This is a genomic window from Streptomyces lanatus, from assembly GCF_014655715.1.
GTDB lineage: Bacteria > Actinomycetota > Actinomycetes > Streptomycetales > Streptomycetaceae > Streptomyces > Streptomyces lanatus.
Map to the genome: position 1 here is coordinate 229900 of NZ_BNBM01000002.1, position 115343 is coordinate 345242.

General features: G+C 70.5%; 100 protein-coding genes, 3 tRNA genes and 1 pseudogene (2 of these 104 only partly in view). 46 read left to right on the forward strand and 58 right to left on the reverse strand.

Going from position 1 to position 115343, the window contains the following annotated elements:
• On the forward strand, positions 1–60 hold the 3' portion of the coding sequence (locus IE325_RS06255) for a hypothetical protein (protein WP_190068701.1). It extends 327 nt beyond the left edge of the window; only the last 60 of its 387 coding nucleotides appear in the window; the start codon falls outside the window, past its left edge; its stop codon occupies positions 58–60.
• A 74-nt stretch (positions 61–134) separates the two neighbouring features.
• Here the strand turns inward: IE325_RS06255 and IE325_RS06260 are convergent, their stop codons facing one another.
• Positions 135–605, reverse strand: a complete 471-nt coding sequence (locus tag IE325_RS06260) for an RICIN domain-containing protein (protein ID WP_190068702.1) — start codon at positions 603–605, stop codon at positions 135–137.
• Positions 606–800: 195 nt separating this feature from the next.
• Here IE325_RS06260 and fxsT point away from each other — a divergent pair, with 195 nt between their 5' ends.
• A complete protein-coding gene (gene fxsT / locus IE325_RS06265) occupies positions 801–2981 on the forward strand; it encodes an FxSxx-COOH system tetratricopeptide repeat protein (RefSeq protein ID WP_190068703.1) in 2181 nt (726 codons plus the stop codon).
• A gap of 596 nt (positions 2982–3577) precedes the next feature.
• Positions 3578–5722, forward strand: a complete 2145-nt coding sequence (locus IE325_RS06270; RefSeq protein ID WP_229911719.1) for an MMPL family transporter — start codon at positions 3578–3580, stop codon at positions 5720–5722.
• A gap of 17 nt (positions 5723–5739) precedes the next feature.
• Here the strand turns inward: IE325_RS06270 and IE325_RS06275 are convergent, their stop codons facing one another.
• Both IE325_RS06275 and IE325_RS06280 read right to left on the reverse strand, forming a co-directional pair.
• Positions 5740–6591: a phosphatase PAP2 family protein gene (locus IE325_RS06275; protein WP_229911686.1), complete on the reverse strand. Its 852-nt coding sequence runs from the start codon at positions 6589–6591 to the stop codon at positions 5740–5742.
• A gap of 80 nt (positions 6592–6671) precedes the next feature.
• Positions 6672–7322 (reverse strand): sterol desaturase family protein, encoded by a 651-nt coding sequence (locus IE325_RS06280; RefSeq protein ID WP_190068705.1) that lies wholly within the window; start codon positions 7320–7322, stop codon positions 6672–6674.
• Positions 7323–7459: 137 nt separating this feature from the next.
• Here IE325_RS06280 and IE325_RS06285 point away from each other — a divergent pair, with 137 nt between their 5' ends.
• From IE325_RS06285 to IE325_RS06300, 4 genes are read left to right on the forward strand one after another with little or no spacing between them, the layout of a single operon-like run.
• On the forward strand, positions 7460–8680 hold the full coding sequence (locus IE325_RS06285; protein ID WP_190068706.1) for an aminotransferase class I/II-fold pyridoxal phosphate-dependent enzyme: 1221 nt from the start codon (positions 7460–7462) through the stop codon (positions 8678–8680).
• Positions 8680–9897 carry a GNAT family N-acetyltransferase gene (locus IE325_RS06290; protein WP_229911687.1) on the forward strand — a complete coding sequence of 406 codons (1218 nt, stop codon included), beginning with the start codon at positions 8680–8682 and terminating at the stop codon, positions 9895–9897. Before IE325_RS06285 ends, IE325_RS06290 begins: the two co-directional genes overlap by 1 nt.
• The gene (locus IE325_RS06295) at positions 9881–10153 is read left to right on the forward strand and encodes an acyl carrier protein (protein WP_190068707.1); all 273 of its coding nucleotides are present in this window, start codon (positions 9881–9883) and stop codon (positions 10151–10153) included. Before IE325_RS06290 ends, IE325_RS06295 begins: the two co-directional genes overlap by 17 nt.
• Complete coding sequence (locus IE325_RS06300; protein ID WP_190068708.1) at positions 10150–11376, forward strand: beta-ketoacyl-[acyl-carrier-protein] synthase family protein; 1227 nt, start codon at positions 10150–10152, stop codon at positions 11374–11376. The genes IE325_RS06295 and IE325_RS06300 overlap by 4 nt, the downstream gene beginning before the upstream one ends.
• An 80-nt stretch (positions 11377–11456) precedes the next feature.
• On the opposite strand, the gene IE325_RS06305 is transcribed toward IE325_RS06300, so the two are convergent.
• Together IE325_RS06305 and IE325_RS06310 are read right to left on the reverse strand one after the other, a co-directional pair.
• Positions 11457–12248, reverse strand: coding sequence for a PEMT/PEM2 family methyltransferase (locus tag IE325_RS06305; protein ID WP_190068709.1), 792 nt, complete (start codon positions 12246–12248; stop codon positions 11457–11459).
• Positions 12241–13302, reverse strand: coding sequence for an NAD-dependent epimerase/dehydratase family protein (locus tag IE325_RS06310; protein WP_229911688.1), 1062 nt, complete (start codon positions 13300–13302; stop codon positions 12241–12243). The genes IE325_RS06305 and IE325_RS06310 overlap by 8 nt, the downstream gene beginning before the upstream one ends.
• Before the next feature lie 305 nt (positions 13303–13607).
• On the opposite strand from IE325_RS06310, the gene IE325_RS06315 reads away from it, so the two are divergent.
• Positions 13608–14606, forward strand: a complete 999-nt coding sequence (locus tag IE325_RS06315) for a PI-PLC domain-containing protein (RefSeq protein WP_190068710.1) — start codon at positions 13608–13610, stop codon at positions 14604–14606.
• A gap of 252 nt (positions 14607–14858) precedes the next feature.
• On the opposite strand, the gene IE325_RS06320 is transcribed toward IE325_RS06315, so the two are convergent.
• The 12 genes and pseudogenes from IE325_RS06320 to IE325_RS06375 form a co-directional block, all read right to left on the reverse strand.
• Positions 14859–17837 (reverse strand): aminotransferase, encoded by a 2979-nt coding sequence (locus tag IE325_RS06320; RefSeq protein WP_190068711.1) that lies wholly within the window; start codon positions 17835–17837, stop codon positions 14859–14861.
• Between the two features lie 51 nt (positions 17838–17888).
• Positions 17889–18329, reverse strand: coding sequence for an Lrp/AsnC family transcriptional regulator (locus IE325_RS06325; protein WP_190068712.1), 441 nt, complete (start codon positions 18327–18329; stop codon positions 17889–17891).
• A gap of 202 nt (positions 18330–18531) precedes the next feature.
• Positions 18532–18735, reverse strand: a pseudogene (locus IE325_RS06330) (urease subunit gamma); the annotation flags it as partial.
• Positions 18736–18974: 239 nt separating this feature from the next.
• Positions 18975–19775 (reverse strand): ATP-binding cassette domain-containing protein, encoded by an 801-nt coding sequence (locus IE325_RS06335; protein WP_190068713.1) that lies wholly within the window; start codon positions 19773–19775, stop codon positions 18975–18977.
• Entirely contained in the window at positions 19775–21604 is a 1830-nt protein-coding gene (locus tag IE325_RS06340; protein ID WP_190068714.1) for a dipeptide/oligopeptide/nickel ABC transporter permease/ATP-binding protein, read from the reverse strand. The genes IE325_RS06335 and IE325_RS06340 overlap by 1 nt, the downstream gene beginning before the upstream one ends.
• A complete protein-coding gene (locus IE325_RS06345) occupies positions 21594–22625 on the reverse strand; it encodes an ABC transporter permease (protein ID WP_190068715.1) in 1032 nt (343 codons plus the stop codon). Before IE325_RS06345 ends, IE325_RS06340 begins: the two co-directional genes overlap by 11 nt.
• Complete coding sequence (locus tag IE325_RS06350; RefSeq protein ID WP_190068716.1) at positions 22622–24052, reverse strand: amidase; 1431 nt, start codon at positions 24050–24052, stop codon at positions 22622–22624. Before IE325_RS06350 ends, IE325_RS06345 begins: the two co-directional genes overlap by 4 nt.
• 121 nt (positions 24053–24173) lie before the next feature.
• Positions 24174–25754 carry an ABC transporter substrate-binding protein gene (locus IE325_RS06355; RefSeq protein WP_190068717.1) on the reverse strand — a complete coding sequence of 527 codons (1581 nt, stop codon included), beginning with the start codon at positions 25752–25754 and terminating at the stop codon, positions 24174–24176.
• 264 nt (positions 25755–26018) lie between these two features.
• A complete protein-coding gene (locus IE325_RS06360; protein WP_229911689.1) occupies positions 26019–26702 on the reverse strand; it encodes a TetR/AcrR family transcriptional regulator in 684 nt (227 codons plus the stop codon).
• Between the two features lie 720 nt (positions 26703–27422).
• Positions 27423–27499, reverse strand: a tRNA-Ile gene (locus IE325_RS06365).
• A gap of 179 nt (positions 27500–27678) precedes the next feature.
• Positions 27679–27751: transfer RNA gene (locus tag IE325_RS06370), tRNA-Asn, on the reverse strand.
• Positions 27752–27756: 5 nt separating this feature from the next.
• A tRNA-Asn gene (locus IE325_RS06375) sits at positions 27757–27829 on the reverse strand.
• Between the two features lie 134 nt (positions 27830–27963).
• Between IE325_RS06375 and IE325_RS06380 the strand changes: the two genes are divergently transcribed.
• The 4 genes from IE325_RS06380 (at position 27964) to IE325_RS06395 (ending at position 33734) form a co-directional block, all read left to right on the forward strand.
• The gene (locus tag IE325_RS06380) at positions 27964–28272 is read left to right on the forward strand and encodes a YtxH domain-containing protein (protein ID WP_190068718.1); all 309 of its coding nucleotides are present in this window, start codon (positions 27964–27966) and stop codon (positions 28270–28272) included.
• 174 nt (positions 28273–28446) lie between these two features.
• Complete coding sequence (locus IE325_RS06385; protein WP_190068719.1) at positions 28447–29901, forward strand: xylulokinase; 1455 nt, start codon at positions 28447–28449, stop codon at positions 29899–29901.
• 171 nt (positions 29902–30072) lie between these two features.
• A complete protein-coding gene (locus IE325_RS06390) occupies positions 30073–31806 on the forward strand; it encodes an ABC transporter ATP-binding protein (RefSeq protein WP_190068720.1) in 1734 nt (577 codons plus the stop codon).
• Positions 31806–33734, forward strand: a complete 1929-nt coding sequence (locus IE325_RS06395) for an ABC transporter ATP-binding protein (protein WP_190068721.1) — start codon at positions 31806–31808, stop codon at positions 33732–33734. The genes IE325_RS06390 and IE325_RS06395 overlap by 1 nt, the downstream gene beginning before the upstream one ends.
• Positions 33735–33772: 38 nt before the next feature.
• Here the strand turns inward: IE325_RS06395 and IE325_RS06400 are convergent, their stop codons facing one another.
• The 3 genes from IE325_RS06400 to IE325_RS06410 form a co-directional block, all read right to left on the reverse strand.
• Positions 33773–35065, reverse strand: a complete 1293-nt coding sequence (locus IE325_RS06400) for an RNA polymerase sigma factor (protein ID WP_190068722.1) — start codon at positions 35063–35065, stop codon at positions 33773–33775.
• Positions 35066–35146: 81 nt separating this feature from the next.
• Entirely contained in the window at positions 35147–37051 is a 1905-nt protein-coding gene (gene dnaG / locus IE325_RS06405) for a DNA primase (protein ID WP_190068723.1), read from the reverse strand.
• Between the two features lie 29 nt (positions 37052–37080).
• Entirely contained in the window at positions 37081–38346 is a 1266-nt protein-coding gene (locus IE325_RS06410) for an NAD(P)/FAD-dependent oxidoreductase (RefSeq protein ID WP_190068724.1), read from the reverse strand.
• A gap of 377 nt (positions 38347–38723) precedes the next feature.
• On the opposite strand from IE325_RS06410, the gene IE325_RS06415 reads away from it, so the two are divergent.
• Positions 38724–39710, forward strand: a complete 987-nt coding sequence (locus tag IE325_RS06415; protein WP_190068725.1) for an ArsR/SmtB family transcription factor — start codon at positions 38724–38726, stop codon at positions 39708–39710.
• Here IE325_RS06415 and IE325_RS06420 read toward each other — a convergent pair.
• On the reverse strand, positions 39707–40954 hold the full coding sequence (locus IE325_RS06420; RefSeq protein WP_190068726.1) for a deoxyguanosinetriphosphate triphosphohydrolase: 1248 nt from the start codon (positions 40952–40954) through the stop codon (positions 39707–39709). The two genes, IE325_RS06415 and IE325_RS06420, sit on opposite strands and share 4 nt — an antisense overlap.
• A 166-nt stretch (positions 40955–41120) precedes the next feature.
• On the reverse strand, positions 41121–41993 hold the full coding sequence (locus IE325_RS06425; RefSeq protein WP_190068727.1) for a sirohydrochlorin chelatase: 873 nt from the start codon (positions 41991–41993) through the stop codon (positions 41121–41123).
• Between the two features lie 224 nt (positions 41994–42217).
• Between IE325_RS06425 and IE325_RS06430 the strand changes: the two genes are divergently transcribed.
• Both IE325_RS06430 and IE325_RS06435 read left to right on the forward strand, forming a co-directional pair.
• Positions 42218–42904, forward strand: a complete 687-nt coding sequence (locus IE325_RS06430) for a SanA/YdcF family protein (RefSeq protein WP_190068728.1) — start codon at positions 42218–42220, stop codon at positions 42902–42904.
• A 233-nt stretch (positions 42905–43137) separates the two neighbouring features.
• On the forward strand, positions 43138–45279 hold the full coding sequence (locus IE325_RS06435; protein ID WP_190068729.1) for a molybdopterin oxidoreductase family protein: 2142 nt from the start codon (positions 43138–43140) through the stop codon (positions 45277–45279).
• Between the two features lie 30 nt (positions 45280–45309).
• Here the strand turns inward: IE325_RS06435 and IE325_RS06440 are convergent, their stop codons facing one another.
• Positions 45310–45750, reverse strand: a complete 441-nt coding sequence (locus tag IE325_RS06440; protein ID WP_190068730.1) for a gamma-glutamylcyclotransferase family protein — start codon at positions 45748–45750, stop codon at positions 45310–45312.
• Positions 45751–45861: 111 nt separating this feature from the next.
• Here IE325_RS06440 and IE325_RS06445 point away from each other — a divergent pair, with 111 nt between their 5' ends.
• From IE325_RS06445 to IE325_RS06460, 4 genes are all read left to right on the forward strand, one after another.
• The gene (locus IE325_RS06445) at positions 45862–47508 is read left to right on the forward strand and encodes a M4 family metallopeptidase (protein ID WP_190068731.1); all 1647 of its coding nucleotides are present in this window, start codon (positions 45862–45864) and stop codon (positions 47506–47508) included.
• A gap of 55 nt (positions 47509–47563) precedes the next feature.
• Complete coding sequence (locus IE325_RS06450; RefSeq protein WP_190068732.1) at positions 47564–48166, forward strand: SMI1/KNR4 family protein; 603 nt, start codon at positions 47564–47566, stop codon at positions 48164–48166.
• 345 nt (positions 48167–48511) lie between these two features.
• Positions 48512–49030, forward strand: a complete 519-nt coding sequence (locus tag IE325_RS06455; protein WP_190068733.1) for a hypothetical protein — start codon at positions 48512–48514, stop codon at positions 49028–49030.
• 116 nt (positions 49031–49146) lie between these two features.
• Positions 49147–49782 (forward strand): class F sortase, encoded by a 636-nt coding sequence (locus IE325_RS06460; protein WP_190068734.1) that lies wholly within the window; start codon positions 49147–49149, stop codon positions 49780–49782.
• Here IE325_RS06460 and IE325_RS06465 read toward each other — a convergent pair.
• Positions 49717–50121: a winged helix-turn-helix transcriptional regulator gene (locus IE325_RS06465; protein ID WP_190068735.1), complete on the reverse strand. Its 405-nt coding sequence runs from the start codon at positions 50119–50121 to the stop codon at positions 49717–49719. The genes IE325_RS06460 and IE325_RS06465 overlap by 66 nt on opposite strands.
• Positions 50122–50218: 97 nt before the next feature.
• Here IE325_RS06465 and IE325_RS06470 point away from each other — a divergent pair, with 97 nt between their 5' ends.
• Positions 50219–51112 carry an NAD(P)-dependent oxidoreductase gene (locus IE325_RS06470; protein ID WP_190068736.1) on the forward strand — a complete coding sequence of 298 codons (894 nt, stop codon included), beginning with the start codon at positions 50219–50221 and terminating at the stop codon, positions 51110–51112.
• 39 nt (positions 51113–51151) lie between these two features.
• Here the strand turns inward: IE325_RS06470 and IE325_RS06475 are convergent, their stop codons facing one another.
• Positions 51152–51937 (reverse strand): sulfite exporter TauE/SafE family protein, encoded by a 786-nt coding sequence (locus IE325_RS06475; protein WP_190068737.1) that lies wholly within the window; start codon positions 51935–51937, stop codon positions 51152–51154.
• Between the two features lie 139 nt (positions 51938–52076).
• On the opposite strand from IE325_RS06475, the gene IE325_RS06480 reads away from it, so the two are divergent.
• On the forward strand, positions 52077–53246 hold the full coding sequence (locus tag IE325_RS06480; RefSeq protein WP_190068738.1) for a polyprenyl synthetase family protein: 1170 nt from the start codon (positions 52077–52079) through the stop codon (positions 53244–53246).
• On the opposite strand, the gene IE325_RS06485 is transcribed toward IE325_RS06480, so the two are convergent.
• The 3 genes from IE325_RS06485 to IE325_RS06495 all read right to left on the reverse strand — a co-directional run bounded on the left by IE325_RS06485 (position 53218) and on the right by IE325_RS06495 (position 55741).
• The gene (locus IE325_RS06485) at positions 53218–53868 is read right to left on the reverse strand and encodes a LuxR C-terminal-related transcriptional regulator (RefSeq protein ID WP_190068739.1); all 651 of its coding nucleotides are present in this window, start codon (positions 53866–53868) and stop codon (positions 53218–53220) included. The two genes, IE325_RS06480 and IE325_RS06485, sit on opposite strands and share 29 nt — an antisense overlap.
• An 88-nt stretch (positions 53869–53956) precedes the next feature.
• Complete coding sequence (locus IE325_RS06490) at positions 53957–55231, reverse strand: sensor histidine kinase (RefSeq protein WP_190068740.1); 1275 nt, start codon at positions 55229–55231, stop codon at positions 53957–53959.
• Positions 55232–55240: 9 nt separating this feature from the next.
• Positions 55241–55741, reverse strand: coding sequence for a hypothetical protein (locus IE325_RS06495; RefSeq protein ID WP_190068741.1), 501 nt, complete (start codon positions 55739–55741; stop codon positions 55241–55243).
• 260 nt (positions 55742–56001) lie between these two features.
• Between IE325_RS06495 and IE325_RS06500 the strand changes: the two genes are divergently transcribed.
• The 3 genes from IE325_RS06500 to nirD are packed head-to-tail and all read left to right on the forward strand — an operon-like array spanning position 56002 to position 60160.
• On the forward strand, positions 56002–57210 hold the full coding sequence (locus IE325_RS06500; protein ID WP_190068742.1) for an NAD(P)/FAD-dependent oxidoreductase: 1209 nt from the start codon (positions 56002–56004) through the stop codon (positions 57208–57210).
• Complete coding sequence (nirB, locus tag IE325_RS06505; RefSeq protein ID WP_190068743.1) at positions 57210–59813, forward strand: nitrite reductase large subunit NirB; 2604 nt, start codon at positions 57210–57212, stop codon at positions 59811–59813. The genes IE325_RS06500 and nirB overlap by 1 nt, the downstream gene beginning before the upstream one ends.
• Positions 59810–60160, forward strand: a complete 351-nt coding sequence (nirD, locus tag IE325_RS06510; protein WP_190068744.1) for a nitrite reductase small subunit NirD — start codon at positions 59810–59812, stop codon at positions 60158–60160. The genes nirB and nirD overlap by 4 nt, the downstream gene beginning before the upstream one ends.
• Positions 60161–60187: 27 nt before the next feature.
• Here nirD and IE325_RS06515 read toward each other — a convergent pair whose 3' ends face one another.
• Together IE325_RS06515 and IE325_RS06520 are read right to left on the reverse strand one after the other, a co-directional pair.
• A complete protein-coding gene (locus IE325_RS06515) occupies positions 60188–62317 on the reverse strand; it encodes a hypothetical protein (RefSeq protein ID WP_190068745.1) in 2130 nt (709 codons plus the stop codon).
• Positions 62318–62385: 68 nt separating this feature from the next.
• Complete coding sequence (locus tag IE325_RS06520) at positions 62386–62568, reverse strand: hypothetical protein (RefSeq protein WP_190068746.1); 183 nt, start codon at positions 62566–62568, stop codon at positions 62386–62388.
• Between the two features lie 507 nt (positions 62569–63075).
• On the opposite strand from IE325_RS06520, the gene IE325_RS06525 reads away from it, so the two are divergent.
• From IE325_RS06525 to IE325_RS06540, 4 genes are all read left to right on the forward strand, one after another.
• Positions 63076–63294 carry a hypothetical protein gene (locus IE325_RS06525; RefSeq protein ID WP_190068747.1) on the forward strand — a complete coding sequence of 73 codons (219 nt, stop codon included), beginning with the start codon at positions 63076–63078 and terminating at the stop codon, positions 63292–63294.
• Positions 63291–63830 carry an RNA polymerase sigma factor gene (locus IE325_RS06530; RefSeq protein ID WP_190068748.1) on the forward strand — a complete coding sequence of 180 codons (540 nt, stop codon included), beginning with the start codon at positions 63291–63293 and terminating at the stop codon, positions 63828–63830. The genes IE325_RS06525 and IE325_RS06530 overlap by 4 nt, the downstream gene beginning before the upstream one ends.
• On the forward strand, positions 63820–64425 hold the full coding sequence (locus tag IE325_RS06535; RefSeq protein WP_190068749.1) for a DUF6099 family protein: 606 nt from the start codon (positions 63820–63822) through the stop codon (positions 64423–64425). The genes IE325_RS06530 and IE325_RS06535 overlap by 11 nt, the downstream gene beginning before the upstream one ends.
• A gap of 95 nt (positions 64426–64520) precedes the next feature.
• Positions 64521–68735, forward strand: coding sequence for an nSTAND1 domain-containing NTPase (locus IE325_RS06540; protein WP_190068750.1), 4215 nt, complete (start codon positions 64521–64523; stop codon positions 68733–68735).
• A gap of 31 nt (positions 68736–68766) precedes the next feature.
• Here the strand turns inward: IE325_RS06540 and IE325_RS06545 are convergent, their stop codons facing one another.
• The 4 genes from IE325_RS06545 to IE325_RS06560 all read right to left on the reverse strand — a co-directional run bounded on the left by IE325_RS06545 (position 68767) and on the right by IE325_RS06560 (position 72994).
• On the reverse strand, positions 68767–69201 hold the full coding sequence (locus IE325_RS06545) for an excalibur calcium-binding domain-containing protein (protein WP_190068751.1): 435 nt from the start codon (positions 69199–69201) through the stop codon (positions 68767–68769).
• A gap of 85 nt (positions 69202–69286) precedes the next feature.
• Positions 69287–70444: an alkaline phosphatase PhoX gene (locus tag IE325_RS06550; RefSeq protein ID WP_190068752.1), complete on the reverse strand. Its 1158-nt coding sequence runs from the start codon at positions 70442–70444 to the stop codon at positions 69287–69289.
• A 241-nt stretch (positions 70445–70685) separates the two neighbouring features.
• Complete coding sequence (locus tag IE325_RS06555) at positions 70686–72179, reverse strand: sensor histidine kinase (RefSeq protein WP_190068753.1); 1494 nt, start codon at positions 72177–72179, stop codon at positions 70686–70688.
• On the reverse strand, positions 72176–72994 hold the full coding sequence (locus IE325_RS06560) for a response regulator transcription factor (protein ID WP_190068754.1): 819 nt from the start codon (positions 72992–72994) through the stop codon (positions 72176–72178). The genes IE325_RS06555 and IE325_RS06560 overlap by 4 nt, the downstream gene beginning before the upstream one ends.
• Positions 72995–73186: 192 nt before the next feature.
• On the opposite strand from IE325_RS06560, the gene IE325_RS06565 reads away from it, so the two are divergent.
• The 3 genes from IE325_RS06565 to IE325_RS06575 are packed head-to-tail and all read left to right on the forward strand — an operon-like array spanning position 73187 to position 75967.
• The gene (locus IE325_RS06565; protein ID WP_190068755.1) at positions 73187–73792 is read left to right on the forward strand and encodes a carbonic anhydrase; all 606 of its coding nucleotides are present in this window, start codon (positions 73187–73189) and stop codon (positions 73790–73792) included.
• Positions 73789–75486: a SulP family inorganic anion transporter gene (locus tag IE325_RS06570; RefSeq protein ID WP_190068756.1), complete on the forward strand. Its 1698-nt coding sequence runs from the start codon at positions 73789–73791 to the stop codon at positions 75484–75486. Before IE325_RS06565 ends, IE325_RS06570 begins: the two co-directional genes overlap by 4 nt.
• Before the next feature lie 40 nt (positions 75487–75526).
• Entirely contained in the window at positions 75527–75967 is a 441-nt protein-coding gene (locus IE325_RS06575) for a hypothetical protein (RefSeq protein WP_190068757.1), read from the forward strand.
• Between the two features lie 72 nt (positions 75968–76039).
• Here IE325_RS06575 and IE325_RS06580 read toward each other — a convergent pair whose 3' ends face one another.
• The 3 genes from IE325_RS06580 to IE325_RS06590 all read right to left on the reverse strand — a co-directional run bounded on the left by IE325_RS06580 (position 76040) and on the right by IE325_RS06590 (position 81453).
• Positions 76040–76831, reverse strand: a complete 792-nt coding sequence (locus IE325_RS06580) for a hypothetical protein (RefSeq protein ID WP_190068758.1) — start codon at positions 76829–76831, stop codon at positions 76040–76042.
• A gap of 286 nt (positions 76832–77117) precedes the next feature.
• Entirely contained in the window at positions 77118–79838 is a 2721-nt protein-coding gene (ppdK, locus tag IE325_RS06585; protein WP_190068759.1) for a pyruvate, phosphate dikinase, read from the reverse strand.
• 418 nt (positions 79839–80256) lie between these two features.
• Positions 80257–81453 (reverse strand): ROK family transcriptional regulator, encoded by a 1197-nt coding sequence (locus IE325_RS06590; protein WP_190068760.1) that lies wholly within the window; start codon positions 81451–81453, stop codon positions 80257–80259.
• Positions 81454–81574: 121 nt separating this feature from the next.
• Between IE325_RS06590 and IE325_RS06595 the strand changes: the two genes are divergently transcribed.
• The 3 genes from IE325_RS06595 (at position 81575) to IE325_RS06605 (ending at position 87032) form a co-directional block, all read left to right on the forward strand.
• Positions 81575–82975 (forward strand): MGH1-like glycoside hydrolase domain-containing protein, encoded by a 1401-nt coding sequence (locus IE325_RS06595; RefSeq protein WP_190068761.1) that lies wholly within the window; start codon positions 81575–81577, stop codon positions 82973–82975.
• Complete coding sequence (locus IE325_RS06600; RefSeq protein WP_190068762.1) at positions 82972–84909, forward strand: amylo-alpha-1,6-glucosidase; 1938 nt, start codon at positions 82972–82974, stop codon at positions 84907–84909. The genes IE325_RS06595 and IE325_RS06600 overlap by 4 nt, the downstream gene beginning before the upstream one ends.
• 284 nt (positions 84910–85193) lie before the next feature.
• Positions 85194–87032 (forward strand): alkaline phosphatase family protein, encoded by a 1839-nt coding sequence (locus tag IE325_RS06605; RefSeq protein WP_373315115.1) that lies wholly within the window; start codon positions 85194–85196, stop codon positions 87030–87032.
• A 1-nt stretch (position 87033) separates the two neighbouring features.
• Here the strand turns inward: IE325_RS06605 and dusB are convergent, their stop codons facing one another.
• The gene (dusB, locus tag IE325_RS06610; RefSeq protein ID WP_190068764.1) at positions 87034–88176 is read right to left on the reverse strand and encodes a tRNA dihydrouridine synthase DusB; all 1143 of its coding nucleotides are present in this window, start codon (positions 88174–88176) and stop codon (positions 87034–87036) included.
• Between the two features lie 64 nt (positions 88177–88240).
• On the opposite strand from dusB, the gene IE325_RS06615 reads away from it, so the two are divergent.
• Positions 88241–89686 (forward strand): MFS transporter, encoded by a 1446-nt coding sequence (locus tag IE325_RS06615; protein ID WP_190068765.1) that lies wholly within the window; start codon positions 88241–88243, stop codon positions 89684–89686.
• A 21-nt stretch (positions 89687–89707) separates the two neighbouring features.
• Here the strand turns inward: IE325_RS06615 and IE325_RS06620 are convergent, their stop codons facing one another.
• Positions 89708–90595: a helix-turn-helix transcriptional regulator gene (locus IE325_RS06620; protein ID WP_190068766.1), complete on the reverse strand. Its 888-nt coding sequence runs from the start codon at positions 90593–90595 to the stop codon at positions 89708–89710.
• A gap of 101 nt (positions 90596–90696) precedes the next feature.
• Between IE325_RS06620 and IE325_RS06625 the strand changes: the two genes are divergently transcribed.
• From IE325_RS06625 to IE325_RS06635, 3 genes are all read left to right on the forward strand, one after another.
• Positions 90697–92124 carry an MFS transporter gene (locus IE325_RS06625; RefSeq protein ID WP_190068767.1) on the forward strand — a complete coding sequence of 476 codons (1428 nt, stop codon included), beginning with the start codon at positions 90697–90699 and terminating at the stop codon, positions 92122–92124.
• A 144-nt stretch (positions 92125–92268) separates the two neighbouring features.
• Positions 92269–92490 (forward strand): hypothetical protein, encoded by a 222-nt coding sequence (locus IE325_RS06630; RefSeq protein ID WP_190068768.1) that lies wholly within the window; start codon positions 92269–92271, stop codon positions 92488–92490.
• Positions 92491–92510: 20 nt separating this feature from the next.
• Positions 92511–93134, forward strand: coding sequence for a GNAT family N-acetyltransferase (locus IE325_RS06635; protein ID WP_190068769.1), 624 nt, complete (start codon positions 92511–92513; stop codon positions 93132–93134).
• A gap of 4 nt (positions 93135–93138) precedes the next feature.
• Here IE325_RS06635 and IE325_RS06640 read toward each other — a convergent pair whose 3' ends face one another.
• Both IE325_RS06640 and IE325_RS06645 read right to left on the reverse strand, forming a co-directional pair.
• Positions 93139–93738: a TetR/AcrR family transcriptional regulator gene (locus IE325_RS06640; protein ID WP_190068770.1), complete on the reverse strand. Its 600-nt coding sequence runs from the start codon at positions 93736–93738 to the stop codon at positions 93139–93141.
• Between the two features lie 29 nt (positions 93739–93767).
• Positions 93768–94775 carry an aldo/keto reductase gene (locus IE325_RS06645; RefSeq protein ID WP_190068771.1) on the reverse strand — a complete coding sequence of 336 codons (1008 nt, stop codon included), beginning with the start codon at positions 94773–94775 and terminating at the stop codon, positions 93768–93770.
• A 173-nt stretch (positions 94776–94948) separates the two neighbouring features.
• On the opposite strand from IE325_RS06645, the gene IE325_RS06650 reads away from it, so the two are divergent.
• Positions 94949–95995: a chitinase gene (locus tag IE325_RS06650; RefSeq protein WP_190068772.1), complete on the forward strand. Its 1047-nt coding sequence runs from the start codon at positions 94949–94951 to the stop codon at positions 95993–95995.
• Here IE325_RS06650 and IE325_RS06655 read toward each other — a convergent pair.
• Positions 95978–96508 carry a GNAT family N-acetyltransferase gene (locus tag IE325_RS06655; RefSeq protein WP_190068773.1) on the reverse strand — a complete coding sequence of 177 codons (531 nt, stop codon included), beginning with the start codon at positions 96506–96508 and terminating at the stop codon, positions 95978–95980. The two genes, IE325_RS06650 and IE325_RS06655, sit on opposite strands and share 18 nt — an antisense overlap.
• Complete coding sequence (locus tag IE325_RS06660; protein ID WP_190068774.1) at positions 96505–97152, reverse strand: maltokinase N-terminal cap-like domain-containing protein; 648 nt, start codon at positions 97150–97152, stop codon at positions 96505–96507. The genes IE325_RS06655 and IE325_RS06660 overlap by 4 nt, the downstream gene beginning before the upstream one ends.
• A 200-nt stretch (positions 97153–97352) precedes the next feature.
• Here IE325_RS06660 and IE325_RS06665 point away from each other — a divergent pair, with 200 nt between their 5' ends.
• Entirely contained in the window at positions 97353–98402 is a 1050-nt protein-coding gene (locus IE325_RS06665; RefSeq protein ID WP_190068775.1) for a methyltransferase domain-containing protein, read from the forward strand.
• On the opposite strand, the gene IE325_RS06670 is transcribed toward IE325_RS06665, so the two are convergent.
• Positions 98399–99010: a LysE family translocator gene (locus IE325_RS06670; RefSeq protein ID WP_190068776.1), complete on the reverse strand. Its 612-nt coding sequence runs from the start codon at positions 99008–99010 to the stop codon at positions 98399–98401. The two genes, IE325_RS06665 and IE325_RS06670, sit on opposite strands and share 4 nt — an antisense overlap.
• Before the next feature lie 122 nt (positions 99011–99132).
• Positions 99133–100515, reverse strand: coding sequence for a glycine--tRNA ligase (locus IE325_RS06675; protein WP_190068777.1), 1383 nt, complete (start codon positions 100513–100515; stop codon positions 99133–99135).
• A gap of 142 nt (positions 100516–100657) precedes the next feature.
• Between IE325_RS06675 and IE325_RS06680 the strand changes: the two genes are divergently transcribed.
• Genes IE325_RS06680 through IE325_RS06695 form a run of 4 tightly spaced genes read left to right on the forward strand, consistent with a single transcriptional unit; the run spans position 100658 to position 103783 of the window.
• A complete protein-coding gene (locus tag IE325_RS06680) occupies positions 100658–101623 on the forward strand; it encodes a metal ABC transporter solute-binding protein, Zn/Mn family (RefSeq protein ID WP_190068778.1) in 966 nt (321 codons plus the stop codon).
• Between the two features lie 8 nt (positions 101624–101631).
• Entirely contained in the window at positions 101632–102411 is a 780-nt protein-coding gene (locus tag IE325_RS06685; RefSeq protein ID WP_190069214.1) for a metal ABC transporter ATP-binding protein, read from the forward strand.
• Positions 102411–103313, forward strand: coding sequence for a metal ABC transporter permease (locus IE325_RS06690; protein ID WP_190068779.1), 903 nt, complete (start codon positions 102411–102413; stop codon positions 103311–103313). The genes IE325_RS06685 and IE325_RS06690 overlap by 1 nt, the downstream gene beginning before the upstream one ends.
• 59 nt (positions 103314–103372) lie before the next feature.
• The gene (locus IE325_RS06695) at positions 103373–103783 is read left to right on the forward strand and encodes a Fur family transcriptional regulator (protein ID WP_190068780.1); all 411 of its coding nucleotides are present in this window, start codon (positions 103373–103375) and stop codon (positions 103781–103783) included.
• A gap of 4 nt (positions 103784–103787) precedes the next feature.
• Here the strand turns inward: IE325_RS06695 and IE325_RS06700 are convergent, their stop codons facing one another.
• The 8 genes from IE325_RS06700 to IE325_RS45985 all read right to left on the reverse strand — a co-directional run bounded on the left by IE325_RS06700 (position 103788) and on the right by IE325_RS45985 (position 109614).
• Positions 103788–105728 carry a polyprenyl synthetase family protein gene (locus tag IE325_RS06700; protein WP_190068781.1) on the reverse strand — a complete coding sequence of 647 codons (1941 nt, stop codon included), beginning with the start codon at positions 105726–105728 and terminating at the stop codon, positions 103788–103790.
• Positions 105697–106086, reverse strand: a complete 390-nt coding sequence (locus IE325_RS06705) for a DUF6114 domain-containing protein (RefSeq protein WP_190068782.1) — start codon at positions 106084–106086, stop codon at positions 105697–105699. The genes IE325_RS06700 and IE325_RS06705 overlap by 32 nt, the downstream gene beginning before the upstream one ends.
• Complete coding sequence (locus IE325_RS06710) at positions 106083–106640, reverse strand: DUF6230 family protein (RefSeq protein WP_190068783.1); 558 nt, start codon at positions 106638–106640, stop codon at positions 106083–106085. Before IE325_RS06710 ends, IE325_RS06705 begins: the two co-directional genes overlap by 4 nt.
• A gap of 252 nt (positions 106641–106892) precedes the next feature.
• A complete protein-coding gene (locus IE325_RS06715; RefSeq protein WP_190068784.1) occupies positions 106893–107732 on the reverse strand; it encodes an isoprenyl transferase in 840 nt (279 codons plus the stop codon).
• 39 nt (positions 107733–107771) lie between these two features.
• Positions 107772–108518, reverse strand: a complete 747-nt coding sequence (recO, locus tag IE325_RS06720; RefSeq protein WP_190068785.1) for a DNA repair protein RecO — start codon at positions 108516–108518, stop codon at positions 107772–107774.
• Between the two features lie 26 nt (positions 108519–108544).
• Positions 108545–109165: a DUF1266 domain-containing protein gene (locus IE325_RS06725; RefSeq protein WP_190068786.1), complete on the reverse strand. Its 621-nt coding sequence runs from the start codon at positions 109163–109165 to the stop codon at positions 108545–108547.
• Between the two features lie 30 nt (positions 109166–109195).
• A complete protein-coding gene (locus tag IE325_RS06730) occupies positions 109196–109411 on the reverse strand; it encodes a hypothetical protein (protein WP_190068787.1) in 216 nt (71 codons plus the stop codon).
• The gene (locus IE325_RS45985; RefSeq protein ID WP_229911691.1) at positions 109408–109614 is read right to left on the reverse strand and encodes a hypothetical protein; all 207 of its coding nucleotides are present in this window, start codon (positions 109612–109614) and stop codon (positions 109408–109410) included. Before IE325_RS45985 ends, IE325_RS06730 begins: the two co-directional genes overlap by 4 nt.
• Before the next feature lie 115 nt (positions 109615–109729).
• Between IE325_RS45985 and IE325_RS06735 the strand changes: the two genes are divergently transcribed.
• Positions 109730–110563, forward strand: a complete 834-nt coding sequence (locus IE325_RS06735; protein WP_190068788.1) for a helix-turn-helix domain-containing protein — start codon at positions 109730–109732, stop codon at positions 110561–110563.
• Positions 110545–110739, forward strand: a complete 195-nt coding sequence (locus IE325_RS06740) for a DUF397 domain-containing protein (RefSeq protein WP_190068789.1) — start codon at positions 110545–110547, stop codon at positions 110737–110739. The genes IE325_RS06735 and IE325_RS06740 overlap by 19 nt, the downstream gene beginning before the upstream one ends.
• Here the strand turns inward: IE325_RS06740 and IE325_RS06745 are convergent.
• The 5 genes from IE325_RS06745 to IE325_RS06765 all read right to left on the reverse strand — a co-directional run.
• The gene (locus tag IE325_RS06745) at positions 110723–111604 is read right to left on the reverse strand and encodes a DUF6879 family protein (RefSeq protein WP_229911692.1); all 882 of its coding nucleotides are present in this window, start codon (positions 111602–111604) and stop codon (positions 110723–110725) included. The two genes, IE325_RS06740 and IE325_RS06745, sit on opposite strands and share 17 nt — an antisense overlap.
• Before the next feature lie 107 nt (positions 111605–111711).
• A complete protein-coding gene (locus IE325_RS06750; RefSeq protein ID WP_190068791.1) occupies positions 111712–112677 on the reverse strand; it encodes an SCO2521 family protein in 966 nt (321 codons plus the stop codon).
• A gap of 1 nt (position 112678) precedes the next feature.
• Positions 112679–113659 carry an SCO2522 family protein gene (locus tag IE325_RS06755; protein ID WP_190068792.1) on the reverse strand — a complete coding sequence of 327 codons (981 nt, stop codon included), beginning with the start codon at positions 113657–113659 and terminating at the stop codon, positions 112679–112681.
• The gene (locus IE325_RS06760; RefSeq protein ID WP_190068793.1) at positions 113656–114573 is read right to left on the reverse strand and encodes an SCO2523 family variant P-loop protein; all 918 of its coding nucleotides are present in this window, start codon (positions 114571–114573) and stop codon (positions 113656–113658) included. Before IE325_RS06760 ends, IE325_RS06755 begins: the two co-directional genes overlap by 4 nt.
• A gap of 4 nt (positions 114574–114577) precedes the next feature.
• A protein-coding gene (locus tag IE325_RS06765) for an SCO2524 family protein (protein WP_190068794.1) crosses the window boundary here: on the reverse strand, positions 114578–115343 show its 3' end. 1085 nt of this gene lie beyond the right edge of the window; 766 of the gene's 1851 nt are visible here — the last part of the coding sequence; its start codon lies beyond the right edge, outside the window — the gene reads right to left on this strand; it ends in the stop codon at positions 114578–114580.

The window sequence follows — 115343 nt, forward strand, 5'->3', positions numbered from 1 at the left end:
TTCGCCTTCAACCTGTACTTCAAGAATTCCGCTGAGCACACCGGCAAGCTGGCCTTCTGAGGCTGCGGGCGGGGGACGGCGGACCGCCAGAGGGGACGGCCCGCCGTACCGCGTTCATGTCGTCGGCCGATGCGTCACACCGGGTCGATCACCCAGCGGGACGCCGTTCCGATGGTGGGCTGGAAGACGACCTGGGCGCCGACCGTTCCGTTCGCGTCCAGGTACTTGCCGCTCTGGCTGTGCCGGATGGACTTCTTGCTGCCGGACGTGGTCGTCCACTTCTGGTACGCGCCACCGTTGCACTTGAAGGTGTAGACATCGGCCCCGTTGCCGTCGAGGCAGTGGCCCGACGCCGGGTTCCTGAAGACGCCGCCGGTGATCCGCCACACCTGCTTGGCGCTGCGGTCGCACTTGCCGAGGACGAGGTTGCCCTTGTCTCCCGAGATGTTCACCTGGAGGCAGGAGTTGCTGCTGTTGCCGTTGATCACCTGGTAGTTCACCGGCGCCGCCTGCGCCGAGGTCGCGCCGCCGACCAGCAGCGTCGAACCGAACGCGATCGCCGCCCCCGCGCCGGCGAGTCGGCCGAGGCTTCCCTTGAGCTCCATGACTGATCCCCTCGTTTCTGAATATCGGGATGCGCTACGGCATCCGTGCCGCCGACTACGTTGAGGGGTGGCGCCGCTCGGGTAGGGCAGTCCCGGAGGATCCCGGATCCGCTGGGCTCCTCCGCTGGATGGGCTACATTTCCGGACTGCGAGGTCCGGACGATTCCGGAGAGCGGGACGGGGGAAGCGGCGCACATGAGGGGACCGGGCTCGCCACAGAGCTGGTTCGTCGGCCGGTTGCAGCGATTGCGCACGTCCTCGGGGTCACCCACCCAGGCACAGCTGCTGGCCCACGACGAGACCAAGGTCCTCACCCGGTCGTCCCTTTCGGACCTGCTGGCAGGCAAGTTCGCCAAGCCGCCCCCGTGGGAACGGGTCGCGGCCTATGCCACCGCGTGCGTCCGTGCCGCGCACGCCGGCCGGATCGACCTCTCCTGCGAGGAGGAACTCGCGCGGCTGCGGAGCGACCATGCCACGCTCACCGACCTGTTCGAGACCGCCGTCCGGGAGAACCGCGCCCCGGCCCCGCGTCCGCGCAGCAACTCGCGGCCCGGTCCGGCGACCTACCGGCTGCCACCGCGCAACACCAACTTCACCGGCCGCGACGCCACATTGCGGGAACTGCGCCAGCGCCTCACCTCGGCCGACGACGGCGCCATACAGGTCGTTCACGGGCTGGGTGGCGTCGGCAAGACGCAGCTCGCGGTCGAGTACGCCCATCTCCACCGGTCGGAATACCGGTTCATGGCGTTCGTGGACGCCGAGGATCCCGACCTGGTGGCGTCACAATTCGCGGCGCTCGCCAGGGAGTTGGGGCTGGCCGAGGTCAGCTCCGAACAGGTCGTCCCACTGGTCTACGGCGCCTTGCGGGACCACGGGCCCTGGCTGATCATCTTCGACAACGGGGAGAGACCCGGCCCGCTCGCGAACGCGCTGCCGTCGGGTGACCCGGGGAACGACGGTCACGTCATCGTCACCACCAGGTCGCGCGGCTGGTCGAGCAGAGCCGGCGTCATCGACCTGGAGGTGTTCACCAGACGGGAGGCGGTGGAGCTGCTGGCCCGGCGGGTGCGGGGCATGACCACCGACGCGGCGGACCGGATCGCCGAGCACCTGGGGGACCTGCCGCTGGCGCTGGAGCAGGCGGCCGGGTACATGGACTACAACCAGACCGCGCCCGAGGACTATCTGGCTCTGCTGACGTCGCGACTGGAGGACATGATCGCGCTGGGCGAGCTGGTGGACCGGCCGACGGTGGTGGTCGCGACCCTGTGGCAGCTCAGTGTGCGAAGGCTGCGGACCGAGCGGCCGCAGGCGATGCGGCTGTTGGAGCTGTGCGCCCTGCTCGCACCGGAGCCGATCCCGCTGGACCTGTTCCGCGGCAGCCCGGAGACACTGGTCACGGCCGCGGCCGACCCGGTGGTGTGGGACACGACGGTGGGTGCCCTGGCCGGCCTGGGGCTCGCGCGACGCGAAGCCTCCTCCCTGCTGCTGCACCGGCTGGTGCAGGCCGCCATCCGCGCCGCGATGCCGGACGACGTACGCACCGACGCCCGGGTACGACTGTGCCGGGCGCTGCTCGCGGCCGTACCCCACGACATCCACGGTGACCCGGACGCCCGCTCACGCTGGCAGGAACTGCTCCCGCACGCGCTCGCGGTGACCAAGGCCGAGCCGCCGCCCGCCGAATGCGCCGCGCAGACGGCGACACTGCTGAGGCTGGCCTCGGAGTTCCTTCTCTCGATCGGCGACCACACGGTGGCGTTGCCCCTGTGCGAGCGTGCCCTCGCGATCGACGAGTCGCTCGAACAGCGGGACGCGGAAGTCGCCTTCGACCTGATCATGCTGGCGCAGATCCACCGGGACCGAGGCGCACCGGAGCGAGCCCGTCCGTTGGCGGAACGCGCGCTGACCCTGCACGAGTCCTGCCTGCCCTCGGACAGCCCCGCCATCGCCACGGACCTGGCCACCCTGGCCCGCATCCGACACGTCCTCGGCGATCACGAGGCCGCGGTGCCCCTGGCCGAGCGGGCGCTGCGGATCGACGAGGCGGCGTACGGACCGGACGACCCCTACGTCAGCTTCGACCTGATAGCCCTGGCGAGCGTCCACCTCGACCTGGACGACCACGCGACGGCCGTACCGCTGATCTCCCGGGCCCTGCGCATCCGCGAGGCGAGCTACGCGCCGGACCACCTGTACATCGGATACGCCCTGCTGCTCAAGGCCCGAGCCGTACACGCGCTGAACGACCCGACCGCGGCGAGCCTCGCCCGCAGGGGCGCCCTGATCCTCAACACCCGACTGGGCGGAACCCACCCGAAAACCGAGGCCGCCTTCGCACTGGCCAACCTTCTGCTGAGACGCGACGGCTGATCCTGGCGGCCGGTCCGATCCCGCTTCGTTGGATCAGAGCGGATGTGACGGCTGGGCTGCGGTGCGCGCTGTCCTGTCACATTGAAGCTGTCGGATTCTCACTCGTTCTCCCTCGTAGGAGAGCCCGAGCCCAGCAGTTCCGTAGCCCGCTGCCTGCCAAATGCACTGCGACAGGATGCGCCCTGTCGCCGCTGTCGGGGAGGTACGGGCCCGGTCAAAGCCGGTCGAACCATCACTGTCGATGATGTGAATTACCGCCCGGGTGGGTGAGGCAGCGGCCAATCCTCGTACCGCAGGAGAGGGCGCTCGATACGAAGATCGCCGACCTGTCCGTGATCTTCGAGGGGAACCCCGCTCGTGTGTCTGCCCCGCGCCGTTGGCGCTACAGCCGCCCTTTTGATCGCTCCGGCTGCCGTGCATCCAGCCCCCAGCGACGCAAGGGGACTCTCATGACGATCAGTTCCGCGCGCGATGACCGTGATGCTTGCAAGCCACAGGACGATCGTGCACCGGGGCCGGGCCGATCGGAGGCGGGCATGGGTGCCGGCAGAAGCGGACCGCTGTGCTGGCTGGCCTGTCGCAGTGTCAGGGCTCCGATGCGCACCGTGTGGGCGGCGGTGCTGTGCGCTGTGGCTGTGGTGTGTGTGACGGCGCTTGGCACCACGGCTGCCCTGTCGACGGGGGGATACAACTCCGTGGGAACGGAGTCCGCGCATGCTGATGCGCTGTTGCGGAAGTTCGGTGGGGCTGATCCGGGACTGGTACTGCGGGTCCGGTCGGAGGGGTCGGTCGACTCGGCTCAGGCGCGTTCGGACGGGGCGGCGCTGGCACGGCGGGTTGCTGCTCAACCGGGAGTGGCCGCGGTGGAGTCGTACTGGCCGTCGCGTTCGCCCGCGCTGCGAGCGCGCGATGGACGGTCGGCGCTGATCGGTGTCGCGCTGAAGGGTGATGAGGCGGCGCAGGCGCGTGCCGCGTCACGGCTCGTGCCCCGGGTGACGGGTCGGCAGGGGGTGCTGCGGGTGTCGCCGGGCGGACGGGTCTGGGGTGGGATCCAGGCGGCCGAGCTGGGTGAACGGGACCTGGTGCGGGCGGAATTGGTGATCGCGCCGGTCGTCTTCGGGTGCCTGGTCCTCGCTTTCGGGTCGTTGCTTGCGGCGCTGTTTCCGCTGCTGGTGGGGGCATTGGCGGTGGCGGGGGCGTGGGCGTTCCTGCGCCTGCTGGGTGGTGTGATGGAGGTGTCGGCGATCTCGCTGAACATCGCGACCGCTCTGGGCTTCGGGCTGGCCGTGGACTATGCGTTGCTGGTGGTGACTCGCTTCCGTGAGGAAGGTGCGCGAGGGCTGGCGGTGCCGGATGCCGCGGTTGAGGCGGCCCGGACCGCGGGTCGCAGCGTGCTGGTGTCTGCCGGCGTGGTGGCACTGGCATTCTCCGCGCTGTGGGTGTTCCCGTTCCCGTGGCTGCGGTCGATGGCGGTGGCGGGGGTCGCGGTGGTGCTGTTGGCGGCGACGGCGAGCGTCGTCCTGCTGCCGGCGCTGCTGGCGATGCTGGGTTCCCGGATCGGGCACCGCCGGGCGGCGTCAAGTCCGGCGTGGCGGCGGCTCGCGCGGTGGGTGACCCGGGCGCCGTGGCCGTGGGCGGTCTGCTGCGCGGTGCTGATGGCCGCGCTGGTGTGGCCGTTCGGACAGGCCCAGTGGGGGTTCGCCGACGAGCGTGCGCTCCCCGCCGGTTCACAGGCCCGGGAGTTCACCGAACGCCTCCGCACCGATTTCCCTGCCCAACCCGACCGCGATCTCATCATCGTGCTGGCCCCGGTGCCCGATGGCCGCAGCGTGGACGACTACGCGAGGCGCATCAGTGCGGTGCCCGGCGTCGTCCAGGTCACCGCCCCGACGGGCCGCTACCACGACCGCCATCGCACCGCAGTCGTCCAGGCGGTAGCGGATGGGGCGACGGCAGTGTGGCTGAAGGCATCGACGGGGCTGGATCCGCAGTCGACGGCGGCCGCACGCCTGGTGGAGCGGGTGCGGGAGCTGCGCGTGCCCGGACCGCACTGGGTGGGGGGTTCGCCCGCCCGGCACGTCGACGCGAAGACGGCTCTGGCCGATGGGGTGCCCTGGGCCGTACTGCTCATGGCGGCCACGACGCTCGCCGCGCTGCTGCTGTACACCAGGTCGGTACTGATTCCGCTGAAGGCCGTCGCGATGGCCGCGCTGAGCCTGACGGCCAGCCTGGGCAGCGTGGTCTACATCTTCCAGGAGGGCCATCTACGGTGGCTGGTAGGCGAGTTCACGACCACGGGCTTCCTGGACATGACGATTCCGCCGTTGCTGTGTGCGATCGCGTTCGCGCTGTCGCTGGACTACGAGGTCTTTCTGCTGGCCCGGGTCAAGGAGCACTACGACGCCGGCGGGGATCACCGCGAGGCGATCATCGAGGGCATCGCCCGCACGGGCCGGCTCATCACCGTGGCCGCCGCGGTCTTCGCCATCAGCATGGCCGGACTGGCGAGTTCCGACATCACGACACTGAAGATGATGGGCGTCGGACTGGGGGTGGCGGTCCTGATCGATGCCACGCTGGTGCGCGGCATCCTGGTGCCGGCCTTCATGCAGCTGACCGGGCGGGCCAACTGGTGGGCCCCGGCGTGGGTCAAACGACCTGCCCCGCGGGGAGCGAACGCCCCGCAGCACGGACAGGACATGGTCGCTGAGAGTTCCGCGGAGGCGTCTGCCGCTCACTGAACTCCGCGGTGCTGCGGTCAGTTGCTGTCGCGGCGGGTGAGCCACTTGGCGAGGAAGACGGCCAGTGCGGCGGTGGCCATCCCCGCGGCAGCGTCGAGGACGTAGTGGTAGCGGCAGTACACCACCGACACGGTGAGCAGCACGGTGGCCGCGATCATCAGCCGCTTCGCCGGGCGCGGTACGGGGGCGGCCCACACCGAGAGCGCCGCCGCCCAGGCGCCGGCGACATGAGAGGAGGGGAAGCAGGTGCCGGGCGGGTCGGCGCTCGCCATCAGTTGTGCCTGGAGGGGCTGGGCCAGGTAGCCCTGCAGGTGCTCAGGCATGAAGGCACCGTGCAGGGCTGCGATCGGGCCGACGAGGGGCAGCAGCATGAAGCCGAGACAGCACAGGTAGATCGCTACACACATCGCGAGGATGTAGCGCTTTGACGCCTCATGCATGCGGGTGGCGATGAAGTAGGCGGGCGGCAGGACGAAGTACAGGTAGTAGGAGCTGTAGCTGAGGCTGAGGAGTTCATTGAGAGGACGGGAGGCCACAGCGCCCAGCAAGACGTTGGGATACGCACCAAGGAGTTGCTGTTCCCACGTCAGCATCACCTCGTCGAGCATGCGGCCGTGCAGAGCCAGGGACTGCGATCCGGCTACGGAAAACAGCAGCGGTCCACAGGCCAGCGGGTAGAGCGTGCGCAGCCACAGCAGGGCCGGTGAGGGAAAGCGAGATTGGGCGATGAAGCAGGCACCGACGAAAGCCGCCACAGCCGCGTACAGGCACACGAGCAGCAGTGCATCTGGCACGTTGTGGCGGCCGAGAACGACCGCCACCGCAGCGCAGGCCAGGTATCCCAGCGTGGCCTTCTCGGCCGGCTCCATCCGTGGGAGCGTGCGGCTGTCCGGCTGGGAGGGCGTGCCGGACGGTCCAGCGGGCCGGGCAAGTGCCGGGGCCGTCCTCCTCATGAGACCGGGGTGCCAGGAGAAGCGCAGCCGGGTTCGCTGCGCCCGGTGTGCGCGGTTCCGAAGATGTAGTCCCAGTAGGGGCAGCTGACACCGAATCCCCTGCTGTCATCCCGGAAATGGTGCTGCATGTGGCGGCGTCGGAGAGCGCGGCCGAGGCGGGTGGTGGGCCGACGGTGGTGCAGATGGTGGTGCAGCGTGTCGTAGACGACGTAGCCGATCGCGAAGCCGGCGGTCGCCGCGCCCCCGCCCTGAGTTCCCAGAACGGCCTGGAAGGCCCAAGCTGCCGCCGCAGCGACAGGCAGGCTGACCACAGGAGGGAACACCAGCCGCCGGGCGTCGTTCGGATGGTCGTGGTGCACGCCGTGAATCATCCAGTGCAGGCGCTGCCCCCAGCGGCCGGGAGGGACGTGGTGGAAAGCGATCCGGTGAAGCCAGTACTCGCTGAGCGTCCACACCATGTAGCCCATAAGGATGAAAGCGCCTGCCCTCCAGCCGACCGCGACGATGCTGCCGACGGCCAGGATCAGTGCAATTGGCCCATAGAGCAGGACGGGTACCGCCGGGTGCGTCCGTGTCAGGCGATCCAGGCGAGCAGACCGGAACATCGCGGGCGAGGCGGACAGCTTCTCTGCACGGTCGAGGGCCATGACATGTCCTTCCGAGTGACTGCGACGCAGGTGGCGAGATCGGCGGAAGCCCCCAACCACCCGTTGTAACTTAACGTATTGGATCAGATACGTTGTGCGCTCATCCTGAAGTAATTGGTGTGACAGGCGGGTTGGCGATGTCAGATGTGAGTGGAGCGGCCGCTACCTGGGCCGCCCTCAACCGGGCCCGGGAAACCGGCGGTTATCCGTTCTTCCGCCGGATCACCGGGCAGCCGGCGCCGGGAGAAGTCCTCGTCGAGGGCATGCGGGCGATCAACGCGGCCTCCGGTGACTATCTGAGCCTGGCGGCGGATCCACGGGTACGCGAGGCGGCGGCGGCTGCGGCGCGCGACCTGGGCGCCTCGTGCTCCGGCTCACCCGTGTTGATCGGCACCTGGTCGGTGCACGCGCAACTGGCGGAGGAACTGGCCGACTTCCTGCACCGGTCGGCGGTGCTGCTGGCCACCACGGGGTTCCAGGCCAATCTTGCCCTGGCCTGCCTCTTCAGCGAGGACCGTGCGGTCATCGCCGACCGGCACATCCATGCCTCTCTCGTCGATGCGTTGCGGCTCGGAGCCGCCAAGAACCGCCGGTTTAGGCACAACACGCCTCGCCACCTGGCGCGGCTGCTGGAGGAAGCGTCGGGACAGGGCCTGTCGCCGGTGGTCCTGACCGAGGGAGCGTTCTCGCTGGGCGGGGAGCTGGCCGTACTACCGGAGATCGCCGATCTCGCCGGACGTCATGGGGGGATGCTTATCGTCGACGGGGCTCACGACATCGGCATCCTGGGACCGTCGGGACGCGGAGCCGGTGAGCACCTCGGCTGCGAGCAGGACATCGACGTACTGTCCGGGACCTTCTCCAAGGCGTTCGGCGCCGGTGGCGGATTCATCGCCGGAAGCACCGAACTCATCGAGCACTGCCGCGCGTTCGGACAGGCCACCATCTACTCGGCGTCCATGCCGCCGCCGACCGCCGCAGCGGCGCTCACCGCGCTGCGAATCATCCGGGACGAGCCCGAACAGCGCGCCGTGCTGGCACGCCTGGCGGACCGTCTGCACGACGGACTGGCCGAGCTGGGATACGCCCGTCCCCACTGGGCCAGCCCTATCGTCACGCTCCCGGCCGGCGACGCCGACCAGTGCCTGCACACATGGCGGGCGATGCTGGAAGCCGGAGTGTTCACTGCGCCGTTCATGCCGCCGGCCGTCCCACCGGGCCAGTCTCTGCTGCGCCTGTCCGTCACCGCCGCCCACAGCGAAGCACACATCGACCACATCCTGGAGGTCGTGGGCCAACTCCTGTCGGCCACCGACACCACTTGCGTGGCAGCGGACCCGATCCCGTGTCCCGCCTGATGCGCGCTCCCCAGACCCCGCAAGGCGCTGCCGACATCGTGATGGTCCGCAGCCGCGCCGACATGGATGACTTCATCAGGCTGCCCTACCAGCTGTACCGGGCGCACCCGCACTGGGTCGCCCCGCTGGAAGTGGAACGGCGCCAGTTCCTCATCCCCCGCCGCAACCCCTACCTGCGCCAGAGCGACGTCGGCTACTTCCTGGCCCGCCGCGGCCGGGCGCCTGTGGGCCGAGTCGCGGCCATCATCGGCCCGGACGGACCAGCCAGCCAACGCCAAGGCTACGTGGGCTTCTTCGAGTGCACCGAAGACCCTGCCGTGGCGCGTGCCCTGTGGGAGCAGGCGGTGGCCTGGCTGCGGGAGCGGGACGTGCAGACCGTGACGGGCCCGATGAACCCGAACATGCACCACGAGTGCGGACTGCTCGTCGACGGCTTCGGCGACGCCCCCCGCATCGGCATGCCCTACAACCCTCCCTACTACGCCGACCTGTTCGTCGCGGGCGGCTTCACCCCGGTCAAGGACCTGCTGTCATGGCGGCTGTCCCCGACCAGCCGCAAGGTCAGGCAGTTGACCGGCTTCGCCGACATGCTGAAACTCAAACACGGCCTGACGGTGCGGCTGGCGGACTGGCGCTGTTTCCGTAGCGAGTCCGATCTCGTGCGGGAGCTGTATCACGCGTGCTGGCAGGACAACTGGGGCTTCGCGCCGGCGACCGACGCGGAGTTCACCTACCTGGCTCGCCAGGTCCGGCTGCTCGCCCCCACGGGCGTCCGCATCGTCGAGCACGAGGGAACACCGGTCGGCTTCAGCATCCTGCTGCCCGATTTCAACCAGGCCCTCGCGCCCGCTCGTGGACGCCTGACCCGCTACGGCTGGCCGGTCGGAGCCTGGCGCGTGTGGCGGGGCCGACGCGCCATCACCCGCGGCCGCCTGATGGCCCTCGGTGTCCCCGAGGACAACCGTGTCAAAGGAGCCGCGCTCGCCCTGCTCAGCGACGCCCTGGACATGGCCCGAAAGCACAGCTGGAACGAGGTCGACGTGTCCTGGGTCCTGGAGGACAACCAGGCCGCCAACAAGCCGCTGGCCGCCGCCGGCGCCACGATCCACAAACGCCACCGCCTGTACGCGCGCTGTGTGCGCCACAGCGAGCCGTGCTCATGCCTCGCCGCCCATGCCCACCCCGCCCTGGAGGCCACCCATGCCGCTTACGTATGACAACGTCGTCTCGATCCTCGCCGAAATCACTGGAATGGACGAGGACGAAATCACCCCGCAGACCACCCTGCTGGACGTAGAAATGGACTCCCTGCTCCTGGCCGAATTCGACGTCATTCTCGCCGAGCGCCACGGAGTCGACCTGGCGGCCGGCCTGGACCTCACGCCCGAGACCACGATCGCCGACTTCGTACATGCAGTGGCCGAGCAGTCCTCCGGCGCTGAGGCTGCTCCGTCCGTCATGGGTGCGCTGTGACCCTCGACATCGCCGTCACTGGAATCGGGCTGATCACACCCGTCGGTGTCGGCGCCGATTCGACGTGGCGGGGTCTGTGTTCAGGGCGGTCCGTCACTACGGCTCAGGATCCGCTCCTGACCGGGCTACCAGTGGACCTCTCCTGCCCCGTCCAGAACTTCGACGCATACGATCACCTCCCGCGACGGACCGTGCGGCGCACCGACGCCTTCATCCACTTCGCGCTCGCCGCCGCTCAAGAAGCCGCCCAGGACGCCGGCCTCACATCCGGCTCCGCCGAACCCACCCGCATCGGCGTCGTCCTCGGCGTCGGCTCCAACAGCCTCATGGGATACGGAGGAGTCTGGGATCGCCTTCAGGCCGGTGAACACCACCTGGTGTCCCCATTCGCTCTGCCACGGAGCGTGCCCAGCATGGCAGCCGGAGAAGTAGCAGCTCACCTCGACTACCGAGGCCCCAGCTTCACCGTGGCCAGCGCCTGTGCCTCAGGCGCTCACGCCATCGGCGTCGCCCGCGACCTCATCCGCTCCGGCACCTGCGACATCGTGCTGGCCGGTGGTGCGGAATCCGGCCGCTCCCCTCTCAGCGCCATCGGCTTCGCCCGTCTGGGTGCCCTGTCCACCCGCCGGCACGATCCGTCCGGGGCCTCCCGCCCCTTCGACCGCGACCGCGACGGCTTCGTCCTGAGTGAAGGCGCGGCAGTGCTGGTCCTCGAACGCGGTGACCACGCTCGCGCCCGCGGTGCAACCCACCACGGCGTCGTCGCCGGGTACGGCGCCTCTGCCGACGCCCACCACCCTGTCAACCCCCACCCCGACGGGCGCGGCCTGCAGCAGGCCATCAGGACAGCCCTGGCCGATGCGGACTTGACGCCCGCCGACATCGATCATGTCAGTGCTCACGCAACCTCCACGCCGGTCGGAGACCTTGCCGAAGCGCGCGCCCTGAGCCACCTCTTCTCATCCACGCCGCCACCGGTCACGGCCCTGAAAAGCCTGCTCGGGCACGCACTGGGTGCGGCGGCAGCCATCCAGGCCGCCTGCGCCCTGCTGACCCTGCGGCACCAGGCCATCCCACCCACAGCCAACCTCGACAACCAAGACGACGCCATCGACCTCGACATCGTCCGCAAAGCCCCCAGAGCCGCGCGCCTGCGCACCGTTCTGAGCCCCGCGTACGGCTTCGGCGGAGCCAACGCCGCACTCATCCTGCGCGGATCCTGACCCGCATCCAGTGTGCACCGAAGCGAAGCAGACACTTATATGGGACCGCCCCGGCCAACGGGGCGGCCCCACAACGTGTTTCAGGCGGCGGTGCCGCCGAGGTAGGTACGGACGATGAACGGCTTCTCCCGCACGAGGTAGAAGACGTAGATCAGTACCTGGAACACGGCCACGCACACCAGCCCGGCCACCGACCGGTAGCACAGCGCCACGCCGTAGCCGTGCAGATTGCCCACCCCGTACATCGGGTTGCGCAGCCAGCGGTAGGGGCCGCGGACCACGAAGCCGTCCGTCGCGTCGGCCCGGCCCAGGAACATGTCGCGGCAGTAGTAGGTGTTCAGGCCGGTCAGCCAGGTCGCCCACAGCTTGGTGCCGAAGCCCACGATGCCCAGCACCACGCCCAGCACCAGCCACAGACCTTCGACGCCCACTTCGGGCAACCGGCCGGGGAAGGCCGCCATCAGCAACCCCTGGCACAAGCCCTGCTGCAGAAACAGCAGCCCCAGCACGAAGTCGAACCTTTCCACAGCCCGCGCCTCACCGACGGCATGGGTGAAGCGGCGGGCAACTGCCGTGTCCAACACAGCGATCAGGCAGCCGTAGTACAGGACCGCGATCATCACGGCGTACCCGACCGCTGCCCAGAGCACCGCCCCGCTGCCCGCGGCAGCGCGGATCTGCTGCTCGGCCGCGAAACCCGCAGCCACCACACATGCCCAGACCAAGGCGCGCAGCACACGGCGTTCGGGCTGATCCAGGCGCAGCCCGGACATACCGATGACCGCGACCGCCAGGTGTCCCAGCCGTTTCCGTGCCGCGTGGAGCGACGGCGCGCTCGCCGGCGCCGGGGCCAGCTCGGTGGTCTCAGCCATGAAGCATCTCCTTGAAAGCCTCTCGCAGTCCGTCCTCGAGGCCCACCCGGGCCCGGAACTCGAAATCCCTGTACGCGCGGTCCGCGCTGGCAGTCCAGGACCCGGCCACCGCCTCGCGCGCCTTGTCCCTGTTGAACACCGGCACGCCGCCCCGCAGCCGTCCGGCCGCCTCACTCACCACACCGGCAGCCCGCACCACGGTCGAGGGCACGGGCAGCACCAGCGGCCTGCCGCGGCCCAGCAGACCACCAGCCGTCCGCACCAGGTCGGCAAGGGTGTACTCCACCCCGTCGGACAACTGATAGACACCGCTGTGGGACTCGCCCGGAGCAGCGGTACGCCCCTGCAGGCCGGCGGCGATCAGTCCGTCGCACAGATCGTCCACGTGCAGCACCGAGTAGACGCGGGCGGCCGGGCCGGGCCGCACTGCCACCCGGGTACGGGCCATCGCGGCGAGGCTCGGCACGAACGCCACGTCGGACGGCCCGTACACGATCGGGGGGCGCACGAAGACGGTCGGCACCTGCCCGGCGAACCGCCGTGCCGCCTGCTCCCCGGCCAGCTTGCTGGCTCCGTACCACGACACCGGCCCGGCCCGGTCCTCCTCACGCCGCGCCCGCCCCGGGGCGGGCGCGGGGCCGGCCGCGGCCAGCGACGAACACACCACGAGCCGCGGCGGCGCATCCGAGGAAGCCAGCACACCCGCCAGCACGCCCGTCGCCACGGTGTTGGCCAGTCGGAACTCGGCACGTGACGCGGCCCGCACCGCGGCCGCCAGATGAATCACCATGTCCGCGCCCGAGACGGCCTCCACGACCCCCGAACCGGTGAGCAGATCGACTACGGCGACGTCGACCGGACAGCCGTCCAGCGCCCGGCGATCGGACTGCGGCCGCACCAGCGCCGTCACCCGGCCACCGCCCTCAGCGATCCGGCGGCACAGCCGCCGACCCACGAACCCCGTGGCCCCCGTGACCACCACGCGTATCCCGCTCACGTCCGGGGACATGAACGGCTGCTCTGCCTCACGAGGGGCGTTGATCGAAGTCGTCACGCCTGCACGCTAGAGGGCATATCCCCCATTCAGCGCAACGAAAGCCGGTCAGGCTCCAATCACCACCCAGCCGAATGCCCCTTCCCTGGGGCCCTGACCTGCGGTAACTCCAGCGCCCCGACGATACGCATTCGGCAGCAGAACCCACCGGCGGACGGACAACATGATCGACGGTTTACCTCTTCAAGGTGATCCCACGCAGCTGCGCTTGTCGCACGGCACGTGATCATGCGCATCCTGGCCGCCCGACATCCGCGAAGCCCCTGAGTTGATTCGCGACCTATTTCTCAACAGGAGTTGGCAACGTGGTCAGCCTTCGGTACAGCAAGGCGACGGCCGTGATCGGCGCATGCGCAGCGATCACCGCAGTACTGTCGGGCATGTTCCCCGCGCCAGGTGCGAGCGCGCACGCACCGTCGTACGACGGTGGAAGCCGGCCCGTATACGCCGTCGCCCACCGCGTGCTCACCGCGGAAGGGGTGGTCAACGCACTGGCGCATGGTGCGAACGCTCTCGAGATGGACGCAACCGCGTGGACCGACGGCGGCTGGTACGCCGATCACGACGGGACCATCACCAGCCGCGGCGACACGATGGAAGTGGTGTTCGACCGGGTCGCAATAGAGCGCGCCCGTGGCGCACGCGTCAACTTCGTGTGGCTGGACATCAAGAACCCTGACTTCTGTGACGGCAGTTCCCCGCAGCGGACGCACTGTTCGGTGGCGGGTCTGCGTGACCTGGCACGCAGGAAACTCGAGAACCAAGGGGTTCGTGTCCTGTACGGCTTCGCCACGTCGAGTGTGGGAGGTGTCGGCTGGAAGGCCGTGGCCGACGGGTTGACGGCCAAGGAGGGCGTTGCCGTCAGCGACAACTACGAGAATGTGCGGACGGCGTTCGACACACTCGGCACCAGCATCCCGCGCAGTCAGCGCGTCATGGACCACGGCTTGTTCGACCCCGGTCTGAAGTTCGCCTCGATCGGTCAGGAGCTCCGTCTCGGGGCCCAGGCACGCGATCGCGGCGCATTCGCCAGCGTCTTCGGGTGGACCATCAGCAGCTCAGAGCATCGCGCAGGGGCCGCACGGCAGGTAGATGCCTATCTCGGCACCCGCGGCTCGGGCGCGGACGGTTTGATCTACGGGCATACGGCCAGTTGCTATCCCGACGGTGTGCGTGGCCCGGAGGGCTGCGGGAAGGACGACTCTGCCGCCGAGAAGGCCCTGCGCTACATCACCGCCTGGGTTCAGGCCCACAGCACTACCCACCATCTCGCCACCAACGGCGACATTCCCTTCGGAGAGTGACCGCTTTTCCCGTGGCGGTCGGCTGAGGTACGTCCCCGCATCAACAGAGCGATTCCGCCGCCGACCAGCAACCCGATGATGGCCACCGTTGCCGCCAACGACCAGTGCAAACAGGCCCGAGAAGCGACAACTCCCGGCCATGTCACGCACCATGGCCTTGCCGCCGCCGGGTCCTACGACCACCAGTCGAGAACTGAGCCGACCCTGCCAGCGCCTCAGCAACCTCTGATGGACGCCTTCGGGTGTGCGGCGTCAGCGGGAGTGGCCGAGTTGGGTGAGGGCCAGGTCGAGCATGTCGGCGAAGAAGTCGGCTGCGGCGGTGTCGATGCACAGCGGTGGCTTGATCTTGAGGATGTTGAGGTGATCCCCGGTCGGCTGGACGATCACGCCGAGGTCGAGCATGCGGTCGCAGAGTTCGGCGGTCTCTTCTGTGGCGGGTTCCAGGTCGGCGCGGTCCCGGACGAGTTCGAGACCGAGGTAGAGGCCCGAGCCGTGGACGGCGCCGATGATGCCGTAGCGGTCGGCCAGTGCCTCGAGCCGGCGTTTCAGATGGCCGCCGACGCGCGCCGCGTTGCCCTGGAGGTCTTCGTCGCGCAGGGTGTCCAGGACGGTGAGGCCCACGATGCTGGAGACGGGGCTGCCGCCGGTGGAGGAGAAGAAGTAGCCCTGGTCGCGGTACCGGTCCGCGACCGCCCTGGACGTGATGACGGCGCCGAGGGGGTGTCCGTTGCCCATGGCCTTGGCGACACAGACGATGTCGGGGACCACCTGCTGCTGCTCGAAGCCCCAGAACCAGTGTCCCAGGCGGCCGTATCCGACCTGGACCTCGTCGGCGACGGCCAGGCCGTCGTGACGCCGTACCGCCTCGTACACCTGGGCGAGATAGCCGTCGGGAAGGGCGACTCCTCCGGCGTTGCCGTAGAAGGTCTCGCCGATGAACGCTCCCGCCGGGCGGCCGGCAGCAGCCAGTTCGTCGATCACCGCGACGGCCTCGGGTGCGTAGCGCACGGCCTCCGGCCCGCGGTGGCGGCCGCGGTAGGAGTTGGGCGAGTCCACGGTGTGCACCCAGCTCGGGCGGGTGGCCAGGGCGTTCGGGTTGTCCTGGAGCGAGGTGGAGACCGCGTCGGAGGCGTACGTCCAGCCGTGGTACGCCTCGCGCAGCGCGACGACGTCGGGCCGGCCGGAGGCCCCGATGGCCAGGCGCAGGCCCAGGTCCACCGCTTCCGAACCGGAGTTGACGAGGAACACCGTGTCCAGAGGGTCGGGGAGGAGGGCGGCGAGGCGCTCGGTGAACTCCACCACGGAGGCGTAGTGGAAGCGCGAGTTGGTGTTGAGCCGCCGCAACTGCCGGGAGACCGCCTGCTCGACGCGGGGGTGGGCGTGACCCAATGGGGTGACGTTGTTGACGATGTCGAGGTACGACCGGCCGTCGGTGGACAGCAGATGGTGGCGCCAACCACGTTCGATGCGCGGGGGGTTGGCGTAGTAGTGCTCCTGCACGGTGGCGAACGCGGCGTCACGCCGGTCGAGCAGGTCCCTTTCGCGCGTACGGCCGGTGTCGGCGGGGAGGCCGAGGAGCGGGGCGGGGTCGGCGGTGAGCGCGAGCCAGCCGGCGGCGTACTCGGGACGGACCAGGTGGGGGACGGCGGGGCCGTCGGCGTCGCGCAGCGCGACGTGGACCGAGGCACCGGAGCCGAGGTGGGTGATGTCCTCGCCCGCCTGCACCGTCGCACCGGTGGTGATCATGGGCTGGACCTCTCGTGGGAATGACAGCGACAGCGTCTGCGCGCCGTAGGTGAGTTCCACGTGGCCCGGCGCCGCGGCGAGGATCTTGCCCGCGGCGGGCGCCTGCACCACGGCATCCCGGCCGAGCCATAGGTCGATTCCGGTGGGGACCGTGTCGGCGGACCCCGCCGACAGCGCCGGTGTCCGAGTGAGTCGCGCATGGGCGTACCGGGTGGCGACGGCGGCCGCTCCGTCCGCGAGCGCGGAGGTCACCAGCCGGGCCTCGGTGCCGGCGTCCGTCCAGGCTCCGTGGTCCATGGAATCGGCTTCGGTGGACAGGTCGAGGAGGGTGATGTCGTCGGCGACGAGGTCCCGCAGGAGAGGGCGCACCGGCGCGTCGGCCCGCGCGGTCCGCGCGGTCCGGGCAGGCAGGTCGGCCATGCCGGTCGCGTCCCTGATGAGGCGGATCATCACGGGCAGGGGCAGCGAGGTGGCCTGTTCGAATATGCGCCATTCGCGGTCGAGCGCGGCCTTGGCGTAGAGGTTGTCCTCGTCGACGGCGGCCTGGTGCCGTCCGCTGGCCACCAGGACGGCGGCGCGCAGGACCACGAGCGGCCACATCGCCTCGGCCTCCTCGGGGGAGAGCGGCCGTACGGCGTGGAAGGCGCGGACGGCCGGCAGCACATGGTGAGGCTCCATCCCGTCGTGGTGAAGCATCGAGGACAGTGACACGGCGAGTTCGCCGACCGCCCAGCTCGTGGTCACGTCACCGAAGTCGATGACCCCGTCCGGCATGGGCGGACGGCTGTCGGGACGGCGGATCAGGTTGTCGTCGGTGAGGTCCAGGTGCACGGCCTGCGACGGCAGCGCGGCGGCGAGCCTCTGGACATGTGCCCAGGCCTCGGCGGTCGCGGTCCGGACGGCGGTGCGCCGGCCGGATTCGTCGATGTGCCCGGCGAGTTTGGCGACGACGCGATCGGCGTGCTGCGGGTCCCACTGGAGCACGCGGTCGAGGCCCGGGTGCCGGAAGTCGCGCAGGGCGGTGCTGACCTTTCCGGCGATCGTGCCCATGCTCGCCACGGCGCCCGGGGACAGGTGCCGTCGTCCCGAGAGTGTTCCGCCGGGCAGGTGGCGCAGCAGGCGCGCGACGGCCGGACCGTTCTCGGTGTCCACCGTGGTGCGCCGCGGGGAGCCGTCAGGGCAGCGCAGGACCGTGGCGATGCGCAGTTCGGGGCAGGCCGAGGCGATCAGGTCGGCTGCCGCGTCCTGGGCTTCGATCTCCACCGTGCCGAAGGCGGGGTTGGCGATCTTCAGAATCGCCGCGGGCGCCCCGTCGTCGGCGTGCAGCAGGAAGTTGGCGTCCTGCTGGCTGCCCAGCGCCTGCGCGCGAGCAGTGATGCCGAGGTGTTCGGCAGCGATGAGCTCAGCCTCGGCCGGCGCCGTGCGGGGTGCGGGAAGGGCGTCCTTGGTGAAGAAGTCGATCGTGCGGTGCTCGTCGAGCAGCATGCAGGGTTCCTCGGCTGGTGCGGGCGAATAGGACTCCGACGCTCGGATGCCTCAGTCGACGTGCCACAAGAAGCGGTGCGTGTGAATCGCGAAGTAGGGGAAGTTCTCCACCGACGCGACACCCTCGACGGGCCGCACGACGTCGTTGATGAAGTCCAGAAGATCCCGGGGCTGAGGGCACACCACCTCCGCGAACAGGTCGAAGCCGCCGGCCGTCAGGACCGTGTACACGACCTGGTCGTGCCGGGACAGTTCATTGGCCACCGCCCGGGGATCGCCGTCGACGCGCAAGCCCAGGAGTGCCATCGCCTGCTGGCCCAGGGTCATCGGGTCGGTCACTCCGACGACCTGGACCGCCTTGGTGTCGATCAGCCGCTGCAGCCGGAGCCTCGCGGCCGAGGGTGACAACCCCACCTTCGGACCCAGATCGGCGTAAGGGATCCGGCCGTCGGCCTGCAGCTCCCGCAGGATGGCCCGGTCGATGTCGTCCATGCGGCACCTCTCCCCTGCGTGAACGGCAGGCATTGCGCTTGTTTCAAGCACAATGACGGATCTGCATGCTCGATTCAAGTACTGATGCGCTCGAATCGAGCGAATGGTGCGGGCGGCCGGGGGTGCCGTGGACGTGGACTCAGGAGTCCGCGAGGAGGCTGCCGTCCAGGAACTCCCGTACGTGGCGCATGACTTGAGCCCGGAAGTGGGAGGTGACGGAGACCGGCATGGTGGCGGTGTTGGTGACCGTCAGCCGGACGGCCGCCCTCGGGCTCGGCGTGCTCGGGACCCGGCAGCAGCGCGCCCGGAGCCCGCTCACCGAGACACCCGCCGATCGGGTCGCTCACGACCGCGAGCCGTCGTCGAAGACCGCCTCGACATGCAACTCGCTGACGATGTCCGCGAGAGCCGATCCGTCACATTGCGCACCGCTCTGATCTTCAGGACGCCTCAGGCGGCCGAGGGAGACCTGTATGCCCATGGAACAGCGCGGAGTGCTGCTGGGCTTCGACCCTCTGTCCGGGAGTGATCGTCTTCGGCCTGCTGCCCCCGTCGTTCGGCACTGGCGGGCCCCACAGCGCCGCACGGCCCGCCGACCGGCATGGGCCGGTCGGCGGGCCGGAAGCCGCACCGCGTCCGGTCGATTCACGCCGTGGCCGGCTCTTCGTCGAGGCGGAACCTCGGGTCGCCCGGGACGGACGCGAGGAGTTGAGCGGTGTACGGGTGGTTCGGCTCGGCGAAGGTGGCTCCGGTCGGGCCGAGCTCGACGAGGTCCCCGTGCAGCAGGACCGCGACCGTGTCGCTGACGTGCCGTACGACGGCCAGGTCGTGCGAGATGAACAGCATCGTCAGCGAGAGTCGGCGGCGTAGATCGGCGAGCAGGTTGAGGATCTCGGCCTGGGTCGTCAGGTCGAGGGCCGAGGTGATCTCGTCGGCGATGACGAACCGGGGACGCGGTGCGAGGGCCCGTGCGATCGCCAGCCGCTGCCGTTGGCCGCCGGAGAACTCGTGCGGGTAGCGGTCCATGGTGTCCGGGTCGAGGCTCACCTGGCTGAGCAGCTCGGCGATCCGGGTCCTGACCGGCTTTACCCTGGCCCGGATCGGATCGAGTGCCTCGGCGAGCGACTGGGCGACGGTGCGCCGCGGGTCGAACGAGGAGTACGGGTCCTGCGGGATCATCTGGACCGTCGCGGCTCCCGCCCGTCCGCGCGAGGTGCGCAGCGGGGCGCCGTCCACGAAGATCCGACCGCTCGACGGCCTGTGGACGCCGACGAGAGCCCGTGCCAGCGTCGTCTTGCCCGACCCGGACTCGCCGACGAGTGCGAGGGTGGTGCCCCGGGGGATGTCGAACGAGACTCCCTTGAGCACCCTGCGGGCCGCGGCGCCGTGGCCGAGCTCGACGGTGAGGTCCGTGACGCGCAGCAGCGTGGTGGCGGTGGCGGACATCAGCGGCTCCCTTCCGCGGCCGGGGGACGGTCCGCGGCTTTGTCGGAAAGGTCGTCCGGCGGCGTCCCGTTCGGCTGCGCCGCCTGCGCGTCGGCCGTCCACCGGACCGCGCTGAGGGTTCCACCGGCCTCGACCGCGGCGGGCGTCGCCGCGAGCAACGCGCGAGTGTAGGGGTGAGTGACCGTCCCCCGGCGCAGGTCACCGCCCGTCGTCCGGTCGACGACCCGGCCACCGTGGAGCACCAGGACGGTGTCACAGAGCACGCCGACCACGCCGATGTCGTGCGAGATGAACAGCATCGCCGTGCCGTGCTCGCGATTGATGCGCCGGAACTGCCGTAGCACCTCCGCCTGGACGGTGACGTCGAGTGCCGTCGTCGGTTCGTCGGCGATGAGGAGCCGTGGATTGGTCGTCATCGCGGAGGCGATCGAGGCGCGCTGGAGCATGCCGCCGCTCAGCTCGTGCGGGTGCTGGCGCAGCCGCCGGTCCGGCTCGGTGACGTGGATGTCGGCCAGGGCGCGGACCATGTCCTGTGCGGCCCGGCGCCGGGGCGTCCCCTGATGGACCCTGGCCACTTCGGTGAGCTGGGTGCCGAGCCTCAGTGCGGGGTTGAACGTGCCGATCGGGTCCTGGTAGACGATGCCGATCTCGGTCGCGAGGCGTCGCTCCGGCGGTGTTCCGAGCAGGTCGAGGTCGCCGAGGGCGAGGCGCGACGCGTTCGCCCGCACGCCCTCGGGGAGCAGGCCCGCGACCGCCATGGCGATGGTGGACTTGCCCGAGCCCGACTCCCCGACGAGGCCGACGATCTGGCCGGCCCCGATGGTGAACGACACGTCGTCGACGAGTGTCCGGTCGCCGGCCCGCACGGTCAGCCCGGCGACGGTCAGCAGGCTGTCCTGCTCCGTGCCGGCGTCCCCCGACGCATGAAGCGTCCGAGGCTTCTGTGCCGGGTCGGCCGGTCCCGCCGCGTCCGCCGTCCCGGCCGGTGCGGGCGCTGTGCCGCGGGTTCGCGGGTCGACGAGCGAGGCCACGCCGTCTCCGAGGAGCATGGCGCCCACACCGGTGACGATGAGCATGATCGACGGGGCGAGGACGACCGACGGCTGGGCGAAGATCGACGGCAGCGCCTCGTTGAGCAACCGGCCCCAGTCGTACTGCGGGTTCTGCACACCGAGGCCGACGAACGACAGACTGCTGATGTCGAGCAGGGACAGGGTGAAGCTCGAACTGAGGAGCACCAGCAGCGGCCCGCTGATGTTCGGCAGGACATGCCGGCCCAGGATGCGCAGGCCGGGGACGCCGAGCAGGCGCGCGGTGAGGACGTAGTCCTTGTCCGCGACGGTCGCGGCGAGATTCGCCGTCAGCCGTGCGAACCCGGGGACGCCGGCGACGGCGATCGCGACGATCGCGGACACCGTGCCCGGTCCGAGCACCGCCGCGATGACGAGGGCGAGCACGAGCGAGGGGAAGGCCACCGCCGAGTCGATGAGCCGCAGACATGTCTCGCGCAGCCACCCGGGGGCCAGGTGGACCAGCGCGCCGATCGCGACGCCGACGACGAACGACGCGGCGGTGGCGGCGGCGGCCATGAGCAGGGTGAGCCGGGTCGCGACGAGGGCCCGGGCGAGGACGTCACGGCCGAAGGCGTCGGTGCCGAGGAGATGCCCGGCGCCGGGCCCCAGGCGGGCGTTGTCGGTGAGGGTCTCGGCCGAACCGCTGAGTAGCGGCGGGGCGATGAGGGCAACGACGAGGAGCAGTCCGAGGATCACGGCGCCGGACAGCAGCGACGGGTTGCGGTGCCATCGGCGCACGGTCGCTTCAGTGGCCACGACGACCTCCCTCGAGCGTGCGGGGGTCGACGATCCCGAGGACTACGTCGACGAGGAGGTTGACGAGCAGGGCGAGCATGCCGACGACGAGAATGATGCCCTGGATCACCGGATAGTCCTTGTAGATGATCGCCTGGACGACCTCGGTGCCGAGCCCGGGGTAGGTGAAGACGTTCTCCAGGATGATCGTCCCGCCGAGCAGGGACGTGAGGACGAGGCCGCTCAGGGTGAGGACACTCGTCACGAGGTTGGGCAGCGCGTGGCGGAGGTGGAGGCGCACGGATCCCAGGCGGTGGCCGCGGGCGGTCCTCATGTAGTCCTGGGCGAGCACCGAGGCCGTCTCCTGCCGGACGACCCGGGCGATCGCGAAGGCCGGGCCGATGCAGAGCGCGGCGATCGGCAGGACCAGCGCGCTCGGTGTCGTTGCGCCGCCGGACGGCAGCAGCCCGAGGCTGATCGAGAACAGGACGATGAGGAGGGTCGCGACGACGTAGACCGGCGCCGACGCGAGGAGCCCGGCGACCGTGCCGAAGCCGACGCCGAGCCGGCGGCGGCGTCCGTCACGGGTGAGGACACCGACGGTCATGCCCAGCGGGACGGCGATGACCAGGGAGAGCAGGACGGCCGGGATGACGAGCTGGACGGTGTACGGCAACCGGGTCGCGACGATGTCCGCGACCGGGGTGTCGAACCGGAACGAGGTGCCGAGCCGTCCTGACGCGATGTCGCCGAGGTAGTGGACGAACCGCGTCGTGATCGGCTCGTCGAGGCCCAGTCGTTCGCGTATCGCCGCGAGCGTGGCCGGGGACGAGTTGGTGCCGGCGATCGCGCGGGCCGGGTCCCCGGGCAGCAGGGGCACGATGAGGAACGTCACGAGGACGAGCAGCAGCATGGACATCAGCAGCCCGCCCGCCCGGCGGACGGCGAACCCGGCCCAGCCTCCGCCCAGCCGCAGCCGGGGAGCGCGCCGGACGGCTGCGGCCTGCAGCGGCCCGGTCGGGACCGCGGACCCGGCGCTCACAGCGCCGCCGCCGTGAGCGCCGCGTCGTCCGGGTGCCGCTCGTACCAGCGGAACCGCGGTTCGAGCTGGGCCGAGAGCCGCAGCAGCGTCGCCTCGTCGTAGGGCGCGCCGACGAGTTGCGCACCGACCGGCAGGCCGTCCGGGGTCGTATGGACGGGCAGCGAGATGGCGGGCAGCCCGGCGATGTTGGCGAACGCGGTGAACGAGACCATCCGGGTCTCGGTGTGCCGCGGGCCGTCCGGGGCGGAGTTCGCCTCGTCGTACACGGGGCCGACCGGTGGCGCCACGACCGCCGTCGTCGGGGTGAGGAGAACGTCGAAGTCCCGGCCCCACTGGGCGACCACGTCACGTGACTCGGCCTGCAGACGCGCCGCCGTCCGGGCGTAGTCGCCCGCGGTGACCTCGAGGGCGGTCTCCCGGCGGCGCCGGATGTAGGGGTCCACCGCGTCGGGATCGTCGACCTCGATGGCGTAGGTGGAGGCACTGATGATCGTCCAGGTGAAGCCCATGATCGCCTCGTACGAGAACATCTTCGGACGGGCCTCGACGACCTCGTGCCCCAGGTCGCGCAGTGCCTGCGCGGCCGTCAGCGCCGCCGTGCGGCACTCCTCGTCGACCGGCAGCCCGGTCGGCGCGTCGAGGAGCAGGCCGATCCGCAGCCGTCCGGGATCGGCACTGGCCTCCTCGATGTACGGGCGGCTCGGTTCGGGCGCGCTATACCAGGCGAGCCGGTCGGCACGGCCCATGACGTCGAGCATGAGGGCCGCGTCGCGCACGGTGCGGGTGATCGCGCCTTCGGTAGTCGAGTGTTCCCAGCCCCGGACGAACGCGGGCACGCGTCCCCGGCTCGGCTTGAGGCCCACGAGGCCGGTGACGGACGCCGGGACCCGGATCGATCCGCCGCCGTCGGAGGCGTGCGCCACCGGGGCGAGCCCGGCCGCGACGGCCGCCGACGCGCCGCCGCTCGACCCGCCGGAGGTGTGCGCCGGGTTCCACGGGTTGCGTGTCTTGCCGTGCCGGGCGTTCTCGGAGACGGTCAGAGCGCCGAACTCCGGCGAGTTCGTCCGGCCGAGGGGGATCGCGCCGGCGTCGAGGAGGAGCTGGACGTCGGGATCCGTGACCGTCCGCGGGGTGTCCCGGATCGCCAGTGAGGACATCGTGTTGGGTTGTCCCGCGACGGAGTTGAGGTCCTTGATGGGGACGGGGACGCCGTGCAGCGGGCCGAGCGGATCGCCGCGCAGCACCGCCTGCTCGGCCCGGACGGCCGCCGCGCGCACGGCGTCGGCGTCGAGCCAGACGACGGCGTTGACGGCGGGGTTGATCCGCTCGATGCGGTCGAGGTAGGTCTCGGCCACCTCCACGGGGCTGACCTCTTTCGTGCGCACGAGGTCGGCGATCTGCTGGGCGGTGCTGAATGGGTCGATCACCAGGGGACTCCTGTCGGAGAGGTGCAAAAGGTCGTCTCAGGTGCGGGGCGCCGGAACCGCGCGGCGAATCTCCGTGCCGGACCGTCGGGCCCGGCCGCGCCGCGTGCGCGCGGCCTGCCGGTCAGCCGGTGATGCGCAGGATGGGGTCGTCGAGCGAACCGCCGAGCATCTGTGCGCTGAATCCCTTGCGCAGCGCGTAGATGAACGGGTCGTTGACCAACGGCACCGCGTCCACCTGCGAGATCAGGGCCTTGGCTGCCTTCTGGTAGGCGGCGCAGCGGGCCCCTTCGGTCGTCGCCTCGGCGCCCTGGGCGAAGGCCTTGTTCAGCACGGGGTTCTTCACCGCGCCGAGGTTGCCGCCGCCTTCGGGGACGGTCGGGCCCACGAAGTGGCTGAGCGGGTTGGCGATGCTGCCGAGGAAGTTGAGGTCGGCGAAGACCGTGAGGTCCCAGGCGTCGGGCTTGCCGAACACGGTCCCGACCCAGGCCCCGACGTCGACGTTGGCGAGGGTGACGTCCGCGCCCGCGGCCCGCAGCGCCTCCTGGATGTACTGGTTTCCGGCGCCGGCCGGCCCGACGACCTGGGGGCCGACGAGGCGGATCTTCTTGCCCTTGAGCACGTCCGCCGCCGCGGCCTTGTCCTTCGGTACGAGGAAGGAGGTGCCGGGATCGTTGCAGGGGATGCCCTTCTGCACGAACATCGTCGACGGCTCACCCGTGTCCTTCGAGACGACCTTGGTGAAGGCGGCGCGGTCGACGGCCTGGGCGACCGCCCGGCGGGTTGCGGCGTCCGCGAAGACCGTGCCGGGTCGTTCGTTGAAGAGCAGGTAGAAGTCGGAGAACCGGCTGATGCTCACGCTGTTGCCGCCCACGCCGTCGAAGCGCGGGATGCCGGAGGCGTCGATCTTGCCGATGTCGAGCTGACCGCTGGTCACTAGGTTGCCGGTCGCCGTCGGGTCGGGCGAGACCAGGTACTCCATCGTCGCGGCGACCTTGCCGGGGATCTTCGTACGCCAGGCCGGCCATGCCTTGTACTCCGGGCGAAGCCTGTAGGAGTACGAGACGCCGGACTGGGACTTCTCGAGAAGGTACGGGCCGGACTGGGAGCCCTTGGCCTTACCGGCGGCGAGGGCCTTGAGGTCCTTCAGTCCCGCCGGGCAGACGATGCCCGTGCTCGCGACCGACAGGCCGGTGACCATATCGCCCCACGGCCTGGCGAGCGTGATCTTCACCGTCTGCGCCGCGTCGTCGGCGGTCACCGTCACCTTGTTGCCGGGGCCGAAGACCGTGGGCAGATCGGGCGCCGCCGTCTTCGGGTCGATGTAACGGTCGAGGGAGCCCTTGACGACCGTCGGCGTGATCGGCGTCCCGTCGGCGCAGGTCGCGCCGGCGCGCAGGGTGAACGTGGCCGAGGTCGGCGTGTTCGTCCACTTGGTGGCGAGCCCGCCGACGAGCCCGCCGTCGTCCTTGCGCACGAGGGTGTCGTAACTGTTCCGGGCGAGCTGGTAGTCCGGCAGGGACAGAGCCTTGGCCGGGTCGAAGCCGGCCGGCACGTCGATCGTCGTCCGGATCTTCGTCGCCGTGGCGGCATCGCCGCCGCCCGGGTCCGCGGACGTCGATCCCGTGGTGGTGCAGCCGGCGAGCACGGCCGTCATGGCGACGGCAGCGGTCACAGGGACCGCGCGGGTACGGGTCTGGCGCATGAGTGCTCCTGGAGAGGGATGTCACGCTCTGCGCAGGTCGCAAGGGTTCGGGCGGGACGAGCGCGAGCAGTTCGGGTGGAGGCGGTGCGCGCGGCGCTCGGTGGACGCCGCTTGGCAGCGAGCCGTGGAGCACTGGGTGTGGAGAGGATGCCGCCAAGTGAACGACGTAGTCAATAGCGTTAACTATCTTTGCGCGCGCCAGCCCTGCCGCCGATTTCGGCCGCGAGAACGCCGCTGGGCGGTGGATGCGAGAGCTGACGCAGGTCAGTCGCGCGGGAGCGTCGCCGCCTCCGCCTCGAGGGCCGCGAGGAGGATGTCCGTCTGCCGGTGGAAGACGTCGGTCATGTCGATGCTGCGCAGGTGCTCCTTCGCCGCCTCGGCGTAGGGGTACGCGTCAGGATCCGCCGGCTGGTATTCCTGCACCCAGTTCACCTCGGCGCCGAACCGCTGGTTGACGAGCCGCCAGGCGTTGTTGCTCGCCATGGCGAGGATGAAGTTCGAGAACGCCTGGTAGTGCAGGACGGCCGCCCGGCCGCGCCAGCCGCCGCGGTGGAACGCTTCCAGGACGGCGTCGACGGCGCGCAACTCGTGCACGCCCCGGGTGACTCTGCCCATGCAGAGCGCGGCGGCACCAGGGTGGTCCAGCGCGGTGTTCCAGGCACGGATCGCCAGGTCCCGCAGCGACTCCGCCCACGACTCGTGCGGCTCGTACCCCTCGAGGGAGATCCTGTCGAGCTCGTCCGCGACGGCGATCATGATGTGGTCGCGGCTCGCGAAATGCCGGTAGACCGCGGTCGCGGAGGAGGACAGTTCCTTGCCGAGTCGCTGGAAGGTCAGCGCGTCCGGCCCGTCCTCGTCGAGGATCCGCAGCGCGGTCCCCACGATGAGCCCCTGGGAGAGAGTTCCCCGCTGGAGCCGCTTCGTCGACCGGCCTCCGGCAACTGCCACGCGAACGCCTCCCTCGGACGGACGGCGAGCACACGCTGCCGCAGCCTGCGCCTCCTTACCGGCGACAAGGGACCAGCCTAAGCGAATGGTGTCGAGCGGAGCGTCCTGGGCCCGGTCACCGGGGGCATGCCCGCGACCATCCCTCCGGTCACGGTCCCCACAGTAGAAGGAGGTGTGCCACCAGGCGCCGTGTGATCGAGCGGGTGAAGGGGCGGTAAGCAGTCGTGTCCGCAGTGGTCAGCAGCCGCAGGCGGACCTGCATCTTCGCCGCCACGATCAGCTGAACGCAGGCCCTGCCGCGCCCGCCAGGCACGGCAGGGGACTCGTACCGCCCCACGAGCGCGGCAGGCGACGACCGCGGCGCCGGAGCGGACGAGTGACGGTCGCCGACCACCTCACCGCGCTGGAAGTTCTGCACTCGGCCCGTTCGGCGGCGGACCGCGAATCGTCCAGGATCAACTGACGGCCAAGGGAGAGCACTGCAGCGCGGGTCCCCTCGATCTGCTGGTGGCCGCCGCCGCTGAAGGGGCGGGACTGCCTGGCACCACTTCCGGATCCTCGCGTCCAGCCGGCGCGCAGGTCAAAGCGATCCCAACACACACTGGCGGCCACGGAGTTGAACTCACGAGCAGCGGATTCAGCCCCGCAGCCCAAAACCCTGAATCCGCACGCCAGATGAGACGTTTCCGCAGGTAAGAACGTTTCTGCATGGGAGAGCGCTGGTGGGGCGGGTGGGACTCGAACCCACGGCCGACGGATTATGAGTCCGCTGCTCTAACCGGCTGAGCTACCGCCCCATAGCGGCGTGTCGCGTACAAGTGTGCGCGCCGTCTGCCGCAGCATAGCCGCTCATACGATCTCCTGCTTCGCATGGTCGACTTCGCATGCCCTGAAGGACTCCGCCACGACCTGCACGGTTCCCACCGCAGGTGAACGGACATGAAAAAGGACCCCTGAGGGGTCCTCGTTCAGCATGCTCCCCCGACTGGACTCGAACCAGTAACCTGCCGGTTAACAGCCGGCTGCTCTGCCAATTGAGCTACGGAGGACCGAGCTCCCCCGACTGGACTCGAACCAGTAACCTGCCGGTTAACAGCCGGCTGCTCTGCCAATTGAGCTACGGAGGAATGCCTCGTTGCATCGAACGTACCTACCTGGGTATTCGCCAGGGGGCGTGCGCTCGCTGCGACACATACATTAGCGCAAGCAGGGGGGTGCTCCGCCAATCGGTTCCCCCCACACCAAGGGAAGGGTGGCAGCCATGCGCTACCGGCTCACGTTCGTCCTCGGACTCGCCGTCGGTTACGTCCTCGGCACACGCGCCGGGCGCGAGCGCTACGAGCAGCTGAAGAAGTCCGCGCGCCAGGTCGCGCAGAACCCCGCGGTCCGCAACACCGCCGAGTCGGCGGCACAGCAGGGCCGCCACTTCGCGGGCAAGGCGTACCACACGGTGAGCGAGAAGGTCGGCGACCGGGTCCCGGAGACGGTGGCCCAGCGAGTCCGCAGCCTGCGCGAACGCAGCGCCCACAACGGAGGCGCAGAGGATGACTGGGGCACAAGCAACACATAGCGGTACGTCCTGGATGCCGGTGGCTGCAGTGCCCTCAGGGGCGCGGGGCTGTATCGATATGCGGCTCCGCCGCGGGGCGCGACCAGCCACACACAACCCGCACGCCGAACACGAACCGCACCCCCACGGCGCCCACGGCCACAGCCAGCGCAGCGCTACGGCACAATTTGGGCCATGGGGATAGTCGCCGGGTTGGACAGTTCGCCCGATTTCACTCGCATCGTCGTCTGCGACACGGACTCGGGCGCCGTGCTCAGGCAGGGGTATGCCCCGCACCCGGTGGAATCGCCGGAAGGCACCGCGCGCCCCTCCGACGTCGACCCGCAGGCCTGGCTGCTGTCCCTCGGTGAGGCGGCGGGCGGTGGGCTGCTCGAAGGTGTGCAGGCCATCGGCGTGTCGGCGCAGCAGAACGCCGTCGTCCCGCTCGACCCGCAGGGCAACACCGTGCGCCCGGCGATGGTCGGCGGGGACAAGCGCGCGCAGGTCGCGGCGGCCGATCTGATCGACGCGCTCGGCGGGCGCGAGGCGTGGGCGCAGGCGGTGGGCTGTGTGCCGCAGGCCCCGCAGCCGGTGACCAAGCTGCGCTGGCTGGCCAAGACCGAGCCGGACAACGCCGTGCGCGCCGCCGTTCTGATGCAGGCGCACGACTGGCTGGTGTGGCAGCTGCTCGGGCGGCCCGTGAGAAGGACCACAGATCGCGGTGGCGCCTCCGGGACGGGTTACTGGTCGGCGGCCACCGGCGCCTACCGCACCGATCTCGTCGAGCTGGCCCTCGGCCACCAGGCCATGCTGCCCGAGGTGATCGGGCCGTCCGACGCCGCCGGTACGACCCCGGAGGGGCTGCTGATCTCGGCGGGGACCGGCGAGACCATGGCCGCCGCGTTCGGGCTGGGCATCGGGCTGGGGGACGCGGTCGTCTCGCTCGGCGCGTCCGGTTCCGTCATGGCCGTGCATCCCGAGGCCCTCGTCGACAGCTCGGGGATGATCACCTCCCTGGCCGACGCGACCGGCATGCACCTTCCCGTCGTCACCACCCTCAACGCCGTGCGCACCCTGCGCGGCGCCGCGGAACTCCTCGGTGTGCCGGACCTGGAGGGCCTGTCCGACCTGGCGATGAAGTCGACGCCGGGCGCTCATGGGCTCGTACTGCTGCCTTATCTGGAGGGTGAGCGGACGCCGAGTCTGCCGCACACCGCGGGGACCCTCGCCGGGCTGCGGCGGGAGTCGATGAAGCCGGAGCATCTGGCGCGGGCCGCGTTCGAGGGCATGCTGTGCGGGCTCGCGGACGCGCTCGACGTGCTGCGCGGCCGGGGTGTCGAGGTGCGGCGGGTCTTCCTGCTCGGGGCGGTCGCCGAGCTGTCGGCCGTGCAGGCGGCGGCGCCCGCGCTGTTCGGGACGCAGGTCGTCGTACCGCAGCCCGCGGACTACGCGGCGATCGGCGCCGCCCGGCAGGCCGCCTGGGCGCTCGGTGTGTCGCAGGGGACGCTCGATCCCCGTACGCCGCCGGTGTGGCAGGGCGCCGCGGCGCAGGTCCTGGAGCCCGGCGAGGAGCTGGCGGTGGGGCAGGCGGTGCGCCAGCAGTTCGTGTCGGTGCGGGAGCAGACCCACCCCGGGGCGTTCCGGTCGTAGGGCCGAGGGCGTAGCGGAAGGTAAGACACCGGTAGGAACCGAACCCGGAAGGCCGTACGAGGCCGCGCTGACGGCTTAATCGGTTGAGGTAACACCACCGGAGTGTTCGACGATAGGGGCCAGGGGCAACCAAAAGCGGCCCCGATCGCCGACGACTCCGAGAGAAGCAGCGTGCTCATACGACTTCTGCGGACCCACCTCAGTCCGTACCGAAAACCGATCGCCTGGCTGGTGCTGCTGCAGTTCCTGCAGACCTGCGCCACCCTCTACCTGCCCACGCTGAACGCGGACATCATCGACAAGGGTGTCGTCAACGGCGACACCGGCTACATCCTCACCTACGGCGCCCTGATGATCGGCATCTCGCTGGCGCAGGTCGTGTGCAACATCGGTGCCGTGTACTACGGCGCCCGGACCGCCTCGGCGCTCGGCCGGGACGTACGGGCCGCCGTCTTCGACCGGGTGCAGTCGTTCTCGGCGCGTGAGGTCGGCCACTTCGGCGCGCCCTCGCTGATCACCCGGACGACCAATGACGTCCAGCAGGTGCAGATGCTGGTGCTGATGACGTTCACGCTGATGGTGTCGGCGCCCATCATGTGCGTCGGCGGCATCGTGCTGGCGCTCGGCCTGGATGTGCCGCTGTCCGCGGTGCTGGTGGCCGTGGTGCCGGTGCTCGGCATCAGCGTGTTCCTGATCGTGCGGCGGCTGCGGCCGCTGTTCCGGACCATGCAGGAGCGGCTCGACACGGTGAACCGGGTGCTGCGCGAGCAGATCACCGGCAACCGGGTGATCCGTGCCTTCGTGCGGGACGGCTATGAGCAGGAGCGGTTCGGGAAGGCCAATGGCGGGCTCACCGCGATGGCGATGGGCACCGGCAATCTGCTGGCGCTGATGTTCCCGATCGTCATGACGGTGGTGAACCTGTCGTCCATCGCGGTGGTGTGGTTCGGCGCCCATCGCATCGACAGCGGCGGCATGCAGATCGGTGATCTGACGGCCTTCCTCGCCTATCTCATGCAGATCGTGATGTCCGTGATGATGGCCACCTTCATGTTCATGATGGTGCCGCGCGCGGAGGTGTGCGCCGAGCGCATCCAGGAGGTCCTGGACACCGAGTCGAGTGTCGTGCCTCCGGTGGCGCCGGTGCGGGAGCTGCGGCGGCACGGGCATCTGGAGATCCGGGGCGCGGGCTTCCGCTATCCGGGTGCCGAGGAACCGGTGCTGAGGTCGATCGATCTGGTCGCCCGGCCCGGTGAGGTGACCGCGGTCATCGGCTCGACCGGCAGCGGGAAGTCGACGCTGCTGGGGCTCGTACCCCGGCTGTTCGACGCGACCGACGGGCAGGTGCTGGTGGACGGCGAGGACGTGGCCGCCCTCGAACCGCGGTTGCTGGCGAAGACGGTGAGCCTCGTACCGCAGAAGCCGTACCTCTTCGCCGGGACGGTGGCGACCAATCTGCGCTACGGCAATCCGGACGCGACGGACGACGAGCTGTGGCACGCGCTGGAGGTGGCGCAGGCCAAGGGGTTCGTGGAGCGGCTGGAGAACGGGCTCGACTCCCCGATCGCGCAGGGCGGCACCAATGTCTCCGGCGGTCAGCGGCAGCGGCTCGCGATCGCGCGCACGCTGGTGCAGCGCCCGGAGATCTATCTCTTCGACGACTCCTTCTCCGCCCTCGACTACGCCACCGACGCCGCCCTGCGTGCCGCGCTGGCGCACGAGACCTCGGAGGCGACCGTCGTCATCGTCGCCCAGCGGGTGGCGACCATCCGGGACGCGGACCGGATCGTCGTCCTCGACGAGGGCCGGGTCGTCGGCACGGGCCGGCACCACGAGCTGATGGCGGACAACGAGACATACCGGGAGATCGTGCTCTCCCAGCTGACGGAAGCGGAGGCCGCCTGATGGCCGGGCCCATGGGACGGATGATGGCCGGCGGGGGTCCCGATCAGCGCTCGCTGGACTTCAAGGTGTCGGGCAAACGGCTGATCGGCCAGTTCAAGCCCGAGCGGATCACCATCTATGTGCTGCTGTTCTGTGTGCTGGTGAGCGTCGGGCTTTCGGTCGCCGGGCCGAAGATCCTCGGTGAGGCCACCGACCTGGTCTTCGCGGGCATCGTCGGGCGGCAGTTCGAGCCCGGGATGACCAAGGAGCAGGTCCTCACGGCGATGCGGGAGCGCGGCGACGGCCAGATCGCCGACATGCTGCGCAGCACGGACTTCACACCGGGCGAGGGCATCGACTTCACGGCCGTGGGGAATGTCCTGCTGTTCGCGCTCGGCGTGTTCCTCGTCGCCGGGCTGCTGATGGCGGTGGCGACGCGGCTGGTGAACCGGGCCGTGAACCGCACGATGTACCGGATGCGCGAGGACGTGCAGGGGAAGCTGTCGCGGCTGCCGCTGTCGTACTTCGACAAGAGCCGGCGCGGTGAGGTGCTGTCGCGGGCGACCAACGACATCGACAACATCGGGCAGACGCTCCAGCAGTCGATGGGCCAGCTCATCAACTCGGTGCTGACCATCATCGGTGTGCTGGCGATGATGTTCTGGGTGTCATGGCTGCTCGCGCTGGTCGCGCTGGTGACGGTGCCGCTGTCGTTCGTGGTCGCCACGCGCGTGGGCAAGCGGTCGCAGCCGCACTTCGTGCAGCAGTGGCGTACGACGGGCAAGCTCAACGCCCACGTCGAGGAGATGTACACCGGGCACACCCTGGTGAAGGTGTTCGGACGCCAGGAGGAGTCGGCCGCGCAGTTCGCCGAGCAGAACGAGGCGCTGTACGAGGCCGGGTTCAAGGCGCAGTTCAACAGTGGTGTGATGCAGCCGCTGATGATGTTCGTGTCGAACCTGAACTATGTGCTGGTGGCGGTCGTCGGCGGTCTGCGGGTCGCGTCGGGGACCCTGTCCATCGGTGATGTGCAGGCCTTCATCCAGTACTCCCGCCAGTTCTCGATGCCGCTGACTCAGGTCGCGTCGATGGCGAACCTCGTGCAGTCGGGTGTCGCCTCGGCGGAGCGGGTCTTCGAGCTGCTGGACGCGGAGGAGCAGGAGGCGGACCCGGTGCCGGGGCTGCGGCCGGAGGAGCTGCGCGGGCGGGTGGCGCTGGAGGGCGTGTCCTTCCGGTACGACCCCGAGAAGCCGCTGATCGAGGACCTGTCGCTGACGGTGGAACCGGGGCACACGGTCGCGATCGTGGGGCCGACGGGGGCCGGCAAGACGACTCTCGTGAACCTGCTGATGCGGTTCTACGACGTGTCGGACGGCCGTATCACCCTCGACGGTGTCGACATCTCCCGTATGTCCCGGGACGAGCTGCGGGCCGGGATCGGGATGGTGCTGCAGGACACCTGGCTGTTCGGCGGCACGATCGCGGAGAACATCGCGTACGGGGCGTCCCGCGACGTCAATCGCGGCGAGATCGAGGAGGCGGCGCGCGCCGCCCACGCCGACCGGTTCGTGCGGACGCTGCCCGACGGGTACGACACGGTGATCGACGACGAGGGGTCGGGCGTCAGCGCGGGCGAGAAGCAGCTGATCACGATCGCGCGGGCGTTCCTGTCGGATCCGGTGATCCTGGTGCTGGACGAGGCGACGTCCTCGGTCGACACCCGGACCGAGGTGCTGATCCAGAAGGCGATGGCGAAGCTGGCGCACGGACGTACGTCGTTCGTCATCGCACACCGGTTGTCCACCATCCGGGACGCGGACACGATCCTCGTCATGGAGAACGGCTCGATCGTGGAACAGGGCGCGCACGGGGAGCTGTTGGCGGCGGACGGGGCGTATGCGCGGTTGTACAAGGCGCAGTTCGCCCAGGCGGTGGCGGAGGTCGACTAGGCGTACGGGGCCGCTCATGCGTGTGAGCGGCCCCGAGCTCAGTCCAGGTAACCCCTCAGCTGGTCCGCGAACGCATGGTCCCGCAGCTTGTTGAGGGTCTTGGACTCGATCTGCCTGATCCGCTCCCGTGTCACGCCGAAGATGCGGCCGATCTCCTCCAGCGTGCGCGGGCGGCCGTCGGCCAGGCCGTAGCGCAGTTGGACGACCTTGCGCTCCCGCTCGCCGAGGGTCGACAGGACCGCCTCCAGGTGTTCCCTGAGCAGCAGGAACGCCGCCGACTCCACCGGTGAGGCCGCGTCGCCGTCCTCGATCAGGTCGCCGAGGGCCACATCGTCCTCCTCGCCCACCGGCGCATGCAGCGACACCGGTTCCTGGGCCAGGCGGAGGACCTCGCTGACCCGTTCGGGCAGCAGGTCGAGGTGGGCGGCGACCTCTTCCGGTGTGGGTTCGTAGCCGCGTTCCTGGAGCATGCGGCGCTGGACGCGGACCACGCGGTTGATCAGCTCGACGACATGGACCGGGACCCGGATGGTGCGGGCCTGGTCGGCGAGGGCGCGGGACATGGCCTGGCGGATCCACCAGGTGGCGTAGGTCGAGAACTTGTAGCCGCGGGCGTAGTCGAACTTCTCCACGGCCCGGATCAGGCCCAGGTTTCCTTCCTGGACCAGGTCCAGCATGGTCAGGCCCCGGCCGACGTATCGCTTCGCGACCGACACCACCAACCGCAGGTTCGCCTCGATCAGGCGGCGCTTGGCCATCCGGCCCATGACGACCAGCCGGTCCAGGTCCAGCGCCAGCTGGCTGTCCAGGTCGGGTGTGCTGCTCAGTTTCTCCTCGGCGAACAGGCCGGCCTCGACCCGGCGGGCGAGTTCGACCTCCTCGGCCGCGGTGAGCAGGGGGATTCGGCCGATCTCCCGCAGGTATTGGCGGAAGAGATCGGAGGAGGGACCGCTGGTGTCGGCGCGGCTACGGGCCGGCGGCGGTGTCTCGACCGGCTCGGTGGCGTCCAGCGCCCCGGCCGGGGGTTCGGTCGGCTCGGCCTCGGTTTCGGGCTCCGCCTCCGGATGGTGCGCGACACGGTTCTGCGGCGGTACCGCGACCAGAACGTCGGTCTCCGCTTCCGGCTCCGTGTCGTCCGTACTGTTCTCGATGAGGGTCTGGGTCTGCACGGGGGCGACCTCCAGGATGATCGCTGCCGAGGCGTACGGCAGCGCTGCTTCGAGGGCGGAGTCGGCGGCCTCGCCGCTGTCCGTCCCGTACGCGATGAGCGGAACCGCGGGGGTGTGGGACCCGTGGGGAACGGATCGGCCGCGCTCCGAGGACTCAGGCACCGGAACCCAGTGTGGAGTACGACACATCGCCGCCACGAGGGGCGTGCGGTGACTTTTTGCGTCCGGTCCGTGACCGGCTGCTCAGAGGGCGGCCGCGCCCTGTCCCCGGAGCGCCTGGTCGTACTGCTGCAGCACCCACAGTTCGTTCTGTACGGCGGCCAGTTGGGCGGGGTCGCCGCCCGCGCCGAGTCGGGTCAGCTGGCTCTGGATGTCCACGACGCGGCGGGCCACGGCGCGGCGGCGGACGGTGACGAGCTGTTCGCCGGCGTAGTTCTCGTCGACCGTCCTGCGCATGATCGCCTCGACCGCGAGCTCCGTGACCATCGCGCGGACCTGGTCGTCGGGGGCCGCGTCACGGACCCGGACCAGATACTCCGGCGAGTCCTGGATGCCGTACTCCGCGCCGCCCGCGTCCATGATCGCTTGCCGTACGGCCGCGTAGGGGGCGGCGGTGAACTCGTCGACGCCGTACGCGTCGAACGCCGGGGAGACCAACTCGGGGCGCTGGAGGGCGAGTTTGAGGAGTTCGCGTTCGGTGGCGTACACCGGGTTGCGGAGGGTCAGGGCGGGGCCGGAGGCGCGGGGTGCGGGGGCCGCCTCGTACGGCTGCTGCGAGCCCCGGGACGTCGGCGCCCCTCCCCTGCCGCCACGCTCCCGGGACCAACGCGCCAGCTGGGCCACCCGCTTGACCACGAACTGGGTGTCCAGGATGCCGAGCATGCCGGCGAGCTGGACGGCCACCTCGTGCTGGGCGCCGCTGTTCTTGATGCGGGCGACGATCGGCGCCGCCTCGTCCAGGGCGGCGGCGCGGCCGGCGGGGGTGTCGAGGTCGTAGCGGACGACGATCTGGCGCAGTGCGAACTCGAACAGCGGGGTGCGTGGTTCGACCAGGTCGGAGACCGCGTCGTCGCCCTTCGCCAGGCGCAACTCGCAGGGGTCCATGCCGTCCGGCGCGATCGCGATGTACGTCTCCGCCGCGAACTTCTGGTCGTCCTCGAAGGCGCGCAGGGCCGCTTTCTGGCCGGCCGCGTCGCCGTCGAAGGTGAAGATGACGCGGGCCGAGCCGTTGTCCATCAGCAGTCGGCGCAGGATCTTGATGTGGTCGCCGCCGAAGGCGGTGCCGCAGGTCGCGATGGCGGTGGTGACGCCGGCAAGGTGGCAGGCCATGACGTCGGTGTACCCCTCGACCACGACGGCCCGGCTGACCTTGGCGATGTGCTGTTTGGCGAGGTCGATGCCGTACAGGACCTGGGACTTCTTGTAGATCGCCGTGTCGGGGGTGTTGAGGTACTTCGGCCCGTTGTCCGCCTCGTACAGCTTCCGGGCGCCGAAGCCGACGACATCTCCCGCGATGTCGCGGATCGGCCACATCAGCCGTCCCCGGAACCGGTCGATGGGACCCCTCCTCCCCTCCTGCGACAGCCCGGAGAGGAGGAGTTCCTTGTCGGTGAAGCCCTTGCCGCGGAGGTAGCGGGTGAGGTGGTCCCAGCCCTGGGGGCTGTAGCCGACGCCGAAGTGGACGGCGGCGGCCTGGTCGAAGCCGCGCTCGGCGAGGAAGATCCGGCCGGTGTCGGCCTCGGGGCTGGTGGCGAGCTGCTCGGCGTACCACTCGGCGGCGATCTTGTGGGCCTCGACCAGGCGGATGCGTTCGCCGCGCTGGTGGGAGGGGTTGTACCCGCCCTCCTCGTAGCGCAGTGTGATGCCGGCCTGGGCGGCGAGCCGCTCGACCGCCTCGGAGAACGAGAGGTGGTCGACCTTCATCACAAAGGTGATGGTGTCGCCGCCCTCCTGGCACCCGAAGCAGTGGAAGAGTCCCTTGCTCGGGCTGACCTGGAAGGACGGCGACTTCTCGTCATGGAAGGGGCACAGCCCCTTGAGGTTCCCGCCGCCCGCGCCGCGCAGCTGGAGGTACTCGGACACCACGGCGTCGATCGGGACCGCGTCCCGTACCGCCTTCACGTCGTCGTCGTTGATCCGTCCTGCCACGCGTGAATTCTACGGGGGTCCACTGACACCTACGGGACGAGGTTTTCGAGCGGAATGTGCGGATCCGCAAGGCTGTCGGTGTTCACCTGGGCCTTCGAACGGATCAGCTGCTGGATCGGCTCTGTGACGTCCCACACGTTCACGTTCATCCCGGCAAGCACCCGGCCGTCCTTCACCCAGAACGCGATGAATTCGCGCTTGCCCGCGTCCCCGCGGATCACCACCTCGTCGTACGACCCCGGCGGCGCCCATCCGCTGTACTCCATCCCCAGGTCGTACTGGTCGGAGAAGAAGTAGGGGACGCGGTCGTAGACGACGTCCCGTCCGAGCATCGCCCGTGCCGCCGCCGGGCCGCCGTTGAGGGCGTTGGCCCAGTGCTCCACGCGCAGGCGGGTGTCGAAGAGGGCGTGCGGGAAGGAGGCGACGTCGCCGGCCGCGTAGATGTCGGGGTCGGAGGTGCGCAGCTGTTCGTCCACCACGACGCCCCGGCCGCCCGCGCGGTCGGCGATCTCCAGGCCCGCCGCCTCCGCGAGGCCGATGCGCGGGGCCGCGCCGATCGCCGCGAGGACGTCGTGCGCGGGGTGCTCCTCGCCGTCGTCGGTGCGGGCGGCCAGCACCATGCCGTCCTGGCCGACGATCTCCGTCAGCCGCCGGCCGAAGTGGAACCGTACGCCGTGCTCCCGGTGCAGCTCGCCGAAGAGCCCGCCCAGCTCGGGTCCGAGCACGCCGTGCAGCGGGGTCGGCTCCGGCTCGACGACGGTGACCTCGGCGCCGTACTCCCGGGCCGCCGCCGCGACCTCCAGGCCGATCCAGCCGGCGCCGGCGATCACGATATGGCCGTTGTCCCGGCCGAGCGAGGCCAGGACGCCCTTGAGGCGCTCGGCGTGGGCGAGCCGGCGCAGATGGTGGACGCCGGCCAGGTCGGTGCCCGGGATGTCCAGGCGGCGCGGCTCGGCGCCGGTGGCCAGCAGCAGCTTGTCGTAGTGGACGACGGTGCCGTCCTCGCCGAACCGCACGGTCTTCGCCGTACGGTCGATCGCGTCGACGGTCTGGCCGAGGTGGAGCTCGATGTCGTTGCGGGCGTACCAGGCGGGCTCGTGCACGAAGACGCTGTCGCGCTCCTCCTTGCCGAGGAGGTAGCCCTTGGAGAGGGGCGGGCGCTCGTAGGGGTGGTCGCGTTCGTCGCAGATCAGTATCACCCGCCCGGTGAAGCCCTCCGCGCGGAGCGTCTCGGCCGCCTTCGCGCCGGCGAGTCCTCCTCCGACGATGACGAATGTCTGATCCGCGTCGACCACTTGATGCCTCCTACCGGGGGGTCTGGGGGGTGTCCCCCCAGAAAACACAGCGGGTGCCGCCACATGCGAGCGTCCCGCACGCAGCGTGATGCGGGAAGAGGGGGTGACCCGATCAGGCCACGCAGGGTCACTTTCGAGTGCCCGTACGTCCCACAGGTCTCACCCGTCGCATGGAGAGGAGGCGTCGGCGGCGCGCCTGCCTCCCCCCGGGACAGGCGCTCCCCCCCCACCACGCCAAGGCTCGCGCGGTGGCCGGGAGTTGCCGGGACATTCGCTCAGAACGCAAAGAGGAGAGCGCGTTCCATGAGGACCTCGCCGGTTCCGTGGCTACGGTGGAGGGGTTCGGCAATCGCTTTTGCAGACGCCTCGGGGGACGCATGCTGCGAATCGACTTCACCGCGGAGGACCTGAACCGATTACGGGTCGCCGGGGAACCCGACCCGCTTTGGGAGACCGTACTGTCGCTGATGCGGCTCCAGGACCGCAGCGCGGCGGTGGTCTTCGACCCCTGGCGGCGCGAGGTGCGCACCGCGCTCGCCCGGGCGGGGCTGACCTCGACGGCCGCCGTGCTGATGCTGCTCGCGCGCCGTGCCGCGTACTTCCCCGACTTCCTGACCCCCGGTCAGGGCGTCGCCGATCTGGAGGCCGGGATCGACCTGGTGCTCGGCACACCGAAGACCCGGCTGACGCGGGAGCTGTCGAAGCTGTACCCGAAGACCCCTCCGCGGGGCTTGCGGCGGCTCGGCGAGGGCGATCCGCGGACGCTGGAGCTGCTCGGCGAGGCACTGCGCCGCTATCACGAGGTGGCGGTGGCGCCGTATCTCCCGGCGATCCGCGCGGCGGTGACGGCGGACCGCTCGATCCGGGCGGAGGCGGCGCTGACCGCGGGGCCGCAGGGGCTGCTCGACAGCTATCGCACCATCGCCGACCGGGAGGAGGAGGCGCTGGTCACCGACTACCCCTTCGACCGGGGCCTACGGCTCGACGGGCGCCCCCTGACGATCGTCCCGGCCTTCTTCTGTGTCCGCACCCCGGTGACGCTGGCCGACCCGCACCTCGACCCCGTACTGGTCCATCCCCTCGACCCGGCGCCCGGCTGGCTGGCCCGCTCCCGGCGGGAGGCCGCCGAGCAGCTCCCGGTGGCCCAGCTGATCGGGCCGACCAGGGCGATGGTGCTGGAGGCCCTGGAGCATCCGCGCACCACGACCGAGCTCGCCGAACTGCTGCGGCTCACCCCGCCGACGACCAGCCGGCATGCGACGGTGCTGCGGGAGGCCGGGCTCGTGGAATCGCGGCGGCATGGGAACCGGGTGTTCCATCTGCGGACGCGGCTGGGCGATGCCCTGCTCAACGGGACCCTTTAGCGCTTCATACGGCTGTGCAGGGCGCGGGCCGAGGCATCCGTCAGGGAGGCGATCTGGTCGACGATCACGCGCTTGCGGGCACGGTCGTCGTCGGCCGCGTCGAACAGGGCCCGGAACTGCGGATCCAGCCCCTCGGGCGCCCGCGCGGTCAGCGCCTCGGCCAGTTCGGCGACCACGATCCGCTGGTCGGCGCGCAGCCGCTCCTGCTCGGCACGCTGCATGACGTACCGGTCGGCGACGGCCTTGAGGACCGCGCACTCAAGGCGGGTCTCGTGCGGTACGACGAGTTCGGCGCCGTAGCGGGTGAGCCGGCCGTCGCCGTACGCGGCGCGGGTCGCGCTCTCGGCGGCCAGGCAGAACCGGCCGATGAGCTGGCTGGTGGCGTCCTTGAGGCGGGCCTGCGCGACGGCGGAACCGTCATAGCCGTGCGGCCACCACGGTTCTTCCTGGAGGCGGTCGAGGGCGGCGGCGAGCTCGGCGGGGTCGGTGTCCTCGGGGACGTACCGTCCGATGGCCACCGCGAAGACCTCGCGGCGTTCGGGCTCGGCGTGCAGGAGGTTGGGGTCGATGTGGCCGGCGTGCAGGCCGTCCTCGACGTCGTGCACCGAGTACGCCACGTCGTCGGACCAGTCCATCACCTGGGCCTCGAAGGTGGTACGGCTGCCGGGGGCGTCCTTGCGGACCCAGTCGAAGACCGGCCGGTCGTCGTCGTAGACGCCGAACTTGGGGGACTTCGGGTCGGTGGGGTGGGCGCCTCGGGGCCAGGGGTACTTGGTGGCGGCGTCGAGGGTGGCGCGGGTGAGGTTGAGGCCGACGGAGCCCTCCGGGGTGAAGCGCTTGGGCTCGATGCGGGTGAGGAGTCTGAGGGACTGGGCGTTGCCCTCGAAGCCTCCGCAGTCCTCCGCGAATTCGTTGAGCGCGACTTCGCCGTTGTGGCCGAACGGGGGGTGGCCGAGGTCGTGGGCCAGGCAGGCGGCTTCTACGAGGTCGGGGTCGCAGCCGAGGGCTGCGCCCAGCTCTCGGCCGACCTGAGCGCACTCCAGGGAGTGGGTCAGGCGGGTGCGGGGGCTCGGGTCCCACGCGTTGCTGTGGGTTCCTGGGGTGACGACCTGGGTTTTGCCGGCGAGCCTTCTCAGGGCGGCGGAATGGAGGATTCGGGCTCGGTCTCGTTGGAAGGCGGTTCGGCCGGGGCGCTTGTCGGGTTCGGGGGCCCATCGTTCGAGGGATGGCAGGTCGTACGGCATGACTCGACAGTACGGGCAGGGGGTGACAAACGGAGTGCGGCTTTGCGTCTGCCGGGTGATGTTGTGTGCCGGGTGCGGGTTGTGTGTGGCTGGTCGCGCCCACGCGGCGGAGCCGCAAATCGATACAGCCCCGCGCCCTTGAAGTTGGTCACCTCCCCCGGCGCTTTTAAGCCGACGCCAGCTCCGGTGCTGCCGTGACCGGCGTCCTCAGCATCTGGTCGTAGCGATGGAGCAGCAGTCTCGCCATCGCCGGATGCGTGCCCAGCGGTGCCGATGCCAGCCACGGTGCCGCCTCCGCGCACTCCCTCGCGAAGCGGCCCGGCGCTGTGAAGTAGGAGGCGATCGCCACCCTCGTACGGCCCCTTGCCGCCAGGTCGGCCAGCGCGTCCTCGACCGTCGGGGTCGCCGTCGTCGCGTAGGCCGGGATCACCGGGACGCCGAGGCGGTTGGCGAGGAGGTGGGCCGTGTGGGAGGTGTCGACCTTCGACTCGGGGTCGCGGGAGCCTGCCGCCGCCAGGATCACCGCGCTCTCGCGGCGTGTCGGTTCGTCCATGCGGGTGCGCCAGCCCGCCTCCACGAGGCGGGAGTAGAGGGCCTCCACCAGCAGGGGGTGCGGGCCGAGGGCGCCGGCCACGCGTGCGCGTACCTGTGACTCGGCGGCCATCTCGGGGATGTCGCGCTTGATGTGGTAGCCGCGGCTGAGGAGGAGCGGGACGAGGATCGCCTCGCGGTCGCCCAGGGCGGTGAGGGTGTCGGGGAGCAGGGGCTCGTTGAGCTCGATGTGGCCCAGGTGGACGGGGAGACCGGGGCGCAGGGCGCGGACCTTGTCGAGGAGTGCGCTCACGGTGCTCAGGGCGCGCGGGTCGCGGCTGCCGTGGGCGACGACGACGAGCGCGGGGGGCTCGGGGCGTCGTCGGCCGTCGAGCCCTATGAGGCCGAGGCGGCCGGCGAGCTGGCTGCTGATCCGGTTCATGAGGTGCGCCGTACTGTCGAGGTGGGCGGTCGTGGACTCGTCGTGAAGCAGGTTCGACGCCGTCATGAACCGATGGTGGCGGCGGGACGTTGCCTTTCCGTTTCGCGGGAATGACGGGTTCTTACACCGGGTTCACGATGCGAGGGGCGGGCGGTGTGAGGTGGTGTGACCAGCGGGTTCGCGGGATGCGAGTGAAGCTGATCACGTCGGGCGGGTGAACCGTGGAGGGCTGTGGGACGTCCCTGAGTGTCGAGGGCGGGGCGTCAGCCGCCCCGGGGAGGGACCGTCCGATGCGACTGCCGAAGCCGCGCCGACCGAGACTGCCACGCACGCGTGCCGGGCAGCGACGGCTGGTGCAGGCCGTGATGGCCGGATGCGTGCTGGCGCTGCTTCCGGCCACCTGGATGTACGTCGTCACCGGTGACCGGCTGCGGACGACCGCGGACGTGCCGCGCACCGACGTCGCCGTCGTCTTCGGCGCCGGACTGTGGGCCGGTGAGCCGTCGCCGTATCTCGCCCACCGGCTCGACGCGGCGGCCGAGCTGTACCGCGCGGGGCGGATCAAGGTGGTCCTGGTGACCGGCGACAACAGCCGCGCGGACTACGACGAGCCGGACGCGATGCGCGCCTATCTGACCAGGCATGGGGTGCCCGACGCGCAGATCGTCAGCGACTACGCCGGCTTCGACACCTGGGACTCCTGTGTCCGGGCCAAGAAGATCTTCGGCGTCGACGAGGCGGTGCTGATCAGCCAGGGCTTCCACATCCGGCGGGCGGTCGCGCTCTGCGAGGAGGCGGGGGTCGCGTCGTACGGTGTCGGGGTCCAGGCCAAGCACGACGCGACCTGGTACTACGGCGGGACCCGCGAGATCCTCGCGGCCGGCAAGGCGGCCCTGGACGCGGTCTTCGAGCCGGATCCCCATTTCCTCGGGCCGAGGGAGCCGGGGGTGGCGAACGCGTTGGCGGCGGGGCGATGAGGGCGGCGCCCGGCAGGAGGGCGGACGCTCTCGCCCGCCGGTTTTGACGCGCGCACGCCAGCCGACCGCGTGAATACCCCCAGCGGAAGCTATCCGTAGTCGCGACGGTGCCTGCGCTCCCGCCCTTTCCCGTGCGGCCTCACCGTGGCCGGCCGGTGGCGGGGAGGTCACCGTCCCGGCCGTGTAACAGGGGGCCGTCGCGGGCGTAACACGCCGGAAGCACGCTGAACGGTATGCCGAACTCCGTGACGCCCACGCACTGCCCGTACTGCGCCCTGCAGTGCGGAATGAACCTCACGCCCCAGCGGGACGGGGGTGTCACGGTGGTCGAGCGCCCGGACTTCCCGGTGAACCGGGGAGCGCTGTGCGGCAAGGGCCGTACGGCTCCCGCGGTGCTGGCGTCGGGCGTCCGCCTCACCTCGCCGCTGGTGCGGTCGGGCGGCACGCTCGTCCCGGCGACCTGGGAGGAGGCGCTGGACCGGATCGCCGAGGGCCTCGCACGCACGCGTACGGAACATGGCCCGGACGCGTGCGGGGTCTTCGGCGGGGGCGGCCTGACGAACGAGAAGGCGTACAGCCTCGGCAAGTTCGCTCGGGTGGTGCTGGGCACCTCCCAGATCGACTACAACGGCCGTTTCTGCATGTCGTCGGCGGCCGCGGCCGGCATGAAGGCGTTCGGCCTGGACCGGGGGCTGCCGTTCCCGCTGGAGGACATCCCGAGGACGGGCTGCGTCATCCTCGTCGGCTCGAACCTGGCGGAGACCATGCCGCCGTCACTGCGCTTCTTCAACGAGTTGAAGGAGAACGGCGGCACCCTCGTCGTCATCGACCCGCGCCGAACCAAGACCGCCGAACAGGCCGACCTGCACCTCGCGCCCCGGCCGGGGACAGACCTCGCCCTCGCCCTGGGGCTGCTGCACCTGGTCGTCGCCGAGGGGCGGGTGGACGAGGAGTACGTCGCTGAGCGCACGGCCGGCTGGGAGGACGCGCGGGCCGCCGCGATGGCGCACTGGCCGGAGTACGTCGAGCGGATCACCGGCGTGCCCGTGCCGCAACTCCGGGAAGCCGTACGGCTGTTCTGCGAGCCCGAGCACGCGATGGTACTGACCGCGCGCGGGCCCGAGCAGCAGTCCAAGGGCACGGACACCGTGGGCGCCTGGATCAACCTGTGCCTGGCGACGGGGCGGGCGGGCCGGCCGCTGTCCGGATACGGCTGTCTCACCGGGCAGGGCAATGGACAGGGCGGGCGCGAACACGGCCAGAAGGCCGACCAGTTGCCGGGCTACCGCAAGCTCGACGACCCGGCGGCGCGCCGGCATGTCGCCGAGGTGTGGGGCGTGGACCCGGACAGCCTGCCGGGACCGGGGCGCAGCGCCTATGAGCTGTTGGACGCGCTGGGCACGGACATCAAGTCGCTTCTGCTGATGGGCTCCAACCCGGTCGTGTCGGCGCCGCGTGCCGCGCACATCGAGGAGCGGATCAAGTCCCTCGACTTCCTCGCCGTGTGCGACGTGGTGCTGTCGGAGACGGCCGAACTCGCGGACGTCGTACTCCCGGTGACCCAGTGGGCGGAGGAGACCGGCACGACGACCAACCTGGAGGGCCGGGTCCTGCTGCGCCGCCGCGCGATCAGCCCGCCGGAGGGCATCCGCAGCGACCTGGAGGTCATGCACGAACTGGCCGCGCGGCTCGGCGGGGAGAGGGGCCTGGAGAAGGGCTTCCCGACCGACGCCGAGGAGGTCTTCGAGGAGCTGCGGCGGGCGAGTGCGGGCGGGCCGGCGGACTATTCGGGGATCACGTATCGGAGGCTGGCGGAGGAGAACGGGGTGTTCTGGCCGTGTCCCACGGGCGCGGGAACCACGGAGGGCGCGGGGAACACACAGGGCGCGGGGAACACGGAGGTCACCGAGCACCCCGGCACGCCCCGCCTCTTCCTCGACCGCTTCGCCACCCCCGACGGACGGGCGAGGTTCGCCCCCGTCACGCACCGGCCGGCGGCCGAGGAACCCGACGACGAGTACCCGGTCCTGCTGACGACGGGGCGGGTCGTGGCGCAGTACCAGTCCGGCGCCCAGACCCGCCGCGTGGACGAGCTGAACGCCGCCGCGCCGGGCCCGTTCGTCGAGCTGCACCCCCGGCTGGCGGCCCGGCTCGGGGCGGCCGAGGGCGACCCGGTGGCCGTGGTCTCGCGCCGGGGCCGTGCGGTGGCACCGGCCCGCATCACGACCGGCATCCGCCCGGACACGGTCTTCATGCCGTTCCACTGGCCGGGCGAGGGCCGCGCCAACACCCTGACCAACCCGGCCCTGGACCCGACGTCGCGGATGCCGGAGTTCAAGGCGTGCGCGGTGCGGCTGGAGGCCGTGAAGGCGTAGGGGGCACAGGTGCCGTAGGAGCGGGGGCGCTCAGCCGCGCCGTATCGCCCAGTCGCCGCTCTCGATGAGGCTGCCCTTCGCGCGCAGGCGGGCGGCGACGGACGGGGCGGCGACATACACCCACGCCTGTACGGCCGTTCCGTCCGCGTCGCGGAGCACCTTGCGGGCGAGGCGCTCGTAGAGGTTGCGGGGGTCTGCCGGGGCGTACTCCTCCAGGCGGTCGAGGTCGGCCAGCAGCGCCGCGTACTCCTCGGTGCGGGCGGTGACCAAGTCGCCGTACACCATGCGGTCACCGGCCCCCGCCTCCTCGACGGCGTACGGATAGCCCGGCCCGTCGTACAGCAGCGCCCCTTCCCATCGTGCCGGTTCCTCCGCGAGCGTGCGGCCGCGCAGGAAGGCGTCGTGGTTGGGCTCGCCCGGGCGGAGCGTGCCGTAGACGAAGAACGGGAGTCGGGGAGGGAGGGCCGTCACGGAAACGATTCTCTCCCCTCACACACCTGCACGTATTCACCCTGGCCATGGCATGTGCACGGCCCCTTGAATCTTGGTCATCCTTCTGCGCCGTTCAGTTCAAGGAGACCGATGCGCCGAATACGTTCGCACCTCCGAGGGGCCCGGCTCGCCACGGCGGGCATCGCTGTCACCGCGACCGCTCTGCTGGCCACGACCCTCTCCCCCACCGCCGGCGCGGAGGAGCCGCCGAGCAGGGCCGACGCCGTGGCGAACGCCGCATCGGTCCTCGACGACGTCGCGGGGAGTCTGGGACTGACGGCCGCGCAGGGCACCCGTGTTCGGGACGTGATCGTCGATCCGGACGGCACGCAGCACGTCCGCTACGACCGGACGTATCACCAACTGCCGGTACTGGGCGGGGACTTCGTCCTCCACCTGGCGAAGGACGGCACCTACCGCGGCGCGTCCCGGGCCACCAAGGGCGCGATCGCCCCGAAGAGCGTGACGCCCAAGGTCTCGGCACCCAAGGCGGCCGACCTCGCCGCGGGCGTGCTGCGCGCGCTGAACCTCGGCGAGACGCTGAAGCGGCTCACCGCCAAGCCCCAGCTGGTCGTCGACACCCTGCACGGCGCCCCGAAGCTGGCCTGGCGGACCGATGCCGTCGCCCAGGACGCGCGCGGCAATCCGGTCGCCCGGACGGTGCTGACGGACGCGGGGAGCGGTGCGCAGATCGACGCGTGGGACAGCATCGAGACGGTGTCCGGGGACGGGAAGTCGCTGTACGCGGGGACGGTGCCGCTGCAGACGACGGCGTCGGGTTCGACGTACCAGTTGAAGGACCCGACGCGCGGCGGCACATACACGGGTGACGCGGCGAACAAGACGGACCTGTGCATCCTCACGATCTGCCTCAACCGCGCCCCGGCCACGGTCTTCACGGACTCCGACAACCACTGGGGCACCGGTACGACCGCCGACCGGGCGTCGGCCGCGGTGGACGCGCAGTACGGCACCGACGCGACGTGGGACTACTACAAGAGCGTCCATGGCCGTAACGGCATCGCGGGCGACGGCAAGGGGTCGTACAACCGCGTGCACTACGGCAACGCCTACAACAACGCCTTCTGGGACGACAACTGCTTCTGCATGACATACGGCGACGGCGACGGCACCCAGCTCGGTCCGCTGGTGTCGCTGGATGTCGCCGGGCACGAGATGTCGCACGGGGTGACAGCGAAGACGGCGGCGCTGACGTACTCCGGTGAGTCGGGTGGTCTGAACGAGGCCACGTCCGACATCTTCGGGACGCTGGTGGAGTTCCACGCGGACAACTCCTCGGACCCCGGGGACTATCTGATCGGCGAGAAGGTCGTCCGGGCCGGGCTCGGGCGGGATGCCCTGCGGCGCATGGACAAGCCGTCCAAGGACGGGGTCTCGGTCGACTGCTGGACCACGTCGACCTCACAGCTCGATGTGCACTACTCGTCGGGCATCGGAAACCACTTCGCCTACCTCCTGGCCGAGGGGAGCGGGGCGAAGACGATCAACGGGGTGCGGTACGACTCGCCCACCTGCGACGGTTCTTCGGTGACCGGGATCGGCCGAGACAAGCTGGGCAAGATCTGGTACCGGGCGCTGACGGTCTATATGACGTCCTCCACGAACTACGCGGGCGCGCGGACGGCCACGCTGAACGCGGCGAAGGATCTGTACGGGGCCGGCAGCGCGGAGTACGGCGCGGTGGGGGCTGCTTGGAGTGCGGTCGACGTCGGCTGAGCGGGGCCTGTCAGGAAGGGTCCGGACGCTTGCCATCCGGACCTGAGGACGAGCCGTGACCTTCCACGACGTACTGAACCGCCTCGACCTGTGGCTGGAGGCCAACGCGTCGACCGAACGGCACGTCCTCAATCCGCCCGCCACGGCGCGGCGGATCGGTGAGATCGCCGAGAACCGGTTCGCACTCGATCCGGAACTGCGGCTCTGGCTCTCCCGGCACGACGGGGTGTCCACCTGGGCACGTCCCGGCGGACCGGGAGGGCTGCTCCCCGGCGGGCACTATCCCCTCGACGCCGAGGGCATGCGGCTCGGCCAGCGGGACATGGAGCAGGCGGTGGCCTGGAGCCTGGAGGACGGCGACGCGGACTCCGTCGTCGGCACCACGGCCCATGTCCGGTGGGTCCCACTGGCCAGGACCCTGACCGGAACGGAACTCGTCGTGGACCACCGCGAGGGGCCCACCCGAGGGGCGGTCCTGGAGATCGACCAGGACCTGGAGATCTGGGGCGCCGTCCGCTGGAAGAGCGTGGCGGAGCTGTTCGAGCAGACGGTGACCTCCCTGGAGACCGGGCGCCCGATCGTGACGGCCACGGGACGGGAGATCCGGGCCGAGTACGTCCAGGAGGACGACGGGGTGCGGCAGTTGGTGTGGGGCTGACCGATGCCGGGGTCAGGCGGATCGCAGCAGGGTCGGTCGCCGAGTCGCGAGGAGCGTGGTGAGATCCTGGGGTGACCGCCCGGGTCACCCGTTCACACCCCCGGCGCCCTCCTCGTCGAAATCTCCTCCCGTGTGTGTCCCGGGCACCGCGATGACCTGCTGAAACGGCCCCGCGGCACAGGCTCCGGGCCGCCCTCCCGGCACCCGTTCACCCCGTTCCCGGCGCTCGCTCGACAAGCGCGTCCGGCCCGGTGCCCGTTTCCTCGGAAAGGCAGGGGCACGGCCGAGGCGGCGGCACTTGGGGGTGTCGCGGGTCGTGGGCCCGTTGTGTTCGGAGGAGCTTCGATGCGACGTACCGCCCGAATGCTGACCGGGACCGCGCTGGCCGTCGGCGCTGTGGGGATGGTCGTCGTGCCCGCGTACGGCGCCGAAGGGGGCGGTCTGGAGCTGGGGCCGGCCTCGGTGGTGCCGGGTGGGGAGGTCGGTGTGCACACCGACGTCTGCAAGAACGGCGCCGCCGCGGGCGATGCCAGTGCGGTGGGCGCAGGGGCCTTCACCATGGCGCCGGGCTCGGACGACCGGCGGGCGACGGGGAAGTTCCGGGTGCCGCCGAGTGCGCAGCCGGGGACGTACGAGATCGTCGCGGACTGTGCCGAGGGCGGTCGGCGGGTGACGGGCGACCTGGTGGTCTCGCTGACGTCGACGCCGGGGCAGGTGCATCCGAGAGGAAGTGTGAAGACGGGGGTCGGCGGTGCTTTCGGCCGCGATCCCGTACAGACCGCGGCCGGCGTGACGGCTCTCGCCGTCGCCGCCGCGGGCGGTACCTGGCTCCTGCATCGCCGGGCGAGAGGCGACGGGATCTGACGGACACCCTCCGCTGTCCGTCCGCCGGTACCGCACGTCCCCTCCCCCTCCGGGTCCGACGCCCCTCGCGGCCCGGAGGGGGAACGGGTGGCCGAGGAGAGACCCAGGAGGCTCACGTGCGCAGTCGAAGGAGCGTCGGTGACGCCGCCATAGCCTCCGTCACCCTCCTCGCGCTCTGCTCCGGCACCTGGCTGCTGACCAGCGGCGACGACGGGCATGCCCCGCCGCAGCCCGCCGCCTCGCAGGCCGACGTGTCCGGCGCGCCCCGCACCGGCCCCGGCGCCCCCGCCCTCCCGCCCTCCCCTCCCGACCGCATCCGCATCCCCTCGATACGCGTCGACGCGCCCCTCATGGGCCTGGGCCTGACGAAGGCGGGCAGCCTCGATGTGCCGCCCGCGGGGCGCCGGAACCTCGCCGGGTGGTACGAGGCCGGGACCACGCCGGGCGAGACGGGCACCGCGATCGTCGCCGGGCATGTCGACAACGCCGACGGGCCCGCCGTCTTCTACCGGCTCGGCGCCCTGCGCAGGGGCAGCACGATCGAGGTGGAGCGCCGCGACGGCGGCACCGCCCTGTTCGAGGTCGACGCCGTCGAGGTGTACGACGCGAAGGCCTTCCCCGACGAGAAGGTGTACGGCGCGGCGGCACGGCCCGAGCTGCGGGTGATCACCTGCGGCGGGGGTTACTCACGGACGACCGGGTACCGGGGCAATGTCGTGGTCTTCGCGCATCTGGTCGGCGGCAGCCGCTGACCCCTCTCCGCGCCCGCCCAGCACGTTCTCCCGGCCCCACGCGCCCAGCGGGGCCAGGGCCGTGTTGAGCGCGGCGCCGCGCGGCGTCAGTGAGTACTCCACCCTCGGCGGTATCTCGTCGTACGCCTCCCGGTGGACGATGCCGTCGGCCTCCAGCTCCCGCAGCTGGGCCGCGAGCACCTTCTCGGTCACCCCCGGGAGCTCCCGCCGCAGCTCCCCGAAGCGGTGCGGGCGTTCGTTCAGCGCCCACAGGACGAGCACCTTCCACTTGCCGCCCACCACGTCCATCGCCGCGTCGATCCCGCAGACGTACGCCCCCGGCCGCCGTCCGACCCTCATGCCGCCCCTCCCCTGCCTGGACTCTTTCCCCGTGGTAACCACCCACTCCCAAGTACGTACTTGAGCAGGCAGTCGATCTCCGACGAGCCTAAACGCCATGACTGACAACCCGATCGCCCCGCGCACCCCCGTCTCCCTCCTCGGCACCGGCGCCATGGGCACCGCCCTCGCCCGCGCCTGGCTCGCCGCCGGACACCCCGTCACCGTCTGGAACCGCACCCCCGCCCGTACCGAACGGCTGGCCGCCGAGGGCGCGGCCGTCGCCGCGAGCGCCGCCGACGCGGTGGCCGCGAGCCGGCTGGTCGTCGTGTGTCTGCTGGACGACGCCTCGGTCGGCGAAGCCCTCGAGGACGCCGACCTGTCGGGCCGCGACCTGGTGAACCTCACCACCGGAACGCCCGCCCAGGGCCGCGCCCGTGCCGCCTGGGCCGAGGCGCGCGGCGCCCGTTTCCTGGACGCCGGGATCATGGCCGTACCGCCGATGATCGGGGATGCGAAGTCGGGGGCGTACGTCTTCTACAGCGGCTCGCCCGGCCTCTTCGAGGAGCACGGCGACACCCTCGCCGTCCCGGCCGGCACCCGCTATGTCGGCGCGGACCCGGGGTTCGCCGCGCTGCACGACGTGGCGTTGCTGAGCGCGATGAGCGGCATGTTCGCGGGCGTCCTGCACGCCTTCGCGTTGATCCGCCGGGAGGACATCGCACCGCGGGACTTCGCGCCGCTGCTGGTGTCGTGGCTCGGCGCCATGGCACCCGCCGCGCACAAGGCCGCCGAGCATCTGGAGAGCGGCGACTTCGGCAAGGACGTCGTCTCCAACCTCGCCATGCAGGTCGCGGGCAGCGCGACCCTGCTCGCCACGGCCGAGGAACAGGCGGTGAGCGCGGAGCTGCTGACCCCGTACATGAGCCTCCTGGAGCGGTGGCTGGCGGACGGGCACGGGGACGAGGACACGACCGGCGCGGTCGAACTGCTCGACCTGCGGCGGGAGTAGGGGGCGACATCGAAGGGGGGCGTCGCTGACCTGGCCCGCCTACGCGGCCACCCACTGCTCATACGCCAGCTTCACCACCAGCGCGAACACCACCGTCAGCAGCACGCCCCGGACGAAGCCGCTGCCCTTCTTCAGTGCCGTCCGCGCCCCCAGCGTTCCGCCCGCCAGATTGAACACGGCCATCCCCGCGGCCAGTTGCCACAGGACCGCGCCCTGCCAGGCGAAGGTGGCGAGCGCCCCGGCGTTGGTGCAGCAGTTGACGATCTTCGCGGTCGCGGAGGCGGTGACGAGGTCGAGGTGGAGCACCGCGGTGAGGGCGAGGACCAGGAAGGTGCCGGTGCCGGGGCCGATCAGGCCGTCGTAGAAGCCGATGCCGAGGCCCGCGAGGCCGATCGCGGCGAGGATCCGGCGGCGGGAGGCCGGGCCGGTCGCCGGGGCCGTGCCGAAGGCGGGGCGCAGGATGACGAAGGCGGCGACGCCGAGCAGCACCACCATGATCACGGGTTTGAGCACCTCGGTACTCATTCCGGCCGCGAAGAAGGCGCCGGCGGAGGAACCCGCGAGGGCGGCGAGGCCGATGCGCACGGAGAGGCGTACGTCCACGGGGGCCTTGCGGGCGTAGGTGACCGCGGCGCCCGATGTGCCGACGATCGCGACCGCCTTGTTGGTGCCGAGCACATGGGCGGCCGGTGTGTGCGCGGGGAGGCCCAGCAGCAGGGCGGGAAGCAGCAGCAGGCCCCCGCCGCCGACCACGGCGTCGATCCAGCCGGCCGCGAGGGCCGCGAGGCAGAGGACGACGAGCGTGGTCAGGGATATGTCGGGCATGATCGCGACCCTAGACAGGGGACGCGTGCACCGTCCACGTATATGAGCGGCATCTGAGGTTGGGGAACGCGGGCGGGATCGTGCCGGGTGACGGAAAAGCGATCTTGACCGCCTTTGCTCCGGAACGGACCATCCGAGCATGGATGCGGATACGTATGCGTATACGGATGTGGATTCGGTGGTACGTCGGGACTCCGCGCTCCTGGAGGACGACCTGCGCGCGTTCCTGGACTCTCTCACCCCGGGCACGGGCACGGCGTCCGCGTACGCCACCGCCCTGCACCGCTCCCTCCACACCCCGGTGGCCGACGCCCTCGGCTCCAAGGTGGGCCAGCAGGCACTGCCGCCGACCGCGGGGGCGCCGGGCGGTACGGCACCGCTGCGGCCGTCGATGGTGTACTGGGCGTACCGCAACTACCGGGGATTTCCGGGCGGGCCGAGCGACGGGACCGCCCCTCCCGACCTGGCCGTGGTGCGGCGGGTGGCGGTGGCCGTGCGGGTTCTGCTGAAGGCCGGGGTCGCGCTCGACGACATCCAGGACGGCAGCGACGTCCGCTACGGCGAGCCCGCGCTGCATGCCACCCACGGGGTGCCGGTCGCCCTGAACACCGGCTGCTGGCTGATCATGGAGGCGCTGCGGTATGTCGCGGACCCGGCGGTGGCGGACAGCCTGGTCCGCAGCGTCGGGCACGGCTTCACCGGACAGGCGCTCGATCTGGCGACCCGGTCGGCGGACACCCGCGCCGAGCTGCTGGCCGACTCGGGTGAGGCGCGGGTGCGGTTCTGGGAGTCGATGGCCGAGCGCAAGACGGGCACGTTGTTCCGGATGCCGCTGGACGCGGCCCTCGCGGGGCTGCGGGTGGTCGAGGAGGAGCGGCATGTCCTCGACGACGCGATGCGCCGGCTCGGGCTGGCGAGCCAGCTCTTCAACGACCTCACCGACGTCCTGCCGGAGCTGGGCGGCGCCAACACCCACGAGGACTTCGACGGGCTGAGCAACCGGGTGTTCCTGGAACTCCTCACCTCCGGGCCACCCCCCGCGGACCCCAGCACCCTCACGGGCACCCGCCTGAGGTCATACGTCCTCGACCACCCCATGCTCCGGCCCACCCTGCTCGAACTCGCCGACCAGGCCGCCGAGTTGAAGCGCACCGCCAAGGAGGCCGTGCACGGCGTGTGCCGGTCGGCGCGCAGCGCGGCCTACTTCGATGTGACGATCGACCGCAAGGGGCATCTGATCGACCGGTTGCCGGAAACCGTGCGGCGATGGAGCGGCGGGGTCACGCCCGCGTCCCCTCCAGGTACTTGAGGACGGCCAGGACCCGGCGGTGGCCCGTGTCCGACGGGGGTAGGTCGAGCTTGGTGAAGATGTTGGCGACGTGTTTCTCCACGGCCCGTTCGGAGATGGTGAGGGCGGTCGCGATCGCGTGGTTGGTGCGGCCCTCGGCCATGCGTCCGAGCACCTCGCGCTCGCGGGGTGTCAGCGAGTCCAGGGCGGTGGCCCGGCGGCTCGCGCCGAAGAGCTGGGCGACGACCTCGGGGTCCAGCGCGGTGCCGCCGGCCGCGACCCGCTCCAGCGCGCCGACGAACTCCCCGATGTCGACGACCCGTTCCTTCAGGAGATACCCGAACCCGGCGGGGTCGGTGAGCAGTCGGGCGGCGTGCGCGGTCTCGACGTACTGGGAGAACACCAGAACCCCCAGCCCCGGGTGCTCCTGCCGCAGCCGCAGGGCCGCGCGCACGCCCTCGTCGCTCTGGTCGGGCGGCAGTCTGACGTCGACGACGGCGACGTCGGGGGCGTGTTCGGCGACGGCGGCGAGGAGGGCCTCGGCGTCGGCGACGGCCGCGACGACCTCGACGTCCCTCAGCCGCAGCAGTTGCGCGAGTCCGTCCCGCAGGATGGCGGAGTCCTCGGCGATGACGACGCGCATGCGGCTCCGATCGGCGGTCGGGGAGAGGTCGGGGGCGGTGAGCCGGGCACGGGCGGCTCGACCTCGACCACCGTAGACCCTCGTGCCGTCACGGCAGCTCCACCGTCACCACGGTCGGCCCGCCCTCCGGGCTGTCGCAGACCAAGGTGCCGTCCACCGTACGCACCCGCGCCAGCAACCCCGTGAGCCCGGAGCCCGCCCCGATCACCGCCCCGCCCCGCCCGGCGTCGGCGACCCGCAGGCGCAGCGGCCCGCCGTCGGCGGTGACGGTCACCGTCGCCGAGTCGGCGCCGCTGTGCTTGGTGGCGTTGGCGAGGAGTTCGGCGGCGCAGAAGTAGGCGATGGACTCGACGGCCGGGGTGGGGCGGACGCGGATGTCGGTGGTGACGTGGACGCTGAGAGGGCTGTCGGCGGCGAGGGTGGCGAGGGCCGCGGGCAGGCCCTCGTCGAGTACGGGCGGATGGATGCCCTTGACGAGATGGCGCAGGTCGGCGATGGCCTGGGTGGCGTTGGAGCGGGCGGTGTCGACGGCGGCGAGGACGCGGTCGCGGTCGGCGTCGGCGGTGACCAGTTCGCCGATCACGGTCAGATGCATCGCGAGGCCGACGAGCCGGGCCTGGGTGCCGTCGTGCAGGTCGCGCTCGATCCGGCGCAGGGTGGCGGCGGCGTCCTCGACGGCGTGCGCGCGGGTCTCCTCCAGGGCCCGGATCCGGCGGTCGGCGGCGCTCGGGCCGAGCAGCGCGGCCAGCAGGAGCCGGTGAGGGGTGAGGGCGTGCCGGACGAGGACGGGGGCGACGGCGAGCAGCAGCAGTCCGACCGCGACCGGGATCAGCCAGCGCGGCCAGCTGTCGACCTGGTACCCGAAGAACTCCAGCGAGACCTGCGACACCGAGCCGTCGGCATGGTGGACGGTCCGGTGGTTCAGGTGCTTGAGCAGCGGATGCAGGGTGAGCAGGACGCCGTACACATATCCGGCGACGACGGCGAGGAGCCCGAGCACGGCGGTGAACGGCGTCGCCAGGGCGCAGCCCACGGCCCGCCAGCCGGTCCGCTCCCCCAGCACCGCCCGCCGCCACCCCAGCACCCCGGCGCCCGTCGGCGGCGTCGGCGCCTCGATCTCCACGCCGAGCAGCCCGCGGGCCAGCGCCCGCTGGAGCGCACCCAGCGCGAGCGCACCCCGCACGGTCCCGGCGATCAGCCACAGCCCCAGCGTGGTCACGGACAGCACCCCGCCCACCGCCAGCCCGACCAGGACCAGCACGAAGCCGACGAGGGCGAGGGGGAAGGCGATCACCGCGAAGAGCAGGGCGGCCAGGGCGCGGCGGCCGAAGGTGGCGGCGGCGAGGGAGCGCAGGCGGTTCACGGGGTCAACCTAGGTCAGGGTGGTGCGGGCGAGGCGGAGCTGGAGGGTGGTGAGGCCGCGTACGGCCCATGGCATGAGCAGCAGGAAGCCGAGGCCGCCCACGATCGCGTGGAACGCCCAGGCCCCGCCGTACGTCGGTCCGCCCCAGGCGTCGGAGGCGTCGTCGCCCGCTCGCAGGGGCCAGCCGAGGTTCATGGGGACGATGGACCAGCCGTACAGGGTGACGGCGGCGGTGAGGAGGTTGAGCGGCAGTGCCGCCAGGGCGTGCAGCAGCCCCGCGCGCGGGCCGCCGGTCAGCTCGGCGCCGAGCAGTCCGCGCACCAGCCCCCGCTGCCAGCGCCCGGTCGGCAGGCCCGCCAGAGCCAGTGGGACGCACACCACACCCACCGGAAGCGCGGCCACCGCATACGCGGTGCGCCGCCAGGTCACCGCGGTGAACGGCTCGCGCACCAGCCGCCAGATCCAGATGGCGGCGGCGTCCTGCCGCGCGGGTTCCCGCATCAGGTCCATGCCGCGTCCCCCTGGGTCCGAGCTGCTGAAAGCCGATGCCTACAGCGTCCCGCCCCGCGCGGTCGTATTCGATGGGGCCTGCACGGAAGTCGAGGGTACGGTTCACCCCACCACGCCTCCGGCGCACCCGGCCTCACAGCCCGCTCCCACCGCGCCCGCCGAACCCTCACACCCACGCCCCGGGCTCGCTGAGGGCAGCGTTCCTCGTGGGAAACAGAGGTGATGCGGTCGGGAAACACCGGCACCGCACGCTCCTGGACATGACCTCGAATACGCGTGTGGTGGTGATCGGCGCCGGCCTCGCGGGCGTACGGCTCGCCCGGCGGCTCGGCGAGCTGGGCATGCCCGTGACGCTCGTCGGCGACGAGGAGCACCGCCCGTACAACAGGGTGCTGCTCGCCGAGGTGCTGGCCGGACGGTACAGCCCCGAGGTGATCGCCCTGCCGGCGCCCGCGGAGCTGACCCGCGGCCGGGTCACCGGCATCGACCGCGAGGCGCGAGCCGTACGTCTCGCGGACGGGTCGGAGATCGCATACGACACCCTCGTCCTGGCCACCGGGTCCAACCCGGTGCTGCCGCCGCTGCGCGGTCTGTTCACGCCCGACCACGAGCTGCCGGAGGGCGTCCACGCCTTCCGCACCATGGACGACTGCCTGGGGCTTTCCAAGGCCGTGCGGCCGGGCGTCAAGGCCGTCGTCATCGGCGGCGGGCTCCTCGGGGTCTCCGCGGCCCGTGCCCTGGCGCTGCGCGGTGCGCAGGTCGTGCTCGCCCAGCAGTCCGAGCGACTGATGGAGCGTCAGCTCGATCCGGCCGCCTCGAAACTGGTCCGGCGCCATCTCACCGACCTCGGCGTCGAGGTCCACACCGATCTGCGGGTACGGGACGTGCGCTGCGTCGGCGGCGCGGTCCGCTCGGTGGAGATGGCCGACGGCTACGCCCTCGACGCCGACCTGGTCGTCCTGGCCTGCGGCGTCCACCCGCGCGCCGGCCTCGCCAAGGACGCGGGGCTCGCCGTCCACAAGGGCATCCTCGTCGACGACGAACTCCGTACGTCCGACCCGCACATCCGGGCCGTCGGCGACTGCGCGCAGCACGACGGCACGGTGTACGGGCTGGCCGCGCCCGCGCTCGAACAGGCCGATGTCCTGGCCGAGTCGATCGCCGGCCGCGAAGCCCGCTACACCGGCACCCGCGCGCTGACCCGGCTGACGCTGGCCGGTGAGGGCTTCTTCGACCTCGCCGCGTTCGGCGAGACCGAGGCCCGGCCCGGCGACGACGTCGTCCAGCTCACGGACGCCACCCGCGGCACCTACCGCAAGGTCGTCGTCCGCGACGACCGCCTGGTCGGCGGGGTCCTCGTCGGCGAACTCGGCACCGTCGGCGCGCTCGCCCGCGCCTGGGAGGGAGCAGAGCCGCTCCCCGACGACGGCCCCCTGCTCCACCTGCTCACCAACGATGGAGGCTCCTGATGACCGCCACCCCGGAGGCCACGGAGGCCACCCCCACGATCGTGCTCGTCGGCCACGGCATGGTCGGCCAGCGCTTCCTGGAGGCACTCGCCGAGCGCGGCATGACCGCCACGCACCGTGTGGTCGTGCTGTGCGAGGAGCCGCGTCCGGCGTACGACCGCGTGGCGCTCACCTCGTACTTCTCGGGCAAGACCCCCGAGGACCTCTCCATGACCGACATGGAGTTCATCGACACGCACGGCATCGAGCTGTACGTCGGTGACCCGGCCGTCGCCGTCGACCGCGAGGCCCGCAAGGTCACCGCCCGGTCCGGCGAGGTCTTCGAGTACGACACTCTCGTCCTCGCCACCGGCTCCTACCCCTTCGTGCCGCCGGTCCCGAACAAGGACGCCGCCGGCTGCTTCGTGTACCGCACGATCGAGGACCTGCTCGCGATCGAGGAGTACGCGAAGTCGCGGACGACGGGTGCGGTCGTCGGCGGCGGACTGCTGGGTCTGGAGGCGGCGGGCGCGCTGAAGGGCCTCGGACTGACCTCCCACATCGTGGAGTTCGCGCCCCGGCTGATGCCCGTGCAGGTCGACGACGGCGGCGGCGCGGCGCTGCTGCGCACTATCGAGGACATGGGCCTGACGGTGCACACGGGTGTGGGCACGCAGGAGATCATCATTGATGGCGACGGCGCCGTCACCGGCATGAAGCTGTCCGACGGTTCCGAACTCGCCACCGACATGGTGGTGTTCAGCGCCGGTGTCCGCCCCCGCGACCAGCTGGCCCGCGACTGCGGCCTCACCGTCGGCGAACGCGGCGGCATCACCGTCGACGAGCAGTGCCGTACGGTCGCCGACCCGCGCGTGTTCGCGATCGGCGAGTGCGCGCTGGCCGCGGACGGCCGGGTGTACGGCCTGGTGGCCCCCGGTTACGAGCAGGCGGAGACGGCGGCGGCGACGATCGCGTCCGACGAGGCGTCGTTCCTCGGCGCGGACCTCTCCACCAAGCTGAAGCTGCTCGGCGTGGACGTGGCGTCCTTCGGCGACGCGCACGGCACCGCCGAGGACTGCCTGGACGTGGTGTACTCCGACTCCCGCGCGGGCCTGTACAAGAAGCTGGTCATCGGCCGCGACGGCACCCTGCTCGGCGGCATCCTGGTCGGCGACGCGGAGGCGTACGGCACCCTGAAGGCGTTCACCGGCTCGGTCCCGCCGGTCTCGCCCGAGTCGCTCGTCCTGCCGGCCGGCGCCGGCGCGCCCGCCCAGCTCGGCCCCTCGGCGCTCCCCGACGACGCGATCATCTGCTCCTGCAACAACGTCACCAAGGGCACCATCCGCGGCGCGGTGACGGAGCACTCCTGCACCACCGTGCCCGAGGTGAAGAAGTGCACCAAGGCCGGTACGACGTGCGGCAGTTGCGTCAAGGTCCTCGGCCAGCTGATCACCGCCGAGCTGGAGGCGTCCGGCGTCGAGGTCGACAAGGGCCTGTGCGGCTGCTTCGGGCAGACCCGCGAGGAGCTCTACGAGATCGTCCTCGCCCTGCGCATCAACACCTACCAGGACCTCCTCGACCGCTACGGCCGCGACGGCGCCCGGGGCGGCGACGGCTGCGAGATCTGCAAGCCGGCCATCGGCTCGATCATCGCGTCCCTGGCCCCGACGATCGGCGCGAGCGGCTACGTCCTGGACGCCGAGCAGGCGGCCCTTCAGGACAGCAACGACCATTTCCTCGCCAACATCCAGAAGAACGGCTCGTACTCGGTCGTGCCGCGCATCCCCGGCGGTGAAGTGACCCCCGAGGGCCTGATCGTGATCGGCGAGATCGCCCGCGACTTCGGCCTCTACACGAAGATCACGGGCGGCCAGCGCATCGACATGTTCGGCGCACGGGTCGAGCAACTCCCCCTGATCTGGGCACGATTGGTCGACGCGGGCTTCGAGTCCGGCCACGCCTACGGCAAGTCCCTGCGCACCGTGAAGTCCTGCGTGGGCCAGACCTGGTGCCGCTACGGCGTCCAGGACTCGGTCCGCATGGCGATCGACCTGGAGCTGCGCTACCGGGGCCTGCGTTCCCCGCACAAGCTGAAGTCGGCGGTGTCGGGCTGCCAGCGCGAGTGCGCGGAGGCCCAGTCGAAGGACTTCGGCGTCATCGCCACCGCCAACGGCTGGAACCTCTACGTCGGCGGCAACGGCGGCGCGACCCCGCGCCACGCGGACCTCCTCGGCCAGGACCTCTCCGACGCCGAACTGATCCGCCTGATCGACCGCTTCCTGATGTTCTACATCCGCACGGCCGACCGCCTGGAGCGCACCTCGGTCTGGCTGGAGCGGATCCCCGGCGGCCTGGACCACGTCCGCGACGTGGTCGTCGAGGACTCCCTCGGCATCTGCGAGGAGCTGGAGACGCTGATGGCGGCCCATGTCGCGAACTACCGCGACGAATGGTCCGAGACCATCAACGACCCCGAGAAGCTCGCCCGCTTCGTCTCCTTCATCAACGCCCCCGACACCCCCGACCCGGTCGTCGGCTTCGTCCCCGAGCGCGACCAGATCAAGCCCGATCTGCCGCTGCTGACCATCGGCCACCGCCCCCTGGAAGGAAGCGCCCAGCGATGACCCTGGCACCCGAGACGACCGACCTGAAGGTCCAAGTACGCCTGGACGAGGACTGGATGCCGGTCTGCGACCTGACCCGCCTGCTCCCCGGCCGCGGCGTGGCCGCCCTGCTCCCGGACGGCGGCCAGGTGGCCCTGTTCCGCGACCGCGCCGGCCGGCTCTACGCGATCGACAACCGCGACCCCTTCGGCGGCGCCGCAGTCCTCTCCCGCGGCCTCACCGGCACCCACCAGGGCCGCCCGTTCGTGGCCTCGCCACTGCTGAAGCAGCGGTTCGACCTGGAGACGGGGCAGTGCCTGGACGACGAGTCGGTACGGATCACTACGTATGAGGTACGGGCCGCGTAGGCGTCGCAAGCCTGCTGAACCGATCGGTCAGTTCGGCCGCCCCATGCTCGGCACGACCTCGGGCCACTTGCGCAGCTCGCTGAGCGTCTTGGCGAGCCCGAGCACCGTGTCGTCCGCCTGCTGCCGGGTCAGGGCGTACTCCATTCCGGCGGCGTCCGCCTTGCCCTGCAGTTCCGTCAGGAGTTCCCCGATCTCGGTGGCGCCGTCGGCCATCGCGTTGATCTGGGTCTCCAGTTCGCGGGCGAGTCGCTCGACGGCCTGAGCGTCGGTCTCGACCGGGGCGTGCGCCGAGGCCGCCTCGGCCGGCTCCGCAAGGGGGTCGGTGAGGGTGTCCAGGGTGAGCGTGGTCCTGCCGCCGCGCAGTGTGGTGGGGTGTTCGCGTTCCAGAGTCCGGCGTGTGTAGGGGCGGGTGCCGGTCTCCTTGGGGAAGGTCCGGTTGAACCAGGCCCGGCTGGCCGCCCCGTCCAGTACCTCCCCGGAGACGGAGACCTTCCGGGGCTTGCGGCCCTCGTCCATGGCCAGGGCCAGTTCACGCAGCAAGGAGACCGCTGCCGCGGGGTTGTTCTGCATGGCGTAGAGGTTGTTCTTCACGGTCCGTCGGACGCGCTCCGCCTCGGTGCCGTCGTCGTCCACGGTCTTCTGGCCGGTGAGCGAACCACGGTCGGCGTCGATGATGTCGAAGGCCGCGAGCCAGTGAGCGGCGCGGAACATGATGAGTTCCTCGAAGGCGACCGGGTCCGTGTCCGCCGCCGCCAGCAGTTCCTCCAACGGCCGCTCGGACGGGGCGAACCCGGCTCTGGCCTTGGCGGTGGGAAAGACCTCCGCGATGCGCGGATTCCACGGTTGGGGATAGCTCTCGGAGGTGAGCGCGGACCAAGCCCGCGCTCTCAGGTTGACTTCACGCGAGTTGAGCAGGGAGGGAGGGCCCTCGCTCAGCGCGCGACGGATGATCTCCCGCTTGCGCTGGTCCACCGGGAAGAGCTCGCGCAGCAGGCACATCGACCGCAGATCACGCAGTGTCGAAACCGACGCGCCCGCTGGAGCCCCGGGCAGTTCACTGACCGGGGCCGCCCCCGAGAGCACGTCCGCGGTGGCCTCGTCGAGGACGCCCTGCGCCACATAGGCACCCAGCACGCTGCGCCCCAGAGCCCGGCCCTGGTCGTTGGGCGTGAATTCGAGGGGCGGATGGACGTGATCACGGCGATTGCTCACCTGGACGGTCCGGAACAGGCGCGCGGGGGTTGGGCTGCCCACGACCAGATGCGCCTCGACCTCGGCGATCTTGAGCGCGCGATGGGCACGCGCGTCCGGATCGGGCTGCTCCGTCAGGGCGGCGAACTCGCCGTTGAGGGTCTGAGCGAGGCTCCGGAGCCAGTAGCCGGGGTTGACCGCGACGCCTTCCCCGTCCGACCCCAGCTTCTTGAAGGGCACCCCGGTCAGGACTTCGGCGGAGCTGATGTCGAAGATCTCCTGCCGCCGCCGCGTCCGGTTGTTGCCCCGCACGGCCATCCATCCCCAGTAGGCGGAGGGATGGAGCGGCTTTCCGTCGGCGTCCTCACCGATCTCCTCGTCGACCCGGAAATGCTGCGCCACGTACATACATGGCTCGTGCTGTCCGTTGAGGACCAGGTCCTCGCCCAGGTTGTACGTCCGGCGACCGTCCCGGTTGTCGAGTTCGGCCGCCGCCTGTTCCACATTGCCCAGCAGACGGCTCAAGGTCTCGGTCCGGCTCTCCAGCGCCGCGAAGACCTTCTCCCGTCCGTCCTCCGTGGTCCGCGTCCACGGCAGGACACGGGTGAGGGAACGCCGTGGCGCTCCCGCCGTCGCGGGGTCGGCGGCCGAGTGCCATGTCGAGCTGATGCGTTCGTTGTGCTCCCATACGACGCCTCCCACGCCGTTCATACGGACCAGGAGCACCACCATCTCGCCGGCGTCCGTGCGCACCGTGCGCAACCGGCTGGGCTTGAGCCGCCGCTGCCCTTCGGAGTCGGCGTCCGTCAAGGAGTCCTTGGGGCGCACGATGAACGGGGCGATGTTCTCCAGGGCGTCCCGAGGCACGTTCACCCCGGGTGCCGACAGCACCGCGTCGATCCATCTCTCCTGCCACTCCGCCGGCGCGGGAGCGGGGAACGGGTTGGGCGGACGGGATTCGGACATGGCAGATGACCTCTTCGCTGCGAGAGTTGCGTACGGACGTCCAGGAGTGGAGTTGGAGTTCCGCCCGGCTATGGCCACAGGCCGTGGAACACAGAGGTGACGCCCGCACGGACCCACTGCACGATGCGATCCCTGCGCTGTCGCCGCTCCAGTTCGCCGACGCGGTTCTCGAGCGCCGTCAGACGTTGCGCACAGCCGCCCTCGGGTTCCTCGGACGGGGAGCTGTGATCGACGGTCGGACAAGTGGTCATGGCGATTCCCTGGATTCACGCGGTGTGCTGCCGCCGCTCGGTCCACCACCCGGACGGTTGGTGGAGTGGAGATAGCAGGTGCCCCGCGTGGGGAGGGTTGCCGTCACAGCCACCGTGATCCGCCTGATCGGCGGCAGCCGGCGCGATGACCGCCTTCCCGGCAGTCCCCCCGCCGTTCCGGTGCTCGTGGCATTCGCTGAGCGCGCCCGCGGCACATCATGGAAACGAGCCCTCCGGCAGAAGTCCGGTACGGCTGGCGGGAGTTCTGCCCGGCATGGGCGAGCTCCGTGGCACACACTGGCCGGACGAAGGCGGCCGCATCCAGCAGTGATCGAATCCTGACAGGTTTTGCCACTCGGGCGATCGGTTGGCGACCGGCCCCGCCGCGGCCGATTCCGGCTTCGCTCATTTCTGACGAGATGCCGCCTCTCGCTCCGCCCCGTTCAACCTTCCCCGGCCACCCGCCCTGTAGTGGGCACAACTTGCGTCGGACGGAGAGGGAGGCCCATGGGTTTCGAACTGCTGGCGGCTCTGGCACCGGGGGTGGTCGCGGTGCTGGGATGGGTGCTGACCCCGCGGGTCGGCCGGTCCAACTTCTGTGACGTATTGCTGGAGCTGGCTCGCGGGCATGCGCGCAAAGGGCTGGAGCGAGAGCACCGACGCACCATCAGGCTGCTGCTCCACTCGGGGCGGACGACCGGAGGTGATCAGAATTCGTGTTCGTGACCGCGTCAGGCTCGCACGAGAACCCGGCGGTGCCGGATCAGTTCACGCCCTTCTTCCTGGAGTGGGAGCCCCAGGTGAGGCGCTATCTGGTGTGGCTCGAGGGCGACCTCTCGATCATCGACGATGTCGCCCAGGAGACGATGATCAGCGCATACCGGTACTGGGAGCGGCTGTCGACCCTGGAGCAGCCCCGCGCCTGGTTGTTCAAGGTCGCCGGCCAGCGCCTCGCCGATGCGCAGGCGGCACGCAGCCGGCTGGGAGTGCTCGCTGAGCCTCCCGACGTCTGCGCCTCCCTCACAGCGCGCGACGAGACAGCGACGTGCGACGACCGGCTGCACATTCTGGAGGCCGTACGCAGACTTCCCCCTCAGCAAGCCGCCGCCATGGCCCTGCTGATCCAGTACGACCTGCCGTTCCGCGAGATCGCCGACGTCCTCGGCATCTCCGTCGGAGCGGTCAAGAAGCATCTCCACCTGGCGCGCAAGCGGTTGAAAGAGTGGCTCGACGCAGAGGAAGGGGGTTTCCATGGCGCTTGAGAAGCGGCTTCGCGAGGCGGGACGAGCGGTTGACGGCCTGTGGACGGACGACCAGGCGACACGGGATCGGCTCGCTCGAATCCGACGGCATCTCTCGCCGACGGCCTCCTCCGCCGCCGTCGGGACGGCGCCCGATGCCGCGACCGCTCCCGATCTCGCCGGGCTCGTCGTCCAGTGCCGCAGGACCTTGGCGTCGAGTTCCGAGGCGCTCCATGTGCGTTCGTCCCTGCGTGCCGTGGCGGGCGTGACGGCGGTGGTGGGCCTCAGCCTGGTCGACCACGGACCCCAGAGGCTCAGGGAACCCGCCCTGCGCCTCACCGAGAGGATCGCCCGGTCGGCCCCCCTCACCGATGCCCGAGCCGTCGCCCTGACGGACACGGACGACTTGCGCCCGGTGCTGCTCCTACTCGGCCGGTTGCTCGGGGAAGCCGGCGTGGCCGCAGTCGGCGTCGCAGCAGGGGCCGAGGAGGAGGGCGTCTACTGGGAGATGATCGAGGTGATCGACGCATTCGACGAGGCCAGGAACACGGTCATCGAGATGCTGCGTCGACTGTCGGAATCCGAACGTTCCTGGTCACACCACCATGCGGGCTGAGCGGTCTCGGAGGAACGTGCCGTAGTCGCTCCTCGATCACCACTAACATCGCTCCCCGAGGTTGATGACGTACGCGATCCGGGGGATGCGACGGTATGTCAGTGGTGGGGCCCAGGGCGCTGGACAGCGCCGTCCTGCGGATCCGGGACGAGTGGGGGGCGCCCGTCGGGGCGGGGTTCCTGGTGAGCGGTGAGGTGGCGTTCACCTGTGCCCATGTGGTCACCGCCGCGCTCGGCGGGCCGGAGGGGCGTCCGGCGGAGTCGGCGCGGATCCGGGTCGACCTGCCGCTGGTGGGCGGTACGGCGGTGGTCTCGGCGCGGGTCGTGGAGTGGTCCGGTGAGGGGGACATCGCGGTCCTGCGGCTCGACGAGCCGCTGCCGGGTGCCCGGCCCGTGCGGCTCGTGCGGGCCGACGAGGTGTGGCACCACCCGATCGCCGCCTTCGGATTCCCGGCCGGCCGGGACAGCGGGGTGTGGCACTCGGGGCGGCTCCTCGGGCGGCAGGGCGACGGCTGGATCCAGACCGAGATGACGTCCCTCAGCGGCTACCGGATCGCGCCCGGCTTCAGCGGCGGACCCGTGTGGGACGAGCAACTGGCCGGCGTCGTCGGCATGGTGGTGGTCGCAGAGGCCAGGGATCCGGCTGCCGCGTATCTCATCCCGGTGGAACAACTGCTCGGCCCCTGGCCGGAGTTGGCGAGCCTCGCCGTACCCGAGTCGCCGTTCCGCCCGCTGGCCGCCTTCGGCGAGTCCGACGCGAAGTCCTTCTTCGGCCGGGATCGGGAGGCCGCCGAGGTGGCGGACCTGGTGCGCGGGCACAAGGCGGTGACCCTGGTCGGCCCGTCCGGCTCCGGCAAGTCGTCGCTGGCCATGGCGGGCGTCGTACCCCTGCTGAGGGAGGAGGGGTACGAGGCCGTCGTGCTCCGCCCCACCTCCTCCTACGGCAGCCCGCTGACCGCGCTCGCCGCCGCGCTGCTCCCCCTCCTGGAACCGGATCTGCCCGAGGTGGACCGGCTGGAGAGGGTCCGGAAACTGGCCGGCCTGCTCGGGGAGGACGACCCGCCCGGCCTGCACGGCGTGGTGACCCGCGTCCTGGAACGGACCGGCAACCGGCGTCTGCTGCTGGTGATCGACCAGTGCGAGGAGGCCCTCGCCGCCGCGGGCGATGTCGCGGCGCTGACGGACGTCCTCGCCCTCGACAGGACGCCCGAGTCGTTACGCGTCCTGATCACCCTGCGCGCCGACTTCCTCGAACCCGCGCTGGCCGCCCCCTCCCTCGGCCCTCTCGTCGGCCACCACCTCCACGCACTGCGCCCGATGGCCCGGGACCAGCTGCGGGAGGTGATCACCGCGCCGGTCGCCGCCACCCCGGACGTGACGTACGACGCGGGCCTGGACGACCGGATCCTCAAGGACACGGGTGACGCCCCGGGCGCCCTGCCGCTGCTCGTCATGGCGCTGGACCTGCTGTGGCGGGAGCAGTCCGTGCACGGACGGCTGACCTATGAGGCGTACGAGCGCATCGAAGGGGTCACCGGCGCCCTCAGCCGGGAGGCGGAGCGCGCCTGGGCGGACACGGTGACCGAGGCGGACGAACCGCACGCGCGGCGCCTGTTCACCCGTCTGGTGCAGGTTCCGGTGGCCGGCTCCGGCGCGGTCGCCCGCAGGCCCGCCGCCCGCTCCGAACTCGCCCCTGCCGAATGGGAGATCGCCCAGCGTCTCACCGCCACCCGGCTGCTGGTCACCGGCCGGGGCGAGACCGTCGAGCTGGCCCATGAGGCGCTGATCACCGGCTGGCCGAAGCTGGCCGCGTGGGTGACGCAGGACCATGAGTTCCTCGCCTGGCGCGAGACCGTACGGCTCGACCTGGACCGCTGGCGGGCCGAGGGAGAGCCCGCCGAACTGCTCCCCGGCACGGTGGTCCTGGCCGCGGCCCAGCGCTGGCTCACCGAACGCGCCGACGACATCGGCGACACCGAGCGCGACTTCCTGGAACGGGGCCGGCTCCGTCGACGGTCGGCCCTGCGGCGACGGCGCGGTCTGCTCTCCGCCATCGGGCTGGTCTCGGTGCTCGCGCTGGTCCTTGGGGTGCTCTTCGGCTACCAGCGCGAGGTCAGCGCCGAGCAGCACGCCGCGGCGAACTCCCGGGCGCTGGCGAGCCTCTCGGCCGACCAGCGCATCCAGGACCCGGCACTGGCGATCAAGCTGGCGCTGGCGGCGTACCGCACCTCCCCGACGGACGAGGCGAAGAACACGCTGCTGCGGTACTACGCCCAGTACGGGGCGTCGTCCCGGATCCTGTCCGGCACGCTGGGCAAGGTGGACGACTTCCGGGCGAGCCGGGACGGCGACGTGATGGTGGCCCGCACCGCCGCGGGCCGGGCGACGCTCTTCGTCGACGCACTCGGCGCGCGGGTGCGCAGCCGCCAGCTCACCGGACCTGGCTACGCCATGAATCCGCTGGTCTCGGGAGACGGCAGCCGGGTCGGCTATGTCGCGGGGCGCGGTCTCGTCTGGTACGACGTCCACCCGGACGCGCCTTCGCCGGTCGGCGCCCCTCACCAGCTGCGCACCGACGCCCCGGAGGTCGCGAACGGCCTCAGCAAGACGCAGTACGCCCAACTGTCCTCGACCGGGCGCCTGTTCGCGGCGGGCAGCGGAACCAGCCTGGCGTGGTGGGACCTGGACCGGCGCGCGCTCGGCGGCAGGATCGCCCTGCCCCAGGCACGGGGCGGCGAGCTGCGCGGCGTGTGGTTCGGCCCGGACGACGACACCCTCGTCGCGCTCGCCCAGATGGGCGCCTACAAGCAGCGTCTGATCGTCGTCGACCGCCGTACCGGCGACGCCCGGGTCATCGCTGATTCCTTCGAGGAGGCCGTGATCTCCGGGGACGGCGGCGTTGTGGCGACCTGTCGGCCGGGGAACAGCACCGGTGGCCCGAAACCCACCGTCTACACGGGGCTGCGGGTGTCGGACGGAAGGGTGCTCGGACGGTTCGAGGACGTGGAGAGCTCCACGTGCGACACCGTCGCTCTCGGTCCCGGGGGCCGTCATCTCGTCATCGGGTTCGTCACCAAGACCCTGGTCGACCTCTCACGGGGCAGGGCTGTGTCGAAGTTCCGCGAACCGGAGGAGAGCGGGACCCCCGCGATCACCTATGCGCGGCTCGTGGGCGACGCCTCGAAGCCGTTGCTCATCAGTGGAAACGCCACTGGAATCTTCGGCACCGAGACGTCCACCGCGCCGGCGGAGAACATCCAGCACATCGAATTGACCTCTGGCGGCCGGAACATGATCACCGTCCCTGCCAGTGGGGAGGCCATCGAGCGCAGGACCGTGGGCGTCGACAGCCGGGTGACCGCCCGGCAGAAGCGTCTGAAGCCCTACTGGACGAGCGACGACGACCTGGTCGTCTTCGGCGACGACGGCCGCCTGTTGGCCCAGCGTGAAGCCGTGGACAGGGTCGTGGTGCGGGACGCGACGTCGCTGCGACAGCTGGCCGTGATCACCACCGCCATGCCGCCGACGCCCTCACGGCCCGACAAGGAGCCGTCCCTCGACTACTTCTTCGACGATGCGGACCGCCTCGTCACCGTCTCGGGGACACTGCTTCAGCGCTGGGACGCGCGGTCGGGCCGCTCCGTCGACGACTACGACCTCAACGCCCTGGGACGTGTGGTCACGGAGCGCAAGGACATGGACTTCGAGAGCATCTCCGTCAGCGGCCATCCCGATCCCGACCTGGTGACGGTGGTGGTCCAGGGCGACCCGTACGTCCGCGTCGTCGACCTGCCCGGTGGCCGGCAGGTGGTCCGCTACGGGACCGGGCACAAGGACCTCGTGGCGGCCTCCTTCGACCCGAGCGGGCGGTTTCTCGCGCTGATGCGCCGGAGCCAGATCCTGGAGCTGTGGCGCGCCGATCCCCTGCGCAAGGAGTTCGGCCCGCTGCCGAGTTTCGACGTGCCTTCCGCCCTGGGCTTCCTGAAGGGCACGGGACGTTTCCTGCTGGCCAGCGGCAACAAGATCCGCGTCTACCGGGTGGGCGGACAGGGCTACGAGTCGTCGTTCGACCTGGGTCCGACCAGCGAACTGAGTCTGGACCCGCCGAAGTACTACTTCTTGGACTCCGCCCCTGACGGCGACACCCTGCTCTTCTACCGCGCCGGCGTCTCGAACATCATCCGCCCCCTGTCACTGCACCCCGACAGCTGGGCCGAAGCCCTTTGCGACAAGATCGGCGCCCGCGACCTCACCGCGGACGAACGCAGGAGCCAGCCGGTACCGGTCCCGGCCGGACCCGTGTGCCCATGACACTCGTGTCGCGGAGCCGCCCCACGCAACGTCAGCTGTCGCACCCCACCCCGTCATTGTCCCGGTCGAGGTGGGACGCGTAACCGGGTTCGCCTCGGTGGATGGGGGCGGCGCCGGCCGCGCGGGCCTCGCTGCAGTTGGCGTAGTAGACGTCGCCGCCGGAGGAGTCATCGCCGGTGTCGGCCGCGGGGGGCGCCGTGACCGTCCTTGTGACCCTGACCGTCTTCGTCACGGTCACCGTCGGCGCCGGTTCAGGGGCTTCGGCCGGGGCCGTCGTGGTCGCTGTGACGGTGACCGTGGGCTGGGGTGAGGCCGCCTTGGGCGCCGCCTCGGTGTTCTTGGACTCCTCGCCGGACGCGCCGCCCGCGCCGATGCCCAGGAGGAAGGCGAGCCCGAGCGCGGGCAGTACGTAGCGTTTGCGGGCCCACTTGGGGGCCATGGGTGTCGAGGTGTACGGGTTGGTCATGTCATCCCCCCACTGGTGTTGCGTGAGGGGATGACCGTAATGCCCGGTGGCCAGATGTGAAGGAGATGTGGCCGTTTTGTAATCGCTAGGCGCGGAAGGGGCCTGTCACCTCATACGTGATGCCGCCCGACGAGCTGCCGCTGGTGCCCCGCTGGCTGGAGAAGTACAGGCGTGTGCCGTCCGGTGAGAACGCCGGGCCCGTGATCTCCGAGCCGGACTGGCCGTCGATGCGCAGGAAGGACGCGACCACGTCGTCCGGGGTGATCACGCAGATCTCCATGTTGCCGCCGTCCTCGGCGACGAAGAGGTCGCCGGAGGAGGCGCCGGTGATGTTGTCGACGCCGGTGAGCGGGGCGGTGCCGTTGACGAGGGAGTCGTCGTACGCCAGCTCGTAGGTGTTGGCGGTGAGGTTGAGCTGCCAGACCCGGTTGTCGCCCTTGGTCGTGAACCACACCGTGTCGTCGGCGTAGTGGCAGCCCTCGCCGCCGTTGAAGGACTTGGAGCCGGAGACCTGGGAGCGGGTGGCGGTCGGGGAGCCGTCGGGGTCGGGGATGTTCGCCCAGGTGAAGGAGCCGGACGTGGCGCTGCCCGCGACCATCACCTGGAGGGTGCCGGAGGACAGGTTGCCCCAGGTCGTCGGGACGAAGCGGTAGAAGCGGCCGTTGGTCTCGTCCTCGGTCAGGTAGATGACCTTGCGGACGGGGTCCGCGGCGGCGGCCTCGTGCTTGAAGCGGCCCATCGCGGCGCGCTGCACCGCGGCGTTCGTGCCCCACGGGTCGGTCTCGTAGACATAGCCGAGGGACACCTCCTCGCAGGACAGCCAGGTGTTCCACGGGGTCTTGCCGCCCGCGCAGTTCTGGCGGGTGGAGGACAGGATGCGGTACGCGGCGGTGATCGCGCCCGTCGACGAGAACTTCACCGCGCTCGCGCCGCCGGAGGGGTTGATCTCCGAGTTGGAGACGTAGATCCAGCCCGAGCCGTCGGCGTAACAGGCGCCGCCGTCAGGGGCGTTGTGCCAGGTGTACGACGTTCCGGAGACCGTCTGGCCGGAGCGGGCGATGACGCGGCTGGTGAAACCGCTGGGGAGTCTGATGCCGTTGGCGTCGGGGGAGCCGAGCGCCCCGTAGGGGCCGGGGCCGGGCTGGGCGGGCGCGGCGTACGCGGCGCCGCGCCACAGGGTTCCGCCGAAGACGGCGGCAGAACCGCCGAGGACGGCCGCACGCAGCAGATTACGACGTTCCACTCTCACTCCAAGAGGTGGAGACCGCCCCGCCGCCGGTCGGCGGCAGGGGTCGTGCCTGGGGGGCGGCATGGAAACTAGAGGCGCATGGTTGACGGGCCGTGGCCAACGCATGGCCGACGGACGGCATACCTGGGTTCTGCCTGTGCGCCGCTGACGAGCGCTCAGGTGAGTGCCACCCGCGTGCGCTCCCCGGCGTGCCGCCTCCAGTGTGCGCCCCCTGAGTATCCCCGCCCCCGTGCGCTCACGCACGCAGCACCGGCACCACCCGTTTGCGCTGCCCGGCCGCCTTGTCGGGCCCCGGGCCATGGCCGTGCCCCTCGCGCGGCGGCTCCGCCGACGGCAGGCGGATCACCGCGTCCAGGCCACCCGCGCTCGCGGCATGCAGGCTCGCCTCGCCGCCACTGGCGTGCGCGAGCCGCTGGACCAGCGAAAGGCCGAGCCCCGTACCGCCCTTGGGGGCGCCCGGCGCGCGCCAGAAGCGGTCGAAGGCGCGGGCCCGCTGCTCCGCCGTCATCCCGGGACCCTCGTCCGTGATGTGCAGGTCGACCCAGGCGGGGCGGGCGTCGCGCAGGGCGCGCCGGGCCGGTACGTGGAGCCGTAGCTCGATGGCCACGGTGCTGTCCGGCGGCGAGGCGCGCAGGGCGTTGGAGAGCAGGTTGTCCACGATCTGCTCGACCCCGCCCGGCACCGCGAGCACCGGCCCCACGCTGCCCGCGAACAGCACCAGCGCGACCCGCTGCCGTTCGAAGAGGGGCAGCCAGGTGCGGTGCCGTTCCGCGCAGATCGCGCCCACGTCGACCTGCGCGGGCGTCGCCGAGTCCTCCTCCAGACGGGCCATCGCGAGCAGCCCCTCCACCATCCGCGAGAGCCGGTCGGTCTCGGTCACGGCGGCGGTGAGGCTGCCGATGCCGTGGTCGGTGACATTCGGCTCCAGGTTCTCCAGCCGCAGCCGCAGCGCCGCGAGCGGCGTCTTCAGCTGGTGCGAGGCCTCGCCCGCGAACGCGCGCTGGGCGGCGAGGAGGTGGGCGAGCCGGGCCGCCGTACGGTTGAACGCGGTGGCCAGCCGGCGTACCTCCGGCGGGCCCTTCGTCATCGTCACCGGCGTGGCCCGGCCGCCCTCCGCCAGCTCATGGGTGGCACGCTCCAGTTCACGGATCGGCCGGCCGGTCCAGCGCGCGATGGCGAACCCGACCACGGCGACCGCCGCGAGCACCCCGAGCCCGCCGAGCCCCAGCAACAGCCAGATGTGATGGACGCGTTCATGCACGGTCCGGGTCGGCAGCGTCAGCCATACGGCACCCTGGAGCAGCCCGTCGCGCTGCACCGGCGCGGCGACCGACAGGTACTCGACGCCGCCGATCGTCGACGTACGGACGTCCACGGTGGACGTGCCGCGCAGGGCGGCCGCGATGCCGGGGCGGGAGGCGAGGTCGGCCGACATCACGGCGGCCAGCGGGTGAGAGGTGGCGAGCAGCGTGCCCGAGGCGTCGACGACCACCACCTTCCCGCCGATCCGCTCGGCGCAGTGCATCACCCGGCGCGGCAGATCCCGCTCGGCCCGGCCCGTGCTCAGCGACAGCGAGGCGTACGCCGACACCGACTCGGACTCGTCCTTCGCCGCGCTCACCACCCGCTCCCGCTCACTGCGCGAGTACACGAACCCCAGCGGGATCTCCAGACACGCCAGCACCAGCGCCGCGAGGCTGAGGTAGCTCAGCAGCAGCCTGCGGGTCACGGCGAGGACACCCGCTGCCCGCCCGGCTCGGTCTGCACCGCCAGCCGGAAGCCGACCCCGCGCAGCGTCTGGATCCACGCCGGGTCCCCCAACTTCCGCCGCAGCGAGGCCACATGGACGTCCAGCGTCTTGGTCGGGCCCTCGTAGTGCGGGTCCCACACCCGGTCCAGGATCTGCTGCCGGGAGTACACCGCCCCCGGATCCTCGGTCAGCAGCGCCAGCAGCTCGAACTCCTTCGGGGTGAGGGTGACCGGGATCTCGCCGACCCAGACCTGCCGGGTACGGCGGTCGACGACCAAGGGGCCCGGGGCGTACGAGGGTTGGGGGCCGGGTTCGTCGTACGACAACGATGGCGGAGGGGTCTGCTCCGCCAGCGCCTCCGCGCGCAGCCGCTCCACGAGGGCTTCCGTACGCCCCCGCTCCACCACCGGCTCCGGGGTGTCCGCCGCCTCCCCCGTCCGCTGCGTCCGCCGGGTCACGGCGCGCACCCGTGCCACCAGCTCCCGCATGCTGAACGGCTTCGCCAGATAGTCGTCCGCGCCGAGCTCCAGGCCCAGCACCCGGTCGGCCTCCTCACCCCGCGCACTCAGGATGATGACCGGCACGTCCGAGACCTGCCGGATGCCACGGCACACGTCGATGCCGTCCATGTCCGGCAACCCCAGGTCGAGCAGGACGACATCGCCGTACGGACCTCTCAACCCCTCCGCCCCGGTGGTCACATGATGCACCGTCAGTCCGAAGTGCCCGAGCCCTTCGGCGAGCGGTTCGGCGATCGTCTCGTCGTCCTCGATGAGCAGCACTCGTATGCCCATACGTCCTGTCTCTCCGTGAATTCACATTCTCTGCCCTGACGTCGACACGCTACAAGAAACAAGCGCTTGCCGGGCATTGCGACAAAGAATGTCCAATTACTGGACGGGCTCTGGCACTTACTTAACCTTCCTCTGGCGTGGGCCGCTCTACGCTCCTGTGAACAGGCCGAACTCCCAGTCGAGGAGGCATCGTTGAAAGCATTGCTGGACCGGGCCCGCTCGTTCAGGCGCAGGGTCGATTCCGAGAGCGGCGAATACCGGAAACTGGCCGACGGGCAATATCCCGAGGCGCTCTTCATTACCTGCTCGGACTCACGGGTCATACCCGCGCTGATTACCGGCGCACGCCCCGGAGAGATATTCGAGCTGCGCAACGCGGGCAATATCGTGCCGCCGTACGGCAGCCCCGGCGCGTCCGGGGAGGCCGCCACCATCGAGTACGCACTGGAGGTGCTCGGGGTTCAGGACATCGTCGTGTGCGGTCACTCACACTGCGGCGCGATGGGCGCGCTGAAGTCCGGCGACGACCTGACCGCGCTGCCGGGCGTGGACGCCTGGCTCCAACTGGCCCGCCCCGAACTGGCACCGGTCCTCACCGCCGCCTCCGACGACCCTTCGCTGCCCGAGGTGGCGCAGAGCAATGTCGTCAACCAGCTGGCCGTACTGCGGACCTACCCCGTGGTGCGGCAGCGGCTGGACGGGGGACGGCTGCGGCTGCACGGCTGGTACTACGAGGTCGACACCGGGCAGGTGCACGAGCTGGAGGGCGACGGGCGATTCCGGGTGCACGGCGGATGAGCGGGGCACATGCGCGCGGGCGCGGTCCGGTACGTACGACGGCGGCGCCCGCCACGAAAACCCCGAGGACCTCTACGTCGAATACGTCGAAGCCGGGACCCAAACCCGACCTCCTCAACGAGGTGACCGCCTCCCTCGTCGTGTTCCTCGTCGCCCTGCCCCTGTGCATCGGCGTGGCCGTGGCCTCCGGTGTCCCGGCCGAGCTCGGCATCATCTCCGGCGTGATCGGCGGGCTGGTCGTCGGCGCGGTGCGGGGCAGCACGCTCCAGGTCAGCGGGCCGGCCGCCGGGCTCGCCGCGCTGGTCTCGGAGACGGTGCTGGAGCACGGTGTGGCGATGCTCGGCGTGATCGTGCTGTTCTCGGGCATCCTGCAGATCGTCCTCGGCGTCGTACGCCTCGGCCGGATGTTCCAGGCGATCTCCCTCGCCGTGGTCCAGGGGATGCTGGCCGGTATCGGACTGCCGCTGATGTTCAGCCAGGCGTATCCGATGGCCGACGCGAAGGCGCCGGGCATGCCGATCGAGAACATGGCGGGGATACCGAGTCTGTTCGCCGACATCCTCACCGACCCGCAGGCGATGATCGCCACGCTGCTCGGCGTCGTGACGATCGTGCTGAGCTTCCTGTGGAAGAAGGTGCGGGGCCCGGCGAAGAAGATCCCCGCCGCGCTGGTCGCGGTAGGCGTCGGCATGGCGGTCGCCGCGCTGCCGGGGGTGGACGTGAAGACGCTCCAGGTCAACAACCTGCTGGCGTCGATCCGAGCCCCCGGCGCCGAACAGTTCGCGGGCCTGGCGGACCCGGCGATCCTCACCGCCATCGTCACCTTCACGGTGATCGCCTCCGCGGAGAGCCTGTTCACGGCGGCCGCGGTGGACCGTATGCACAGCGGCCCGCGCACCCGCTACAACACCGAACTCATCGCGCAGGGCGCCGGAAACACCCTCGCGGGCATCGTCGGCGCCCTCCCGATCACAGCGGTGGTGGCCCGCAGCTCGGCGAACGTCCAGGCAGGCGCGAAGACCCGTATCTCCCGCACCCTGCACGGCCTGTGGCTCCTGGCCTTCGCCCTCCTCCTCCCCCAGGTCCTGGCCCTGATCCCGATCTCGGTGCTGGCCGGCGTCCTGGTGCACAGCGGCTGGAAGCTGTTCGCGCCGGAGGAGTTCCCGAAGATGTGGCGCCAGGACCGGGGCGAGTTCGTGGTGATGACGGTGACCACGCTGGTCATCGTGGCGACGGCACTCCTGGAAGGCGTCCTGATCGGCCTCGCGGCCGGAATAGTCCTGGCCGCCCTGCGCATGTCCCGGACGGTGATCCGCCAGCACATCGACGACGACACCGCGAAGGTCGTCATGGCGGGCAACGCCACCTTCCTACGCCTCCCCCAGGTCATCGAGGCCCTGGAATCGGCGGCCGCCTCGGGCAAGCCCCGCATCCGCCTCGACCTGACCGGCGTGACCCACCTGGACCACGCCTGCCGCAACCAGGTGGAGGAGTTCACCGCGCAGCAACGAGGGCTGGGGCTACGGGTGGAGCTGCTGATGCCGGGACCGGCGAAGCCGACCCCGGCCGAGCCGACCCCCACGCCACCGCCGGTCCCCGGCCCGAACGCCGAGTGGTTCTACCTGGACACCCAGCCCCTTGCCGAACCCTGCAACCTTCCAGGTACCCCCCTCACCGGCCGCTTGGGACGCTGACGGCGCCGCGTCACGGTGGCGCGGCAGAAACGGGGAGACCATGCACGCGATCCTGCGCAAGGCCTGTACGGCGGTCGGGACCGTCGGCCTCGCCACGGCCCTGACCCTGGCGAGCGGCGGCAGTGCCCAGGCGGACGAAGGGGTCTGGCACAACTTCACCCTTGAGGTGGAGGGGAGGGCCAAGTTCACCGGCAAGTACAAGTTCAACCCTTCGAGCACCGGACACGGCGGCTTCGTCGTGCAGGGAAGCGTCTGCGACCTCAAGGCGGACGGCGACGGCGTGTACGGCCAGGGCCAGGTGGAGGGCTACGGCTGGTCGTCCAAGCGCGGCGACGCCAACGGCAGCGCGTCCGGCTGTGGTTCCGAGAACCGCGAGATCTACGACCCCCAGGCCATCTACGTCGACCGGGGCAGGTACCAGATCTGCGTGGACGACCTGGGATCCGACACCTGCGCCACCCAGTCCTGGAAGTACCGGTAGACACCCTGACCGCCCGCCACGGCACGGGCCGCGGCGGGCGGTCACGTCATCGGTCCGGGCTGGGCTCCGGGCTCACTTCACATCGACGTAGTCGGCCGAGCCGGTCGTGGCCGTGGTGAGGCTCGTGGTCGCGAAGTCGTAGCGGTACCCGCCGTCCGCCGTCGCCGGCACGGTGGTCGTGGCCCAGCCGTTGCGGTCGGTCTTGATCTTCTTCAGCGTGGTGAAGGCGCCGGTCGTGCCCTTGCGGTACTGGAGCAGCACCTGGTGCCCGATGAGCGGCACGTTCTTGCCCTGCTCCCAGCCGGCGACGGTCATCTGCGCCTTGACCGTGAGGTTCTGGCCCTTCTTCACCGGCTGCGGGGTGGCGACGGTCTGGGACATATAGGTCTGGCGCTTGATACGGGCGAGGTAGGCACCGTCCCCGCGAGTGACGTTGCCGGCGCCGTCGGTGGCGACGGGGGTGATGGTCCAGACACCGGCGAGGGCGTTGCTGCGGAGGTTGACGCTCGGGTCGGCGGTCACGAGGGCCTCGCAGTAGGAGGTGGTCTCGTCGAGCTTCGAGCAGTGGGCGGCCCCGGTCATGACCCCGTCGGCCGTCGCCCGGTCCTCCCCGTGCCACAGCTCGTACGTCACGCCCTGGACGCCGTCCGGGTCGGTGACCGTCGCGGACACCGAGAACACCCTCTTCTGCACGGCCGCGACGCCCACGGTGTAGTCGCGGTCGTGGTTGACATCGATGTTCCAGAACTTCGTACCCGAGTCGTCCTGACCGACCCCGGCGGCCGGCACGGCGAGAGCCGCTACGCCCAGGACGGCACTGAAGGCGGCGGCGGTGGCTATGGCTGCGGTGGCGCGTCTGCGCATCGTGTTCGGTTTCCCCACGCTCGATGAATTGGGTGGTTGCTTCACCCGCGTGAGACAAGGGGGACTTGTGGGGGGTTGTACCCCCTGAACGGACCGATCCAGCTATTAACCCCGCGGTCGCCTCCAGTTGGCGGAAGCGCGGGGCACCGGCCAACTTTCCCTAGCCGAACGCAGAGGGCGGCACCCCCGCACGGGTGCCGCCCTCCTTCGTGATCCGGAGCCGCCGCCCATCGGTCTTGAGGGTCGGGGACGGGCGGCGGCTCCGGGGCTTCAGTGGCCGTATGGCCTACCGGTGGTCGCTGCCCACCGACTCCGAGGCGGCCCGGCCCGCCTCAAGGCGTGCCACCGGGATCCGGAACGGCGAGCAGGAGACGTAGTCCAGTCCCACCTCGTGGAAGAAGTGGACCGACTCCGGGTCGCCGCCGTGCTCGCCGCAGACGCCGAGCTTGAGGTCGGGGCGGGTGGCGCGGCCGGCCTCGGCGGCGAGCTTCACCAGGGAACCCACGCCGTCCTTGTCGATCGTCTCGAAGGGGGAGACGCCGAAGATGCCCTTCTCCAGGTACGCGGTGAAGAAGGAGGCCTCCACGTCGTCCCGGCTGAAGCCCCACACCGTCTGGGTGAGGTCGTTCGTGCCGAAGGAGAAGAACTCCGCCGCCTCCGCGATCTGACCGGCCGTGAGGGCGGCGCGCGGGAGCTCGATCATCGTGCCGATCGACAGCTTGAGCTTCGTGCCGGTCGCGGCCTCGACCTCCGCGATGACCTGGTCGGCCTCCTCGCGGACGATCTCCAGCTCCTGGACGGTGCCGACGAGCGGGATCATGATCTCGGCGCGCGGGTCGCCCTTGGCGTTCTTGCGCTCGGCGGCCGCTTCCGCGATAGCGCGGACCTGCATCGTGAACAGGCCGGGGATGACCAGGCCCAGGCGTACGCCGCGCAGACCCAGCATCGGGTTCTGCTCGTGCAGGCGGTGCACCGCCTGGAGCAGGCGGAGTTCGTTCTCGTGCGGCTCCTGGCGGGACTCCGCGAGGGCCACGCGGACCGAGAGTTCCGTGATGTCGGGGAGGAACTCGTGCAGCGGCGGGTCGAGGAGACGGACCGTCACCGGAAGGCCGTCCATCGCCGAGAACAACTCGACGAAGTCCTTCTTCTGGAGCGGGAGCAGCTCCGCGAGGGCGGCCTCGCGGACCTCCTCGGTGTCGGCGAGGATCAGCCTCTCGACCATCTCGCGCCGCTCGCCCAGGAACATGTGCTCCGTACGGCACAGGCCGATGCCCTGCGCGCCGAAGCGGCGGGCGCGCAGCGCGTCCTCGGCGTTGTCCGCGTTCGCCCGGACACGGAGCCGGCGCTTGCGGTCGGCGAAGGCCATGATGCGGTGGACCGCTTCCACCAGCTCGTCGGCGTCCTGGGCGCCCGCGTGCATCCGGCCCTCGAAGTACTCGACGACCGGGGAGGGGACGACCGGGACCTCGCCCAGGTAGACCTTGCCGGACGAGCCGTCGATGGAGATGACGTCGCCCTCCTCCACCACATGCCCGCCGGGGACGGTCATCCGGCGGCGCTTGGTGTCGACCTCAAGCTCCTCCGCGCCACAGACACACGTCTTGCCCATGCCGCGCGCCACGACGGCCGCGTGGGAGGTCTTGCCGCCGCGGGAGGTCAGGATGCCCTCGGCCGCGATCATGCCGTCCAGGTCGTCGGGGTTGGTCTCCCGGCGGACCAGGATGACCTTCTCGCCCGAACGCGACCACTTCACCGCGGTGTACGAGTCGAAGACGGCCTTGCCGACCGCCGCACCCGGCGACGCCGCGATGCCCCGGCCGACCTTCTCGACCTTGGCGTCCTCGTCGAAGCGCGGGAACATCAGCTGGGCGAGCTGGGCGCCGCTGACGCGCTGCAGCGCCTCCGCCTCGTCGATGAGCCCCTGGTCCACGAGCTGCGTGGCGATACGGAAGGCCGCACCGGCGGTCCGCTTGCCCACGCGCGTCTGGAGCATCCACAACTGCCCGCGCTCGATGGTGAACTCGATGTCGCAGAGGTCCTTGTAGTGGTTCTCCAGCGTCTCCATGATCTGCATCAGCTGGTCGTACGACTTCTTGTCGATCGACTCCAGCTCCGCGAGCGGCACGGTGTTGCGGATGCCCGCGACGACGTCCTCGCCCTGGGCGTCCTGGAGGTAGTCGCCGTAGACGCCCTGGTGGCCGGAGGCGGGGTCACGGGTGAAGGCGACGCCGGTGCCGGAGTCGGGGCCGAGGTTGCCGAAGACCATGGAGCAGACGTTGACGGCCGTGCCGAGGTCGCCGGGGATGCGCTCCTGGCGGCGGTAGAGCTTGGCGCGGTCGGTGTTCCAGGAGTCGAAGACCGCGTGGATGGCGAGGTCCATCTGCTCGCGCGGGTCCTGCGGGAAGTCCCGGCCGGCCTCCTTCTTGACGATCTTCTTGAAGGCGGTGACCAGTTTCTTGAGGTCGGCGGCCTCCAGGTCGGTGTCGACCGTGACCTTCTTGGTCTCCTTGGCCTTGTCGAGGGCCTCCTCGAAGAGGTCGCCGTCGACGCCGAGGACGGTCTTGCCGAACATCTGGATGAGGCGGCGGTAGGAGTCCCACGCGAACCGCTCGTTGTTCGCCTGCTCGGCGAGGCCCTTCACGGACTTGTCGGAGAGCCCGATGTTGAGGACGGTGTCCATCATTCCGGGCATCGAGAACTTCGCGCCGGAGCGGACCGAGACCAGCAGCGGGTTGTCGGGCTGGCCGAGCTTCTTGCCCATGCGGGCCTCAAGGGCGTCGAGGTGCGCACTCACCTCGTCACGCAGTGCCGCGGGCTCCTCGCCGCTGTCGAGGTAGACCTTGCAGGCTTCTGTCGTGATCGTGAAGCCCGGGGGAACGGGAAGCCCCAGGTTGGTCATCTCGGCGAGGTTGGCGCCCTTGCCACCCAGGAGGTCCTTGAGGTCTTTGTTTCCCTCGGTGAAGTCGTAAACGAACTTCGCTACATGGGGATCTTTGTTTTCCGACACGGTCTCGACTCCCTCGAGGACGTGGTGGCTGCCCTGACGGCGAGGAACATACCCAGATCGAAGGCGCCTGGGTACGTCTACTCACGCGTCATGCGCCTGTAACCACCCGTCCGCCAGTGGATCGAAAGTCAAAGCTTGGCAAGCCGTGACGGGCGGATGTTTTCACTTCTTGAACGCAAGAGCGCCCACAGGTGCAGCATTTCGCTCAGATGAGCAGCCTTACCGCACGTTTGATTTCGATCGATGAACGATCAAGGGGTGGCACCGAGTGCCACCCCTTGGAGAAGTGCAGCCGCTCAAGATCCGCTCATCTGAGCGCAACCCTTATCAAGGGTGGCGAGAATCACGCTGCCACAGGCGACGGAATTTCACCATGCGGACGTCCGCCGAGACGCCTCCCGGAACGGAAACCTGCCCGTCACACACCCATCCCGACCAGCCGCTCCTCCACCCGCTCGGGCGCGTACAGATGCTCCACGACCAGCGCCCCGGCCCCGATCAGCCCGGCCCGCTCCCCCAGCCGCGAGGTCACGACGTCCAGATGAGCGGTGGAGCGCGGCAGCGCCCGCTGGTACAGCAATTCCCGTACGCCGGTGAGGAACGGCGTCCCGGCCAGATCCCCGGCGATCATCAGCACGCCGGGGTTGAGCAGCGTCACCACGGTCGCCAGTACATCCCCGACCTGCCGCCCCGCCTCCCGGGCCAGCGCCGCCGCCCCCGGATGCCCCGACGCCAGCAGGTCCCGCACATCCGAGCCGGAGGCCGCAGGCACCCCCGCCTCGGCCAGCCGCCGGGCCACGGCACCACCACTGGCGACGGCGGCCAGACAGCCGTAGGAGCCACACCGGCACTGTGCGTCGGCGCCCACCCGGATGTGCCCGATGTCGCCCGCGCCCCCGTCGATGCCGCGATACACCGAGCCGTCCACGACGACCCCGGCGCCGATGCCGGTCGACACCTTGACCAGCACGAAGGCCGAGCAGCGCGGGTACCCCGTGCGCTGTTCTCCGTACGCCATGAGGTTGGCGTCGTTGTCGACGAGGACCGGCACCGTCGGGGCGCCCGTGTGCTCGCTGAAGGCCCTGGCCAGCCGGCCCCTTATGTCGTAGCCGTCCCAGCCCGGCATGATCGGCGGCTGGACGACCCGGCCGGTCTCACTGTCCACCGGGCCCGGCACCGCGAGCCCGATGCCGCACACCTCCTCGGCCCGCCGCCCGGCCTTCTCCAGCAGCTCGGCGAACCAGTGCCCAAGGTCGCCGAGCACCGCCTCAGGGCCGTCCTCGACGACCAGGGTCCCGCTGTGCTCGGCGAGGATCTCGCCGGTCAGCGACAGTACGGCGGCACGTGCGTGCCGGGTCTCCAGGTCGGCGGCGAGGACGACGGCGTGGGCGTCGTCGAACTCCAGGGTGATGGCGGGCCGCCCGCCCAGCGGGGAGCCCACGGGACCGCCGGCCCCCTCGCGCAGCCAGCCGGCCCGGAAGAGCCGGTCCAGGCGCTGGCCGACGGTGGCACGGGACAGCCCGGTCGCCTGCTGAAGTGCTCCGCGTGTGACGGCCCGTCCGCTCCGCACCAGTTCGAGCAGTTCCCCGGCACTCGCCTGACCCCGTGCGCTCATGCACACCCCCTTGTGTTTCTCAAGCTTGCATTACATATTGGGTTTTGCGTGTTAAATAGACGTAACTCTACGGTGGTCCTGACCGAACCGGTCGGCCGGACGTCTTTTCGGGGAGCCCCGAGTGGATCGCACTGCCCAACTCACCGCCCGTCCCACGGCCCGTGACATCGCATACGATCCACCGCCCGACACCCCTCACAGGAGGGCCGCCGAGGTGCTGGCGGCCAACTGGACCGGGGCGTCGACGGTCCCCTCCCGCAGCCTGTACCCGCACCAGTGGTCGTGGGACAGCGCGTTCATCGCGATCGGCCTCCGGCACATCTCACCGTTACGGGCCCAGACGGAGCTGGAGACACTGCTGGACGCCCAGTGGGGCGACGGCCGTATCCCGCACATCGTCTTCAACCCCTCGGTCCCCCTCGACGCCTATTTCCCGAGCCCCGACTTCTGGCGCTCCTCGACCGCCGGGCGCGCGGCCGGCGCCCCGCGCACCGTGCAGACCTCCGGCATCGTGCAGCCGCCGGTGCACGCGCTCGCCGTCTGGCTGGTGCACCGCGCCGACCCGGGCCTGTCCCGGGCGCGCGGCTTCCTCGCCCGGATGTACCCCCGCCTGGCCGCCTGGCACCGCTACCTCCTGCACCGCCGCGACCTCGGCGGCGCCGGCCTCGCCTCCGTCGTGCACCCCTGGGAACAGGGTATGGACAACAGCCCCTGCTGGGACGCCCCGCTGTCCCGCGTCACACCGGCCCCGTCCCGTTCCTTCCGCCGCGCCGACCTCGCGCACGGCGCACCCGAGGACCGGCCGACGGATCTGGACTACGGGCGGTATGTGCGGCTCGCGACGGACTACCGGGAAGGCGGATATACGGACGGTCTCGGAGAGTTCGCCGTCGAGGACCCGGCGTTCAACGCGCTGCTCATCGCCTCCGAGCACGCGCTGGCAGGCATCGCGACGGAACTGGGCGCGACGGGCACCGCCCGGCACGCCCGAGCCGAACGCCTCACGACGGCCCTGATCGACCGTATGTGGGACCCGGCGAGCGGGATGTTCCTCTGCCACGACGTGCGCACGGGTGAACTCATCCCTGAGCGCAGTGTCGCGGGCCTGGTCCCCCTCCTCCTGCCGACCCTCCCCCGCGCCCTCGTCACCGCCCTGGTCCGCACGGCCCACGGCCCGCACTTCGGCCTCGGCACCACGACCCGCCTCGCCCCGTCGTACGACCTCCTGGGCGAGGCCTTCGACCCGCACCGCTACTGGCGGGGCCCGGCCTGGTTCAACACCGGCTGGCTGCTGGAGCGCGGCCTGCGCACCCACGGCGAGCGGGACCGGGCCGACGCGCTGCGCGAGGCGATGCTCGATCTCGCCGTCACCTCCGACTTCGCCGAGTACGTCGACCCGTACACCGGCGAGGCCTGCGGCACCACCGGCTTCGGCTGGACCGCCGCGCTCACGCTCGACCTGCTGCACGACTCCGAGGACCCGAAAGGCCTCAAGGACCCCAAGGGAGGGAACCGGGGATGACGGACCGTCACCATCTGCTCGTGTACGGGGGGACGTTCGCCGCCGTGGGAGACGGCGGGGACATCAGCGGCGTACGGGCCGCGGGTTCCCCGGAAGGATTGTTCGTACGGGACGCCAGGCATCTGAGCCGCTGGCAGCTCACCGTGGACGGGGCGGTGCCCGAGACGCTGTCCCCCGTGGCCGACGGGGACACGGCGCGCTGTGTGCTGGTCCCGCGCGGCGGACGCGACGAGCCCGCGGCGTACACGCTCTTCCGTGAACAGGTCGTGGGGGACAGCTCGTTCATCGATCTGATCCGTGTCACCAGCAACCGTCCGGTGCCGACGTCGATCCGTCTCGCGCTCACCGTGGACGCCGACTTCACCGACCAGTTCGAGCTGCGCTCGGACCACCGGACGTACGCCAAGACCGGCGCCACCCGCTCCCGCCAAGTCCTCGACCACGGACTGGAGTTCGTCTACCAGCGGGGTGAGTGGCGCTCGGTGACGACGGTGACGGCCGACCCCGCGCCCGACACCGTGGAGGAGACGGGCACCGGCGCCCGCCGCCTCGTCTGGACCCTCGACCTGGACCCCCACAGCACGGCGGAGCTGACCCTGAGGGTCATGGCCCGCCCGCACGGCGACAAACGGGCGCTGCGCGTCCCCCGCTCCCCCGCGGCCCTCTCCTCCCAACTCCTTTCCCTGGAGGGCGAGTTCGTAGAGGGGGTGGCCTTCCCGACGGGCTGGCCCGAGCTGGCGGCGGCCTGTGCGCGCGGTCTTGCCGACCTGGCCACGCTCCAGGTCTCGGCGAAGGGCCCCGACGACGAGGACCTGCGCGTCCCGGCGGCGGGCGCGCCCTGGTTCCTGACCCTGCTGGGCCGGGACGCGCTCCTCACCTCCCTCTTCGCCCTGCCCTACCGCCCCCGGCTGGCCGCCGCCACCCTGCCCGCGCTGGCCGCGACGCAGGCGACGGAGCGGGGGGCCGACGGGGTCTCGCAGCCCGGCAAGATCGTGCACGAGGTACGGCACGGTGAGCTGGCGCACTTCGGGCAGGTGCCGTACGGGCGTTACTACGGCTCGGTGGACGCGACGCCGCTGTTCCTGATCCTCCTCGGCGCCTACGTGGAACAGACCGCGGACGCGGAGCTGGCCCGCCGCCTCGAACCCCACGCGCGGGCGGCGATCGGCTGGATGCTGGACCACGGCGGCCTCACCACCCGTGGCTACCTCGTCTACCGCGCCGACCAGGGCGGCCTCGCCAACCAGAACTGGAAGGACTCCCCCGGCGCGGTCTGCTTCGCCGACGGGACGCGGGCGAGCGGGCCGGTGATGGCGGCGGGGGCGCAGGGTTACGCCTATGACGCCCTGCGCCGCACGGCGTGGCTGGCGCGGACGGTATGGCAGGACGAGACGTACGCGGCGCTGCTGGAGCAGGCGGCGGCCGATCTGCGCGACCGCTTCCAACGGGACTTCTGGATGCCGGAGCACTCCTTCCCGGCGCTGGCGCTGGACGGCGCGGGCCGGCAGGTCGACGCGCTGGCCTCGGACGCGGGGCATCTGCTCTGGTCCGGGCTGCTGGACAAGGAGTACGGCGAGCTGGTGGGCCGGCGGCTGCTGGAACCGGACTTCTTCTCGGGCTGGGGCGTACGCACGCTCGCCTCCGGCCAGTCCGCCTACCACCCCCTCTCCTACCACCGGGGCTCGGTCTGGCCCCACGACAACGCACTGATCACCCTGGGCCTGGCCCGCTACGGCCTCCACGACGAGGCCCGCGAGGTGGCTCACGCCCTGGTCGACGCGGCGACGACCTCCGGTCATCGGCTACCGGAGGTACTGGCGGGGTACGGCCGCGACACCCACGCGGAGCCGGTGCCGTACCCACACGCGTGCGAGCGCGAGTCCCGCGCGGCGGCTACGCCGTTGGCGCTGCTGACGGCGGTAGGTGGGGCGTAGCGCACGGCCTCGGCTTCGCCTTCGGCCGATCCGTGTTCCCACCCGCACCGCCCGTGCGGCTCTCGTCGTCGGGTGCGGGTGGCCCCGGTGGGGCGGATTCGCCGTCGACGAGTGCGCCCCTGACCCTGTTGGCCTGGCGTTTGCCGGGTGTTTGCGCAGTGCTGGGGTGGAGTGGGTGAACAAAGGCCGAGGTGGGACCGTACGAGGGAATGGCGGGTCTTCAGCCTCCCCAGCGTGGCCCGCCACACCACTTCAGCAGGGGCCTCGCACGGAAGGACCTTCGGGTGCCTGTCTTCACGCGCTTTCGTCAATTGCCGGGCAGAGACGGCGACTTGCCCATAGAGACAGCACCCGAGGAGCCCGCAGCCGCCGACGGCGAATCCGCCCCACAGGGGCCACCCGCACCTGACGACGAGAGTGAAACGGGTGGTGCGGGTGGGAACAAACCGGCCGAAGGCGAAGCCGAGGCCGAAGTCGAAGTCGAAGGCGGACGGAAGAGACACCCCTACCTCCCCTGGACCCTCACCCTCCTCTCCGCCGCCGTCATCCACATCTGCCTCCAAATGCCGAACACCCTCGGCAACCTCAAACCCACGGAGTTCATCCGCCTCCCCGCAGAGGCGATCATCGGCGCCGCGGTCCTCCTCAGCCTCCCCCGCCGCCCCCGCGTCATCATCGCGGCCACAGCAGGCGCAGCCCTCGGCGCCCTCACCACCCTCAACTTCCTCGACATCGGCTTCAACGAATACCTGGGCCGCCACTTCAACATCGTCCTGGACTGGGAACTCCTGGACGACGCCCAGTCGTACATGAAGGACTCGATGGGCGGCACCACCACCGTGCTGCTCACCATCGGCCTCATCCTCCTCGCCGTACTCCTGATGGTCGTCGTCGCCCTGGCCACCGTCCGCGTCGCGAACATCCTGGCCCGGCACAAGGCGGACGCGTCGAGGGGCGCCCTGATCGCCGGCACGGTCTGGATCACCTGCACGGCGTTCGGCCTCCAGATCGCCGGCGTGCCGCTCGCCGCCGACCACACCGCAGGCATCATCAAGGTCCACGCACACCGAGCGGTGGACACCCTCCGGGACGAGGCGCAGTTCGCGAAGGACGCGAGGGCCGACACCTTCGGCAGCACCCCGCCCGCCCAACTCGTCCCCGACCTGCGCGGCAAGGACGTCATCTTCACGTTCATCGAGAGTTACGGCCGTACCGCGATCGAGGACCCGGACATCGCCCCCGGCGTCACCCGCACCCTCGACACGAGCACCGCGGCCCTCGCGAAGGCCGGTTTCCGCGCGAAGAGCGGCTGGCTGACGTCGGCGACGTTCGGCGGCAACAGCTGGCTCGGCCACTCCACGACCCTCTCCGGCCTCTGGATCGACAACCAGCAGCGCTATCGCACGGTGATGGCGAGCGATCACCTGAGCCTGACCAAGGCCTTCCAGAAGACCGGCGACTGGGACACGGTCGGTGTGATGCCGGGCGTGCAGAAGAGCTGGCCCGAGCAGAAGTACTACGGCCTGGACAAGCTCTACAACGCCTTCCAACTCGGCTACAAGGGCCCGAAGTTCAGCTGGTCGACCATGCCCGACCAGTACGCCCTCGAAGCCTTCCAGCGCCAGGTCCACGGCAAGAAGCGCGACAAGCCCCTGATGTCGGAGATCATCCTGACCTCCAGCCACCAGCCCTGGGCACCGATCCCGAAGATGGTCGACTGGGACGATCTGGGCGACGGCTCCCTCTTCAAGGCCATCCAGCAATCAGGCACCAAGCCGGCCGACATCATCTCCGACTCCGACCGCTCCAAGCAGGAGTACGGCAAGTCGATCTCGTACTCCGTCACCAGCCTCACGCAGTGGCTGGAGCGCTACGGCACCGACGACACGGTTCTGGTCTTCCTGGGCGACCATCAACCCATGTCCCGCGTCAGCGGCACCAAGGCGAGCCGGGACGTGCCGATCTCGATCGTCGCCAAGGACCCGAAGATGCTGGACAAGATCGCCGACTGGAACTGGACGGACGGCCTCCAGCCGGCCTCCAAGGCCCCGGTCTGGAAGATGAGCAGCTTCCGGGACCGCTTCCTGACGGCGTACGGCTCCACCCCGAGCGGGAAGAAGTAGCTCAGCCGCCGGAGGTGTCCAGCTCCGCGTCCTCGCCCACGCCCGCGCAGTCGTACGGGTCCTTCAGCCACCCGTCCGGCAACACCACCCGGTTGTTGCCGGACGTACGGCCACGGGGACCGTCAGCGCCCGTCGGCCACGGCTGATCCAGGTCCAACTCGTCCAGGCCGCCCCGGAGTTCGGCCAGCGAGGACGTGATGGCGAGCCGCTTGCGCATCTCCGAGCCGACCGCGAAGCCCTTGAGGTACCAGGCGACGTGCTTGCGGAAGTCGATGACGCCCCGCGCCTCGTCACCGATCCACTCCCCGAGCAGCGTGGCGTGCCGCACCATGACGTCGGCGACCTCTCGGAGCGCGGGCCGTGCGATGTCGGCGTCCCGCCCCTCGAACGCGGCCACCAGGTCCGAGAACAGCCAAGGCCGCCCCAGGCACCCGCGCCCGACCACGACCCCGTCGCACCCGGTCTCCCGCACCATCCGCACCGCGTCCTCGGCCGACCAGATGTCGCCGTTGCCGAGCACGGGAATCTCCGGCACATGCTCCTTCAGCCGGGCGATGGCGTCCCAGTCGGCGGTGCCGCCGTAGTGCTGAGCGGCGGTACGGCCGTGCAGCGCGATGGCCGTGACGCCCTCCTCGACGGCGATCCGCCCGGCGTCCAGGTACGTGATGTGGTCGTCGTCGATGCCCTTGCGCATCTTCATCGTGACCGGCAGATCGCCCGCCCCACTGACCGCCTCCCGCAGGATCGCCCGCAGCAGGTTCCGCTTGAACGGCAGCGCCGAGCCGCCGCCCTTGCGGGTCACCTTCGGCACCGGGCACCCGAAGTTCAGGTCGATGTGATCGGCGAGGCCTTCCTCCGCGATCATGCGGACGGCTTTCCCGACCGTGGCCGGGTCGACGCCGTACAGCTGGATCGAGCGCGGCTTCTCGCTCTCGTCGAAGTGGATCAGCTGCATGGTCTTCTCGTTGCGCTCGACCAGCGCCCGGGTCGTGATCATCTCGCTGACGAACAGCCCCTTGCCGCCGCTGAACTCCCTGCACAGGGTGCGGAAGGGCGCGTTCGTGATCCCGGCCATGGGGGCCAGGACGACGGGCGGCTGGACGGTGTGCGGGCCGATCGGCAGGGGCGGGGCGGTCGTGGGCATCCACCCATTCTCACGTACCGGACGGGGTGCGGCTAAATTCATTAGTTAGGCGTACTATTCAAGAATGCCGGAGTTCAGCCCACGCCGCCGGATGCTGGTCCTCGCGATCTGCTGTATGAGCCTGCTGATCGTGAGCCTCGACACCACGGCCCTCAATGTCTCCCTGCCCGCGATGCAGCGCGACCTCGGCGCCAGCACCTCGGGGCTGCAGTGGACGATCGACGCCTACACCCTGGTCCTGGCCTCCCTGCTGATGCTGGCCGGCTCCACGGCGGACCGGATCGGCCGCAAACGGGTCTTCATGACCGGCCTGATCCTGTTCACCATCGGCTCGGCCCTGTGCTCCGTCGCACCGACCCTCGACTCGCTGATCGTCTTCCGGATGGTGCAGGCGGTCGGCGGCTCCATGCTCAACCCGGTCGCGATGTCGATCATCACCAACACCTTCACCGACCCGCGCGAGCGCGCACGGGCGATAGGCGTGTGGGGCGGCGTCGTAGGCATATCGATGGCCGCGGGACCGCTCGTCGGCGGTCTGCTCGTGGACGGGGTGGACTGGCGCGCGATCTTCTGGGTCAACCTTCCGGTGGGTCTGGCCGCCCTCCTGCTCACCCTCCGCTTCGTCCCCGAGTCCCGTGCGCCGAAGGCCCGCCGCCTCGACCCGGTCGGCCAGCTCCTGGTGATCGCCCTGTTCGGCTCCCTGACGTACGCGATCATCGAGGCGCCGAACGCCGGGTTCACGGCCGTCCTGCCGTTCGCGGTGATCGCGCTGGCGGCGCTGCTCGGCCTTCTCTGGTACGAGCCCCGTCGCGCCGAACCCCTCATCGACCTGCGGTTCTTCCGGTCTGCGCCGTTCAGCGGGGCGACGGTGATCGCGATCGGGGCGTTCGCGGCGCTGGGCGGGTTCCTGTTCCTGTCGACGCTGTATCTGCAGAACGTACGCGGCCTCGACGCCCTGCACGCCGGCCTGTGGATGCTGCCGATGGCGACGCCGATGTTCCTGTGCGCGCCGCTGTCCGGACGGCTGGTGGGGAGCCGTGGGCCCCGGCTGCCGCTGCTGGTGGCGGGCCTCGCGATGACGACCAGCTGTGCGCTGTTCGCCGTCTTCGAGGCGGAGACGTCCAATGTCACGCTGCTGCTCGGGTACGTGCTCTTCGGCATCGGGTTCGGGTTCGTGAACGCGCCGATCACCAATACGGCGGTGTCGGGGATGCCGCGGGCCCAGGCCGGGGTGGCGGCCGCCGTCGCCTCCACCAGTCGTCAGTTGGGGCAGACGCTGGGGGTCGCGGTGATCGGGGCCGTGTTGGCTTCCGGGGTGGGGGCGTCGTCGTACAAGGAGTCGTTCGTGGCCGCGGCGGGGCCGGGGTGGTGGGTGCTCACGGGGTGTGGGCTGCTGGTTCTCGTGGCGGGGCTGGTCACGAGTGGGACGTGGGCGCGGGGTACGGCTGAGCGGGCGGCTGATTTGCTGGAGTCGGGTGAGCTTCGCAAGGCGTCTCGGGTGGTTGCGTAGCGGCGGAGCTGCATATTCAACTCAGCCCCGCGCCCCTTTGAGGGCGATCTCCTGCAGCTTCTTGAGACGCTCTGCCGACTCCTCATCCGCCGGCACATACGTCACCATCCGCGGCCCCACCTCCGGGCTCAACCACAAGTCGGTGTGATCGACCACGAGTCGACCCACGTACCGGTTGAGGAACTCCTTGCGCTTGCTGCGGTGGGACACCACCTCATGTCGCTCCCACACCTCGCGGAACTGGGGGGACTCCGTGCGAAGTCGCTTGAGGAGCATCTTCCAGGCGGGCTCGCCGAGGTGGCCGGCCATGGCGGCGCGGAAGCGGGCGGCCATGAGGCGTTGGGTCTCGCCGAGGTGCACGATCGAGGACTGCCAGTCCTGGTTGGTGTAGGAGAGGATCATGCAGTTGCGGTCCTCGGGCGGCACCGTCTCCAGGTCGCAGAGCAGCAGGCCGTACGTGCGGTTGTGGGCGAGGATGTCGTACCGGCTGTTCTGGAGGCACGCCGGATACGGCTCCAGCTGTTCCAGTACGGCCCGCATCGCGGGTGTCACCGACGGGCAGGTCGTGGCCGGTGTCGGGTCCACCGCGCCGGCCAGCTGGAAGAGGTGGGAGCGCTCGCTGGGGTCGAGCATCAGGGTGCGGGCGAGGGCGTCGAGGACCTGGACGGAGACCTGGATGTCACGGGCCTGTTCGAGCCAGGTGTACCAGGTGACGCCGACCGCGGAGAGCTGGGCGACCTCCTCGCGGCGCAGGCCGGGGGTGCGGCGTCGGCGGCCGCGGGGCAGGCCGACCTGCTCGGGGGTGAGGTGCTCGCGGCGGTGGCGCAGGAAGGCGGCGAGTTCATGGCGCCGGATCTCCGAGGCTGCCGTGGGGCGAGAGGTCACCGTTTCCTGGGCCATGGTCGTCATGCCTCCAGCGTGCCTCGCTCCGGAACCTGTTTCCAGGTGGTTCTGCTACCAGGATAAGAACACTCTGGTACCCCCCTGAGGAAGCCCGCAGGCTCGTCACTGTGACCGAAACCATCACTGCGCACAAGACCGGCACCGCCGCGGCACCACCCTCGCTCGGCGGCCTCGGCCTCTTCACGGTGCTGCTAGCGGCGGCACTTCCTCTCATCGACTTCTTCATCGTCAATGTGGCCCTGCCCACCATCGGCCATGACCTCGCGGCGAGCGAGGCCGTGCTCGAACTGGTCGTCGCGGGCTACGGGTTGGCGTACGCCGTGCTGCTCGTCCTCGGCGGGCGGCTCGGAGACCTGTTCGGCCGGCGTCGGCTGTTCCTCGGCGGTATGGCGGCGTTCGGGCTGACCTCGCTGGCGTGCGGTCTCGCGCCCAGCGCGTGGACCCTTGTCGCGGCGCGGGTCGCGCAGGGCGCGGCGTCGGCGGCGATGCTGCCGCAGGTGCTCGCCACCATCCAGGCGGCGACCAGCGGCCCGCGCCGCGCGAAGGCCATGGGCCTGTACGGCGCCACCGCCGGGCTGTCGATGGTCGCGGGGCAGATCCTCGGCGGCGTCCTGGTCGCGGCGGACATCTGGGGCACCGGCTGGCGCTCGGTGTTCCTGGTGAACGTGCCCGTCGTCCTCGTCGGCCTGTTCCTCGCCGCCCGCGCGGTCCCGGAGACCCGCTCCCAGCACCCGGAGCCGCTCGACGGCCCCGGCACGGTCCTGCTCGCCGCCGCCCTGCTCACGCTGCTGGCCCCGCTCACCGAGGGCCGGGCGGCGGGCTGGCCGCTGTGGACGTGGCTGTCGCTGGCGGCGTTCCCGCTGGTGGCGTGGGCGTTCTACACGGTGGAGCGCAGGGCGGACCGGGCGGGCCGTACGCCCCTCGTACCGCCGAGCCTGTTCGGACTGCTGTCCCTGCGTCGCGGTCTGCTGCTGATCGTGCCGTTCTCGATCGGCTTCAGCGGCTTCATGTTCGTGATCGCGGTGGCGTTGCAGCAGGGGGCGGGGCTCGGTCCGGTCGGAGCGGGCCTTGCACTCGTACCGATGGCGGTGGCGTTCTTCTGCGTCTCGCTGGCCGGTCCTCGGCTGGTGGCCCGGTTCGGCACCCGGGTGGTGACCGCGGGTGCGGCGATCCAGGCGGTGGGCGTGGGTCTGATCGCCGTGGCCGCCTGGCGTTCCTGGCCGGGCCTCGGTCTCCTCGAACTGCTCCCCGGTGCGGCGATCGCCGGCGCGGGCCAGGCCCTGCAACTCCCCGTGGTCTTCCGGATCGTGCTGTCCGAGGTGCCGCCGGCCAGGGCGGGCGTGGGCAGCGGGGTGATGATCACGACCCAGCAGTCGGCGCTGGCGCTGGGTGTGGCGACCCTGGGCACGCTGTTCCTGTCCCTGGCCGGCGGGGTGGGCATGCGGGACGCCCTGGTGACGACGCTGCTGGTCCAGTTGGCCGGGGTGGCGCTGACGGGTCTGCTCAGCCTGCGACTGCCGCGCACGATCGCCTGAGGGCCTGATCGAGTTGTGAGGGTGTGGCCACAGGTTGGTCAACGCGCCGGGGAAGAGTCCCTGTTGATGTTGGTCTTGCTGCACACTCCTTGCTGCGCAAAGGCCGCGCACACAGACTCGATGTCCTCGGACGCTGGAGGCGTCATGCTGGAGATCAACACGAGCAAGGTGACCCGCTGGGACCACCACGGACGCGAACATGTCGTCCGGGTGGTCCGCAAGGGCACGCAACGCACGGTCAGATGTGAGACCTGTGGCTGGCGCAAGGGCGCGCAGTTCCTGCCGTGGCTGAAGGCGGAGGAGCATCTGGCGGAGGCCCACCAGGCGACGGTGGACCCGGCCGAGGCGCCGCAGTCCGACGGATGACGCACAGGATGACCCACGGCATGACGCACATCCGCCGCTACCGCCCCGCCGACCGCGAGGCCGTCGAGGACATCTGCGTCCGCACCGCGCACGAGGGCGGTGACAGCCGGCCGCACTACCGGGACCCCGCCGTCTTCCCGGCGACCTTCGCGATCCCGTACGCCGTCCTGGAGCCGGACCTGGCGTTCGTGCTGGACGACGGGGAGGGGCGGGCGGTCGGCTATGTCGTGGGCGCCGCGGACACCCCGCGTTTCGTGACGGCGTTCCGCACGAGGTGGCTGCCGTCCGTCACCGACCGCCATCCCCCGCCGGCCGGACCACCCCGCACGCCGGACGAGGAGATGGCCGGGCTGCTGCACCACCCGGAGCGGATGCTGGTCCCGGAGGTCGCCGCCTACCCGGCCCACCTCCACATCGACCTGCTGCCCGACCGCCAGGGCCGGGGCCACGGCCGCGAGCTGATGCGCACCCTGCTACAAGCTCTCGGGGACAGGAACGTCCCGGCCGTCCACCTGTCGATGGTCACGGCCAACAAGCCCGCGCGGGCGTTCTACGACCGCCTCGGCTTCCACGAGATACCCGTCCCCGCCCCGGGCCCGGTCACCTACCTCGGCCGCACGACGGACGAACTCGACGCCCTTTGACGGCTCAGTGGCGGGCCCGCAACCCCCGCAGCAACAGATCCACAAGCGCCTCGAACTCCGCCTCCACACCAGGCCGTTCCCACTCCCTGGCGTAATGCGGGTCGTGGAAGCGGTCCGTCGCTCGGAAGAGGGCGCCCGCGGTGACGGCCGGGTCGTCAGCGGTGAAGGCGCCCGCGGACACGCCCGCGCGGACGATCTCGGTGAGCTGGCCGGTGAGTTCGGCAAGGTGCTCGCTGACGACGGTCTCGGCGGTCTCCGTGGTCAGCACCGAGTACGTGGCGAAGAGCTCCGGATCGTCGAACGCCTTGCGGCGCTTGGCGGCGAACAGTGCCGCGAGCCATTCGCGCACCCGCGTCTCCGGGTCCAGGTCGGCCGCCGCGACGATCCCCGCCAGCACCCCCGTCGTCCGGTCCAGCCACCGCTTCGTCACCGCTTCCCGCAGCGCGGCCTTGGTGCGGAAGTGCCGGTAGACGCTGCCATGGCTGACGCCGAGCGCGCGGGCCACGTCGACCACGGTGGCCTTGGCCGGGCCGTGGCGGCGCAGCACCTCCTCGGTGGCTTCGAGGATGCGCTCGGCGGTCAGGGTCTGGGAGGTCGGTGGCATGCCCTAGACCGTACCTGGCAGGGGGCTGGTCACTTGCTGCCCAGGTGGGCCATCAGCGGGGCCGGGTAGCGGTCGCCGGCCGCCGCGTCCGCCGGGACCGCCTGCTCGATCGCCGCGAGGTCGGCGGCGTCCAGCGTGACGTCCAGCGCGCCCAGCGACTCGTCGAGCCGCTCGCGGGTGCGGGCGCCGACCAGCGGCACGATGTCCTCGCCCCGGGAGAGCACCCAGGCGATGGCGATCTGCGCGACGGAGACGCCCTTCTGTCCGGCGATCTTCCGCAGCGCCTCGACGAGGTCGAGGTTGTGCCGGAGGTTGTCGCCCTGGAAGCGGGGCGAGTGCGCCCGGAAGTCGTTGGCGGCGAGCTGCCGGTCATGGGTGAAGTGCCCGGAGATCAGGCCGCGCGACAGGACGCCGTACGCGGTGATGGAGATGCCCAGCTCACGGGTGGTCGGGAGGACCGAATCCTCGATGCCCCGGGAGATGAGCGAGTACTCGATCTGGAGGTCGGAGATGGGGGCCGTCGCGGCGGCCCGGCGGATGATGTCGGCGCCCACCTCACTCAGCCCGACATGGCGGACGTACCCCTTCTCGATCAGTTCCGAGATCGCGCCGACCGTCTCCTCGATCGGTACGTCGGGGTCGAGCCGGGCGATCCGGTAGACGTCGATGTGGTCGACGCCGAGGCGCTGCAGCGAGTACGCGGCGAAGTTCTTCACGGCGGCGGGTCGGCCGTCGTAGCCGGCCCACTCGCCGTCCGGGGAGCGCAGGGCGCCGAACTTCACGCTGGTCAGGGCCTGTTCGCGCAGGGCGGCGGGCGCGGTGCGCAGGGCCTCGCCGATCAGCATCTCGTTGTGCCCCATGGCGTAGAAGTCGCCGGTGTCGAGCAGGGTCACGCCCGCTTCCAGGGCGGCGTGGACGGTGGCGATCGACTCGGCCCGGTCCGCGCCGCCGTAGAGCGCGGACATGCCCATGCAGCCGAGGCCGAGGGCGGAGACCTGGGGGCCGGTGGTTCCGAGGGTGCGGGTTTGCATCGTCATGCCTCCACCATGCCCTAACAGCTGACAGATTTCAATATCTGTCATTCCATACTTGTCAGCGCGCCTCACGCGGCCATCTCAATGTGGTCCAGACCTATTGACGAGAGGTCTGGACCACGAGCACTGTCATGCCTACGACATCGCCCGCCCCGACCCCCACCGGGAGGCCCCGTATGCTCCGCCGCGCCCTCAGCCTGCTCACCGCGGCACTGGCGACCGCCTGTCTCACCCAGCTCCCCGCCGCATCCCCCGCGTCCGCCGCCGACACCTGCGCCGTCAAGTCCAAGCCGTCCGGCAAGGTCCTCCAGGGCTACTGGGAGAACTGGGACGGCGCCGCCAACGGCGTCCACCCGCCCTTCGGCTGGACCCCGATCACCGACTCCCGCATGGCGGCGCACGGCTACAACGTGATCAACGCGGCCTTCCCGGTCATCCGCTCCGACGGAACGGCACTCTGGGAGGACGGCATGGACAGCGGGGTGAAGGTGGCAACCCCCGCGGAGATGTGCGCGGCGAAGGCCTCCGGCCAGACGATCCTGATGTCCATCGGCGGCGCCACGGCCGGCATCGACCTCAACTCGACCGCCGTCGCGGACAAGTTCGTCGCGACGATCGTCCCGATCCTGAAGAAGTACAACTTCGACGGCATAGACATCGACATCGAGACCGGCCTGACGGGCAGCGGCAACATCGCCCAACTCTCCACGTCCCAGGCCAACTTGATCCGCATCATCGACGGAATCCTCGCCCAGATGCCATCGAACTTCGGCCTGACCATGGCCCCGGAGACGGCCTACGTCACCGGCGGCAGCGTCACCTACGGCTCGATCTGGGGCGCCTACCTCCCCGTCATCAAGAAGTACGCCGACAACGGCCGCCTGTGGTGGCTGAACATGCAGTACTACAACGGCAGCATGTACGGCTGCTCCGGCGACTCCTACTCCGCCGGAACCGTCGAGGGCTTCACCGCCCAGACCGACTGCCTCAACAAGGGTCTCGTCATTCAAGGTACGACGATCAAGGTGCCGTACGACAAGCAGGTCCCCGGCCTGCCCGCCCAGTCGGGCGCGGGCGGCGGCTACATGTCACCGTCCCTCGTCGCCCAGGCCTGGCGGCACTACGGCAGCTCGCTCAAGGGCCTGATGACCTGGTCGATCAACTGGGACGGTTCGAAGAACTGGACCTTCGGCGACAACGTGAAGTCACTGCAGGGCCGTTGATCCCGGCGCACGCAGGTCGAGGACATAGCGGTCGAGCAACGTCCCGTCCTCGGTGAACCGTTGCCCGCCGGGCGCGAACCCGGCCCGGCGGGCGACGGCGGCGGACGCTGCGTTGCCCGGCTCCACCTGGATCACCGCCCCGCTCACGCCCTCACCGGCCGCGTACCGGCAGACCAGGAGGACGGCCCGGGTGGCGAGCCCCCGCCCCCGCCACGCCGGATAGAGCCCGTAGGCGACATTGACCTGCCCCCGGGTGAGCCCCTCCGCCGCGAAACGCAGATCGATGGTGCCCGCGAGCGTCTCACCGACGCCCACCCGGATCCCGAACGCACGCAGCGAACCGCCCGCCGCCCACTGCTCCCCGCAGTGCCGGATATAGGCGTCGACGCCCTCACGCGTACCGGGACCGCCACTCAGCCAGCGGACCAACTGCTCGTCCTCACCCGCGAGATGGGCCTCGGCGTCGGCCGGGACCAGCGGGGAGAGGGCGATCACCCCGTCGGACAGCTTCACGGCGCCGTTCCGTGGGCGTACAGGGACGCGAACAGCCCGTGCACGCGCGGCCCGTCCGGCACCTGCCAGGCACCGCCGACATGGCCGATGGCCCCCTCGGGGACGCCGTGCGGTGCGGGCCGCAGGACGCGGTGCAGCAGGAGGGTCGTACCGTCCGGCGCGGTCAGCCAGGTGCCCTCGGAGTCCTCGGAGACGGCCGTGGGCCCGTGGGCTCCAAGCCCCGGACCGCCGTAGGAGCGAGTGACCTCCCGATCCACCACATCAGTGAGACTCTGCGCCTGGGCCTCGGCCCGCCCCTCGATCAGCGCCCACAACTGCCCGACCAGCACCGGGTCATGGCAGCCGTCGTAGGCCCAGCGCGGCCCCAGCACCCCGTGCTCCATGGTTCCGACGAGGGCATGCTCGGCACCGTCGAGAGGGGCACCGCGATAGGTCAGCGGCACCAAGTAGCTCACCGCCCCCACCTCATCGGTGGCCACCATGAACTCGATCCCGACCTCCCCCGCCGGGTCGTCCAGCCGGAAGCCGCCGGACTTGTGCAGTCGGGGCGCACCGGCACCGGCGTACCAAGGGCGGGTGGGCAGCCAGGAGGTGAGGAGTTCCAGCTTGGTCGGCTTGAGGGTGGTGTGATGAATGACGGCCATGCCGCAGGCTCTCACGAAAGCTTTTGCCACAACACGGCAACCCGTCACTCTGGTACGCTTTTTCGATCATGACGATGACGTACTTCTTCCACCTTCGCTAGTCGCTCCGTCGGCACGACGCGGTTCACCCCGGCGCCGACGATGCGGGACGGCCGTCCACTCCGCCGTCCCGGGCTGCGACGTGGGAGAAGACGTACATCATGCGCGCACGGCGTGTGTCCTTGGTGGCTCGGTGCGTACGAGGGCTGGAGCCCGCACTCGGCACGGAGATTCTGCGGACGGGTTCCGCGACCATCGACCTGATCGGCCACCGCGAGGTGAGCTTCAGAACCGACCTGAACGGAGACGGGGACGGGGTCCGGCTGCGGACCGCCGACGATGTCTTTCTGCTGGCCCATCGCCGGCACGACATCGGCCCGCACAAGACCGACCTGTCCGCCCTGGCCGACCTGGCCCGCGCGGTCGACCTGGAGGGCCTGACAAAGGCACGCCGGGGCTTCGGCGACGGCATCGAGATCTCGGCGTCCTTCCTCGGGCGCCGGACGTACAACCGCTACGACATCGAGGACACCGTCGGCCGGGTCCTGGCCGAGCGCGCGGGCGTCCCGTACCACTCACGCCGTGACGGCGACGCGCCCCCGCCCGGCCACAGCGGCTGGCGCCTCACCCTCGACGGCACCCACGCCACCCTGCTGCTGCGCCTGGGACGGCGACCGACGCACCGGCGCGCCTACAAGAGCGCGACGATCGCGGGCACCCTGCATCCACCGGTAGCCGCCGCGATGGCCCAGGCGGCCGAACTCCGCCCAGGTCAACGGGTGTTGGACCCCTGCTGCGGTGCGGGCACCCTCCTCATCGAGGCCCACCACACCACCCCCGGCACCACGCTCCTCGGCTTCGACCTCGCCCCGGCCGCACGCCGGGCGGCCCGCCAGAACGCCGGCCGGCTCCCCGTGACCATCCGCCACGGCGACGCCGGCGCCCTCCCCCTCGCCGACCGCAGCGTCGACCGGGTGCTGTGCAATCCGCCGTGGGGCGACCAGGTCGACCCGGGCGGCCGTCTCGCCGGGCACCCGGAGCGCTGGTGGCGCGAGCTCGCCCGGGTTCTCTCCGACGAGGGACGGGCGATCGTGCTGCTGCCCGACGCCCGGGGGCTCGGCCGCGCCCTGGCGCTCGGCCTGTCCCCCGTCCACGTACAGCAGTTGAGCCTGTTCGGGAGCCGGCCGCTCCTGGTCCGCCTCGAACGCTAACGGGCGGTGAGCGCCAGCTTCGCGCCCAGGGCCACGAACGACCCTGCGAAGGTCCGCCGCAGCCATGTCATCACCCGGGGCCGGGAGGTGACATGGCTGCGTACGGAGGCCGCGAGGACGCCGTACGCGGCGAAGACCAGGAACGTCGCGAGCATGAACACCGCGCTGAGCCCCAGCATGCGCGGCACCGCGTTCGCCGCGCCCGGATCCACGAACTGCGGCAGAAAGGCGAAGAAGAACAACGTCAGCTTCGGATTGAGGATGTTGATCAGCACCCCGCGCATGATCACCCGCCCCGAGGAAGGCGGCGCGGCCCCCTCCTCCACCACGATGGCGTCCTTGTCCCTGACCGTCGCCCAGGCCATGTACAGCAGGTAGGCGACACCCGCGTACTTCAGCACCTGGAACGCGGTCGCGCTCGCGTGCAGCAGCGCGGCGACACCGGTGACCGTGGCCAGGATGTGCGGCACGATCCCGAGGGTGCACCCGAAGGCGGCGACGACACTCGCGCGCCGCCCCCGGGACAGTGCGGCGGCGAGCGTGTAGACGACACCGGTGCCGGGGGTGGCGACGACGACGAGGGTGGTGAGGAGGAAGGCGAGACTCATGGCCGTAAGCCTTGTGCCGCCGCGCCCCGGGAAACAGGGCCAATCGACGTCCCCGCTCCCGGACCAATCAAAAAAGGCTGACGGGAGACATCGCGTCCCCCGTCAGCCGCTTCGACTAATCCCTACGCACCGATGAGCCGGCTCGCCAGGTACCCCTCGATCTGGTCGAGGGACACCCGCTCCTGCTTCATCGAGTCGCGCTCACGAACCGTGACCGCGTTGTCCTCAAGCGTGTCGAAGTCGACCGTCACACAGAACGGCGTACCGATCTCGTCCTGGCGGCGGTAGCGGCGGCCGATCGCGCCCGCGTCGTCGAACTCGATGTTCCAGTTCTGCCGGAGCGCCTGGGCGAGGCCCTTGGCCTTCGGGGAGAGCTCCGGGTTCCGGGAGAGCGGGAGCACCGCGACCTTCACCGGCGCCAGACGGTGGTCGAGGCGCAGCACCGTGCGCTTCTCCATCTTGCCCTTGGCGTTGGGCGCCTCGTCCTCGACGTAGGCGTCGAGCAGGAAGGCGAGCATCGCGCGGCCGACACCGGCCGCGGGCTCGATGACGTACGGCGTCCAGCGCTCGCCGGCCTCCTGGTCGAAGTAGGAGAGGTCCTGGCCGGAGGCCTTGGAGTGCGCGCCGAGGTCGTAGTCGGTGCGGTTGGCGACACCCTCCAGCTCGCCCCACTCGTTGCCGCCGAACTGGAAGCGGTACTCGATGTCAGCGGTGCGCTTGGAGTAGTGGGAGAGCTTCTCCTTCGGGTGCTCGTACCACCGCATGTTCTCCTCGCGCAGGCCCAGGCCGGTGTACCAGTTCCAGCGCTGCTCCATCCAGTACTCCTGCCACTTCTCGTCCTCGCCCGGCTTGACGAAGAACTCCATCTCCATCTGCTCGAACTCACGGGTACGGAAGATGAAGTTGCCGGGCGTGATCTCGTTGCGGAAGGACTTGCCCATCTGCGCGATGCCGAACGGCGGCTTGCGGCGGGAAGTCGTCTGCACCTGGGCGAAGTTGGTGAAGATGCCCTGGGCGGTCTCGGGGCGGAGGTAAGCGATGGAGCCGCTGTCCTGGGTCGGGCCCAGGTGCGTCGACAGGAGGCCCGAGAACTGCTTGGGCTCGGTGAACTGGCCCTTGTTGCCGCAGTTCGGGCAGTTCACATCGGCGAGGCCGTTCTCCGGGAGGTGGCCCTTCTTCGCCTCGTAGGCCTCCTCAAGGTGGTCCGCGCGGAACCGCTTGTGGCAGGAGGTGCACTCGGTGAGCGGGTCCGTGAAAGTGGCGACGTGGCCGGAGGCGACCCACACCTCGGGGGCCAGGATCACGGACGAGTCGATACCGACCACGTCCTCGCGCGACGTCACCATGTAGCGCCACCACTGGCGCTTCAGGTTCTCCTTGAGCTCGACACCCAGCGGCCCGTAGTCCCAGGCGGCGCGCTGGCCGCCGTAGATCTCACTGCAGGGGAATACGAAGCCACGGCGCTTGCTCAGGCTGACGATGGTGTCGATCTTGTCGGCGGCCACGGTGCTCTCTTCATTACGACGACGGGCAGCGAATGCTTCAGGGTACCGGCGAGGGCTCCCCCTCAACCAAATCGGTAGCCCTCTGTGGACGGCCGCTCACGCTTGTTGACAACCGTTTCCAATTTCGCTGAAAATGACTGTCATGAACGTACGACGACCACACATATCCGGGATCGCCCTCGCGGCCGTCACCGCACTCGGTATCGGCACCCTCTCCGCCTGCTCCTCCGACAGCGCCGCCGCGGGCAACACGGACAAGTTCGACGTCGTCGCGTCGTTCTACCCCATGGCCTTTCTCGCCGAGGAGATCGGCGGCGACCATGTGAAGGTCACCAGCCTCACCGAGCCCGGCCAGGAGCCGCACGACCTGGAGATCAGCGCCCAGCAGCGCGCTCAGCTGGAGGAATCCGACGCAGCGCTCTTCCTCAAGGGTCTCCAGCCCTCCGTCGACGAGGCCGTCGGCCAGTCCGGCCTGAAGACGAAGATCGACGCCGCCACGCTCACCAAGCTGGAGGACCACGGCAACCTCGAGGACAGCCATGAGCACGAGGGCGAGGAGGCGCACTCCGAGGAAGAGGAGGAGCACGCCCGCGACCCCCACATCTGGCTGGACCCGGTGAAGTACGCCGAGGTCGCCAAGGGCGTCGGCGCGGCCTTCGAGAAGGCGGACCCCGACCACGCGGCCGACTACAAGAAGAACACCGACGCGCTGGTCAAGAAGCTCGGCGAGCTCAACACCGAGTTCACGGACGGGCTCAAGAACACCAAGTCCAAGGTCTTCTTCACCAACCACGCCGCCTTCGGCTACCTCGCCGAGCGCTACGGCCTGACCCAGGAGGCCATCTCCGGCCTCGACCCGGAGAGCGAGCCCAGCCCGGCCCGGATCAAGGAGCTCCAGCAGGAGGCCAAGGCCGACGGCGTCACCACCGTGTTCTACGAGACACTTGTGTCCGACAAGACCGCGAAGACCCTCGCCGACGACGCCGGCCTGAAGACGGACGTCCTCGACCCGCTCGAGGGCATCACCGACAAGTCCAAGGGCGACGACTACTTCGCGGTCATGCAGGCCAACCTCACGGCCCTGAAGACGGCTCTGGGAGCCAAGTGATCGACCCCATGGAGGACGGCATGACCGAGCCCGTCATCTCACTGCGCGGCGTCCGCGCCGAGCTGGGCTCGCGCCCCGTCCTGCGCGGCATCGACCTCACCGTGGGCCACGGTGAGGTCGTCGCCCTGCTCGGCGCCAACGGCTCGGGCAAGTCGACGGCCGTACGCAGCGTCATCGGCCAGGTCCCGGTCAGCGCCGGTGAGATCGAGCTGTTCGGCACCGCGCGGGCCCGGTTCCGCGACTGGTCGCGGGTGGGCTACGTCCCGCAGCGCACGACGGCCGCGGGCGGCGTGCCCGCCACGGTCGGCGAGGTCGTCTCCTCGGGCCGTCTGTCCCGCACCCGCTTCGGCGTCTTCCGCAAGGCCGACCACGCCGCCGTACGGCATGCCCTGGAGCTGGTGGGCATGGCGGACCGCGTGAAGGACTCGGTCAACGCCCTCTCCGGCGGCCAGCACCAGCGCGTCCTGATCGCCCGTGCCCTGGCCTCCGAGCCCGAGCTGCTGATCATGGACGAGCCGATGGCGGGCGTGGACCTGGCGAGCCAGGAGGTGCTGGCGCGCACGCTGCGGGAACAGGTGGCGGCGGGCGCGACGGTCCTCCTCGTGCTCCATGAACTCGGGCCGCTGGAGCCCTTGATCGACCGCGCGGTGGTCCTGCGCGACGGCTGTGTACTGCACGACGGCCCGCCCCCGAAGGCAGTCGGCCAGCACGCACTCCCCGGCCACGACCATGTCCACCCCCACGCGGCTCACGACGCCGAGCCGATCCGGACGGGACTGCTGAGCTGATGGACTTCCTGAACTACGACTTCATGCAGCGGGCGCTGCTGGCGGCCGTACTGGTCGGCATCACGGCCCCGGCGGTGGGCATCTACCTGGTCCAGCGCCGCCAGGCGCTGATGGGCGACGGAATCGGCCATGTCGCGATGACCGGCGTCGGTCTCGGCTTCCTCCTCTCCTGGTCGCCGGTGTGGATGGCGACGCTGGTGTCGGTGCTCGGCGCGATCGCCATGGAACTGATCCGCTGGTACGGCAGGATGCGCGGCGACCTCGCGCTCGCGATGCTCTTCTACGGCGGTATGGCCGGCGGCGTGATGTTGATCAACCTCGCGCCGAACGGCTCGAACGCGAACCTGACCTCGTATCTCTTCGGCTCGCTGTCCACGGTGAGCGAGTCGGACGTGACGGCGATCATCGTGCTCGCCGCCTTTGTGGTGCTGGTCACCCTCGGCCTGCGCCGCCAGCTGTTCGCGGTGAGCCAGGACGAGGAGTTCGCGAGGGTCACGGGCCTCCCGGTCCGCGCCCTGAACCTGCTGACCGCGATCACGGCGGCGGTGACCGTGACGGTCGCCATGCGCGTGGTGGGCCTGCTCCTGGTGAGCGCGCTGATGGTGGTGCCGGTGGCGGCGGCGCAGCAGCTGACGCGGAGCTTCGCGGCGACGTTCGCGATCGCGGTGGCGATCGGTGTGACGGTGACGATCGGCGGCACGGTCACGTCCTACTACCAGGACGTGCCGCCCGGCGCGACGATCGTGCTGCTGACGATCGGCGCATTCATCGCGCTGACCGCGCTGGCGACCCCGCTGGCCAGGCGCAGGGCCCGCGCCCTGGCGGCGGCCCAGCCTTCCACCGACCCGGCGGAGTGTGCGATTCCGGCCAGCCGGGGGACGGACGGGAAGGTGAGCGTCTGACCGCGCTCAGCCGGGGCTGGCACAATGGCCCGGCAAGTGCAGACGTGAGGAGGCAACCGGTGACCACCGCTGGACCGCCCGTGAAGGGCCGCGCGACTCGGCAGCGGGCCGCTGTGGCGGCGGCCCTCGACGAGGTCGACGAGTTCCGCAGCGCGCAGGAGCTCCACGACATGCTCAAGCACAAGGGCGATTCGGTCGGCCTCACCACGGTCTACCGCACCCTCCAGAACCTCGCCGACGCGGGTGAGGTCGACGTCCTGCGCACCTCCGACGGCGAGTCGGTGTACCGCCGTTGCTCGACCGGCGAGCACCACCACCACCTGGTCTGCCGGGTCTGCGGCAAGGCGGTGGAGGTCGAGGGTCCGGCCGTGGAGAAGTGGGCGGACGCGATCGCGGCCGAGCACGGCTATGTGAACGTGGCGCACACCGTGGAGATCTTCGGCACATGCGCGGAGTGCGCCGCGCGCTGAGCGCCTAGTGAGAGCGCCGCGCGCTCTGCTGTGCCAGATACCGCAGCCGAGTGCGATGCGGGGTGTCGGGAAGTCGGTGCAGCAGGTCCTGCGCCTGCCCGGCATAGGCGTCAGCGGCCGACCGGGCCAGAGCGAGTGCGCCGGTCTCCTGGAGCAGCTCGCGCAGCTCGGGAAAGGCCGCTTCCGTGTCAGGGGCGCGCCATACGGCGTCCAGGCGGGCCCGTTCCTCAGCTCCCGCGTGTTCATGGGCGAGCAGCACCGGCAGAGTGGGCCGGTGATTGCGCAGATCGCTCGCGGGGTCCTTGCCGACGTCCTGCGCGGAGCCGTCGTAGGGCAGCAGGTCGTCGCGGATCTGGAACGCCATCCCGAGGGCCGTACCGAAACCGTCGAGCGCGTCGGCGTGTTCGCCACCACCGCTCAGTTGCGCCCCGAGCCGGCAGGAGAGGCCGAAGAGTACCGCCGTCTTCAGGCGGGCCATCTCCAGATAGCGCTCCTGTCCGCAGGTCAGGTCGTCCTCGATCTCCAGCTCCATGGCCACGCCCCGGGCCATGGCTTCCGCGGTCGCGCTCACTCCGTGCCATGCCTCGTTGACCTGTTCCGCGCTGATCCCGCGCGTCAGGCATTCCGTCAGGCTCTGCATGGCGGACATGTACAGGGCGTTGGCGGCGAGCAGGGCGAAGCCCTGACCGAAGCGGCGCGGTGCGGTGTCCCGGCCCCGTCGCTGCTGGTCCCCGTCGATGATGTCGTCGTGCATCAGGCTCGCCACATGGGTCATCTCCATCGCGACCGCGACGGGCAGCACCGACTCCGGTGATCCGCCCACGGAACCGGCGCTCTCCAGGACCAGCACCGGCCTGAGCAGTTTGCCCGGCGGCAGCAGGGCGTGCTGCTGGATACGGGCGAGAGCGTCGTCGTCGGCTCCCGTGACGCGCCGGGTGAGCTCGGCGCGGGCGGCCCGGTGCGTGGGCCACTGCCGGATGTCCTGGGCGACAGATGCCGCCGTGGTGATCCCCGCGTCCTCCGTGCACGTCGGCGACTGCCGCAGCGTCAGCAGGGCGAGCCGTTTGAGTTCCGCCTTCCGGATGCGGGGGACGCGGCGCAGTACGGCCGGCAGATCGCTGGTGACGGCGTCGAGGTGCGAGCGGTAGAGGGAACCCATCGCATCGATCGCGGCCCCGCCGTACGGGGGCAGTCCGGCGGCCAGTTTGTCGCCGTACGTCAGCAGTTCGCGGGCATGCCGGGCCGCCCGGCCCAGCGCCTCCAGCACGCCCGGTGTCGCCCGGCGTTCGAGGAGTTCGGCGCGATCAGTTCCGCAGGCGCGCAGCATCTCGTCGGAGATCCCCGCCCAGCCGCGGGCCAGGTCCTGGGAAAGATCGCGGAGATTGTCCACCCGGTCCAGTCCCTCGCCGAAGGCCATGGCCAGCTCGTCGAGCACCGGATCATCGCCATCATCGCCTGAACAACCGAGCAGGGGAAGGGACATCCGCACGGGGGCGCCGGCGACGCCTCGGGCGAAGGCGGACAGCTCTTCCTCGGTGGCGAAGCCGTCGCGGCGGCCGATGTCGCCGCGGGTGGTCTCGATGAGCTCCCGCACCGGTTGCCGTGGCAGCGGGAAGCGGGTGATGGCATGCACCAGGGCCGCGCGGACGGGATGCTCGGAGGTTCCCGCGCCGATCTCCTCCAGCAGCAGTCCGGTCTCGTCGTCGAAGCGCGCCGGGCCGGACCCGTCACCGTCCGCCAGGTCGTCCACCCACCGGACCAGCGCTCCGACGGCTGCCAGCGCCGGGCGGTGCCGCGCCGGCAGCAGGGCGCCCGGCATGGCCATGCCCCGGTCGGTCTTCAGGGCCAGCTGGAAGCAGGTGCGGTACGAGTTCCGCAGCCTGGCGTCCGTGATCCCGGAGGCCGTGAGGCAATCATTGAACTTGTCGATCTCCCAGCGCGCCACGACGCTGCCTTTCTTCTTCTGAGTACGGGCCCGGGGCCCAGGTAACGGTCATCGCGCCGCCCGTGGAGAGCAGCAGGAACCCGAGGAACAGACCGCCCAGGTTGGCCATGACGAGACTGACGAACGCGATGGCCAGGGCGAGGACGCCGGGGAGGACGCACCGGTCCGGAGACCACCAGGCGAGGACGCCCGCCGTCAGGGCAGCGACACACACCAGCCACCCCGTCGCCCCCGCGAGCCCGGAGAACTGGACCAGCCCGAGCCCGCCCCAGGTCGTCCACACCACCTCGACCCCACCCGCCATGATCAGCAGCCCGCCCCAGAACGGCCGGGACCGGCGCCATGCCGTCCAGCTCACGGGCAGCCGTCCCCGTCGCGGCTCACGCCCGCCTGGAATCCCCGCGCGGACATGGTGGCCGCGGTGTAGGCGCGCGGCTTGATCGTGACCTGCGACGCCTTGAACGAACCGGCCGTCAGCTCGAACGGGCGCGACGGTTCGGCTTCCACCGCCAGCCCGGCGTCCGCCATGGACAGACGGGAGGCGGACAGGCCGGCGGCCTCGATGGTGAAGCCGGACGCGCTCATGGACTCCATGCCGATGTGCACCATGAAGCGCCCGGCGAGAGGGACGCGCACGGGAGAGGTCAGACAGACACGCTCGGCTCGGAAGTCCTTGAACAGCTCCACGAACGCGGCGTCGGTCCTGCCGCCAGGGGCTGCGCCGGGGGCCAGGGACAGACCGGAGACGGTGACGCGGTCAGCGGTGATGGTGACCGGGGAGCGCCCGGCCATGGACACCTCGATGGCACCCGCGTTCCCGCTGGCCAGCAGCGCGAAGGCGGCGCCGTTGACCGCCGCCAGAAGAACCGCGCAATGTCTCCGCCGGACACCGCCACGCCACTCGCCCCTCATGAAGCCCCGCCCTTCGATCCTTGAGCTCACATCGGATCATCGGCTTGGACAACAGTCGGACTTCCCACGAGGACACGGGGTGGGAGCGGGCCACACGGTTTTCGCCCCCGCCGGCGGTCGCTGAAATTCAGCCCCTTAGGGGTGCCCCCTCTGGGGGAGTTTGAGGAGCGGGGTCTGGGGCGGAGCCCCAGGACGGGACGGGTAGGGGCGGCGGGGGCGAAAAAGGACCCTCGCCGCACCCGGCAGGGACCGTCAGTCCTCCTCCCGCCGCCCTTCCATCGCCACCAGCTCCTCGTTCGGGATCGCCCCACCGAACCGCCGGTCCCGCGAGGCGAACTCGACGCAAGCCCGCCACAGATCACGCCGGTCGAAGTCCGGCCACAGCACATCCTGGAAGACCATCTCGGCGTACGCGCTCTGCCACAACAGATAGTTGGAGGTGCGCTGCTCGCCGCTCGGACGCAGGAACAGGTCGACGTCCGGCATGTCCGGGTAGTACATGTACTTGGCGAACGTCTTCTCGTTCACCTTCGAGGGGTCGAGCCGCCCGGCCTTCACATCCTCCGCCAACGCCTGCGCCGCATCCGCGATCTCGGCCCGCCCGCCGTAGTTCATGCAGAAGTACAGCGTCAGCTTGTCGTTGTCCTTGGTCTGCTCCTGGGCGATCTGGAGCTCCTTGGCGACCGACTTCCACAGCTTGGGCATCCGCCCCACCCACCGCACCCGGATCCCCAGCTCATCGAGCTGATCACGGGTCTTGCGGATGAAGTCACGGTTGAAGTTCATGAGGAAGCGCACCTCGTCCGGCGACCGCTTCCAGTTCTCGGTGGAGAAGGCGTACAGCGAGATCGCCCCGACGCCCATCTCGACCCCGCCCTGAAGGACGTCGAGCACCCGCTCGGCACCGACCTTGTGCCCCTCGGTACGCGGCAGCCCCCGCTCCTTCGCCCACCGCCCGTTCCCGTCCATGACGATCGCCACATGCTTCGGGATCAGCTCACCCGGCAGCTTCGGCGCGCGAGCACCGGACGGGTGCGGCTCCGGCGCCCTGTACTCACGGCGCCGACGCCCAAGGAACCCACTCACAGCCATGTGCCTGTCGTCTCCCTCATACTCACGCTTACTCGTGACTCACTTTTCCACGTACCGAAGCGACCGCAGCCCGCGCTCCATGTGCCAGTGCAGATAGGCGGACACCAGCCCACTGCCCTCCCTGACATGGCGCGGCTCGCAGGAGTCCGCCGTCTCCCAGTCTCCCGTGAGCAGCGCGCCGAGGAGTTCCAAGGTCTGCGGCGACGGTACGACGCTACCGGGCACCCGGCAGTCGACACAGACCGAGCCCCCGGAGGCGACCGAGAAGAAGCGGTTCGGTCCGGGCATGCCGCACTTCGCACAGTCGCTGAAGGTGGGGGCGTAGCCGTTGACGGCGAGGGAGCGCAGCAGGAACGCGTCGAGGACGAGGTGGGGCGCGTGCTCGCCGCGGGAGAGCGTCCGCAGGGCTCCGACCAGCAGCAGATACTGCTGCACCGCCGGCTCGCCCTCATGGTCGGTGAACCGCTCGGCGGTCTCCAGCATGGCCGTCCCGGCGGTGTACCGCGCGTAGTCCGTGACGATCCCGCCGCCGTACGGAGCGATGGTCTCGCTCTGCGTGCACAGCGGCAGCCCGCGCCCGATCAGCTCGCTCCCCCGCGCGAAGAACTGCACGTCGACATGGGAGAAGGGTTCGAGCCGGGCACCGAACTTGGACTTCGTACGCCGCACACCCCGCGCCACGGCCCGGACCCTGCCGTGCCCACGGGTGAGCAGCGTGATGATCCGGTCCGCTTCCCCGAGCTTCTGGGTGCGCAGCACGATGCCGTCGTCGCGGAACAGACTCATGGGTTCATTCTCGCGTACGGCGGGGGTCAGCGGGGGCGGTCGGGGTGGCTGATGCTGTCCCAGGGGGCCAGATTCCATGGACTGGCGCGGTTCCCGGCGTCCAGCAGCGCCCGCAGATGCTCATCGGCGACCGCCTGCGACGCGGGCAGATCCGACTCCTCCGCGTCCCGCAGCGCCGCCCGCCACACCTGCCGCCCGAGCAGATAATGACCGGCGTACTCCTCCCACGAGGCATACGTCCGCACCACCGTCGGCACGATGTTCTTCAGCGCCGTCCAGGCGTCGCCCTCGTCGATCAGCCCGCAGGCGAAGCCCCGGCGGGCGATGTCGACATACAGGGCGGCGTCCCAGGCCAGCGGCGAGACGCCGGTCTGCCGGTACGCCCGCGCCCGGTAACCACTGTGGGCCAGCTCGTCGAGCCGACCGACCAGCCCCTCACGCGAGGTGATCTCCCACTGGTCGGCCAACCAGCGCCGGGCGCTGTCGTCGTCGATCCGTACATATGGGTACAGCGTCGTCCGCGAGGCGCTCTTGTCCCGGCTCACCGGCGCGCTCAGCGACACCATCCACAGCTGGTGCATGGTGAGCGGCACGGGGTAGCGGCGCGTCGCCTTCACACCGCGCCGTCTCCATCTCCACAAAGCCATGCCGCCGCACCCTACGCACCCGCCCCTACGTCAAGGAACCTCACCCCTGCTTCGTGCGTTCGCGTACGCCGTCGCCGCGCGCAGCCGCTCGGCGGGAGTGGCCGTACGTACGGACGCCGGCTCGGCGTCCCACTCCTTGCCGCCGCCGTAAGGTCTCAGCTGGACATACGGCCCTTCATGCCCCATCACGACGCCGATCCGACCCGAACGAGTGTCGACGACATAGGCCCCGATAGGCGGCTTCATCGCAACACCGTCGCGAGACGCTGCGCGGTCTCGACGGAACAACGGCCCAATTCGACGAGCGGGCACGGGGCTTCACGCGCAAGACTCGCCGGATCGATCCGGAGTGTCGGAAGCGTAATTCCTGCCTTCTCCAGTGCCGCCCGCAATTCCTTCACTGCATCCTCCGCTTCTTCGACGCAGCGCGCCGAGTGTCGTGCCGTCACCTTGCTCCCCTGTCTTTTGGGTTTCATTCTTTCCACATCCATGGTGACCTGCGACGTCTACACTCGGCAGGAGTCTGTGCGCTACAAGTGCGGGGCAGGGTAAGGGGGTTGGGTTATGGCCAACGGTTCGCGGATGGCGGCGTGGGAGTTCTTCGGCAGCGAGCTGAAGAGGCATAGGGAGAACGCCGGGATCACTCAGGTGGAGTTGGGGGCGAGAGTATTCGTCTCCGGTGGTTATATCGGCCAGTTCGAACAGGCAATTCGAAAGCCGCAACTGGATGTAGCCCAGCGGATTGACGAGGTTCTACAAACCGACGGCTTTTTCGAGCGGACGTGGCGACAGCTCATCAACGACAAGCGGTACGCCGACTACTTCGGGCCGGTCGTGGAGCTGGAGCGGCTGGCCACGAAGATCTGCGAGTACGCACCCACGGTGGTGCCGGGCCTGTTGCAGACGGCAGCGTACGCAGAGGCTGTCACCATCGCGGCCAACCCCTTCGTCACCAACGCGTACGTCGAGGAGAAGGTCATGGCCCGCTTGGAACGAGCGGACATCCTCAAGGACGCTACAAGGCCGGAGTATTGGGCGATCCTGCACGAGAACGTGCTGCGCATCCCGGTAGGCGGCCCGGAGGCGATGGCCGAGCAACTGGAGCACATCGCGCATCTGATGCGCGAGCGCACGGTGTGGTTGACGGTGATCCCGTACGCGGTTGGAGCACACGCGTCGATGATCGGGGACCTTCGGCTCATGGAGTTCGAGGACGCCCCTCCGGTCGCCTATACAGAGACGTCGTTTTCGGGAACGTTGTTGGACGATCCGGCTGTGGTGAAGCGGGCGCAGCGCGCATACGATCTGCTCAGGGGCACCGCGCTGTCGCCGGAGGCGTCCCTGGCCCTGATCGAGTCGGCGGCGGAGGACTTCAGACGATGCGCGAGTACGACCTGAGCAGCGCGAACTGGCGCAAGAGCAGCCACAGCAACGGCGAGGGCGGCAACTGCCTCGAAGTAGCCGACGGAGTCCCCGGTGTCATCCCCGTCCGAGACTCCAAACTCGCCTCGGACAGCCCCGTACTCCTCATCCCCGCCCCCGCCTGGGACCGCTTCCTCACGTCTCTGCGGTGACCCTCGGCGCTGGCGTCGTCGTGCCCTGACGCTCCGCCTCTGCCCACAGCTCGGCGAACTGGGTCTCGCGGTCCTCTATGTGGTCCGGCTCGGCGCTGAGCAGGGTGCTGTCCGGCTTGTTCTCCTGGTCCGGCTTGGTCTCGTGGCAGAGTTCGCCGTCGAAGATGATGAAGTCGTTCACGCGGGGGTTGGACTCCATCAGCGACCGCACCGCGATACGCGCGTCGATGCCGCGCCGGCGGTGCCGCTCGCACAGTGCTCTGAGGTCGGGCGTGACCTCCTCCTCGTCGAGGACGACGAACACGCGCCGGATCTCCACGCCCCGCCGCTTGATCGCCTTCTCCTGCGCGTCGAGGTACCGTTCGCCGGGCCCGCTGGTCCAGAACTCCCGGTCCACCGAGGTGCTCGTGGCGTCGAGGGTCATCTTGACGCAGTCGGTGATGTCGATCAGCCACTCGTGGTTCTCGCCGGGGCAGTCCGCGTTGCCGCTGCCGAGGCCTTCCATCATCTTGGCGAGGCGGCCGAGTTCCTTCTCGGCGAAGGCCTGGACGATGTCGCCGCCCTGTTCGCGGACCTTGGTGTAGCCGAGGACGAGCCGGGTCACCTCGTCGGAGCGCAGTACGGAACCGTCGACCTGGCTGAACAGCGTCGTCGCGGCGAGGATCTCGTTGAAGCGGGTGTCGACCTTCTCGAACCGCTCCCCGAAGTCGATCAGGTACTGCACGATCAGGGCGGCGCTGCCGATGACGATGGACGCCACCCACTGCCAGATGTTGCCGTCGTCCTCACTGAGGATGCTGGTGAGCAGGAAGGCCCCGCCCGCCGCTCCGGCGGTGATCACGATCCGCCAGAACATCTTGGGCATACGTGGCTCCTGCCGCGGTACCACTTGCCCGTTGCCGCCTGCTCCTAACGATGACGCCCCGCTCATGTCTCATCCCCCGTCGGGTATCTGTTTTCCGGCTGCCGCCGTCAGCTCGTGCTGAGCGCCTGGTGCGGCATCGCCACGGCCTGGAGGGCCAGTCGGTCTCGGATGCGCCGGCTGAGGTTCTCCCACTGGCGGGAGAAGCCCGGTTTCTCTTCCAGCACGTCCCACAGGTGACCCAGCGCGGGGTCCACGTGTGCGCGCGGCATCCACAGATGCAGCAGATGTACGACGACCGGATGCAGCGCCTCGACCACAGAAGGCCCGTCGGCCGTACCGAGCCTGCTGTTGTCAAGCATGTGCTGAACAGTCGTCAAAAGCCAGTCGTGCAGGGCGAGATCCTCGCAGAGGCCCGCCGCAGCGGCGGCCGGGATGTGCTCGGGGAGCCGTAGCTCCATGGTGCGCAGGCCGCCCTCGGCGACCGTGAAGTTCACCAGCGAGGCCTGCTGATCACCACGCCGGGCGACCCAACGCAGCCTCGTGGGACTGGACTTGAACGGCACCCGCCGGTCCAGCAACGCGTGGCGACGGAGTGCGGCCAGCAGGCCCTCGGCGATCATCCCCAGGTCCAGCTCACCGCGCCGCGCGCCTCGCAACATGCCTTCCACCGTGGCCTGTTGGGGCAGCTTGCCGAAGGGTTCCACCAGACCCGGACGTACCAGGTACTGGCCCCAGGGGCGGCGGATGTCGGGCCCGGCGGCGGGGAGGCTGAAGTACGCCGTCGCCTGGAGCAGCCTTCCCTCGGTCAGCGCCGCACGCGCCGCCACCGTACCCACGGACCTGACCTTGGAGCCGTTGGACGCGGGCAGCCGGCAGTCCACACCGGTGAGGATCTCGGGGGACAGGGCGTACATGCTGGGCCGTTCGGAGATCCGTACGGGTTCGTCGGCGCGCAGCCGGAGCAGCTGGGCGGCGGCCCGCGCGTCGAACGCCTGGAAGGACGGCAGCAGACAGGTGCGCACCTCACCGCAGGCGAGGACCGAACGCGCGGGTTGTCCGAGAGCCGCCGTCATCTCAGGTCCCCTCGGCCTCGGAGGAGTCCGCGGGCTCCTCGTAGAAGACATAGGTGGCGCGTTGCGCGACGGCTGCCGGGACCGGCATACGTTCGGCGGCGGATCGCTCGGCTACCTGCTGGAGCGCCCCGGCGTCCACGTCTGTCTGGTCGAGGATGAGCCGTACGGCGTCCTCGACGGCGATGAAGCGGTTCGGCATCATGCTGCACGTGCGATAGGCGCTGAACGCCGCCCTGGTGTCGGTGAGTTTGATCAGCGGGGGCAGCCGGTCCCAGTCGTGCGGGAAGTCCGCGCCGCCCCACTCCCTCGGCACCAGCACGGGCTCACCGAGGTGCCGTAACAGTCCGAGTCTGGCCAGTTGCCATACGGCGGCCAGGAACGGGCAGGACCACAGCCGCCGCCCGTCCTTCTCGGACCACAGCTCGACGTCCATGAAGATGGAGTGGTTGCGGGCCGCGGTCTCCTGTGGTGACTCCCAGCCCTTGACCGCGCCCAGCGCGCTGCGGGACGCCGAGGGCGTACGTTCGCCGTTGGCGAGCCAGCCGGTCTGCGAGACGGGTGGGCGGGAGCCGTAGCTGCCGGGCGGCGGGGATTCCACCAGCCGGTGCATGACGGACTCGGCGAGCTCGATCCTGTCCGCCACCGCGCAACCCGACTCACGCGCCAGGTAGTCGATGACCAGGCCCGCCTTCTCGGCCTCCTTCAGCACCATCGGGATCAGCTCGGCCGGGGTGGAGAAGCGGGTGAAGTAGTCGTCGATGAGAAAGCAGGTGCTGATGCGCGGGCGCTGAGTGCGGCGCTCCAGGGACGCGCGTACCGCGTCCGCCCAGACCCGTACCTCCGCGAAGTGCTCACCCAGCCTCTTGGGGCCCGCCTCGAAGTCCTCCATGTAGAGATGGCCCAGTTCGAGGGAGAGATGGGCCAGCGGGACGGCCTGGGTGCGCAGCTCCGCTGTGGTCTCCTGGAAAACGGCCTCGGTCACACCTGCTCCCAGTACTTGTCGTCGGTCAGGCGTCCGGCGAGCTGGCTCAGCGCCTGCCAGGTCTCCTGGTTGGCGATCTGGCTGTCGAGCACGTCCTCGTCGGTGATGAGCTGCTCACGCCATTGCAGGACCGGTTCGAGCGGTACGGAGCCGAGGACCTGGCTGTAGCCGATGCCGTGCGTGGAGGCGAGCTGCTTGAGGTCGCCGTCGGTCTTGCGCATCCACGCCGACTGGGTGGGAGAGACCTGGGACCACAGGGGTGACTCCGGGTCGGGTACGGCGGCCCGGACGAACCGGATCGAGTTGCGCAATGCCTCCTCGTCATGGCCGCGGTCGGCGCCTCCGGCGAGGATGCCGCGCTTGCCGAAGACCAGGCTCGCGGCGGCGGCGACATGCTGGCGGGTCCAGCGGTGGAAGACCAGCCAGCGGGCCGTGATCTCGCGCATCTCGGCCTGTGCGGTCGCTTCCAGGACCATGTCGACGGCGTAGGAACGGCCCGCGCTGAGATCGACGACGACCAGGTCGAACTCGTAGTAGAGCGTCGTCAGCAGATCGACGCAGCGGCGCAGATTGTCGCCGCTGATCGCGAACTCGCCGCCGCTGACATCGCCGGGCATCAGCACCAGCCGGCCGGAGCCGGGCGGCGGGAAGCGCAGTACCTGGTGCTCCGTCTCGGACCAGACGTCGATCCGGGCCGGTTCGCTGACCTCGCCTATGAGGTAGGCGTGCAGACCGCGGTCCTCGGTCTGCTGGCGGGCGTCGGCCACGTCGAAGACGGCCGCCGCGGTGGGCGAGCCGAAGTCGAAGTCCAGGTAGCAGACGTCGTCCCCGGCCATCGCGCGGTGGTAGGCGAGGTTGGCGCTCGTGACCGAGCGGCCCGTGCCTCCTTTGTCGGAGGCGGCGAAGATCAGCACCGTGTCACACTCCCCGGTCCGCGGCTTCGCGGGCACGGGCGAGCGAGTCGAGCTGTCCCAGCACGTCGAGCGTCAACGCGTAGGCCGTACCCGGCTGTTCATCCACGAGGCTGCGGGCGCGGCGCAACTTGACCTCGATGTTCCTCAGTTCCATACCGTGCCGGCCGGAGTCGGAGGGCGCGGGTTCCATCTGTTCGTTGCCCAGCAGGTGCGCGGACTCACTGAGCAACGCCCTTGCCAGTTCGGTGAGTTCGAGGCTGCGGATCGGGGGCTGGCGGTACATGTCGTGGGCCTGGACCATCACCTCGGTGACTCGCTCGGTGATGCTCCAGGACACCGGGACACGGCGTTTATGGATCTCCGCGTCGGGATACGCCGCGTGCACGTTGTCCCAGAGGCCGACGCCCTCGCCGTCGCGGATCCGGCGCCGCCACATATGGTCGAAGATGTCCTCGGCCAGCCTGAGCAGCCGGTCGTGCGAGGCGAGGTTGCGGGAGAGGGTGCACAGCTGGACGGTGCGCTTCAGCAGCTGGGCCGAGAAGTCGGTCATGGACCAGGTCATGGGCGGGCCGATCCGCTCGCTGCCCTGCAGCGGCAGCGCGACACCGACATTGTGCAGCTGGTGCACCATCGGGTCGTCCTTCGTCATACGGCTGGTGATACGGCCGCGCTCGGCGAGGCGCTCCATGATGCCGACGGTGCGGGTGAGGTCGTCGTCGGTGGCCCGGCGGCGCATCAGGTCGTGCACGAGGATGGCGGCGACGGAGAGG

Bases quoted from the DNA above. Each gene is read 5' to 3' on its own strand.
- IE325_RS06750 (WP_190068791.1), bottom strand. From the start codon at position 112,677: ATGACGGCGGCTCTCGGACAACCCGCGCGTTCGGTCCTCGCCTGCGGT.
- IE325_RS06525 (WP_190068747.1), top strand. From the start codon at position 63,076: ATGGGTTTCGAACTGCTGGCGGCTCTGGCACCGGGGGTGGTCGCGGTG.
- IE325_RS06725 (WP_190068786.1), bottom strand. From the start codon at position 109,165: ATGGCTTTGTGGAGATGGAGACGGCGCGGTGTGAAGGCGACGCGCCGC.
- IE325_RS06635 (WP_190068769.1), top strand. From the start codon at position 92,511: ATGACGCACATCCGCCGCTACCGCCCCGCCGACCGCGAGGCCGTCGAG.
- IE325_RS06305 (WP_190068709.1), bottom strand. From the start codon at position 12,248: ATGGCTGAGACCACCGAGCTGGCCCCGGCGCCGGCGAGCGCGCCGTCG.
- IE325_RS06575 (WP_190068757.1), top strand. From the start codon at position 75,527: ATGCACGCGATCCTGCGCAAGGCCTGTACGGCGGTCGGGACCGTCGGC.
- IE325_RS06455 (WP_190068733.1), top strand. From the start codon at position 48,512: ATGCGACGTACCGCCCGAATGCTGACCGGGACCGCGCTGGCCGTCGGC.
- IE325_RS06645 (WP_190068771.1), bottom strand. From the start codon at position 94,775: ATGACGATGCAAACCCGCACCCTCGGAACCACCGGCCCCCAGGTCTCC.
- IE325_RS06290 (WP_229911687.1), top strand. From the start codon at position 8,680: ATGCGCGCTCCCCAGACCCCGCAAGGCGCTGCCGACATCGTGATGGTC.
- IE325_RS06735 (WP_190068788.1), top strand. From the start codon at position 109,730: ATGGCCAACGGTTCGCGGATGGCGGCGTGGGAGTTCTTCGGCAGCGAG.
- IE325_RS06580 (WP_190068758.1), bottom strand. From the start codon at position 76,831: ATGCGCAGACGCGCCACCGCAGCCATAGCCACCGCCGCCGCCTTCAGT.
- IE325_RS06685 (WP_190069214.1), top strand. From the start codon at position 101,632: ATGGAGGACGGCATGACCGAGCCCGTCATCTCACTGCGCGGCGTCCGC.
- IE325_RS06335 (WP_190068713.1), bottom strand. From the start codon at position 19,775: ATGTCCGCCACCGCCACCACGCTGCTGCGCGTCACGGACCTCACCGTC.
- IE325_RS06355 (WP_190068717.1), bottom strand. From the start codon at position 25,754: ATGCGCCAGACCCGTACCCGCGCGGTCCCTGTGACCGCTGCCGTCGCC.
- IE325_RS06660 (WP_190068774.1), bottom strand. From the start codon at position 97,152: ATGGCCGTCATTCATCACACCACCCTCAAGCCGACCAAGCTGGAACTC.
- IE325_RS06275 (WP_229911686.1), bottom strand. From the start codon at position 6,591: ATGGAGCCGGCCGAGAAGGCCACGCTGGGATACCTGGCCTGCGCTGCG.
- IE325_RS06670 (WP_190068776.1), bottom strand. From the start codon at position 99,010: ATGAGTCTCGCCTTCCTCCTCACCACCCTCGTCGTCGTCGCCACCCCC.
- recO (WP_190068785.1), bottom strand. From the start codon at position 108,518: ATGAGTCTGTTCCGCGACGACGGCATCGTGCTGCGCACCCAGAAGCTC.
- IE325_RS06545 (WP_190068751.1), bottom strand. From the start codon at position 69,201: ATGACCAACCCGTACACCTCGACACCCATGGCCCCCAAGTGGGCCCGC.
- IE325_RS06710 (WP_190068783.1), bottom strand. From the start codon at position 106,640: ATGAGGGGCGAGTGGCGTGGCGGTGTCCGGCGGAGACATTGCGCGGTT.
- IE325_RS06445 (WP_190068731.1), top strand. From the start codon at position 45,862: ATGCGCCGAATACGTTCGCACCTCCGAGGGGCCCGGCTCGCCACGGCG.
- IE325_RS06570 (WP_190068756.1), top strand. From the start codon at position 73,789: ATGAGCGGGGCACATGCGCGCGGGCGCGGTCCGGTACGTACGACGGCG.
- IE325_RS06690 (WP_190068779.1), top strand. From the start codon at position 102,411: ATGGACTTCCTGAACTACGACTTCATGCAGCGGGCGCTGCTGGCGGCC.
- IE325_RS06475 (WP_190068737.1), bottom strand. From the start codon at position 51,937: ATGCCCGACATATCCCTGACCACGCTCGTCGTCCTCTGCCTCGCGGCC.
- IE325_RS06640 (WP_190068770.1), bottom strand. From the start codon at position 93,738: ATGCCACCGACCTCCCAGACCCTGACCGCCGAGCGCATCCTCGAAGCC.
- IE325_RS06715 (WP_190068784.1), bottom strand. From the start codon at position 107,732: ATGGCTGTGAGTGGGTTCCTTGGGCGTCGGCGCCGTGAGTACAGGGCG.
- IE325_RS06560 (WP_190068754.1), bottom strand. From the start codon at position 72,994: ATGGGCATACGAGTGCTGCTCATCGAGGACGACGAGACGATCGCCGAA.
- nirD (WP_190068744.1), top strand. From the start codon at position 59,810: ATGACCCTGGCACCCGAGACGACCGACCTGAAGGTCCAAGTACGCCTG.
- IE325_RS06665 (WP_190068775.1), top strand. From the start codon at position 97,353: ATGCGCGCACGGCGTGTGTCCTTGGTGGCTCGGTGCGTACGAGGGCTG.
- IE325_RS06495 (WP_190068741.1), bottom strand. From the start codon at position 55,741: ATGGACCTGATGCGGGAACCCGCGCGGCAGGACGCCGCCGCCATCTGG.
- IE325_RS06420 (WP_190068726.1), bottom strand. From the start codon at position 40,954: ATGCCGTACGACCTGCCATCCCTCGAACGATGGGCCCCCGAACCCGAC.
- IE325_RS06285 (WP_190068706.1), top strand. From the start codon at position 7,460: ATGTCAGATGTGAGTGGAGCGGCCGCTACCTGGGCCGCCCTCAACCGG.
- IE325_RS06415 (WP_190068725.1), top strand. From the start codon at position 38,724: ATGCTGCGAATCGACTTCACCGCGGAGGACCTGAACCGATTACGGGTC.
- IE325_RS06620 (WP_190068766.1), bottom strand. From the start codon at position 90,595: ATGACGACCATGGCCCAGGAAACGGTGACCTCTCGCCCCACGGCAGCC.
- IE325_RS06730 (WP_190068787.1), bottom strand. From the start codon at position 109,411: ATGAAGCCGCCTATCGGGGCCTATGTCGTCGACACTCGTTCGGGTCGG.
- IE325_RS06320 (WP_190068711.1), bottom strand. From the start codon at position 17,837: ATGCTGCTCGACGAGCACCGCACGATCGACTTCTTCACCAAGGACGCC.
- IE325_RS06295 (WP_190068707.1), top strand. From the start codon at position 9,881: ATGCCGCTTACGTATGACAACGTCGTCTCGATCCTCGCCGAAATCACT.
- IE325_RS06590 (WP_190068760.1), bottom strand. From the start codon at position 81,453: ATGAGCGCACGGGGTCAGGCGAGTGCCGGGGAACTGCTCGAACTGGTG.
- IE325_RS06745 (WP_229911692.1), bottom strand. From the start codon at position 111,604: ATGCCCAAGATGTTCTGGCGGATCGTGATCACCGCCGGAGCGGCGGGC.
- IE325_RS06380 (WP_190068718.1), top strand. From the start codon at position 27,964: ATGCGCTACCGGCTCACGTTCGTCCTCGGACTCGCCGTCGGTTACGTC.
- IE325_RS06615 (WP_190068765.1), top strand. From the start codon at position 88,241: ATGCCGGAGTTCAGCCCACGCCGCCGGATGCTGGTCCTCGCGATCTGC.
- IE325_RS06520 (WP_190068746.1), bottom strand. From the start codon at position 62,568: ATGACCACTTGTCCGACCGTCGATCACAGCTCCCCGTCCGAGGAACCC.
- nirB (WP_190068743.1), top strand. From the start codon at position 57,210: ATGACCGCCACCCCGGAGGCCACGGAGGCCACCCCCACGATCGTGCTC.
- IE325_RS06500 (WP_190068742.1), top strand. From the start codon at position 56,002: ATGACCTCGAATACGCGTGTGGTGGTGATCGGCGCCGGCCTCGCGGGC.
- IE325_RS06260 (WP_190068702.1), bottom strand. From the start codon at position 605: ATGGAGCTCAAGGGAAGCCTCGGCCGACTCGCCGGCGCGGGGGCGGCG.
- IE325_RS06630 (WP_190068768.1), top strand. From the start codon at position 92,269: ATGCTGGAGATCAACACGAGCAAGGTGACCCGCTGGGACCACCACGGA.
- IE325_RS06540 (WP_190068750.1), top strand. From the start codon at position 64,521: ATGTCAGTGGTGGGGCCCAGGGCGCTGGACAGCGCCGTCCTGCGGATC.
- IE325_RS06485 (WP_190068739.1), bottom strand. From the start codon at position 53,868: ATGCGCGTCGTCATCGCCGAGGACTCCGCCATCCTGCGGGACGGACTC.
- IE325_RS06680 (WP_190068778.1), top strand. From the start codon at position 100,658: ATGAACGTACGACGACCACACATATCCGGGATCGCCCTCGCGGCCGTC.
- IE325_RS06480 (WP_190068738.1), top strand. From the start codon at position 52,077: ATGGATGCGGATACGTATGCGTATACGGATGTGGATTCGGTGGTACGT.
- IE325_RS06425 (WP_190068727.1), bottom strand. From the start codon at position 41,993: ATGACGGCGTCGAACCTGCTTCACGACGAGTCCACGACCGCCCACCTC.
- IE325_RS06435 (WP_190068729.1), top strand. From the start codon at position 43,138: ATGCCGAACTCCGTGACGCCCACGCACTGCCCGTACTGCGCCCTGCAG.
- IE325_RS06385 (WP_190068719.1), top strand. From the start codon at position 28,447: ATGGGGATAGTCGCCGGGTTGGACAGTTCGCCCGATTTCACTCGCATC.
- IE325_RS06280 (WP_190068705.1), bottom strand. From the start codon at position 7,322: ATGGCCCTCGACCGTGCAGAGAAGCTGTCCGCCTCGCCCGCGATGTTC.
- IE325_RS06515 (WP_190068745.1), bottom strand. From the start codon at position 62,317: ATGTCCGAATCCCGTCCGCCCAACCCGTTCCCCGCTCCCGCGCCGGCG.
- IE325_RS06465 (WP_190068735.1), bottom strand. From the start codon at position 50,121: ATGAGGGTCGGACGGCGGCCGGGGGCGTACGTCTGCGGGATCGACGCG.
- IE325_RS06535 (WP_190068749.1), top strand. From the start codon at position 63,820: ATGGCGCTTGAGAAGCGGCTTCGCGAGGCGGGACGAGCGGTTGACGGC.
- IE325_RS06740 (WP_190068789.1), top strand. From the start codon at position 110,545: ATGCGCGAGTACGACCTGAGCAGCGCGAACTGGCGCAAGAGCAGCCAC.
- IE325_RS06600 (WP_190068762.1), top strand. From the start codon at position 82,972: ATGACGGACCGTCACCATCTGCTCGTGTACGGGGGGACGTTCGCCGCC.
- IE325_RS06470 (WP_190068736.1), top strand. From the start codon at position 50,219: ATGACTGACAACCCGATCGCCCCGCGCACCCCCGTCTCCCTCCTCGGC.
- fxsT (WP_190068703.1), top strand. From the start codon at position 801: ATGAGGGGACCGGGCTCGCCACAGAGCTGGTTCGTCGGCCGGTTGCAG.
- IE325_RS06430 (WP_190068728.1), top strand. From the start codon at position 42,218: ATGCGACTGCCGAAGCCGCGCCGACCGAGACTGCCACGCACGCGTGCC.
- dusB (WP_190068764.1), bottom strand. From the start codon at position 88,176: ATGCCCACGACCGCCCCGCCCCTGCCGATCGGCCCGCACACCGTCCAG.
- IE325_RS06395 (WP_190068721.1), top strand. From the start codon at position 31,806: ATGGCCGGGCCCATGGGACGGATGATGGCCGGCGGGGGTCCCGATCAG.
- IE325_RS06650 (WP_190068772.1), top strand. From the start codon at position 94,949: ATGCTCCGCCGCGCCCTCAGCCTGCTCACCGCGGCACTGGCGACCGCC.
- IE325_RS06270 (WP_229911719.1), top strand. From the start codon at position 3,578: ATGCGCACCGTGTGGGCGGCGGTGCTGTGCGCTGTGGCTGTGGTGTGT.
- IE325_RS06325 (WP_190068712.1), bottom strand. From the start codon at position 18,329: ATGGACGACATCGACCGGGCCATCCTGCGGGAGCTGCAGGCCGACGGC.